97 protein-coding genes (2 of these 97 cut by a window edge) are annotated in these 115,343 nt (G+C 62.1%); 60 read left to right on the forward strand and 37 right to left on the reverse strand.

All coding sequences use genetic code 11. From position 1 onward, the window contains the following. A protein-coding gene (locus EDC35_RS06400) for a 2-isopropylmalate synthase (protein ID WP_132976418.1) crosses the window boundary here: on the reverse strand, positions 1-42 show its start. Its footprint begins 1,509 nt before the window's first position; 42 of the gene's 1,551 nt are visible here — the first part of the coding sequence; it begins with the start codon at positions 40-42; the stop codon falls past the left edge of the window. 180 nt (positions 43-222) lie between these two features. Here EDC35_RS06400 and EDC35_RS06405 point away from each other — a divergent pair, with 180 nt between their 5' ends. From EDC35_RS06405 to EDC35_RS06420, 4 genes are all read left to right on the forward strand, one after another. Beyond that, a complete protein-coding gene (locus EDC35_RS06405) occupies positions 223-1,443 on the forward strand; it encodes a 30S ribosomal protein S1 (protein WP_132976419.1) in 1,221 nt (406 codons plus the stop codon). Between the two features lie 34 nt (positions 1,444-1,477). Then, the gene (locus EDC35_RS06410; protein WP_132976420.1) at positions 1,478-2,563 is read left to right on the forward strand and encodes a TRAP transporter substrate-binding protein; all 1,086 of its coding nucleotides are present in this window, start codon (positions 1,478-1,480) and stop codon (positions 2,561-2,563) included. After that, positions 2,560-3,738 (forward strand): radical SAM family heme chaperone HemW, encoded by a 1,179-nt coding sequence (gene hemW, locus EDC35_RS06415; protein ID WP_132976421.1) that lies wholly within the window; start codon positions 2,560-2,562, stop codon positions 3,736-3,738. The genes EDC35_RS06410 and hemW overlap by 4 nt, the downstream gene beginning before the upstream one ends. Positions 3,739-3,919: 181 nt before the next feature. Further along, positions 3,920-4,912: a helix-turn-helix domain-containing protein gene (locus EDC35_RS06420; RefSeq protein WP_132976422.1), complete on the forward strand. Its 993-nt coding sequence runs from the start codon at positions 3,920-3,922 to the stop codon at positions 4,910-4,912. A gap of 187 nt (positions 4,913-5,099) precedes the next feature. Here EDC35_RS06420 and EDC35_RS06425 read toward each other — a convergent pair whose 3' ends face one another. Next, on the reverse strand, positions 5,100-5,444 hold the full coding sequence (locus EDC35_RS06425; protein ID WP_132976423.1) for a hypothetical protein: 345 nt from the start codon (positions 5,442-5,444) through the stop codon (positions 5,100-5,102). 55 nt (positions 5,445-5,499) lie between these two features. On the opposite strand from EDC35_RS06425, the gene EDC35_RS06430 reads away from it, so the two are divergent. The 7 genes from EDC35_RS06430 (at position 5,500) to EDC35_RS06460 (ending at position 13,086) form a co-directional block, all read left to right on the forward strand. Further along, positions 5,500-6,516: a DmsE family decaheme c-type cytochrome gene (locus EDC35_RS06430; protein WP_132976424.1), complete on the forward strand. Its 1,017-nt coding sequence runs from the start codon at positions 5,500-5,502 to the stop codon at positions 6,514-6,516. A gap of 92 nt (positions 6,517-6,608) precedes the next feature. Next, positions 6,609-9,482 (forward strand): MtrB/PioB family outer membrane beta-barrel protein, encoded by a 2,874-nt coding sequence (locus EDC35_RS06435; RefSeq protein WP_165903365.1) that lies wholly within the window; start codon positions 6,609-6,611, stop codon positions 9,480-9,482. 141 nt (positions 9,483-9,623) lie between these two features. Continuing rightward, positions 9,624-10,238, forward strand: a complete 615-nt coding sequence (locus EDC35_RS06440) for a c-type cytochrome (protein ID WP_243651497.1) — start codon at positions 9,624-9,626, stop codon at positions 10,236-10,238. A 15-nt stretch (positions 10,239-10,253) separates the two neighbouring features. Further along, entirely contained in the window at positions 10,254-10,964 is a 711-nt protein-coding gene (locus tag EDC35_RS06445; protein ID WP_132976427.1) for a c-type cytochrome, read from the forward strand. A 180-nt stretch (positions 10,965-11,144) separates the two neighbouring features. Beyond that, complete coding sequence (locus tag EDC35_RS06450; protein ID WP_132976428.1) at positions 11,145-11,342, forward strand: hypothetical protein; 198 nt, start codon at positions 11,145-11,147, stop codon at positions 11,340-11,342. Between the two features lie 409 nt (positions 11,343-11,751). Further along, positions 11,752-11,952 (forward strand): 50S ribosomal protein L31, encoded by a 201-nt coding sequence (gene rpmE, locus EDC35_RS06455; protein WP_132976429.1) that lies wholly within the window; start codon positions 11,752-11,754, stop codon positions 11,950-11,952. Positions 11,953-12,099: 147 nt separating this feature from the next. Beyond that, entirely contained in the window at positions 12,100-13,086 is a 987-nt protein-coding gene (locus EDC35_RS06460) for a malate dehydrogenase (protein WP_132976430.1), read from the forward strand. Positions 13,087-13,452: 366 nt separating this feature from the next. Here EDC35_RS06460 and EDC35_RS06465 read toward each other — a convergent pair whose 3' ends face one another. Continuing rightward, entirely contained in the window at positions 13,453-14,064 is a 612-nt protein-coding gene (locus EDC35_RS06465) for a hypothetical protein (RefSeq protein ID WP_341539428.1), read from the reverse strand. Between the two features lie 156 nt (positions 14,065-14,220). Between EDC35_RS06465 and EDC35_RS06470 the strand changes: the two genes are divergently transcribed. From EDC35_RS06470 to EDC35_RS18995, 9 genes are all read left to right on the forward strand, one after another. Next, complete coding sequence (locus tag EDC35_RS06470) at positions 14,221-15,294, forward strand: pilus assembly protein PilM (protein WP_132976431.1); 1,074 nt, start codon at positions 14,221-14,223, stop codon at positions 15,292-15,294. After that, the gene (locus EDC35_RS06475; protein WP_132976432.1) at positions 15,295-15,924 is read left to right on the forward strand and encodes a PilN domain-containing protein; all 630 of its coding nucleotides are present in this window, start codon (positions 15,295-15,297) and stop codon (positions 15,922-15,924) included. Further along, complete coding sequence (locus EDC35_RS06480; protein ID WP_132976433.1) at positions 15,924-16,529, forward strand: type IV pilus inner membrane component PilO; 606 nt, start codon at positions 15,924-15,926, stop codon at positions 16,527-16,529. Before EDC35_RS06475 ends, EDC35_RS06480 begins: the two co-directional genes overlap by 1 nt. Next, a complete protein-coding gene (locus tag EDC35_RS06485) occupies positions 16,526-17,050 on the forward strand; it encodes a pilus assembly protein PilP (RefSeq protein ID WP_132976434.1) in 525 nt (174 codons plus the stop codon). The genes EDC35_RS06480 and EDC35_RS06485 overlap by 4 nt, the downstream gene beginning before the upstream one ends. 21 nt (positions 17,051-17,071) lie before the next feature. Next, positions 17,072-19,429, forward strand: a complete 2,358-nt coding sequence (locus tag EDC35_RS06490; protein WP_132976435.1) for a type IV pilus secretin PilQ — start codon at positions 17,072-17,074, stop codon at positions 19,427-19,429. Positions 19,430-19,607: 178 nt separating this feature from the next. Continuing rightward, complete coding sequence (gene aroK, locus EDC35_RS06495; protein WP_132976436.1) at positions 19,608-20,132, forward strand: shikimate kinase AroK; 525 nt, start codon at positions 19,608-19,610, stop codon at positions 20,130-20,132. Positions 20,133-20,456: 324 nt separating this feature from the next. After that, positions 20,457-21,539 carry a 3-dehydroquinate synthase gene (gene aroB, locus EDC35_RS06500; protein WP_132976437.1) on the forward strand — a complete coding sequence of 361 codons (1,083 nt, stop codon included), beginning with the start codon at positions 20,457-20,459 and terminating at the stop codon, positions 21,537-21,539. Positions 21,540-21,623: 84 nt separating this feature from the next. After that, positions 21,624-24,218: a PEP/pyruvate-binding domain-containing protein gene (locus tag EDC35_RS06505; protein WP_132976438.1), complete on the forward strand. Its 2,595-nt coding sequence runs from the start codon at positions 21,624-21,626 to the stop codon at positions 24,216-24,218. Between the two features lie 13 nt (positions 24,219-24,231). Then, positions 24,232-24,366, forward strand: a complete 135-nt coding sequence (locus tag EDC35_RS18995) for a hypothetical protein (RefSeq protein WP_279387982.1) — start codon at positions 24,232-24,234, stop codon at positions 24,364-24,366. Between the two features lie 83 nt (positions 24,367-24,449). Here EDC35_RS18995 and gdhA read toward each other — a convergent pair whose 3' ends face one another. Beyond that, complete coding sequence (gene gdhA, locus EDC35_RS06510) at positions 24,450-25,799, reverse strand: NADP-specific glutamate dehydrogenase (RefSeq protein WP_132976439.1); 1,350 nt, start codon at positions 25,797-25,799, stop codon at positions 24,450-24,452. 410 nt (positions 25,800-26,209) lie between these two features. On the opposite strand from gdhA, the gene gltB reads away from it, so the two are divergent. From gltB to EDC35_RS06560, 10 genes are all read left to right on the forward strand, one after another. Continuing rightward, a complete protein-coding gene (gltB, locus tag EDC35_RS06515; RefSeq protein ID WP_132976440.1) occupies positions 26,210-30,865 on the forward strand; it encodes a glutamate synthase large subunit in 4,656 nt (1,551 codons plus the stop codon). Further along, entirely contained in the window at positions 30,858-32,321 is a 1,464-nt protein-coding gene (locus tag EDC35_RS06520) for a glutamate synthase subunit beta (RefSeq protein ID WP_132976441.1), read from the forward strand. Before gltB ends, EDC35_RS06520 begins: the two co-directional genes overlap by 8 nt. A gap of 253 nt (positions 32,322-32,574) precedes the next feature. Next, positions 32,575-34,317, forward strand: a complete 1,743-nt coding sequence (locus EDC35_RS06525) for a type I restriction-modification system subunit M (protein WP_132976442.1) — start codon at positions 32,575-32,577, stop codon at positions 34,315-34,317. 17 nt (positions 34,318-34,334) lie between these two features. Beyond that, positions 34,335-34,565 carry an antitoxin TumA gene (tumA, locus tag EDC35_RS06530; RefSeq protein WP_132976443.1) on the forward strand — a complete coding sequence of 77 codons (231 nt, stop codon included), beginning with the start codon at positions 34,335-34,337 and terminating at the stop codon, positions 34,563-34,565. Beyond that, complete coding sequence (gene tumE / locus EDC35_RS06535; RefSeq protein WP_132976444.1) at positions 34,552-34,947, forward strand: toxin TumE; 396 nt, start codon at positions 34,552-34,554, stop codon at positions 34,945-34,947. Before tumA ends, tumE begins: the two co-directional genes overlap by 14 nt. Further along, positions 34,944-36,197: a restriction endonuclease subunit S gene (locus tag EDC35_RS06540; RefSeq protein ID WP_132976445.1), complete on the forward strand. Its 1,254-nt coding sequence runs from the start codon at positions 34,944-34,946 to the stop codon at positions 36,195-36,197. The genes tumE and EDC35_RS06540 overlap by 4 nt, the downstream gene beginning before the upstream one ends. Positions 36,198-36,207: 10 nt before the next feature. Next, positions 36,208-36,387, forward strand: a complete 180-nt coding sequence (locus EDC35_RS06545; RefSeq protein ID WP_132976446.1) for a hypothetical protein — start codon at positions 36,208-36,210, stop codon at positions 36,385-36,387. Further along, on the forward strand, positions 36,365-36,619 hold the full coding sequence (locus EDC35_RS06550) for a type II toxin-antitoxin system Phd/YefM family antitoxin (protein WP_132976447.1): 255 nt from the start codon (positions 36,365-36,367) through the stop codon (positions 36,617-36,619). Before EDC35_RS06545 ends, EDC35_RS06550 begins: the two co-directional genes overlap by 23 nt. Before the next feature lies 1 nt (position 36,620). After that, the gene (locus tag EDC35_RS06555) at positions 36,621-39,749 is read left to right on the forward strand and encodes a type I restriction endonuclease subunit R (protein WP_132976448.1); all 3,129 of its coding nucleotides are present in this window, start codon (positions 36,621-36,623) and stop codon (positions 39,747-39,749) included. 39 nt (positions 39,750-39,788) lie between these two features. Then, positions 39,789-40,730, forward strand: a complete 942-nt coding sequence (locus EDC35_RS06560) for a M23 family metallopeptidase (RefSeq protein WP_207896138.1) — start codon at positions 39,789-39,791, stop codon at positions 40,728-40,730. Positions 40,731-40,824: 94 nt separating this feature from the next. Here EDC35_RS06560 and dtd read toward each other — a convergent pair whose 3' ends face one another. The 5 genes from dtd to EDC35_RS06585 form a co-directional block, all read right to left on the reverse strand. Beyond that, on the reverse strand, positions 40,825-41,262 hold the full coding sequence (gene dtd / locus EDC35_RS06565) for a D-aminoacyl-tRNA deacylase (protein ID WP_132976449.1): 438 nt from the start codon (positions 41,260-41,262) through the stop codon (positions 40,825-40,827). Next, the gene (pip, locus tag EDC35_RS06570; protein WP_132976450.1) at positions 41,259-42,221 is read right to left on the reverse strand and encodes a prolyl aminopeptidase; all 963 of its coding nucleotides are present in this window, start codon (positions 42,219-42,221) and stop codon (positions 41,259-41,261) included. Before pip ends, dtd begins: the two co-directional genes overlap by 4 nt. 50 nt (positions 42,222-42,271) lie before the next feature. After that, complete coding sequence (gene typA / locus EDC35_RS06575; RefSeq protein ID WP_132976451.1) at positions 42,272-44,083, reverse strand: translational GTPase TypA; 1,812 nt, start codon at positions 44,081-44,083, stop codon at positions 42,272-42,274. A 600-nt stretch (positions 44,084-44,683) separates the two neighbouring features. Next, the gene (locus EDC35_RS06580; RefSeq protein ID WP_132976452.1) at positions 44,684-45,178 is read right to left on the reverse strand and encodes a DUF4124 domain-containing protein; all 495 of its coding nucleotides are present in this window, start codon (positions 45,176-45,178) and stop codon (positions 44,684-44,686) included. Positions 45,179-45,233: 55 nt separating this feature from the next. Next, a complete protein-coding gene (locus EDC35_RS06585; RefSeq protein WP_132976453.1) occupies positions 45,234-46,289 on the reverse strand; it encodes a 3-deoxy-7-phosphoheptulonate synthase in 1,056 nt (351 codons plus the stop codon). 134 nt (positions 46,290-46,423) lie between these two features. Between EDC35_RS06585 and EDC35_RS06590 the strand changes: the two genes are divergently transcribed. Continuing rightward, complete coding sequence (locus tag EDC35_RS06590) at positions 46,424-46,726, forward strand: hypothetical protein (RefSeq protein ID WP_132976454.1); 303 nt, start codon at positions 46,424-46,426, stop codon at positions 46,724-46,726. A 179-nt stretch (positions 46,727-46,905) separates the two neighbouring features. Next, positions 46,906-47,454 carry a bacteriohemerythrin gene (locus EDC35_RS06595; RefSeq protein ID WP_132976455.1) on the forward strand — a complete coding sequence of 183 codons (549 nt, stop codon included), beginning with the start codon at positions 46,906-46,908 and terminating at the stop codon, positions 47,452-47,454. Here EDC35_RS06595 and EDC35_RS06600 read toward each other — a convergent pair. Together EDC35_RS06600 and EDC35_RS06605 are read right to left on the reverse strand one after the other, a co-directional pair. After that, positions 47,400-47,861 carry a division/cell wall cluster transcriptional repressor MraZ gene (locus tag EDC35_RS06600; RefSeq protein WP_132976456.1) on the reverse strand — a complete coding sequence of 154 codons (462 nt, stop codon included), beginning with the start codon at positions 47,859-47,861 and terminating at the stop codon, positions 47,400-47,402. The two genes, EDC35_RS06595 and EDC35_RS06600, sit on opposite strands and share 55 nt — an antisense overlap. A gap of 99 nt (positions 47,862-47,960) precedes the next feature. Beyond that, on the reverse strand, positions 47,961-49,103 hold the full coding sequence (locus EDC35_RS06605) for a phosphotransferase enzyme family protein (protein ID WP_132976457.1): 1,143 nt from the start codon (positions 49,101-49,103) through the stop codon (positions 47,961-47,963). Positions 49,104-49,487: 384 nt separating this feature from the next. Here EDC35_RS06605 and EDC35_RS06610 point away from each other — a divergent pair, with 384 nt between their 5' ends. Continuing rightward, positions 49,488-50,057, forward strand: coding sequence for a Uma2 family endonuclease (locus EDC35_RS06610; RefSeq protein WP_132976458.1), 570 nt, complete (start codon positions 49,488-49,490; stop codon positions 50,055-50,057). Between the two features lie 112 nt (positions 50,058-50,169). Here EDC35_RS06610 and EDC35_RS06615 read toward each other — a convergent pair whose 3' ends face one another. The 5 genes from EDC35_RS06615 to EDC35_RS06635 are packed head-to-tail and all read right to left on the reverse strand — an operon-like array spanning position 50,170 to position 56,455. Further along, entirely contained in the window at positions 50,170-51,804 is a 1,635-nt protein-coding gene (locus tag EDC35_RS06615) for a methyl-accepting chemotaxis protein (RefSeq protein ID WP_132976459.1), read from the reverse strand. Between the two features lie 55 nt (positions 51,805-51,859). Further along, positions 51,860-52,945, reverse strand: coding sequence for a glycosyltransferase (locus tag EDC35_RS06620; RefSeq protein ID WP_132976460.1), 1,086 nt, complete (start codon positions 52,943-52,945; stop codon positions 51,860-51,862). Next, complete coding sequence (locus tag EDC35_RS06625) at positions 52,942-53,976, reverse strand: glycosyltransferase family 9 protein (protein ID WP_132976461.1); 1,035 nt, start codon at positions 53,974-53,976, stop codon at positions 52,942-52,944. Before EDC35_RS06625 ends, EDC35_RS06620 begins: the two co-directional genes overlap by 4 nt. Then, a complete protein-coding gene (locus tag EDC35_RS06630; RefSeq protein ID WP_165903366.1) occupies positions 53,973-55,106 on the reverse strand; it encodes a glycosyltransferase in 1,134 nt (377 codons plus the stop codon). Before EDC35_RS06630 ends, EDC35_RS06625 begins: the two co-directional genes overlap by 4 nt. 2 nt (positions 55,107-55,108) lie before the next feature. Continuing rightward, on the reverse strand, positions 55,109-56,455 hold the full coding sequence (locus tag EDC35_RS06635; protein ID WP_165903367.1) for an O-antigen ligase family protein: 1,347 nt from the start codon (positions 56,453-56,455) through the stop codon (positions 55,109-55,111). A 135-nt stretch (positions 56,456-56,590) separates the two neighbouring features. Between EDC35_RS06635 and EDC35_RS06640 the strand changes: the two genes are divergently transcribed. Together EDC35_RS06640 and bioB are read left to right on the forward strand one after the other, a co-directional pair. Next, positions 56,591-57,262: a phosphatase PAP2 family protein gene (locus tag EDC35_RS06640; protein WP_132976464.1), complete on the forward strand. Its 672-nt coding sequence runs from the start codon at positions 56,591-56,593 to the stop codon at positions 57,260-57,262. A 115-nt stretch (positions 57,263-57,377) separates the two neighbouring features. Then, on the forward strand, positions 57,378-58,397 hold the full coding sequence (bioB, locus tag EDC35_RS06645; RefSeq protein ID WP_132976465.1) for a biotin synthase BioB: 1,020 nt from the start codon (positions 57,378-57,380) through the stop codon (positions 58,395-58,397). Between the two features lie 248 nt (positions 58,398-58,645). Here bioB and EDC35_RS06650 read toward each other — a convergent pair whose 3' ends face one another. From EDC35_RS06650 to EDC35_RS06675, 6 genes are all read right to left on the reverse strand, one after another. Then, entirely contained in the window at positions 58,646-60,379 is a 1,734-nt protein-coding gene (locus tag EDC35_RS06650) for an OmpA family protein (RefSeq protein WP_132976466.1), read from the reverse strand. Between the two features lie 95 nt (positions 60,380-60,474). Then, positions 60,475-61,680, reverse strand: coding sequence for an acetate/propionate family kinase (locus tag EDC35_RS06655; RefSeq protein ID WP_132976467.1), 1,206 nt, complete (start codon positions 61,678-61,680; stop codon positions 60,475-60,477). After that, entirely contained in the window at positions 61,677-63,794 is a 2,118-nt protein-coding gene (pta, locus tag EDC35_RS06660) for a phosphate acetyltransferase (RefSeq protein WP_132976468.1), read from the reverse strand. Before pta ends, EDC35_RS06655 begins: the two co-directional genes overlap by 4 nt. Before the next feature lie 221 nt (positions 63,795-64,015). Continuing rightward, entirely contained in the window at positions 64,016-65,176 is a 1,161-nt protein-coding gene (gene yqhD, locus EDC35_RS06665) for an alcohol dehydrogenase (RefSeq protein ID WP_132976469.1), read from the reverse strand. A 181-nt stretch (positions 65,177-65,357) separates the two neighbouring features. Continuing rightward, on the reverse strand, positions 65,358-66,455 hold the full coding sequence (locus tag EDC35_RS06670; protein WP_132976470.1) for an alkene reductase: 1,098 nt from the start codon (positions 66,453-66,455) through the stop codon (positions 65,358-65,360). 331 nt (positions 66,456-66,786) lie between these two features. Continuing rightward, the gene (locus tag EDC35_RS06675; RefSeq protein ID WP_132976471.1) at positions 66,787-69,099 is read right to left on the reverse strand and encodes a heavy metal translocating P-type ATPase; all 2,313 of its coding nucleotides are present in this window, start codon (positions 69,097-69,099) and stop codon (positions 66,787-66,789) included. Positions 69,100-69,151: 52 nt separating this feature from the next. On the opposite strand from EDC35_RS06675, the gene yrfG reads away from it, so the two are divergent. The 4 genes from yrfG (at position 69,152) to EDC35_RS06695 (ending at position 72,554) form a co-directional block, all read left to right on the forward strand. Then, the gene (yrfG, locus tag EDC35_RS06680; protein WP_132976747.1) at positions 69,152-69,865 is read left to right on the forward strand and encodes a GMP/IMP nucleotidase; all 714 of its coding nucleotides are present in this window, start codon (positions 69,152-69,154) and stop codon (positions 69,863-69,865) included. 109 nt (positions 69,866-69,974) lie between these two features. Beyond that, the gene (locus tag EDC35_RS06685) at positions 69,975-70,532 is read left to right on the forward strand and encodes a NapC/NirT family cytochrome c (RefSeq protein ID WP_132976472.1); all 558 of its coding nucleotides are present in this window, start codon (positions 69,975-69,977) and stop codon (positions 70,530-70,532) included. Between the two features lie 103 nt (positions 70,533-70,635). Next, on the forward strand, positions 70,636-71,238 hold the full coding sequence (locus tag EDC35_RS06690; protein WP_132976473.1) for a c-type cytochrome: 603 nt from the start codon (positions 70,636-70,638) through the stop codon (positions 71,236-71,238). 23 nt (positions 71,239-71,261) lie between these two features. Continuing rightward, positions 71,262-72,554, forward strand: coding sequence for an FCSD flavin-binding domain-containing protein (locus EDC35_RS06695; protein ID WP_132976474.1), 1,293 nt, complete (start codon positions 71,262-71,264; stop codon positions 72,552-72,554). 32 nt (positions 72,555-72,586) lie between these two features. Here EDC35_RS06695 and EDC35_RS06700 read toward each other — a convergent pair whose 3' ends face one another. Continuing rightward, the gene (locus tag EDC35_RS06700; RefSeq protein WP_132976475.1) at positions 72,587-74,236 is read right to left on the reverse strand and encodes a DEAD/DEAH box helicase; all 1,650 of its coding nucleotides are present in this window, start codon (positions 74,234-74,236) and stop codon (positions 72,587-72,589) included. Positions 74,237-74,446: 210 nt separating this feature from the next. Between EDC35_RS06700 and trxA the strand changes: the two genes are divergently transcribed. Together trxA and rho are read left to right on the forward strand one after the other, a co-directional pair. Next, on the forward strand, positions 74,447-74,773 hold the full coding sequence (gene trxA / locus EDC35_RS06705; protein WP_132976476.1) for a thioredoxin TrxA: 327 nt from the start codon (positions 74,447-74,449) through the stop codon (positions 74,771-74,773). 184 nt (positions 74,774-74,957) lie between these two features. Then, positions 74,958-76,214 (forward strand): transcription termination factor Rho, encoded by a 1,257-nt coding sequence (rho, locus tag EDC35_RS06710; protein ID WP_132976477.1) that lies wholly within the window; start codon positions 74,958-74,960, stop codon positions 76,212-76,214. A 105-nt stretch (positions 76,215-76,319) separates the two neighbouring features. Here rho and murI read toward each other — a convergent pair whose 3' ends face one another. Continuing rightward, entirely contained in the window at positions 76,320-77,168 is an 849-nt protein-coding gene (murI, locus tag EDC35_RS06715) for a glutamate racemase (protein ID WP_132976478.1), read from the reverse strand. A 389-nt stretch (positions 77,169-77,557) separates the two neighbouring features. Beyond that, complete coding sequence (gene hcp / locus EDC35_RS06720; protein ID WP_132976479.1) at positions 77,558-78,856, reverse strand: hydroxylamine reductase; 1,299 nt, start codon at positions 78,854-78,856, stop codon at positions 77,558-77,560. 224 nt (positions 78,857-79,080) lie between these two features. Here hcp and EDC35_RS06725 point away from each other — a divergent pair, with 224 nt between their 5' ends. From EDC35_RS06725 to EDC35_RS06740, 4 genes are all read left to right on the forward strand, one after another. Continuing rightward, the gene (locus tag EDC35_RS06725) at positions 79,081-79,320 is read left to right on the forward strand and encodes a YMGG-like glycine zipper-containing protein (RefSeq protein ID WP_132976480.1); all 240 of its coding nucleotides are present in this window, start codon (positions 79,081-79,083) and stop codon (positions 79,318-79,320) included. A gap of 89 nt (positions 79,321-79,409) precedes the next feature. Next, positions 79,410-79,724 carry a pyrimidine/purine nucleoside phosphorylase gene (gene ppnP / locus EDC35_RS06730; protein WP_132976481.1) on the forward strand — a complete coding sequence of 105 codons (315 nt, stop codon included), beginning with the start codon at positions 79,410-79,412 and terminating at the stop codon, positions 79,722-79,724. Positions 79,725-79,925: 201 nt separating this feature from the next. Further along, positions 79,926-81,650: a potassium/proton antiporter gene (locus EDC35_RS06735; protein ID WP_132976482.1), complete on the forward strand. Its 1,725-nt coding sequence runs from the start codon at positions 79,926-79,928 to the stop codon at positions 81,648-81,650. A gap of 297 nt (positions 81,651-81,947) precedes the next feature. Next, positions 81,948-83,357: a ribonucleotide-diphosphate reductase subunit beta gene (locus tag EDC35_RS06740; RefSeq protein ID WP_132976483.1), complete on the forward strand. Its 1,410-nt coding sequence runs from the start codon at positions 81,948-81,950 to the stop codon at positions 83,355-83,357. On the opposite strand, the gene EDC35_RS06745 is transcribed toward EDC35_RS06740, so the two are convergent. The 4 genes from EDC35_RS06745 to EDC35_RS06760 form a co-directional block, all read right to left on the reverse strand. Then, on the reverse strand, positions 83,354-84,292 hold the full coding sequence (locus tag EDC35_RS06745) for a transglutaminase family protein (RefSeq protein WP_132976484.1): 939 nt from the start codon (positions 84,290-84,292) through the stop codon (positions 83,354-83,356). The two genes, EDC35_RS06740 and EDC35_RS06745, sit on opposite strands and share 4 nt — an antisense overlap. 263 nt (positions 84,293-84,555) lie before the next feature. After that, positions 84,556-85,332 (reverse strand): proteasome-type protease, encoded by a 777-nt coding sequence (locus EDC35_RS06750; protein ID WP_132976485.1) that lies wholly within the window; start codon positions 85,330-85,332, stop codon positions 84,556-84,558. A gap of 39 nt (positions 85,333-85,371) precedes the next feature. Next, positions 85,372-86,376, reverse strand: coding sequence for an alpha-E domain-containing protein (locus EDC35_RS06755; protein ID WP_132976486.1), 1,005 nt, complete (start codon positions 86,374-86,376; stop codon positions 85,372-85,374). Between the two features lie 3 nt (positions 86,377-86,379). Continuing rightward, positions 86,380-87,807 (reverse strand): circularly permuted type 2 ATP-grasp protein, encoded by a 1,428-nt coding sequence (locus tag EDC35_RS06760; RefSeq protein ID WP_132976487.1) that lies wholly within the window; start codon positions 87,805-87,807, stop codon positions 86,380-86,382. 637 nt (positions 87,808-88,444) lie between these two features. On the opposite strand from EDC35_RS06760, the gene EDC35_RS06765 reads away from it, so the two are divergent. From EDC35_RS06765 to EDC35_RS06775, 3 genes are read left to right on the forward strand one after another with little or no spacing between them, the layout of a single operon-like run. Further along, a complete protein-coding gene (locus tag EDC35_RS06765) occupies positions 88,445-88,882 on the forward strand; it encodes a hypothetical protein (protein WP_132976488.1) in 438 nt (145 codons plus the stop codon). 42 nt (positions 88,883-88,924) lie between these two features. Further along, complete coding sequence (locus tag EDC35_RS06770) at positions 88,925-90,181, forward strand: HD-GYP domain-containing protein (protein WP_132976489.1); 1,257 nt, start codon at positions 88,925-88,927, stop codon at positions 90,179-90,181. Beyond that, positions 90,178-92,658: a sensor domain-containing protein gene (locus EDC35_RS06775; RefSeq protein WP_132976490.1), complete on the forward strand. Its 2,481-nt coding sequence runs from the start codon at positions 90,178-90,180 to the stop codon at positions 92,656-92,658. The genes EDC35_RS06770 and EDC35_RS06775 overlap by 4 nt, the downstream gene beginning before the upstream one ends. 65 nt (positions 92,659-92,723) lie before the next feature. Here the strand turns inward: EDC35_RS06775 and EDC35_RS06780 are convergent, their stop codons facing one another. From EDC35_RS06780 to EDC35_RS06790, 3 genes are all read right to left on the reverse strand, one after another. Beyond that, positions 92,724-93,341 (reverse strand): SPOR domain-containing protein, encoded by a 618-nt coding sequence (locus EDC35_RS06780; RefSeq protein ID WP_132976491.1) that lies wholly within the window; start codon positions 93,339-93,341, stop codon positions 92,724-92,726. 1 nt (position 93,342) lies between these two features. Further along, entirely contained in the window at positions 93,343-95,124 is a 1,782-nt protein-coding gene (gene argS / locus EDC35_RS06785; protein ID WP_132976492.1) for an arginine--tRNA ligase, read from the reverse strand. Between the two features lie 402 nt (positions 95,125-95,526). Next, on the reverse strand, positions 95,527-97,728 hold the full coding sequence (locus tag EDC35_RS06790; protein WP_132976748.1) for a primosomal protein N': 2,202 nt from the start codon (positions 97,726-97,728) through the stop codon (positions 95,527-95,529). Positions 97,729-97,853: 125 nt separating this feature from the next. Here EDC35_RS06790 and EDC35_RS06795 point away from each other — a divergent pair, with 125 nt between their 5' ends. The 3 genes from EDC35_RS06795 (at position 97,854) to EDC35_RS06805 (ending at position 99,947) form a co-directional block, all read left to right on the forward strand. Continuing rightward, positions 97,854-98,459, forward strand: coding sequence for an HNH endonuclease (locus EDC35_RS06795; RefSeq protein WP_132976493.1), 606 nt, complete (start codon positions 97,854-97,856; stop codon positions 98,457-98,459). Continuing rightward, positions 98,456-99,343 carry a fructosamine kinase family protein gene (locus EDC35_RS06800; protein ID WP_132976494.1) on the forward strand — a complete coding sequence of 296 codons (888 nt, stop codon included), beginning with the start codon at positions 98,456-98,458 and terminating at the stop codon, positions 99,341-99,343. The genes EDC35_RS06795 and EDC35_RS06800 overlap by 4 nt, the downstream gene beginning before the upstream one ends. A 94-nt stretch (positions 99,344-99,437) precedes the next feature. Then, entirely contained in the window at positions 99,438-99,947 is a 510-nt protein-coding gene (locus EDC35_RS06805; RefSeq protein WP_132976749.1) for a SixA phosphatase family protein, read from the forward strand. 16 nt (positions 99,948-99,963) lie between these two features. On the opposite strand, the gene feoB is transcribed toward EDC35_RS06805, so the two are convergent. Both feoB and EDC35_RS06815 read right to left on the reverse strand, forming a co-directional pair. Next, positions 99,964-102,288 (reverse strand): Fe(2+) transporter permease subunit FeoB, encoded by a 2,325-nt coding sequence (gene feoB / locus EDC35_RS06810; protein ID WP_132976495.1) that lies wholly within the window; start codon positions 102,286-102,288, stop codon positions 99,964-99,966. A 6-nt stretch (positions 102,289-102,294) separates the two neighbouring features. After that, positions 102,295-102,597: a FeoA family protein gene (locus tag EDC35_RS06815; RefSeq protein WP_132976496.1), complete on the reverse strand. Its 303-nt coding sequence runs from the start codon at positions 102,595-102,597 to the stop codon at positions 102,295-102,297. 299 nt (positions 102,598-102,896) lie between these two features. On the opposite strand from EDC35_RS06815, the gene EDC35_RS06820 reads away from it, so the two are divergent. The 7 genes from EDC35_RS06820 (at position 102,897) to EDC35_RS06850 (ending at position 108,476) form a co-directional block, all read left to right on the forward strand. Beyond that, positions 102,897-103,649, forward strand: coding sequence for a Nif3-like dinuclear metal center hexameric protein (locus EDC35_RS06820; protein WP_132976497.1), 753 nt, complete (start codon positions 102,897-102,899; stop codon positions 103,647-103,649). A gap of 197 nt (positions 103,650-103,846) precedes the next feature. Beyond that, positions 103,847-104,443: a ubiquinol-cytochrome c reductase iron-sulfur subunit gene (gene petA, locus EDC35_RS06825; protein ID WP_132976498.1), complete on the forward strand. Its 597-nt coding sequence runs from the start codon at positions 103,847-103,849 to the stop codon at positions 104,441-104,443. Beyond that, positions 104,443-105,687, forward strand: a complete 1,245-nt coding sequence (locus EDC35_RS06830; RefSeq protein WP_132976499.1) for a cytochrome b — start codon at positions 104,443-104,445, stop codon at positions 105,685-105,687. Before petA ends, EDC35_RS06830 begins: the two co-directional genes overlap by 1 nt. Further along, positions 105,684-106,412, forward strand: a complete 729-nt coding sequence (locus EDC35_RS06835; protein ID WP_132976500.1) for a cytochrome c1 — start codon at positions 105,684-105,686, stop codon at positions 106,410-106,412. The genes EDC35_RS06830 and EDC35_RS06835 overlap by 4 nt, the downstream gene beginning before the upstream one ends. A 256-nt stretch (positions 106,413-106,668) precedes the next feature. After that, complete coding sequence (locus EDC35_RS06840) at positions 106,669-107,304, forward strand: glutathione S-transferase N-terminal domain-containing protein (protein WP_132976750.1); 636 nt, start codon at positions 106,669-106,671, stop codon at positions 107,302-107,304. Beyond that, positions 107,304-107,786, forward strand: coding sequence for a ClpXP protease specificity-enhancing factor (locus EDC35_RS06845; RefSeq protein WP_132976501.1), 483 nt, complete (start codon positions 107,304-107,306; stop codon positions 107,784-107,786). Before EDC35_RS06840 ends, EDC35_RS06845 begins: the two co-directional genes overlap by 1 nt. Before the next feature lie 225 nt (positions 107,787-108,011). Next, the gene (locus tag EDC35_RS06850) at positions 108,012-108,476 is read left to right on the forward strand and encodes a c-type cytochrome (RefSeq protein WP_132976502.1); all 465 of its coding nucleotides are present in this window, start codon (positions 108,012-108,014) and stop codon (positions 108,474-108,476) included. 133 nt (positions 108,477-108,609) lie between these two features. Here the strand turns inward: EDC35_RS06850 and EDC35_RS06855 are convergent, their stop codons facing one another. Both EDC35_RS06855 and EDC35_RS06860 read right to left on the reverse strand, forming a co-directional pair. Further along, the gene (locus EDC35_RS06855; protein WP_132976503.1) at positions 108,610-111,762 is read right to left on the reverse strand and encodes an efflux RND transporter permease subunit; all 3,153 of its coding nucleotides are present in this window, start codon (positions 111,760-111,762) and stop codon (positions 108,610-108,612) included. Positions 111,763-111,780: 18 nt separating this feature from the next. After that, positions 111,781-112,926, reverse strand: coding sequence for an efflux RND transporter periplasmic adaptor subunit (locus tag EDC35_RS06860; protein WP_132976504.1), 1,146 nt, complete (start codon positions 112,924-112,926; stop codon positions 111,781-111,783). A gap of 115 nt (positions 112,927-113,041) precedes the next feature. On the opposite strand from EDC35_RS06860, the gene EDC35_RS06865 reads away from it, so the two are divergent. Continuing rightward, positions 113,042-113,797 carry a response regulator gene (locus tag EDC35_RS06865; RefSeq protein WP_243651503.1) on the forward strand — a complete coding sequence of 252 codons (756 nt, stop codon included), beginning with the start codon at positions 113,042-113,044 and terminating at the stop codon, positions 113,795-113,797. Beyond that, on the forward strand, positions 113,794-114,849 hold the full coding sequence (locus tag EDC35_RS06870) for an ATP-binding protein (RefSeq protein ID WP_132976506.1): 1,056 nt from the start codon (positions 113,794-113,796) through the stop codon (positions 114,847-114,849). Before EDC35_RS06865 ends, EDC35_RS06870 begins: the two co-directional genes overlap by 4 nt. A gap of 98 nt (positions 114,850-114,947) precedes the next feature. Here the strand turns inward: EDC35_RS06870 and EDC35_RS06875 are convergent, their stop codons facing one another. Next, a protein-coding gene (locus tag EDC35_RS06875) for a cytochrome b/b6 domain-containing protein (RefSeq protein WP_132976507.1) crosses the window boundary here: on the reverse strand, positions 114,948-115,343 show its 3' portion. Its footprint extends 303 nt past the window's final position; the window shows 396 of its 699 coding nt (coding positions 304-699); its start codon lies off the right edge, out of view; its stop codon occupies positions 114,948-114,950.

The following is a 115,343-nucleotide window of genomic DNA, read 5'->3' on the forward strand; positions in this document are numbered from 1 at the left end:
CAGCGTGGTGTCGAAGATGATCAGGTGGTCTTTGGCGCTCATGTGGATGGATCTCTCGATGTGACGGCAGATGACAGCGGCCCATTGTAGGCCATCAGCGGCAGGGTCTGGGATCCCACGCCGTCGCTCATCCGATCGATGAATCCGGATTCAGGGCTGTGGTCGCCAGCCAATCCGCCCTACAATGACCCCATCATTCCAACCTTGCTGCATCCGCTTATCATGTCCGACTCTGAAAATTTCGAAGATCTCCTCAAACAATTCGACCAGACCCATCCGCAGACCCAGAAGGGCGAGCCGGCCATCGGCGACAGGGTGCGCGGCACCCTGATCGCCATCGGCGAGGACTGCGCCTTTGTCGATCTGGGCGCCAAGTCGGAAGGGCGGCTCGACATCGCGGCGCTCAAGGACGCTGACGGTCAGCTCAGGCACGCGGTGGGCGATCTGATCGACACCCAGGTCACGGGCAAGGATGAGGACAGCGGTATGCTGCTGCTCGGCAGTCAGCAGGGGCACAAATATCACGGCATCGATGAGGTGGAGCACGCCTACCGCCAGAATCTGCCGGTGCAGGGACAGGTGAGTGCCGCCGTCAAGGGTGGGGTCGAGGTGCAGGTCGCCGGCCTGCGCGCCTTCTGTCCGGCCTCCCAGATCGACATCCGTTTCATTGAGGATCTGTCCGAATTCGTCGGCCAGCGCTTCGATTTCCGCATCACCAAATTCGAGGGCGGTCGCCGGCCCAATCTGGTCGTGTCGCGCCGCGCCCTGCTGGAAGAACAGCAGCGCATCCAGGCCGACGCCTTGCGCGCTCAACTGACCGAGGGCGCGGTACTGACCGGCAGGGTCAGCTCGCTTCAGGATTATGGCGCCTTCGTCGATCTCGGCGGTCTCGAAGGCATGATCCATATCAGCCAGCTTGCCTTCGGTCATATCAAGCATCCGAAGGAAGTGCTGACGGTCGGTCAGCAGGTCGAGGTGAGCGTGCTGCGCATCGAGCCCTCCACCGATCCCAAAAAGCGCGAGAAGATCGCGCTGTCGATCCGCGCACTCAGCCGTGATCCCTGGCAGGATGCGCTCGACAGTTTCCCCGTCGGCACGCGCGTCAGTGGCAGGGTGTCCCGTCTCCAGCCTTTCGGTGCCTTCATCGAACTGGCACCGGGTGTCGATGGACTGGTGCATATCAGCGAACTGGGCGCCGGTCGGCGGATCAATCATCCGAGCGAGGTCTTGAATCCGGGCGATCAGGTCGAGGCGACCGTACTGGGCGTGGATCTTGAGCGCCGCCGTATCAGTCTCTCGCTCGATGAGAAACGTCAGGGGGGCGAAATGCCGGACCCAAGCACTTTTGCACCGGCGCCCGCGTCCGCGTCCGCGAAGGCGCCTGAAAAAGCCGTCGGGAGCTTTGGCGCGCTTTTGCAGGAAAGCCTGAAAAAAAATCGCTGACGGTCAGCTTTGCCAGTCGATTCCAGGGTGCGGCATGCAGCGTCGTGATTTCATCAGAGGCTTTGGCGTCAGCTCCGTCGCGCTGGGCGCTGCCTTCGGCGGCATCGGGACAGCTCACGCCCGGACCGAATACAAGTGGAAGCTGGTCACGACCTGGCCGACGAATTTTCCCGGTCTGGGGACCGGCGCCAGCCGGCTGGCGGCATTGATTGGCGAGATGAGTGGCGGACGCATCGAGATCCAGGTTCACGGTGCCGGGGATCTGGTGCCCACGTATGGCGTCTTCGACGCCGTTGCGCGCGGCGACGCCGAGATGGGGCATGGCTCGGCCTATTACTGGAAGGCCAAAAGCCCGGCCACTCAGTTTTTTTCCAGTGTCCCTTTCGGCATGCCGGCCCAGAAGATGAACGCCTGGCTCTATTTTGGTGGCGGTCTGGAACTCTGGACCGAACTCTACGGACGGTTCGGTCTGATTCCGGCCCCGGCGGGTAACTCCGGGGTGCAGATGGGCGGCTGGTTCAATCGGGAAATCAAGTCGGTCAAGGATCTCAAGGGACTGAAGATGCGCATCCCCGGACTCGGCGGCGAGGTGCTGGCGCGCGCTGGCGGCATCCCGGTCAATCTGCCCGGCAGCGATCTGTTTGCCGCACTCCAGAATGGTCTGATCGATGCCACCGAGTGGGTCGGTCCCTACAATGATCTGGCCTTCGGACTCTACAAGGTTGCCAGGTACTACTATTATCCCGGCTGGCATGAGCCCGGCACCGTGATGGAGGCCATCCTCAACAAAGCGGCCTACGAGGCGCTGCCGACTGATCTTCAGTCGATCATCATGAATGCCTGCAAGGTGGTCAATCAGGAGATGCTGGCCGAATACACCGCCCGCAATCCGGTCGCACTGCAAACCCTGATCGCCAAACATGAGGTGACGCTGCGACGCTTTCCCCATGACGTGATCGTCAGACTGCGTGCGCTCACCGACGAGGTGCTGACCGGGCTGGCGCGCAAGGACGAATTATCCGCCCGTATTTACGCCTCTTACCGGAAATTTCAGACCCAGTCGCAGGACTGGGACGAAATCTCTGATCTGGCCGATCGACTGGCCCGCGATCCGGCGTGATTCCAGTTGCCGCCTGCGGTCGCGAAGCGCGGTCACTCGCCCTTTATATCCATGTGCCCTGGTGCGTGCGCAAGTGTCCCTACTGCGACTTCAATTCGCATGTCAGCGCCGGGGCGCCACCCTTCGATGCCTATGTGACCCGGCTGCTGGCCGATCTGGACGACGAGCTCCGCGCGCCGACGGCCCAGCGTCCGCTGGCATCCATCTTCATCGGCGGTGGCACCCCGAGCCTCATGCCGGGGGAGGCGATCCGCCGTCTGCTGGATGGCGTCCGCTCGCGCCTGGAGCTGGATCCGTCCGTCGAGATCACCCTGGAGGCCAACCCCGGAACGGCGGATGCGCGGCGCTTTGCGGCTTACCGGGAGGCCGGGGTCAACCGCCTGTCGCTCGGGATCCAGAGTCTCTCACCGGCGCATCTGGTGCGACTCGGACGTATCCATGATCCGGCGCAGGCGCGGCGTGCGATTGTGCTTGCGCGTGCTGCCGGGTTCGACAATCTCAATCTGGACGGCATGTTTGCCCTGCCCGACCAGACCCTTGCCGAGGCCGCCGCAGACCTGGACGCACTGCTCGATCTCGCGCCGGAACATCTCTCCTATTATCAATTGACCCTGGAACCGGATACCGCCTTCCACGCGCAGCCGCCGTCACTGCCTGACGAGGATCTGGCCGCCGACATGGCGGCTCAGGGACGTGAAAAACTGGCGCTGGCGGGCTACCGTCAATACGAGGTCTCCGCCTATGCCCGTGCTGACCGGCATTGTCGGCACAATCTCCATTACTGGCGTTTCGGCGACTATCTCGGGATTGGCGCCGGAGCGCATGGCAAGCTCACCGAGCGTGACTGGGAGGGCGGGTTCCGGCGCATCCGGCGCACCGCCAAAGAGGCCGATCCGCACCTCTACCTGCATGCGCCGCTCAATGCACTGGCCAGCGACCGGCGCGATTTGACCGAGTCTGACTGTGTCGTCGAGTTTGCCCTGAACGCCATGCGCTTGACCGACGGCTTCGAGCGCCATCTCTTTACCGAGACGACCGGACTGCCCTGGTCACGGATCGCCCCCACGCTGGATGCCGCCGCGCGCGACGGACTGCTCGACCTCGCTCCTGACTGGATCCGCCCGACCCCCTTGGGTCGCGTATTCCTCGACGATCTGGTTGCCCGCTTTGCCTGAAGACACCGTTTCAGGGGATTTCCGGGCACAAACCTGAAGTGCCGGGCAGGCCGGCATGATGCGTGTCAATCCGGCTTGACAGTCAGTTCTATACTCATTATTGACATTTCAGTTTGAGACGGGCACATTCAGCCCGACCCAAATTGTGCAAATAATCGGCAGCCCCCTGCCCGGAGCACCGATGCAACGACTCACGACTTCAACGTCTGCCGCGCCAACCCTTTCCTGCGTATCGCTGGGCTGTGACGCCAGGGCGCTGCCAAGCCCCCGACCCTGTTCGCTCTCTTATGCGCTGCGGCAGGGTCTTGCCCGGCGCAGCCTGCCGCAGATCGAGTCGGCGCATCCGCCGCATGCGGTGCGGAGCCGCACCATTGGCCGGATCGAAATGATGGAAGCGACCGGCGGTGCGCTTTCCATCGATACCCAGGGATGTCTCGCCAGGGCGCAGGTCAGCGCACTGATTCAGATCGAAGGCAGGGCAACCGCCAGCCAGGGCGAGCGTACCGCCGAGATCGGGCCGGGCGGTCTGTGCCTGATCCGGAGCGGACGCCCTTTGGAATTGCAGTTTGAGAGTCCGTTTCGGATTGTCCTGATCGAGGCGCCGGAAGAGGAGATCGCCGATCGCTTTCCGCTGTGGCGGGCGGCGATGCTCGTGCCCATTCAGGGGCGCGGCGGCGTTCCGGCGATCTTCCGCGATGCGGTGTCCTCTCTGCGTCGCTGGCAGGATTCGCTGAATGGGACGGGCAGCGACGGACTGGCTGACGCGCTGATCAACCTGATGGGGGCATTGGTGTGTTTCGCGGCGCCCATCGCCCCTCATCACGCCCGGCAGTCGCTGCATCAGAAGGATCGGATCAAGCAGGTCGTCCAGCTCAACCTGCGCGATCCCGATCTGGACGTGGATCGGATTGCCGCCTTCACGGGGATCCCGCCGCGCCGGATCCATCGACTCTTTGCGGACGAAGGCATGTCGCTGATGCGCTGGGTCTGGGCGCAACGTCTGGAGCAATGCTACCGGGAGCTGATGCAGGACAGCGCGGGCGGGCGTTCGATTGGCGACATCGCCTATACCTGGGGCTTCAATGATCAGGCTCATTTCAGTCGCGCCTTCCGCAAGCGTTTCGGGATCTCGCCCCGCGAGGCACGGCGCCAATCGCACCTGGAAATCGCCTGAACCCCGAATTTGGCAGACGCCCTGTCAGGTCAGTCGTTCGCGCTCAGAGTCAAAAACACTGTCATTTTGCGTCAATACATGCGACCGCTGAGTTTGTCAGACTGAATTCGCTGTAAAACGCCCGGCGCTGGAACGGGCAACCCTTCGTGCATCCCTTGCCGCTCAGGCAAGAGAACGTCGCTGAGGGTCATAACAATAAAAAAATATAAAAACGATAACGAATTGGACGGGGGTGGACTTTTCGCGCATGGCCGGAACCGGGTATCCGCCCGGCGCGTCCTGGATCGGTGTTGATCGATTCAGGATGTGTCCGACGGTGCCGCGCTTTTGATGTGCGCGCCGCTTTTCCCTCCTCAATGATCTGATTCGAGCTGTTTGTTCTTCCGAGCTTTGCTGATCGTTCGGCCTTCACACGGGGCAGGGATGCGCCGTTTTTTATGGGCGCAAAAAGATCAATGCGTCCGACATTGTTTTTAAATATTTGATAAATAAATATTTTTTGGCGCGCCGCGATGATCGTTGCGGCGGACATCCGGTCAGTCTGCCTTGGTCGTGATCAAGGCTCTATCACGAGGAACAGGAGCGCGATGAGCATCCACCCTTCGTTTTCCCAGGTCACCATGCGTCTTTCGATCCTGGCATCGATCCTTGTGATCGCCGGGCTGGTTGTGGCCTGTGTGCCCACGGACACGGTGAAAAATCATGCCTCCGCTGGCGTGGAGACGCAGATCGACCTGACCAATCAGGACTCGACCTACATCGGCGAAAAGGCCTGTCTCGAATGCCATAAAAATGCGGGCGATCATGCCAGCATGGGCGTGCATGTCAGCGCCTTCCGCTCCAACCCGCAGAACGCCCGCCAGCGCGAGGTCTGCGAGTCCTGTCATGGTCCCGGTTCCAAGCACGCGCAGGAAACGACCAACAGGTCGCTGATCATCGGCTACACCAAGGGCTGGGGCACGCCGGTACCCAAACAGAACGCCGTCTGTCTGACCTGTCATCAGGGCGGCCAGCGCATCAACTGGGCGCGCTCGCCGCACGATGTCAATGAAGTCGCATGCAGCGACTGTCACAACCCCATGATGCAGAACTCGGCCACCGGTAATCTGCTGCGGGTGAGCATCAACGAGACCTGCTACACCTGCCACCCCCAGCAGCGCGCCGAGTTCCTCAAGCGGTCACACATGCCGCTCCCCGAGGGCAAGATGAGCTGCAACGACTGTCACAATCCGCATGGCTCGCCGACCCGTCCGCTGCTCAAGACGGATACGGTCAATGAAACCTGCTACGAATGTCACGCGGAGAAACGCGGCCCCTTCCTCTGGGAGCACGCGCCGGTGCGCGAAAACTGCGTGAACTGCCATCAGGCGCACGGCTCGAATCACGACAAACTGCTGGTCGCGCCACGCCCCATGCTCTGTCAGCAGTGCCATGACGCTGGCGTCGGCCACCCCGGCAACTTCTACAACAACAGCCAGACGGCAGAGTCCGCGCTGCAAGTCGGCGGGGTTCAGAGTCAGCGTGTCATCGGGCGCGCCTGTCAGAACTGCCATACCCAGATCCACGGCAGCAACCATCCGTCTGGCGCCAGGTTCCAGCGATGAACGGCGGCGGTCGCACAACCTTTGCCAATGACCGTGGCGGGCCGCAGGGCTCGTCCGGCTCCAAGAATCAAAGTGGAAACCGAGGTGCAGACATGAAAAGCCCATGGCGCAAAAAGACCCTGACGCTCTGTGTCTCGGCAGCGCTCGCGCAGATGACCGCAGGCGCCGCGCGGGCGGACTCGGCAGTCGGTGTCGATACCATGCTGGGAAACGCCCTGAATCCCTATTCGCTGCGAACGATTCCGGCGCGGGATCCTGAGGTGCTGGACGCGGTCCAGCATCAGCGCACCCCGAGTACGAAACTCATCGGCTGGCCCGTGGTGGTGCCCACCACGACGACCACCGACTCGGGCTGGACCTATTTTGGCGCCCTGGAACTCGGCGGCATGTGGGCGAGCGGTGAACGTGCCTGGTACAACCTGTACAAGGATCTGCCGACGGCGGGTCTGTATCTCAATAACTTCTATTTCAAGGCGCGCGACATGCAGCCGGGCAAGGGCTATTTCGTCGAGGGTCTGGGGGGCGCGCTCGGTTACCGCGATCAATACAGCGGGATCAATGTCGGTCGCTATAACGACTGGAAGGTCAAACTCTTCTACAACGAGATTCCGCACACCTTCACCACCAACTATCGCAGCCTGTGGGATGGGGTCGGCAGCGATTACCTGACCCTCAAGACGCTCACCCCCGGCGGAACGCTCGTGCAGAATCCCAATGGCACGCCGAATCAGGCAGCCAGCACCGATGCGACCCGCACCAATCTGTTGAATGCCATCAATGCGGGAGAGGGCGGCAGGGATCTGGAACTGGTCCGGCGCAAAGGCGGCATCTCGCTGGACAAATATCTCAGCAATACCTGGCGTTTTTACGGGAACTATACGCAGGAGAAACGCGAGGGCGCGCGGCCATTCGGCGCGGTCTTCGGCGGCGGCGGCGGTGGCGGCAATATTGAGATCCCTGAGTCAATCGACTATGACACCCATAACATCCTTGGCGCCCTGCGTTATGACGACGGGCTCAACAATCTGAATCTACAGGCCCAGGTGTCGCTGTTCCGCAACAATATCGATACCATGACCTTCGAGAATCCGATTTATGCGCTTACCAACACCGTACTGACCAGCCCAACCGGAACCGCCGCGACTGCCGTGACGCCGGGATCGATGTTCACGACCGGTCGCTACGATCTTTATCCCGATAACGACTATTACAATTTGCGGGCCGAATACGGACGGTCACTGCCCGAGTGGTTCCGCAGCCGCCTGACTGCGACCATCTCACTCAGCAAGATGAAGCAGGACGATGATCTGATCGCGCCGACCACCAACGACATGAGCGGGATGTTCATCAATGGCGTTTCCGCTTACAACAATTGGAACACTACATCTGCATTGAGCAAGCAGAGCGCCGATGCCGAAATCGATACGCAACTGTTCGATATCGGTCTGACCTCGCGACCGCTCGACAAGCTCGATGTCAATGGCAAGATCCGCTACTACGCCACCGACAACAAGACCGATTATCAGGCCTGTAATCCGCTCACCGGACAATGGGGGCGGCTGATCAATGACGGCAGCGGCGGTGCCTTCGTCATTCCGAATGCGACAGCCGGAAACAATCCGTTGGGTACGCTACCGACGGCTTATGACACGACCGGTTGCAATCTGGACGCTGCGCGTGCGCTCGGGCTGGTTCCCAGTGCCGGCAATACCAATCTGACGAATATCCCCTACCAGTACAGTAAAACCAACTATGAGCTGGGCGGCATTTACCGTTTGGCGCGGGGGCAGAGCATCAACGGACGGATCGAGCGCGAGGAATACCATCGCGATTATCGCGAGCGTGACGAGACCTGGGAGAACATGGTCAAAGTCGGCTATGTCAATCAGGCCATGGATATCGGTACGCTGCGCGCCTCGGTCGAATACGGCAGGCGCCGCGGCGATAGCTATGACACCGATCCTTACAAGCAATTCTATAGCATCTCGCTCGGCCCCGAGCCGACCGCGAATCTGACTAATATCGCGAGCTGGATCCACAACATTGGCTCATTCCGCAAGTTCGATCTGGCCGACCGGGATCGGCTGGCGCTCGATGTACGTCTGGACCTCATCACCCTGCACGATCTGGATCTCGGAATCTCCGGTCAATACCGCGACATGGATTACCCGGACTCGGATTTCGGTCGCAACGATCATCAGAAGCTTGGCTCGGCCACGCTGGATCTGAACTGGCAGCCGTCGCCAAAATTGGGGCTCTACGGTTATTACACCTATCAGCAGTCCACGATGAATCAGGCAGGTATCCAGCCCAACGGCTGCATCATCGGCAATTACTACTATTTCTATAGCGACGGCTTCGTCGGCACCGGCACCGTGCCGGCTGCCCCGGCGCGAGCTGGTGCGACCGTCGTCAATACGGTGGTCGTGGCCTCCAACAACTGGGAGAGCCAGTGTGGAGACAATTCCGCGACCAGTCCGCTCTGGCCCGATGGTCGAATCTGGAAGACCGACACCCGAGATACCAATCATGCCTTCGGTCTGGGTGGACGCTACGACTTCGGGTTCGCCCGACTTGAGCTGGATTACACCTACGTCAAAGGTATTTCCAGCATCGATTACGACTACAACTCGGCCGCTCTCACCGCAGTGCCCACCGCCATCACGGCAGCCACCTGGCAACTGGCGGGCAACGGTATGCCGGATATGGATTACAACCAGCAGGCATTGAACTTCAACCTGGTCGTACCCCTGTCCAAGTCGGTGGCCCTGCGCGCCATCTATCGTTATGAGCAGGGGCAGATGGACGATTGGCATTACGCCGGGGTGACGGACAATCCGGTCCCTTCGGTCAATACCGTCACCGCTGGCGTTCCCGCAGCGGTTGCGAATGCGGTCTATCTCGACGGCGGCACGCAGGACTATCACAACAATATGATCGGCCTGATGGTGCAGGTGAGCTTCTGAAACCATGCCGATGCGGGCGTCCCGTCAGACGGGCGCCCGGTCGCCTGAGTCAATGCTGTGGGGGAGTCAATGGTGCGAAAGTTAGCGAATCGTCCCGGTGGTCCGAAAGGCGCCGCCATCATCAGGCGCGGATGGGGCAAAGTGCTCGGCGGGTTGACGCTGTCTCCCCTGATGGCCGTCCTGCTGACGCCGCCTGCCGCCGCCCAGTCAGCGGACATCAGTCAGAAGGTGAAGGCCGAGTGTGCCGCCTGTCATACCGAGACCGGCAACAGCATCGCGCTGCCCTTCCCCAAACTGGCCGGGCTGGCGCCAGACTATCTGGCCAAACAGCTTCGGGACTTCGTCTCGGGTGCGCGCAAGAACGAGATCATGTTCCCCATCGCCAGCCAGCTCAGCCGGGCCGACATCACGGCGCTGGCGGATTACTTCAGCCGTCAGAAACGTACCCCGGCGATGGTCACCAAACCGCAACTGTTGGCTGCCGGTGAGATCGTCTTTCACCAGGGCAACAAGGAAAATGGCGTCCCTGCCTGCGCGGGCTGCCACACCCGGAACGGCGCTGGCGCGCCCCGCTTTCCGATGCTCGCGGCCCAGAACCCGGACTATGTGGTGCAGCAGCTGCAGAATTTCCGCAGCGGCGCGCGCACCAATGACTTCGGCAAACTCATGCGCACGACGGTGAGCCGGCTCACCGACGACGAGATTCAGGCCGTGGCCCAATACATCGCCTCCGTGCCGCCACCGGCCGGACGCTAACGCGAAGGTGCAGAAATGAACAGAAAGTCTGTCTTGGCCATCTCATTGCTCGCCTGCTCCGTGCCAGCGGCGGCGGACGATCCACGCGGGCCGGATGAAGAGCAGCCTTATGCCCCAGGCATCGAATCGCCCGGCTATGTCTGGAACGACATCAAGGGCGAGGAACTCCAGGCGTTGCGGGCCACGGGCAACCCCGAGCACGGCAAGGCCGCCTTCATCGTCTGTCAGGGCTGTCACGGCACCGATGCCCCCGGCGACGAGGCGGGTTTCTATCCCCGGCTGGCCGGTCAGCATGCCTCGGTTCTCATCAAACAGATGACGGATATCCGGGAGGGGCGCCGGGACAATCCCAAGATGTATCCCTATGCGACCGAGCATGTCATCACGACTCAGGAGATCGCGGACATCGCCGCTTATCTGAATGGTCTTCCGATTCCAGGCACGCATGGACAGGGTTCCGGCGGCGATCTCGCCCGCGCCGCCGAGCTGTACGAAAAAGACTGCAAGGTCTGTCACGGCGCCAACGGCGAAGGCAGTGAACAGAAGTTCTACCCTCGTCTTAATGGACAGCACTACAGGTATCTGCTCCGTCAGGCGTATGATATTCGCGACGGTGTGCGTCGCAACGCCAACCCGGAGATGGTCGATGCCATCAAATCCTATTCGGATGCTGAGGTCGAGGCAGTCATCGATTATCTCTCCCGGATGCCGCTGAACAACGGCTGATCGCTCAAGCCGCGTCAGCGCCAGTGTTCGTCCGTTGTCAGCAGGATTGAATGCCGTGCACAAACGCCGCGCGCCGTACCGGACGCGATTTGATCGGGCATCGCGTTACTCTGGCTGTCGATAGGACCAACAACAAACGCCTGCCGATGGGCGTCTGGCTTAGTGCAATGGGGGTCAACCATGAAAGAGATGTTTATTCTGCTTCTGATCGTGCTCAGTGTGGTCTTTGCCAATGCGTGCTTGCAAGGTGTCTCGAACGCCGTGAAATTCCATTACATGTGCGGCGCCGATATTCCCTGGTATGCGGCTTATTTCCTTGATCCCGGTCAATGCCCTGGCTACGGACAGAAAAGCGCCCCGTCAGAACCGGCACCGTGATGCGATCACGCGGATGCACGGGGCTCCCGGAATTCAATCGCTTCTAAACCGCGCCCAGCCCGGTATGCGCTGTTTTTGGTTTGGAGCAGACTTGACAGCATCGACGACCGTGAGGGCTGGCGCGGTCTGATGCCCAGTCGGGGGCGAAACGGGGCCGAGAAGGCATTCAAACAGGAAAAGGGCTGCCCTGGGCGGGCAGCCCTCTGCGACTTGGATCTGTTTCAGTTGGGATGGAATGACAATACCCCTGTCAATCGGTGCGCAACTCCCCCTGATTCCTGTTGCTGACCTTCGACGCGAGCGTCTTGACGGGGACGCCAGACGCATGGATGGTTGCAGTCCTGTCGCGGCAATGATAAGGTCTCGCGTTTTCCAAGAATTCAAGCCCGAACGGGCACAAAGGGTCATCATGAAAGAAGGAATCCACCCCGGATACACCGAGGTCAAGGTGGTCTGTAGTTGCGGCAACGAATTTACGACCCGCTCCACCAGAGACAAAGAGATGCATGTGGAGGTCTGCTCCGCCTGCCATCCTTTCTATACCGGCAAGCAGAAAGTCATGGACACCGCCGGTCGCGTGGACAAGTTCCGTCGCAAATACGCGCGCTAGTCCTCATGACAAAGCGATGGTGCGCGGGCCGTTTTGCGCATCACTCGCCTGCGGCGGCCGTTTTCCCCACGCGCTTCAAGCGAGACCATCCCAGGCATTGGTTTGGCTCGTTCGGCATGCGCCTGTCATTATTCAGGAGTTTTCATCATGAGCAAGACACCCGTTCGCGTGGCCGTCACCGGCGCTGCTGGCCAGATCGGCTATGCCCTGCTGTTCCGCATCGCCTCTGGCGAAATGCTGGGCAAGGATCAGCCTGTGATCCTGCAATTGCTGGAAATTCCTGATGAGAAGGCACAAAAGGCGCTGGCGGGCGTGATGATGGAGCTGGAAGACTGCGCCTTCCCGCTGCTGGCCGGGATGGAGGCGCATGCCGACGCCATGACCGCCTTCAAGGACACCGACTATGCCCTGCTGGTCGGCGCCCGTCCGCGCGGTCCCGGCATGGAGCGCGCCGATCTGCTGGCTGCCAACGCCCAGATCTTCACCGCTCAGGGCAAGGCGCTGAACGCGGTCGCCTCGCGCAACGTCAAGGTCCTGGTGGTTGGCAATCCCGCCAATACCAATGCCTATATCGCCATGAAGTCGGCCCCGGATCTGCCGGCGAAGAACTTCACCGCCATGCTGCGTCTGGACCACAACCGCGCCGCCTCGCAGATCGCCATCAAGACCGGCAAGCCGGTGAGCGCGATCAGGAAGCTGACCGTGTGGGGCAATCACTCGCCGACCATGTATGCCGATTACCGCTTCGCCACCATCGACGGCGCCTCGGTGCAGGCGATGATCAACGATCAGGACTGGAACGCCAATGTTTTCCTGCCGACCGTCGGCAAGCGCGGCGCCGCCATCATTGATGCCCGTGGCCTGTCCTCGGCAGCCTCCGCCGCCAATGCCGCCATCGATCACATGCGCGACTGGGCCTTAGGCACTAATGGCGAATGGGTGACCATGGGCGTGCCGTCCAACGGCGAATACGGCATCCCGCAAGACATCGTCTTCGGCTTCCCGGTCACCTGCGAAGGCGGTGAATACCGGATCGTCGAGGGACTGGAGATCGATGCCTTCTCGCAGACCTGCATCGACAAGACCCTGGCCGAATTGCAGGGCGAGCAGGACGGCGTCAGGCATCTGCTGTAAGGCTATTCCCAGCAATCTCGATACCTGCCAATTCGAGCCTGAAATAGACAGGATTGGCAGGATTTTGCACGATTAAACCGCGTCCAGTGTGACATGCGTCATTTTCATTTTGTGTTTAGCTTTGGATGTCCGCGACCTCAGTGGAGACGCGGTTTAAAATTTCATATTATTGAATATCTTAAACCGCGCCAGCTCCAGCTTTCATCAATTCTGCCAAGGCCGACCCAATCCCCAAACATCACATACCGCAATGGGCGCGGTTTAACAGGATGCGGTCAGATTTTTTAATCCTGTGAATCTTGAAAAATCCTGTTCATCCTGTCCATTTTTGCAGGTTGTTTCCGATATCGGATTGCAGAAAACCACCTAAACCGCATCACCTCCCGCCAGCAGCCTTTCCACGTCTGCCAGACTTGCGCCCCGCTGTGGTCGATCCGTGACCGGGTCCAGCGGCGGATGGCGTCGCGCCTGGGGCGGCAGCACGATCAGTTCGAACGGCGTCTCGCCAGCCATGAAACGGAACACCGGGTGGGCGCAGCGCCGACCATCGGGATAACGAAAGCTGCGCTCGCCTTCCTGCCAGGGAATGCGCCGTTCGATCAGGTCAAAAAGCACATCCTCGGGTCGCTCCGCGAACAGGAGCAACTCGACACCCAGCCGCCGATCACCTGATCCACTCAGGGCTGCGCCGATCAGTCGGGGCGAAAAGGCGTGCAACAGTCGCATGGCCTGGATGGCCTCGGCGCGTGGATCCCAGCGGTCAGGGCCGCAGTCGGCAAACAGCCGCCGCTGGATCACAACCGCCTCCTGCAACGCTTCATTGGTCGGCCAGTGACGCCGGTCGAGAATGCCGGTTCGTTCCGCCGCCTTGCGCCGTGCGCGGTCGAAGTCGGACAGTCCCTGCTCGACCATGATGCGCGCGGCCTCGTAGGTCAGGCGTTCTTTCAGTGTCTGGGTGCGGCCTCGTTCGGGCATCATTTTCATTCTCCGGGCTGGCAATCATTGCGACCGATAAGGCTATAATGGCCCCGCATTTGTGTGCTCGCAAAATCGGCTGGATTTGATACCTTTGGATCCGTATCGGAGAAAGCAGGTCACTCACGCGTTGATCGGACATGACCCGGCGGGATATTTATGTTTGCTCTCAGTCGCAAAAGCACTCCTCTCCTCGGGATCGACATCAGTTCGACCGCTATCAAATTGATCGAGCTGTCGCGTACATCGGGCGCGGCGGCCAATCTCTTTCGGGTCGAGCACTTTGCCGTCGAGCCGCTGCCGCTGAATGCGGTGGCGGAGAAAAAGATCGCAGACCCCGAGGCCGTCGGGCAGTGCATTCGCAAGGCGCTGATCCAGTCAGGCGCCCGCACCAGACGCGCCGCCGTGGCGGTGGCCGGCTCGGCGGTCATCACCAAGGTCATTGCCATGTCCGGCGCCTTGAGCGATGCGGACATGGAGAATCAGATCCAGCTTGAGGCCGACCAGTACATTCCTTATCCGCTGGAAGAGGTCAATCTCGACTTCGACGTGATCGGACCCTCGCCGAATGCGCCTGAAATGGTGGATGTGCTGCTGGCGGCTTCCCGGCGCGAGAACGTGGATGACCGGGTCGCCGCGCTCGAAATCGCCGGTCTGACGCCCATCGTGGTGGATGTCGAGGCCTATGCGATGGAAAACGCCTGCTCGCTGCTGCTGCGATCACGACTCGACGAGCAGGGCGAGCAAATGGTCGCAGCGGTGGATGTCGGCGCCGCGACGACCACACTCTACATTTTCAAAAAAGGTCAGATCATCTACACCCGCGAGCAGAATTTCGGTGGTCAGCAGCTCAGGGAGGAAGTCCAGCGCCGTTATGGTCTCTCGCGCGAGGAAGCCACCCGAAAGATTCTCGACGGTGATGTCGCCGACACGTATGAGGCGGACGTGCTCAATCCCTTCAAGGAGGCGCTGGCGCAGCAGATCGGACGCGCGCTCCAGTTTTTCTATTCGGGCACGACCTTCAATCGGGTCGATCAGATTCTGCTCGCCGGTGGCCCGGCCGGTATTCGTAAAATCAATGTTCTGGTGGAGGAACGTCTCAAACTGCCGACCCTGGTCGCCAATCCTTTCAGTCAGATGTCGCTGTCGCCCGGCATTAAATCCCAGGAACTCATGCGCGAGGCGCCCGGCATGATGGTCGCGGTTGGTCTTGCCCTGCGAGGATTCGATTAGATGGCACGCATCAATCTACTTCCCTGGCGCGAAGCCGCGCGCCAGCAGCGGCGCAAGGAATTCGGGGTCGCGCTCGGCATCGCCTTGGGCGTCACCCTGACCGTGGCCGTCGTGGTCCATCTGTTTTTTGAGAATCGGATCTCCGCTCAGCAGGAACTCAATCGGTTTCTCGAAAGTGAGATCGCCAAGGTCAACACCCAGATCAAGGAAATTCAGGATCTGGAGAAAACCAAAGCGGATCTGCTCGCGCGCATGGAGATCATCCAGCAGTTGCAGAAGAGTCGTCCGGAAATTGTCCGTCTCTTCGACGAACTGGTGACGGCCCTCCCCGAGGGTCTCTATCTGACCAAGATCGAACAGAGCGGGCGCACGGTGACGGTCGAGGGCCGCGCCCAGTCGAATGCGCGTGTCTCGGCCTTCATGGGCAGAATCGACGGCTCCCACTCGATCGGCAGACCGCGTTTGCTCCTGATCGAAAACAAGGATAAGACAGGGACCGGTCTCAGCCATTTCCGGCTCGCCTTCGACCAGATCGGCCAGGATGCGGGGGCCGAAACGACGAATGCGAAGACGCCTGCGGCGAAAACGAAAGGCGCGAAACAGGTCGCCAATCGCAAAGGATCCAGCTAATGGACCTCAATGAACTCAATCAGCTCGATCTGAACAGCTACGGCGAATGGCCGATTCCGGTCAAGGCGGTCGCCATCCTCATCGCCAGTTTTGTGCTCGGCGGACTGGTCTATTATCTCGACACCCAGGAACAGCTTGGTCGTCTCGCGCAGGCCCAGGCCCAGGAACAGGAACTGCGCACCAGCTTCGAGAGCAAGCAGCGCAAGGCGGTCAATCTGGACGCTTACCGCCAGCAGCTTGCTGAAATGCAGGAATCCTTTGGCGCCATGCTGCGTCAGTTGCCCAACAAGACCGAAGTCGCCTCACTGCTGGTCGATGTCTCCCAGACCGGACTGGCCAACGGGCTCGAATTCGAGCTGTTCCAACCGGAAAGCGAACAGAACAAAGGCTTTTACGCCGAACTGCCGATCCGTATCCGCGTCACCGGCACCTATCACGATTTCGGCCGCTTCATCAGCGGTCTGGCAGCCCTGCCGCGCATCGTCACCATCCATGATGCGATCATCACCGGCAATGACGTTAAACAGAAGAACCCGAACGAAAAACTCACGCTTCAGGCCACCGTCAGGACCTATCGTTATCTGGATGAGGAGGCGGTCCCATGATCTGCCGTCACGCCCCGCGCCTGATACCGCTCCTGGCGCTCCTGCTGGCGGGCTGTGGCGGCGACCCCATGAGCGATCTGCAAGCCTATGTGCGCTCGGTCAAGGCGCGTCCGCCGACCCCGATTGAACCGCTGCCGGAAATTCAGGCGGTCGATACCTTTGTCTATGAGCCGGGCGAGCGCCGTGATCCCTTCACCCCGGACGCCCAAACCGAGCCGGTCGAACCGCTGGTCGATGACAACGGTTTGGCGCCCGACCCCAACCGCCGTAAAGAAGAGCTGGAAAGCCATCCGCTTGATTCGCTGCGCATGGTCGGCACCCTTGAACAGGAGGCGACCCGCTGGGCGCTGATCCGCACCAAAGATGGCACGCTTCACCGCGTAAAAGTCGGTCACTACCTGGGTCAGAACAATGGCCAGATCAATGACATCAGCGAGAATGCCATTCAGTTGACCGAAATCGTCTCCGATGCGCCGGGCCAATGGCGCGAACGCGCTGCCACGCTTGCGTTGACCCAATAAATCCGTGGAGGGAAGTCTTCGATGAACAGCCTGTTTCAACGAGGCCGCGGGGCCGGGTCGCATCCGCTCGCGTCTGGCCGGACCAGTTTTGCCGTCCGTCTCCTGAGCCTGCCGCTCCTGCTCGCTGCGCTCGCCGCCCCGGTGATGGCGGCCGATCTCAAGGCCGTCGAGTTCGCCGCACTGCCCGGTGACCGGGTTGAAATCCAGTTGACGCTCTCCGGCCCGGTCGCCACGCCGCAGGCATTTGCCACCGAAGCCCCGGCCCGGATCGCGCTCGATCTGCCCGGTGTGGTCAGCCGGCTTGAACGCAAATCGGTCCCCATCGGCGTCGGCGCGGTGCATAGCCTGGTCGCCGTCGAGGCCAGCGACCGCACCCGCGTGGTCCTCAACCTGAACGATCCGGTTCCATACGACATCAGCACCGTCGGCAACCGCGTCATCATCAAGATTGGTGGTCAGGGCGCCACGCCTGGCGCATCGCCGCCTCCGGTCATGGCTCAGAGTGCGCAGCAACCGCCTGCGACCCAGGTGGAGCCGACGCGTGCGGCCTGGAGCCCGCCGCCCCGTTCCTCGCGCTCGGCAGGCGCGGGACCGGCGGTCAGCGACATCGATTTCCGGCGTGGGACCGAGGGGGAGGGGCGCGTCATGATCCGCCTGCCCAGCGATACCACGCGGGTCGCGGTGCGCGAGCAGGCCAGCCGCGTCTTCATCGATCTTTATGACACCTCGTTGCCGCAGCGTCTGTTCCGTCGGCTCGATGTTACTGACTTCGGCACCCCGGTGACGGCGGTCGAGTCGCGGCCCAACGGGCGCAATGTCGAGGTCGAAATTCAGACCGAAGGCGATTTTGATTACATGGCCTATCAGACTGATGCGCTCTTCACGCTCGATTTCCGTCCCCTGACCCCGGCTGAAAAGGAAGAAAACGCGCGCAAAAAGGTGGTCTACGACGGCGAGCGTCTGTCGCTGAATTTCCAGGACATTGAGGTCCGCGCCGTGCTTCAGGTGCTGGCCGATTTCACCGATCTGAATCTGGTCGCCAGCGACACCGTGCAGGGCAATATCACCCTCCGGCTCAAGAATGTCCCCTGGGATCAGGCGCTCGACATCATCCTCAAGACCCGTGGACTGGCGATGCGCCAGACCGGCAATGTCATTCTGGTCGCGCCCGCACAGGAGCTTGCCGCGCAGGAGCAGCTTCAGATGGAGTCCGAGCAGAAAATCGAGGAACTGGCGCCGCTGCGGACCGAGTTCATTCAGATCAATTATGCCAAGGCGACAGAAATTGCCGCCGTCCTGAAGGGGGCGGGAAAATCGATTACAGCGCAGAACGTCCGTTCGGGTTCCCGGTCAACTGGTGGAAAATCAGGTGCCGCCGCTGCTTCGCAAGCCATCAGCGCGGTCGTGGGGGATCGGGGCATCCTGTCGCCTCGTGGCTCGGTGACGGTCGATGATCGCACCAACACCCTGATCGTTCAGGACACGCTGGCGAGTCTCGAAGAGGTTCGCCGTGTCGTCATCCTGCTCGATGTGCCGGTGCGACAGGTCATGATCGAATCGCGGGTCGTGATCGCCACCAACGATTTTGCCCGCGATCTGGGTGTGCGCTTCGGCGTCTCCGGTTCGATGGGGTCGGCGGGTGGCAATGAGATGCTGATTGCCGGTGGTCAGCCGGGAAGCCTCGCGGTCGGTGGGTTCGACAAGGGGCCGTTCGGGCTCAATGTTGGCACGGGCGCACCCTATAACTCGGGCCTGATCGATGCGGCTGGCAATCAAACCCTCATCACCAATCTCCCGGCCAACACCCTTTTCGATCCGTCGGGATCGATTAATTTTCTGGTCGGCAAAGTCGGTTCTTACCTGCTCCAACTCGAACTCTCGGCCATGCAGCGAGAGGGCCGTGGGGAGGTCATTTCCAGCCCGCGCGTCATCACCTCTGACCAAAGTCAGGCAACCATCAAGGTTGGTCAGGAAATCCCTTATCAGGAGCAGACTGGACAGGGCAATACCTCGGTATCCTTCAAGGAGGCCGTGCTGCAATTGGATGTGACGCCGCACATCACACCGGATGATCGGATCATCATGGATCTCAAGGTCAACAAGGATTCGCCCGACTATACCAACTCCGTGCTTGGCGTTCCGCCGATCGATACGCGCTCAGTGGAAACCAATGTGCTGGTCGATAACGGTGAGACCGTCGTGCTTGGCGGCGTCTTCGAGCGTGAAAAGACCTTCAGCAAACAGCAGGTACCCTGGCTCGGCGATGTCCCCGTGCTGGGCCGCCTGTTCAAGCAGGAGGCAAGACAGGACAACAACCGTGAACTCCTGATCTTCGTCACGCCGAAAATCCTCAAGGGCGATATGAATCAACGCCAGTGACCACATCGTCCGGACAGATGCCCTAGAGCGCCCGCTTGCGGGCGAGCGTCCTGGTTTGAGTTTGAACACTTTTGCTTGCCAGCCCGTCGCCCGCAAGCGGGCTCCTACCCCTCCCCGTGCGCGCCGGAATCGGTTTCGACCCTTGCCCGCGCGCCTAAAATCTGGCATATCGTTCGTTATGATACGCGCACAGAATATTTTCATCGTCGGCCCCATGGGCGCCGGCAAAAGCACTGTCGGTCGACAACTGGCTGAATCGCTGTCTTACACCTTCAAAGATAGCGATCAGGAGATCCAGCGTCGTACCGGCGTCGATATCCCAACCATCTTCGAATTTGAGGGCGAGGCGGGCTTTCGCGCCCGCGAGCGACAGGTCATCGAAGAACTGGTGGCCGAGGAACGCATCGTGCTGGCGACCGGCGGCGGAGCGATCCTGAGCCCGGAAAACCGCCAGAACCTTTCTGCCCGTGGCGTGGTGATCTATCTGCATTGCAGCCCCGAGCAGCAGCACGCCCGCACCGTCCGTGATCGCAACCGTCCGCTGCTGGAAACCGAAGATCCGCTGACCCGGCTGCGCGATCTGATGGAAGCGCGCGAGCCGCTCTATCGTCAGGTGGCCGACATGGTGGTCTCCACCGAGAAGCGCGGCACCAGTTCAGTCGTCAAGGAAATCTGCCGCCGGCTGACCTCTGAGGAAACGTAGGCGATTTCCTGAACAGCACAGATCTGGACACGCATCGAATAGACAGGATTAACAGGATTTCGCAGGATGGACAGGATTTTTTTAAATCATTGTTTTTAATCCTGTTAAACCGCGTCCAGAGCAAGATGTTGAGTTTCGAGTGAGTTCGACGTTTGGCGCATCGACGGCCATTGGTGGGAATGCGGTTTAAAATTTTATATTTTTTAATATTTTAAACCGCGCAGCTCTAACGTCCGTCGATGCTGCCAAGGTCGAGCTAACCCAAAAGCATCGCATGTCGCACTGGGCGCGGTTTAATCCTGTCCATTGATTAGGTGTACTCTCATGCCTCAGACATTAACCGTCGCACTCGGTGCTCGCGCCTATCCCATCCAGATTGGCACCGGCCTGCTGTCAAACCCGGACCTTTATCGTCCGCATCTTCAGGGCGCTCAGGTGATGATCGTCACCAACGAAACGGTCGCGCCGCTCTATCTGGATCCGCTGCGCGAGGCGCTGACCGAGTATCGGGTGCGCGAGGTCATCCTCCCCGACGGTGAGCAATACAAGACGCTGGAGGTCTGGAACTGGATCTTCGACGCCCTGCTCGCCGAGCGTTTCGCGCGTGACTGCACTCTGATTGCGTTGGGCGGCGGAGTCATTGGCGACATGGCCGGCTTTGCCGCCGCCAGTTATCAGCGCGGCGCGGCCTTCATTCAGGTGCCGACGACCCTGCTGGCCCAGGTGGATTCATCAGTCGGCGGCAAGACCGGAATCAATCATCCGTCCGGCAAGAACATGATTGGCGCGTTTTACCAGCCCCGGGCGGTGATCGCCGATACCACAACCCTGGAAACCCTGCCGCAGCGCGAACTGTCCGCCGGTCTGGCCGAGGTGCTCAAATACGGCTTCATCCGCGACGCGGCCTTTCTGGACTGGCTGGAGTCGCACATGGCCGAACTGCTCGGTCGTGATGCCGACGCGCTCGCCTACGCCATCCGCCGCTCCTGCGAGATCAAGGCCGAGATCGTTGCGGCGGATGAACTGGAGACCGGCGAGCGGGCGCTGCTGAATTTCGGGCACACCTTCGGCCACGCCATCGAGACCGGCGCGGGCTATGGCAACTGGCTGCATGGCGAGGCGGTGGGCGCGGGCATGTGTCTGGCAGCCGATCTGTCGGCTCGGCTCGGCTGGCTGACCGAGTCCGAGCTGGAGCGGGTGCGCCGTCTGGTCGCCAGCGCAGGTTTGCCCTGTGCGGCGCCGAACGAGCTGTCCGCCGAGCGTTTGATCGATCTGATGGCCGTGGACAAGAAGGTGCTGAACGGCCAGTTGCGGCTGGTGCTGCTGCGCCAGCTCGGCGAGGCGGTGGTGACGGCTGAGTTCGATCCGAATCTGCTGTGCGAGACGCTGGCGGCTCACGCTTTCTGACGGTCAGGCAGGCTTTCGCCTCGGTTCGGAATCGGAACCGCAAAGGCGTAAAGGACACGAAGAGGTTGAGCGGAGCGCAACGCCATGCCCAACACACCCGAGCCCGTCTCCACCGGCTTCTCCGGCCTGGATACCGTTCTCGATGGTCTGCGCATCGGCGACAACGTGGTCTGGCGGGTCGAGGACATTGAGGATTACCGCCGCTTCGTCACACCCTTTGTCGCAGCGGCAGCAGCCCGCGAGCGTTCCATCATCTATCTGCGTTTCGGGCATCATGCCCCGCTGGTCGCGCCGGGGCCACATATCCAGATCATCGAGATTGATGCGCTGCGGGGCTTCGAGGCGTTCACCCGCCATGTCTACCGGTTAATCACCGATCACGGGCGCGGCGCCTTCTATGTCTTCGACTGTCTCTCGGATCTGCTCTCGGCCTGGGCGACCGATCTGATGGTCGGCAATCTGTTCCGTGTGGTCTGTCCCTATCTCTATGAGCTGGACACGGTCGCCTATTTCGGGCTGCTTGCGCACCGTCACAGCCATACCACGATGGCGCATATCCGCGAGACCACGCAGGTGCTGATCGATGTACGCCGCGCCGACGAGGCGCGTTATGTCCAGCCGGTGAAGGTCTGGCAGCGTCAGTCGCCGACCCTGTTTCTGCCGCACATCCAGGATGACGGGCGGTTCGCGCCGGTGATCGATAGCTGTAACGCGACCCGTCTCCAGGCCGATCTGGAGCGTCGCCGGGGCGAGACGGCGCAACGTCAACTCGATTATTGGGACCGGCTGTTTCTGGATGCTGCCGATGTGGTCGCTGGAGAGGCCGACAGCGATCATCAGGGCGCGCTGCTCGAACGGCTCTATCAGGCCATGATCGGGCGCGACGAGCGCATGATCGGACTGGCGCGTCGTTATCTGAGTCTGCGCGATCTGCTGGCGATCCGTGCGCGCATGATCGGCAGCGGTTATCTGGGCGGCAAGGCGGTCGGGATGCTGCTGGCGCGTCGGATCCTCTGCCGTCAGGATCCCGCGCTCTGGGCGCGTCATCTCGAACCGCACGATTCCTTTTATCTTGGTTCGGATGTCTATTATTCCTTCCTGGTCCACAATGGCTGGTGGCCGCGCATCATGCGCCAGCGCACCCCCGAGGGTTATTTCAGCGAGGCCCGCTCGCTGCATGCCGACATGCGCCAGGGCCGTCTGCCCGACGAGGTCCAGCTGGAGCTGGCGCGGATGCTGGACTATTTCGGCCAGTATCCGCTGCTGGTGCGTTCCAGCAGTCTGCTTGAAGACGGCTTTGGCAACGCCTTTGCCGGCAAATACGAGAGCATTTTCTGTGTCAATCAGGGTTCACCCGAACAGCGTCTGGCTGAACTGGAGTCGGCGATCTGTCAGGTCTTCGCCAGCACCCTGAGCGACGACGCGCTGGCCTACCGTCGTCAGCGCGGGCTGGAGGATCTGGAAGAACCGATGGCGCTGCTGCTCCAGCGGGTCAGCGGGCGTTATCACGGGTCTTGCTACTTCCCGGACGCGGCAGGCGTCGGGGTCTCGCGCAATGCCTTCGTCTGGGAGGCGGGCATGGATCCGGCGGCGGGGATGGTGCGGCTGGTGATGGGGCTTGGTACGCGCGCGGTGGATCGCATCGAAGGCGATCATGCCTGCGTGGTCGCGCTCGACCGACCGCACAAGCGGCCTTTCCGCGATGCCGACGATGCCCGGCAGTTCTCACAGCATGAGCTGGATCTGCTCGACATCGGCGAGAACCGCCTGCGCACGGTCTCCGTGCGTCAACTGATCCGATCCGGTCTCGATCTGCCGCTGCGCTGGTGCGCTGAACTCGACCGCGAGACCAGTGAACGTGCGCGCGATCCGGTCTGGCGTCTGACCTTCGCCCCGCTGCTGCGCGAGACCGCGTTCGTGCCGCTGCTGCGCCGGCTGCTCCAGACCCTGGAGACGGCCTACGATTATCCGGTGGATGTTGAATTCACCCTGCATCTGGACGAGGCAGGCACGCCGACCTTCAATCTGGTGCAGTGCCGGCCCTTGCAGACGCTCGGCGTCAGTCAGCGGGTGGAAATGCCGGGCGAGGTGCCCGAGCATCGGCTGTTGTTCGCCAGCGACGGGCATTTCATGGGCGGGAACATCGATCAGCCGCTGGCACGGGTGATCCAGGTCGATGGACCACGCTACAGCGCCCTGAGTCAGTCGGAGAAATTCGCGGTGGCTCGGCTGGTGGGCCAGTTCAACTGTCAGATCGATCGCCGTGACGACTGTCCGACCCTGCTGATCGGGCCGGGACGCTGGGGCACCAGCACCCCGGAACTGGGGGTGCCGATCCGTTTTGCCGACATCAGTCAGGTGGCGATCCTGGCCGAGGTGGCCGAACTCGGCGGCGGCATGGTGCCGGATCTCTCGTTCGGCTCGCACTTCTTTCAGGATCTGGTGGAATCGCGCATCGCCTATGTGGCGCTCTTCCCGCACGCGAGCGGCGGACGGTATCGCCCCGAGTGGCTCGATGACCAGCCCGCGCCTATCCGACTGCCGCTCCCCGACAATCCGGATGATGAGCCGCTAACGCCTGCCGTCGCCGCCGCGATCCGCGCCTGGGACGTGCGCGGGTGCGGACTGCGGGTCGCGGCGGACATCCTCAGTCAGCGGCTGGTGTGTTATAGCTTTTGACAGGATTAACAGGATGGACCTGGTGACGAAGCGACGCTTCGTCACCCGCAAGACGAAGCTCCGCTTCGCGAATCCGAGGAGGAGCGATCTGATCGATCCCGGCGAAGGCTCGAAGCCACTGCCTCGTGAAGCAGAGCTTCATTGCTGAAGTCACGAAGCTGGAGCTTCGTGACCAGAAAAGTTCTATCCATCCTGGAAAATCCTGTTAATCCTGTCTATTCAGCAATTCGCCTAAATCAACCCCATTGCCACCATCGAGCGGGCGACCTTGAAGAAGCCGGTGATGTTGGCGCCCACCACATAGTTCCCCGGCGCGCCGAACTCCGCAGCGGTCTCATGGCAGTTGCGATGGATGTTGATCATGATGTCCTGAAGCCGCTGCTCGGTGTACTCGAACGACCAGGAATCACGGCTGGCGTTCTGCTGCATTTCCAGCGCGCTGGTGGCCACCCCGCCGGCATTGGCGGCCTTGCCGGGGCCGTAGGCGATGCCGGACTCCTGGAAGACGCGGATGCCTTCCGGCGTGGTCGGCATGTTGGCACCCTCGGCGACCGCGATGCAGCCGTTTTTCACCAGCGTTTCGGCATCCTTGCCGTGCAGTTCGTTCTGGGTCGCGCAGGGCAGGGCGACCTGACAGGGGATGGTCCAGATGTTGCCGCTTTCCAGATAGGTCGCGCCCTTCTTCTCCTGGGCATAGACGCTGATGCGTCGGCGTTCGATCTCTTTGATCTGTTTGATCAGATCCAGGTCGAGCCCGTTCTGATCGATGATGACGCCATTGGAATCGGAGCAGGCAATGACCTTCGCGCCGAGTTCGGTCGCTTTCTCGATCGCATAGATGGCGACATTGCCCGAGCCGGAGACCACGCAGGTCTTGCCTTCCAGTCCGTCGCCGCGCGCCTTGAGCATCTCGTTGACGAAGAAGATGGTGCCATAGCCGGTGGCTTCGGTGCGTACCCGGCTGCCGCCCCAATCCAGACCCTTGCCGGTCAGGATGCCCGACTCATAGCGATTGGTGATGCGCTTGTATTGGCCGAACAGATAGCCGATCTCGCGCCCGCCCACACCGATGTCGCCGGCTGGCACGTCGGTATATTCGCCAAGATGGCGATAGAGTTCGGTCATGAAACTCTGGCAGAAGCGCATGATCTCGCTGTTTGACTTGCCCTTGGGGTCGAAGTCGCTGCCGCCCTTGCCGCCGCCGATCGGCATGCCGGTGAGCGCGTTCTTGAAGACCTGCTCGAAGCCCAGGAACTTGATGATGCCGAGATAGACCGAGGGATGAAAACGCAGTCCGCCCTTGTAGGGGCCGAGAGCGCTGTTGAATTCGACGCGGAAGCCACGGTTGATCTGCACCTGGCCCTGATCGTCCTGCCAGGGTACGCGGAAGATGATCTGACGCTCCGGCTCGCAGATGCGCTGAATGATCTTGTGCTCGGCAAATTCGGGATACTTGGCCAGCACCGGCCCCAGGGTTTCGAGTACCTCGCGGACCGCCTGATGGAACTCGATTTCGCCCGGATTGCGGCGTAAGACTTCCTGGTAGGCGGATTCCAGCTTCTCGTTGAGACTTGCGACCATCACTCACTACCTCGCGCGGCCTGCGCGGATCCGTCATCCGCAAGAACTGGCGCGCATTGATTATTTACAGTCAGCCCCGGAACCAGTCGTCCGGGAAGCAGCGCGCGCCGGAACGGGGTCGGCAGCGCGAGGCTCATCATGCCCGAAACCGACCGGCACTGACCAGATCGAAAGCCGGACTCGAAACTCCGCCTCTCGCTCTGGACGCGGTTTAGCGGGTATGATTCGCGGTTCCGCGATGAATCGATGATTTTTCCTGTGGCACGCCTGCTGTCTTCAACCGAAAAACATCCGGATCATCGGATCAGGCGATTGTGTTGCGCTCCAGCGGAGGCGGGAAATCTGCATCGTCCGGCCGCCAGCCATGCCACAATCGGAACCCTTTATCCCAGGTATCAACGAGGTCAGCGATGAGCCTGCGTGCCTTGCCACCCGCACAGGGTCTCTATGACCCGGCCAACGAGCGCGACGCCTGCGGCGTCGGTTTTGTCTGTCATATCAAGAATCAGAAGAGCCATGCCATCGTTCGGCAGGGGCTTGAGATCCTTGAGCGTCTGAACCATCGCGGCGCCGTTGGCGCCGATCCCAAGGCCGGCGACGGTGCGGGTATTCTGGTACAGATCCCCGACGCCTTTTTCCGCGCCGTGCTGGATGTCGAGTTGCCTCCCGCTGGCGACTATGGCGTCGGCATGGTCTTTCTGCCCAAGGACGAGTCCGCGCGCCGGACCATCGAAGAGACCGTCACGCGCATGCTTGAGGAAGGCGGCCAGACCGTCCTCCACTGGCGCGACGTACCGGTCGATAACAGCGATCTCGGTCTGAGCGTGCTGCCTTCCGAGCCGATGGTGCGTCAGGTGTTCATTGCGCGCGGCGCCAACTGTCCCGATCAGGACGCCTTCGAGCGCAAGCTGTTCCTGATCCGCAAGCGCATGGACAACCAGATCCGCGAGTCGAGCGCCAACAGCAGCGCCTATTACATGGTCTCCATGTCATCGCGCACCATCAACTACAAAGGCATGCTGCTCGCCGATCAGGTCGGACGCTATTACCGCGATCTCAGTGACGAGCGTTTCACCTCGGCGCTGGCCCTGGTCCATCAGCGGTTCTCAACCAACACCTTCCCGACCTGGGATCTGGCCCATCCGTTCCGCATGATCTGCCACAACGGCGAGATCAACACCCTGCGCGGCAATGTCAACTGGATGGCAGCGCGCCGTCATACCATGCGTTCGGACATCCTCGGCGATGAACTGGACAGCATCTGGCCCCTGATCCCGGAAGGCCAGTCGGATTCGGCCTGCTTCGACAATGCGCTCGAACTGCTGGTCATGGGCGGCTATTCGCTGGCCCATGCCATGATGGTGCTGATCCCGGAGGCCTGGACCGGCAACAAGCTGATGGACGAGAAGCGCCGGGCCTTCTACGAATATCACACCGCGCTCATGGAGCCCTGGGACGGGCCGGCGGCGATCGCCTTCACCGACGGACGCCAGATCGGCGCCACGCTCGACCGCAACGGTCTGCGTCCGGCACGCTATCTGGTCACCAAGGATGACGTGGTCGTCCTGGCCTCCGAGATGGGCGTGCTTGATATCCCCGAGGACCGCATCGTCAAGAAATGGCGTCTCCAGCCGGGCAGGATGCTGCTGATCGATCTGGAGCAGGGTCGCATCATCGACGATACCGAGATCAAGACCCAGCTCGCCGAGGCCAAGCCCTATGGCGAATGGCTCAAAAAGACCCAGATCCGGCTCGACGAACTGCCGACCAGCGTCGGTCCCATGTCGCCGGATGATGCCACGCTGCTGGATGCCCAGCAGGCGTTCGGTTATACACAGGAAGACATCAAGTTCCTGCTGATGCCGATGGTCCTCACCGGCCAGGAGGCGACCGGCTCGATGGGTGCGGACAACCCGGTGTCGGTGCTCTCCAGCCGGTCCAAACATCTCTCGACCTATTTCAAGCAGAACTTCGCGCAGGTCACCAACCCGCCGATCGATCCGATCCGCGAAGAACTGGTGATGTCGCTGGTGTGCATGATCGGCCCGCGACCCAACCTGCTCGGGATCAACGAGGCCGGCAGCCACTGGCGACTGGAGGCGCCGCAGCCGATCCTGACCAATCAGGATCTGGAGCGCATCCGGCACATCGAATACAGTGCTGGCGGTGCCTTCCGCACCCAGACCCTGCACATGGTCTACCCGGCGACCGAGGGTGCCGAAGGCATGGCGTCCGCCCTGGACCGGCTCTGCGATCAGGCCGAACAGGCGGTGCTGGCCGGCTACAGCATCCTGATTCTGTCCGACCGCAACACCAATCTGGATCACATCCCGATTCCGGCGCTGCTGGCGACCTCGGCGGTGCACCATCATCTGATCCGGCGCGGGCTGCGCACCAGCTCGGGGATCGTGGTCGAGACCGGCGCGGCGCTGGAGGTCCATCATTTCGCCACCCTCGAAGGCTATGGCGCCGAGGCGATCAATCCCTATCTCGCCTTCGACACCATCCAGTCGCTGCTGCCGAGCCTGCCGCAGCCGCTCACCTTCGAAGAGGCGCAGAAGCGGTATATCAAGGCGATCGGCAAGGGTCTGCTCAAGGTCATGTCGAAGATGGGCATCTCCATGCTGGAGTCCTATTGCGGCGCGCAGATCTTCGATGCCATCGGTCTCAACAGCCCCTTCATCCAGCAGTACTTCACCGGCACCCAATCCAGGGTGGAAGGCATCGGGCTGCGCGAGGTCGCCGAGGAAGCGGTGCGCTGGCACGCCCAGGCCTATGGCCGCGAGCAGATCTATCGCAAGCATCTGGATGTCGGCGGCGACTATGCCTACCGGCTGCGCGGTGAGGATCATGTCTGGACGCCGGAGACCATCTCCAAGCTCCAGCACGCCACCCGCGCTGGCGATTTCAAGACCTTCGGTGACTACTCGCGTCTGATCGATGAGCAGTCCGAGCGGCTGCTGACCCTGCGCGGTCTGATGGACTTCAAGTTTGCGCCCGAGCCGATCCCCCTGGATGAGGTTGAGTCGGCCAAAGACATCGTCAAACGCTTCGCGACCGGCGCCATGTCGTTCGGCTCGATCAGCTACGAGGCGCATTCGACCCTGGCGAAGGCGATGAACGCCATCGGCGGCAAGTCCAACACCGGTGAGGGCGGCGAAGAGCCCGAGCGTTACCAGCCGCTGGCGGATGGTTCGTCGAACCCCGAACGCTCGGCCATCAAGCAGATCGCCTCCGGGCGCTTCGGCGTGACGACCGAGTATCTGGTCAACGCCGACGATCTCCAGATCAAGATCGCGCAGGGCGCCAAGCCGGGCGAGGGCGGTCAGTTGCCCGGTCACAAGGTCAGCCCCCAGATCGCGCGGGTGCGTCATTCCACGCCCGGCGTGGGTCTGATCTCGCCGCCGCCGCATCACGACATCTATTCCATCGAAGATCTGGCGCAGCTCATCCATGACCTGAAAAACGTCAATCCGCAGGCGCGGATCTCGGTCAAGCTGGTGTCCGAGATCGGCGTCGGTACGGTTGCCGCCGGCGTCTCCAAGGCCCATGCCGACCATGTGACCATCTCGGGTTACGAGGGCGGCACCGGCGCCAGTCCGCTGACCTCGATCAAGCACGCCGGCTCGCCGTGGGAAATCGGTCTGGCTGAGACCCATCAGACCCTGGTGCTCAACCAGCTTCGGGGACGGATCGCGGTGCAGGTGGACGGCGGTCTGCGCACCGGGCGCGATGTCGTCATCGGCGCCCTGCTGGGTGCGGATGAATTCGGCTTCGCGACCGCGCCGCTGATCGTCGAAGGCTGCATCATGATGCGCAAGTGTCATCTCAACACCTGTCCGGTGGGCGTGGCGACTCAGGATCCCGAGCTGCGCAAGCGATTCACCGGCAAGCCGGAACATGTCATCAATTATTTCTTCTTCGTCGCCGAAGAAGTCCGGCAGTTGATGGCGAAACTCGGTTTCCGCACCCTGAACGAGATGATCGGCCAGTCCGACCGACTGGAGATGCGCCGCGCCATCGCGCACTGGAAGGCGCAGGGTCTGGATTTCTCGCGTCTGCTGCACAAGCCGGCAGTTGGCCCCGAGGTCGCGGTCTATCACTGCGAGGCCCAGGAACATGGGATCGAGCACGCACTGGATCACGAACTCATCCGTCAGGCCCAGCCCGCGCTCCAGGACGGCAGGCCGGTGCAGATCGACATCGACATTCGCAACAACAACCGGACCTTTGGCGCACTGCTCTCGGGTCGGGTCGCGGAACGCTACGGTCATGCCGGATTGCCCGATGACAGCATCCACATCAAGGCCCGTGGCACCAGCGGCCAGTCGCTCGGCGCCTGGCTCGCGCGCGGCGTGACCATCGAGCTGGAAGGTCAGGGCAACGACTATGTCGGCAAGGGACTCTCGGGTGGACGTCTCATCATCTATCCGCCAGCCAACTCAGCCATCGACAGGGCCGAAGAGAACATCATCGTCGGCAACACCGTGCTCTATGGTGCGATCAGCGGTGAGTGCTTCTTCCGGGGCGTCGCTGGCGAGCGTTTCTGCGTGCGCAACTCGGGCGCAACCGCCGTCGTCGAAGGCGTTGGCGATCATGGCTGCGAGTACATGACCGGCGGCATCGCCGTGGTGCTCGGCGAGACCGGGCGCAACTTCGCCGCCGGCATGTCGGGCGGTATCGCCTATGTGCTCGACGAGGACGGCGGTTTCGCCGACCGCTGCAATCTCGCGATGGTCGAACTCGAACCCATCGCTCAGGAGGACGACGCCCTGGAGGCGCTCGACCATCAGGGCGGGGATCTGGAGACCCACGGGCGCGTCGATCTGAGCCGCGACATGAGCCGTTACGATGCGCAGCGTCTCAGACAGTTGATCGAACAGCATCTGCACTACACCAACTCTGCCGTGGCGCGGCGCATCCTCGACGACTGGGCGGGCTATCTGCCCAAGTTCGTCAAGGTGATGCCGGTCGATTACCGGCAGGCGCTCGAAGACATGCAGGCCAGCGAGCGTCGTCCGCCACGGACCATCAAGCCGTCGAAGGGGATTGTGGATCATGGGTAAGCCAACCGGATTCATGGAATACGGCCGTCGCGACCGGCGCTATCAGCCGGCCGCCGACCGGGTCGTGCATTACAACGAGTTCGTCATCCCGCTGAAAGACGCGGAGGCGAGCGAGCAGGGTGCCCGCTGCATGGACTGCGGCATCCCGTTCTGTCATCAGGGCTGTCCGGTCAACAACATCATCCCGGATTGGAACGATCTGGTGTATCGGGGCGACTGGCGGGCCGCGCTGGATGTGCTGCACTCAACCAATAACTTCCCCGAGTTCACCGGACGCATCTGTCCCGCACCCTGCGAGACATCCTGCACCCTGAACATCGACGACAAGCCGGTCACGATCAAGACCATTGAGTGCGCCATCATCGACAAGGCGTGGGAACAGGGCTGGATCAAGCCCCAGGTGCCTGAGCGGCGCACCGGCAAGCGGGTGGCCGTCGTCGGCTCGGGGCCAGCCGGACTTGCCGCCGCCCAGCAACTGGCGCGCGCCGGACATCAGGTCGCGCTGTTCGAGAAGGCCGACCGCATCGGCGGTCTGCTGCGCTATGGCATCCCCGATTTCAAACTGAGCAAGACGCTCATCGACCGCCGCATGGCCCAGATGCGTACCGAGGGCGTGGAGTTCCACACCAACGCCCATATCGGCGCCGATATCCCGGTCAGCACCCTGCGCGCCGAGTATGACGCCGTCATCCTTGCCGGCGGCGCCGAACAGCCGCGCGATCTGCCGGTGCCGGGACGCGACCTGAGCGGCGTCCACTTCGCCATGGACTTTCTCACCCGCAACAGCAAGCGGGTGCAGGGCGTCCATGTCCCGGACGAGGACTTCATCAGCGCCCAGGGCAAGCATGTGGTCGTCATCGGCGGCGGCGATACCGGATCGGACTGTATCGGCACCTCTAACCGCCATGGTGCCAAATCAGTCACCCAGATCGAGATCCTGGACCGTCCGCCCGAGAAGGAAAACAAAGGCGTCACCTGGCCCAACTGGCCCAACCGGATGCGCACCTCCAGCTCGCAGGAAGAAGGCTGCGAGCGCATGTGGAACGTCACCACCCACGCCTTCACCGGCGATGCCGAAGGCCGCGTGACCGGGGTCAATTATGGCCTGGTGCGTTGGGAGAAAGACGCCGACGGGCGTATGCAGATGCATCAGGTGCCGGGCAGCGAAGGTGTGCTCAAGGCCGATCTGGTGCTGCTGGCGATGGGCTTTCTCCATCCCGTCCACCAGGGCATGCTCGCCGAGCTGCAACAGAGTGGACTGGAACTGGATGGGCGCGGCAACGTCAAGGGCGTCACCGAGGGTTCACAGGCCTATCACACCACGGTCGATGGCATCTTTGCCGCTGGCGACATGCGGCGCGGTCAGTCGCTCGTCGTCTGGGCCATCCGCGAAGGCCGGCAATGCGCCCGCGCTGTCGATGAATGGCTGATGGGACGCTCTGATCTGCCGAGGTAGGTTCCCGACTGGTTAAACCGCGCCCAGCGCGGTGTGCGATGTTCTCGGGTTGGACCGACCCTGGCCGTCTCGGCGATTGTCAGAGCTGGCGTGGTTTAAGATCGTTAAAAATCTTAAACCGCGCATCGCAAGGCGGAACCGCAAAACGGATGACCATCGGTCGCTGAGGCTGTTGGTATGATTGATCGACCAGACGGGGAATCCCCCCGTCTGATGATCGGCCAATGCACACACCAACAGGGCTCCAGAACGCATGAACCAGCCCGCGCTGTCCGCCTTCATCTGGTCGGTCGCCGACCTGCTGCGAGGGGATTACAAACAATCCGACTACGGCAAGGTCATCCTGCCGTTCACCGTGCTGCGTCGTCTGGATTCTGTACTGGAATCGACCAAAGACGCCGTGCTGACCGAATGCGCCGACAAACGCAAGGCCGGGGTGAATCCCGCGCCCTTCCTGCTCCGCAAGGCGGGACAGAGCTTCTACAACACCTCGCCCCTGACCCTGAAGAAGCTGATGGGCGATCAGGATCATCTGCGCGACAACCTGTTCGACTACATCGAAGCCTTTTCCCCGGAAGTCCGCGACATCTTCGAGCGGTTCGACGCCTACGCCCAGATCGACCGTCTCGCCAAAGCGGGACTGCTGTATCAGGTCGTCGAACGCTTCGTGAATCTGGACCTGCACCCGGATCGGGTCAGCAACAGCCAGATGGGACTGGTGTTCGAGGAACTGATCCGCAAGTTTGCTGAACTCTCCAACGAAACGGCTGGCGAGCACTTCACCCCGCGCGAAGTCATCCGTCTGATGGTCAACCTGCTGTTCATCGAAGATGACGAGGTTTTAGCCAGACCCGGCGTGGTGCGGACCCTCTACGATCCCACAGCGGGCACCGGCGGTATGCTGTCGGTGGCGGGGGAGTCGCTGTCAGAACACAACCCGGACGCCCGCCTGACCATGTTCGTGCAGGAACTCAACCCCGAGTCTTACGCCATCTGCAAGGCCGACATGCTCATCAAGGGGCAGGATGTCGCCAATATCGTCTTCGGCAACACCTTCACCGAAGACGGCCACCCGCACCGCAAATTCGACTACATGCTGTCCAATCCGCCGTTCGGGGTGGAGTGGAAGAAGGTCGAAAAAGAGATTCGCAGGGAACACGAGACCAAGGGCTTCAACGGACGCTTCGGCCCCGGCCTGCCGCGCGTCTCGGACGGCTCGCTGCTGTTTCTGCTGCATCTGATCTCCAAGATGCGACCCGCTGCTGACGGGGGCAGCCGCTTCGGCATCGTCCTCAACGGCTCGCCGCTCTTCACCGGCGGGGCCGGTTCCGGCGAGAGCGAGATCCGCCGCTATGTGCTGGAGAACGATCTGCTGGAGGCCATCATCGGCCTGCCAACGGACATGTTCTACAACACCGGCATCTCCACCTATGTCTGGATCCTCTCCAACCGCAAGCCCGCGCATCGCCGGGGGCGGGTGCAGTTGATCGATGCCAGCGGCTTCTGGCAGAAGATGCGCAAGAGTCTGGGTTCCAAGCGCCGGGAATTGTCGGACGAACACATTGCCGAGATCACCCGGCTGTTTGGTCAGTGTGTCGAGACCCGCGAGGGCAAAAAGCCGCTGTCCCGGATCTTCAGGAACAGCGACTTCGGTTATCGCACCATCACGGTTGAGCGCCCGCTGCGGGACGAGACCGGGAACATCGTGCTTGGCACCAAGGGCAGGCAGAAGGGCAAGCCGCAACCCGATACCCGCCTGCGCGATACCGAGAATGTCCCGCTCGCCGAAGACGTGGAAGCCTATTTCAGGCGCGAGGTGCTGCCCCATGCGCCGGATGCCTGGATCGACCATGAGAAAACCAGGGTCGGCTATGAGATCCCCTTCAACCGGCATTTCTACGTCTTCGAGCCACCGCGCCCGCTGGCGGAGATTGACGCCGATCTGAAACGCTGTACTGATCGGATTTTGACCATGATCGAGGGGCTATCGGCCTGAATCTTGAGGAAACCGTCATGCAAAAACAATCGATTCAGTATGACTCGCCACTGGATGCGCTGATAGCCATCGCCAAGCGGTTGAGCCGCTACGAAACGGAAGCGGGGCTGTCCTCAGAGGATTTCTTCAACCGCTTTAGTCGAGGCATCTGGCGAGACGATGCCCAGGCCGTCGAATGGGCCAACGATTATCGTCACTACCTGGCATTGCGTGCGGAATTAGGAAAAATACTGGATGCCGCCGCTTGATCCACTCGCCCGCTACCTTCAGGAGGTCGAAACCACGCTTGAGCAGATGCGGGGGGTGGTGATCGATGTCTATGTTGAAGAACTCCTGACCCCCGCCCGTGCGAATCTTCGGATCCGCTTGCGTTTTGACCACGGATGCTTGTTGGAAGTCAACGAAGCACTGGTTGTCGAACAGGACGGCTTGCGGCACTTGGACTATCGGTATCATTGCCAGGATGGCGACAACCGTCTCGTGTTTCGCTACGACAGCACACCGCATTTTCCGGATCTACCCGGTTTTCCTTTCCACAAGCATCTCCCTGACGATACCCTGCCGGCAGATCGACCGACCATCGCCGCTGTACTAGCAGAGGCGGCGGAGCAACAAGAGGGCGCCCGATGAGCTTTCCGCGCTATGAACGTTACAAGGATAGTGGGGTGGAATGGCTGGGAGAGGTGCCGGAGCATTGGATTGCTGCAAAGCTAAAATGGCACGCATCTATTTTTAGCGGTAGCGATCAAAAACACGAAGATGGTATTTTTCCCCTTTACGGGGCAAACGGGATTATTGGAAGTACCAGAGATGCGACAAAATCTTGCCCCAGAGTTTTAATTGGCAGGGTCGGATCGGCTGGCGCAGTGAATTATGCGATGGGAAAATATGGCGTTTCAGATAACGTGCTAATCATTGACAATGACGAGCATATCAATAGTCGTTATTGTTATTACTGGATAGGAAATCAAGATTTCTCGATTTGTGTGTCGAAGACAGCACAACCTCTCTTGACGGCATCTCAGATCTCCGATTTCGCTTTTCCTTTGCCCACTGTTTCGGAGCAGGAAGTCATTGCCACCTTCCTCGACTATGAAACCGCCAAGATTGACGCGCTGATTGCCGAACAGCAACGGCTCATCAATCTGCTGAAGGAAAAGCGTCAGGCGGTTATCTCCCACGCAGTCACCAAGGGGCTGAATCCTGATGCGCCGATGAAGGATTCAGGCATCGAGTGGTTGGGAGAAGTGCCAGAGCATTGGGAAGTCTTGAAAATAAGGCGTATTGCAGCAAGCGTCGAAACCGGAGGGACCCCATCTTATGAGCCGCCAAGTACAGAAATTGAAGATGGAGTTGTTTGGTATACACCTGGTGATTTCGGTGGTGCGATGCTTCTAAAAAAATCCGCAAGAAAAATCACGAAAGAAGCTGTAGCTTCTGGTGAAGCAAGGCTTTTTCCAGCACATAGCGTATTAATTGTAAGCATTGGCGCAACGCTCGGAAAAGTAGGATATATTGAAGAGCCAGCTTCTTCTAATCAACAAATTAATGCTGTAATTCCCCAAAAATTAATTGATGGTTACTTCTTGGCATACTCGCTTTCTGTAAAATCTGAGGTTATGCGATTTTTATCAAATGCCTCGACGATAGGAATTATGAATCAAGAAAAAACTAAAGAAATTTTGTTAGGTGTACCTCCGTTAGAAGAACAGTTGAATATCGCCGCTTTCCTTGATCGTGAAACCGCCAAGCTCGACGCTCTCACCGCCGAAGCCCAAACCGCGATCATCCTCCTGCAAGAGCGCCGTACCGCTCTGATTTCCGCCGCCGTCACCGGCAAGATCGACGTGCGCGGATTCATTTCGGATTCCACGCATTAGGAGCCACCGCATGTTTGCCATCAGCCAGATTTTTGATGACTTACCGGAGTTCATTCCGGTTCCGCCCGAATTGCGTCACTGCCGTCGCCTGGAAGTGATTTTTCTTGCTCTCGACCAACAACCGGATGATCCCAATCCGCCTCCGTCCTTAGCCCCCGGAGCGAGTCATGTCGAACATCACAGCGAATGATCTTAAAACGCAAGGTGTCTCCGCCATCGAATCCATCCTGAGACAACAGGAGGAAGCGGTCATTACAGTCGGCGGTCAGGATCGATTTGTCGTGATGGAGTTGGCGCACTACCAGTATTTGCGCGAATGCGAACTGGAGGCGGCGCTGGCGGCCACTCGTGCCGATCTCGCGGCGGGGCGTTTCGTCAAGGAATCGCCCGAAGCGCATTTAGCCCGTCTGGATGCGCTCTAACATGACGTTACACCAGGAAATCCAATTCGAGACCGAAATCTGCGACCACCTCGCCGCCCACGGCTGGCTCTATGCCGACGGCGATGCGGCGGGCTATGACCGGGCGCGGGCGCTGTTTCCCGCCGACGTGCTGGCGTGGGTGCAGGCGACCCAGCCCCAGGCATGGGAGACCCTGAGCAAGAACCACGGCCCTCAGGCGGCAGCGGTGTTGCTGGACCGGCTGCGGGACTCTCTCAATCAACGCGGCACGCTGGATGTGCTGCGCCACGGGATCGAACTGCTCGGCCTGCGCCACTCCCTTGCCCTGGCGCAGTTCAGACCCGCCCTGGCGATGAATCCGGACCTGCTCGCCCGCTACGCCGCCAACCGGCTGCGCGTGGTGCGCCAGTTGCGCTATTCGCTCCACAACGAAAACGCCCTTGATCTCGGCCTGTTCCTCAACGGCATCCCGGTTGCGACCGGCGAACTCAAGACCGACTTCACCCAATCGGTCGAGGATGCGGTGGATCAATACCGCTTCGACCGCGATCCACGCCCGAAAGGGCAGGGCAGCCCCGAACCGCTGCTGTCATTCCCCCAGGGGGCGCTGGTGCATTTCGCGATCAGCAATCTGGAGGTGCGGATGACCACCCGGCTCCAGGGGCCGGGCACGCGCTTTCTTCCCTTCAACCGGGGCGATCAGGGCGCGGCGGGCAATCCACCCAATGAACAGGGCGGGCACCGCACCGCCTATCTGTGGCAGGACATCTGGGCGCGGGACAGTTGGCTGGAGATTCTGGGCCGTTATCTGGTGGCGCAGCGGGACACCAGAAAGCGGATCAGGGCGCTCATCTTCCCCCGCTTTCACCAGTTGGACGCCACGCGCAGGCTGCTGGCGTCCGTGCTGGCCGAAGGGCCGGGCGGCAAATATCTGATCCAGCATTCAGCCGGTTCCGGCAAGACCAATTCGATTGCCTGGACCGCGCACTTCCTGGCCGATCTGCATGACGAACACCATCACAAGCTGTTCGATACCGTGCTGGTGGTCTCGGATCGCACCGTGCTGGACAGCCAGTTACAGGAAGCCATCTTTGATTTCGAGCGCACTGCCGGCGTGGTCGCCACCATCAAGGGCGAAGGGGGCAGCAAGAGCGGCGAGCTGGCGGCGGCCCTGTCGGGCGGCAAGAAGATCGTGGTCTGCACCATTCAGACCTTCCCCTTTGCCCTCAAGGCCGTGCAGGAACTGGCAGCAACCCAGGGCAAGCGATTCGCCGTCATTGCCGATGAGGCCCATTCCTCGCAAACCGGAGACGCGGCTACCAAGCTGAGAAGCGTGCTCTCGGCGGAAGAGCTACAGGAGTTAGCGGATGGCGGCGAGGTCAGCAACGAAGACCTGATGCTTGCCCAGATGTCCATCAGGGCGGACCAGAAGGGCATCACCTATGTCGCCTTCACCGCCACCCCCAAGGCCAAGACCCTGCAACTGTTCGGACGCAGACCCAACCCGGCGTTGCCCGCCAGCGCCGACAATCTGCCTGCTCCCTTTCATGTCTACTCGATGCGTCAGGCCATTGAGGAAGGCTTCATTCTGGATGTGCTCCAGAATTACACCCCGTACAAGCTGGCCTTCCGTCTGGCGACCATGGGGCGCGAATGGGATGAACAGGAAGTGGTGCGCGACGAGGCGCTCAAGGGCATCCTGCGCTGGGTTCGGCTCCATCCCTACAACATCAGCCAGAAAGTGCAGGTGGTGGTCGAGCATTTCCGCGAGAATGTGGCCCCATTGCTGAACGGTCACGGCAAGGCGATGGTGGTGGTCGGCAGTCGGCTGGAGGCCGTGCGCTGGCGACTGGCGATTGACCGCTACATCAAAGAGCAGGGCTACCAGATCGGCACGCTGGTGGCTTTTTCCGGGGAGGTGACGGACCCCGAATCCGGCCCGGACGCCTTCAGCGAAACCAGCCAGACCCTGAATCCGCACCTGAACGGTCAGGGTATCCGCGAAGCCTTCGCCACCGACGACTATCAAATCCTGCTGGTCGCCAACAAATTTCAAACCGGCTTCGATCAGCCCCTGTTGTGCGGGATGTACGTCGATAAGCGGCTCGCCGGCATCGCCGCCGTGCAAACGCTCTCCCGCCTCAACCGCGCCTATCCGGGCAAGGACACCACCTATGTGGTGGATTTCGTCAACGATCCGCAAGACATCCTCGATGCGTTCAAGGCGTATTACGAGACCGCTGAACTGGCAGGTGTGACCGATCCCAACCTCGTTTTCGATCTGCGCATGAAGCTGGATGCCGCCGGTTGCTATGACGAATTTGAGGTCAACCGCGTGGTGGCGGTCGAGTTCGACCCCAAGGCCAGGCAAAGTGACCTGATTGGCGCCCTGGAGCCGGTGGTGTCGCGGCTGTTGCAGCGGTACAAGTCAGCCCGGAACGCGCTCATGGCAGCCAAAGCCAAGAACGACCATCAGGCAGCCGAGGAGGCGCGGAACGCGCTGAATGCACTCATGCTGTTCAAGAAGGACATGGGCAGCTTTCAGCGGGTGTATGCCTTTCTTTCGCAGATCTTCGATTACGGCAACACCGCCATCGAAAAACGCTTCATCTTCTACCGGCGGCTCCTGCCGTTGCTGGAATTCGGGCGAGAGCGGGACGGGATCGACCTGTCCAGGGTCACGCTTACCCACCACAATTTGAAGCATCAGGGAAAGCGGGATCTCGCCTTGAGCGATGGCGATCCCGCCAAGCTCACCTCACCGGGTGAAGTCGGGCGCGGTTCGGTCCAGGAGAAGGAAAAAGCCCGGCTCGGCGAGATCATCGCCAAGGTCAATGACCTCTTCGAGGGTGAACTGACCGACGATGACCGGCTGATCTACGTCAACCACGTCATCAAGGGCAAGCTGCTGGAATCCAGGATCCTGGTGCAACAGGCGGCCAGCAATACCAAGGAACAGTTTGCCAACTCGCCCGATCTGTCGCACGAACTGCTGAATGCCATCATGGACGCCCTCACGGCACACAGCACCATGAGCAGGCAAGCCTTGGATTCCGAGCAGGTGCGTAATGGGCTGCGCGATATTCTGCTGGGTCCGGCGCAGCTTTATGAGGCGCTGCGGGAGCGGCAGGAGGCGATGCTGTCACGCTGATCTGCTCTATGCCCTCAATGCTCTAAATCGCGTCTCGATGTGAATAAGACTATGATAAGCCGCGCTTTAATGATTTTTCTTTTGTTTTTTCCATTGTCTGTTTCCGGCAAAAAACTTTACAAATTTCAAGACGAAAATGGTCAATGGTTTTTTACTGACAGGGAGCCAAAAACTGAAAAAGAAGTCATTATAACGCGACTGGATGTTGCGCCAAGAGAACGGATTAAATTATTGCGCTCAGGCAATGATAATCAAGCGGATTATTCTGTGCACAATGATTATGCCGGACCCGTTGAAATTGAATTCAATCTCTCAGAAGTCGAAAACGCATCAGCGATCCCAAAACTGCCCCGTCGTTTTGTTGTTAATAGCGGAAATTCCGGCATTCTTGTTCAAATTCGCAGGATCAATCAAACCAGGCCTTGGCTGTTCAGGTTGAAGTATCAATATGTGGTTGGTCGTCCGTTAAAAAACTACTCTTCTGTCATCAGTTATTTACCACCGATCGCGCCAGGGTCGTCATTCAGAATCTCACAAAGCTTCGGCGGCAAATTTAGCCATACAGACCAGCGGAATTACTATGCAGTCGATATTCTTATGCCTGAAGGAACGCCTCTTTATGCTGCAAGAAAAGGTGTTGTCATGTCGGTCGATAATGACTTTTATAAAAATGGGCTCGATAAAAAACATTTGCCAGAGGCAAATTCAATCAGAATCCTGCATGACGATGGCTCAATGGCTGTTTATGTGCATTTGCAATTTGAGGGGGCTCAGGTTGTCCCTGGGGTGACGGTGCAGGCCGGGCAGTTCCTCGGTTACTCTGGGAATACGGGTTTTTCTTCTGAACCACATCTGCATTTTGCTGTTCAAATCAACCAAGGAATGGCGCTTGCTTCAGTGCCTTTTCGTTTTATCAATAAAATCGGTCAGGCCGAAGATCCTGTGCCAGGAAAAATGCTTGATGGGGTTACGGGAAGATAAAGTTAAGCGTCACCTTAAACCGCGCCAGCTCACATGGTTGATGCTGCCAAGAGCTATCCAAACCAAAAATCTTGCATGTCGCAAGGGGCGCGGTTTAAGTCTCCAGCCAGAAGGTCACGGGTCCGTCATTGATCAGGCTGACCTGCATATCGGCGCCGAAACGTCCGGTCGCGACGCTCGGATGGCTGGCGTCTGCCAGCCCGACCAGATGGTCGAACAGCCGAGCGCCCTCGTCTGGTGGTGCGGCGGAGGTAAAGCTGGCACGGGTGCCTTTGCGGGTGTCGGCGGCGAGAGTGAACTGCGGCACCAGCAGCAGTCCGCCGCCGATGTCGTGCAGGCTCAGGTTCATGCGGTCGGCGGCGTCGGGAAAGACGCGATAACCAAGCAGGCGTTCCAGCAGACGCGCGGCGCGGGCCTCGGTATCGCCGCGCTGCACGCCGATCAGCACCAGCAGTCCGCGTTCGATGGCGCCGACGATCTCGCCGTCCACCCTGACCTGGGCCTGAGTGACCCGTTGCAGCAGACCGATCAAGCCAGCTCCCGTGCGAAACGGTCGGTGGCGGCGACCAGCGCCCGACGGATGCCTGGCTCAAAAGCCGAATGGCCGGCATCCGGGATCACCTGAAAATCCGCTGCCGGCCAGACCTGATGCAGATCCCAGGCCGAACGCATGGGGCAGATGATGTCGTAGCGTCCCTGGACGATGACCCCGGGGATGTCGGCCAGACGATGGGCGTCGCGCAGCAGTTGATCGGGGGCGAGAAACGCCTGATTGACGAAATAGTGACACTCGATCCGCGCCAGGCTCAGGGCGACATGCGGATCGGCAAAATGCGCCTCGATGTTCGGATTACCGAGCAGGGTGGCGGTCCGTCCCTCCCAGATCGACCAGGCTCGGGCCGCCGTCATGCGTGTGCGCTCATCCGGGCTGGTGAGCCGCTGGTGATAGGCCGTCAGCAGATCGCCGCGCTCGGCCACTGGGATCGGCGCCAGAAAATCCTCCCAGGCGTCCGGAAAGACCCAGCTTGAACCCTCCTGATAGAACCAGCGGATCTCCGCGTCCCGACAGAGAAAGATGCCGCGCACGACGAGCGCGCTGACCCGTTCGGGATGGGTCTCGGCATAGGCCAGCGCCAGGGTCGAGCCCCAGGAGCCGCCGAAGACCAGCCAGCGTTCGATGCCGAGCCGCTCGCGGATCCGCTCGATGTCGGCGACCAGATCCCAGGTGGTATTGGCGTTGAGCGAGGCGTGCGGCGTCGAACGCCCGCAGCCGCGCTGATCGAAGAGCACGGCACGATAGCGCGCGGGGTCGAAGAAACCGCGATGGGCCGGCTCGCAGCCGGCACCGGGGCCGCCATGCAGAAAGATCGCCGGGATACCGTCGCGGCGTCCGCATTCCTCGACATAGAGCCGGTGCCCGTGGTCGAGAGCCAATTCATGGATCGCGAAGGGCTCGGTGATCGGGTAGAGATCCTGTGGGTGGGTGTCCATGTGGTCGTCGTTGGTCAGTCAGGTGTGCGTGGCTGTCTGTTTCGGGCAATTTATCCCCGGCTCGCCCGCTTGCGCTCGTTCTCGGTGAGATAACGCTTGCGCACCCGGATCCCTTTGGGGGTAATTTCAACCAGCTCGTCTTCCTCGATGAACTCCAGCGCCTGTTCCAGGGTGAATTTGATCGGCGGGGTGAGCAGGATGTTCTCGTCCGAGCCGGCAGCGCGGATGTTGGTGAGCTGTTTGGCCTTGAGCGGATTGACGGTCAGGTCGTTGTCGCGCGAATGGATGCCGACCACCTGGCCCTCGTAGACCTCCTCGCCGGGCGAGACCATCATGCGTCCGCGCTCCTGAAGATTGAAGAGCGCATAGCCCAGCGCCTTGCCGGTGCCGTTGGAGATGAGGGCGCCGTTGCGACGGGGTGCGATGCCGCCCATGTTGGCCGGGCGATAACGGTCGAAGACGTGATATTTCAGGCCGGTGCCGGAGGTCAGGGACATGAATTCGGTCTGGAAGCCGATCAGTCCGCGCGAGGGGATTTCATAGTCCAGCCGCACCCGGCCCCTGCCGTCCGGGACCATGTCCTTCAGCTCGCCGCGACGCTCGCCGAGCGCCTGCATGATGGCGCCCTGCGAGGTCTCGTCCATATCGACCGTGAGCTGCTCGTAAGGCTCGCAGATCTGGCCGTCGATCTCGCGGAAGATGACCTCGGGACGCGACACCGCCAGCTCGAAACCCTCGCGCCGCATGTTCTCCAGCAGGATCGAGAGATGCAGCTCGCCACGCCCGGAGACGCGGAATTTCTCGGGATCGTTGCCTTCTTCCACACGCAGGGCGACGTTGTGGATCAGCTCGCGTTCGAGCCGGTCCTTGAGCTGACGCGAGGTCAGATATTTGCCGTCCTTCCCGGCGAAGGGCGAGGTGTTGACCTGGAAGGTCATGGTCACGGTCGGCTCATCGACGGTCAGCGTGGGCAGTGCGTGAACGTGTTCGGGATCGCAGAAGGTGTCCGAGACGCCGGGGGCTTCGACGCCGGTCAGGGCCACGATGTCGCCAGCGGTGGCGAGCGGCACCTCGTGACGTTCCAGACCCAGATAGCCGTAGACCAGACCGATCTTGGCCTTGTGGCGCGTGCCATCGGGCTTGGCGACCACGATCTGCTGATTGGGGCGCACGCTGCCGTGACGGATGCGGCCCACGGCGATGGCGCCGACATAGGAGTTGTAGTCGAGCGTCGAGACCTGCATCTGGAAGGGCGAATCCGGATCGACCTCGGGCGCCGGGCAATGCTGGACGATGGCCTCGAAGAGCGGGGTCATGTCGCCCTCGCTGATCGTGTTGTCGAGTCCGGCATAGCCGTTGATGGCGGAGGCGTAGACGATGGGGAAGTCGAGCTGTTCGTCGGTCGCGCCGAGCCGGTCGAACAGATCGAACACCTGATCAATCACCCAGTCAGGACGCGCGCCGGGGCGGTCGATCTTGTTGATGACGACAATCGGACGCAGACCATGCGCGAACGCCTTGCTGGTCACAAAGCGGGTCTGCGGCATCGGGCCTTCCTGCGCATCGACCAGCAGCAGCACCGAATCGACCATCGACAGTACCCGCTCGACCTCGCCGCCGAAATCGGCGTGACCAGGGGTGTCGACGATATTGATCCGATAGTCGTTCCAGCGGATCGCGGTGTTCTTGGAGAGGATGGTGATGCCGCGCTCCTTCTCCAGCGCGTTGGAGTCCATGACCCGCTCGACCGGCCCGAAGCGGTCGCCGAGGGTGCCCGACTGCTGCAAGAGCTTGTCCACCAGCGTGGTCTTGCCATGATCGACGTGGGCGATGATGGCGATATTGCGAAGTGTCTCGATCACGGGGTCAAGCTCCAGGGGCGATAGCGAATTAGGGTATGGGAAGAAGCGGCGGGTGGAGCCGCGCGCCCTGGTTGGATGTCGGGCGGGGCGAGCATGGCCGGGGCGTCAGTATATACCGAGCGGGTGTGGTGCGTCGCATCAGCCGGATCGGCAAATTTTATCTTGACGCCCCAGTCAAAATGAAGGTTGCCGGGGTTGCGCAGTTAGACGCCAATTCTGCGATACCGCATCGTCATTTGATCGCAACATTCAGACCGGATACGATTTTTTGAGATACTCACAGCGCCTGTGGATAAGTTTGTGCATAAGTGTCGGATCAAGCGGCCTCGATGCAGGCGGTTATTGGGCTCGAAACAGATTGGATGGATTTTGATCGGCCAGACAATAATCTTAAAAATCAAAAAGATAATGTTTTTATCCAGAATGCGCATGAGCCGTTGACGGCATCCCGATCCCGGCTTGACTTAAGCCCTTGACGCATGTGAACAAACAGGAGTCGCGTCCGGCGGAAGCGTCCACGGCGGTGTGGCAGCCGCCAGCCGCCAGCCGATTGTGTTGCATCGTTTTTCGGTTTCAAGCTCAATTCTGATCAGTGATCACTCAATCGCAATACCGCTCTGCCAGCGCCTGATGGTGGGCGAGCTTGCTCTCATTGATGTCTTTCTCGCTGCGCGTGCGATAGCCGTGCAGCAACCTCTGTTTCCATCTGGCGATCTCGGCGCGCTGTTTCGCGCATCTGGCCGGATCACGCTCGTCCCTCGCCGCCCGCTGCTGGTGCTGCGCTTCGGCGGCGGCCTGCCAGCGTGCCCGCTCACGCTCCATCTCGGCGGTCTGACGTTCGGCCTGCATCTGTCTGAACTGGCTCTCGACTGAATAATCCTGGCCTGTTGGCCCGGATGCACTGCCATCCGGGCCGCGCGTATCCACACTGAGCGTCTGACCCTCGGCAAGATCGGCGCAGGCGGTCTGCTGATAACTGACCCGTCCGTCGGGCAGACGGCATTTGTAGAGTTCGGCCTGGGTCTGAGTGGCCACAAACAAGGCGGTCAGGCCAAACGCGAGACGATTCGAGAAGGCGGGGCGTGCGGGTCGCATAAGGTCACTCCGTGTTCAGTTATCGACTCAACCCGGGTACGAACGAACTCGGCGGTCAGCAGCAGTCGCGTCGTCGTGCACTGGCCTCGGCCAGCTCGCGCAGCATGGGCCCGGTATCGTCCCAGCCGACGCAGGCGTCAGTGATGCTCTGGCCGAAGATGAGATCGTCGCAGGCGGCCGGATTCTGGCTGCCGGCGACCAGATGACTCTCGATCATGACACCCATGATGCGGCGGTCGCCGCGCGCGATCTGGCCGGCGACATCCTGACAGATGCGGATCTGTTTTTCGGGACGCTTGCCGCTGTTGGCATGGCTGAAATCGATCATGATCCGGGGGCTGAGGCCGGCGGCGGCGATCTGCTCGGCGGCGATGCTGACGCTCTCGGTGTCATAGTTCGGTCGCTGTCCGCCACGCAGGATGATGTGGGTGTCGGCGTTGCCGGTGGTGCTGAAGATCGCCGACTGGCCGTCCTTGGTCACGGACATGAAGACATGCGGACGCGCGGCGGCATGCATGGCGTCGATGGCGACCCGGACATCGCCGTTGGTGGCGTTCTTGAAGCCGATGGGACAGGACAGACCCGAGGCCAGTTCGCGGTGTCCCTGGCTCTCGGTGGTGCGCGCACCGATGGCGCCCCAGCTCACCTGATCCGCGATGTACTGCGGGCTGATGAGATCCAGGAACTCGGTGCCCGCCGGGATGCCCAGTTCGTTGAGATCAAGCAGCAGCTTGCGGGCGATGCCCAGCCCCTTGTTGATCTCGAAGCTGCCGTCCAGGTTCGGGTCGTTGATGAGCCCCTTCCAGCCAACCGTAGTGCGTGGTTTCTCGAAATAGACCCGCATCACGACCAGCAGATGCTCGCTCAGTTCCTCGCGCAGCGGCTTGAGACGTTGGGCATATTCCAGCGCCGCCAGCGGATCGTGAACCGAGCAGGGGCCGACCACGACCAGCAGGCGGTCATCGCCGCCGTGGAGGATCTGCTGGATCTCGTGACGGGTGTTGTAAACGGTCTCCGCCGCCTGCTCGGACAGCGGATATTCCTGGTGCAATGCCTTCGGCGAGCGGACTTGGGTGATGTCGCGGATGCGCAGATCGTCGGTTCGGTGCATGAGTGGGTCGCAGCAGTTCGCAAAGCATCCAAGTATAAACGAACATGGCGGCTTGCCGATTCACGCGGAACGGGTCAGTCTCGCTGATGCGGCGGCGAGATCTATCCGCGCAACCCCTGATATGAGTACAGACCATGAAAGCGAAAATCTACGAAGGTATCCACAACCAGGAGCAGGGCGGCATGACGCCGACCGCCAACATCATCCGCGATGCCTGGGTGTTCGGCATCATTCCCGAAACCGAGACCTGCGAGGGCTGGACCATCCAGGGCATCGATGCGCTTTATGACAAGGTCAGCGATGCCTGGCAGCCTTATGGTCATCTGGCCTCCCGTCTGCCGCCCGACCTGCGCGAACGTCACGCACGCATCTATGCGGCGGCAGTGGCTCAGGCACGCGCTGCCGGCTGGAATCCGGAACTCGACGACAGCGATTGATGCGTCGTCTCCGGCTGCCGATAGTCGGACGGAATGCTTTATCGCCCGATACTGTCTCAGAAAATGGTCTAGTCTTCTCAGACTATACCGGTGACCGGCGGACGCGGATCGCAACCGCAAACCGCTGGCGCTTTCTGCCAATGATCGGACACTCAGAGGTCCGTGAGACGGAGGACATCATGCTGAAACTTTTGACATGGCGCGCAGACTGGTCACTCAACATCGAAGCCCTGGATCAGGATCACCGCGCGCTCATTGCTCATCTTGCCGGGATCTGCCAGCGCTTCAGCCCCGAGGTGTCCAGCGTGCGTGACGGCAACGCGCTGGCGCTGATCGAGGCGCTGACCGATCTGGGCGAGGCGGTGCGCGCGCATCTTCAGCGTGAAGAAGCCTTCATGCAGGCATTCGGTTATGCGGACATCGGCGAGCACCAGTCTGAGCACGCAATCCTGATGGCTGAGTTCACCGCCATGCTGCGCGAATGGCGCGCTGAAGGCGTTCATGTCTTTGACGAAACGATCCAGGCCATGGTCTGCGACTGGCTGCTGGCGCATATCCTGGGCGCCGATCACGATTTTGCGGACGCCTATTTCCAGATGTGCAATCGTGACGACATCCCGCCTGACCGTCAGCGGGCGCTGGCTCAACTCCGGTTCACGGGAGCCGCCGCCACTCAATCCGCGCCAACGCCGTCATCGCCCATGATCTCCTCGGCCAGACGGGCGTAATCGGCGGGCTCGATATCGAACAGGTTCCCGTAGGCTTCTTCAGCCCAGATCTCAATGAAGGCCGGAAAACAGAGCAGCACGACCTGGCTCCGGATCCCGGCATAATCGAGCAGTCGGCGCGGCAGAAGCAGGCGGTTGCTGGCGTCCAGACGCAGCTCAGTGGCGCCGCGATAGAAATAGCGGGCGAACTGACGGTTCTTCTCGACGAACTGATTGAGCCGGTTGACCCGCTCGCTGATACGCTCCCAGGCGGCAAAGGGGTAAAGACTCAGATTGCGCTCGAAGCCGCGATTGACGACAAAATGCCCGGCCTCGTTCGGCGGAAGCTGCCGCAGCAGCGGGGCAGGCACAATCAGACGCCCCTTGACATCCAGCTTGCAGTCGAATTCGCCGAGCAGATGGGTCATCGTGAGCAATCCATTTGAACCGCAAAGGACGCGAAGAAGGCAAAGAATGTCATGGGTTCAGCCCGAAGGCGCGTTTTCATCGCACGGCAAAATCCTGTTTTACTCTGCGTCCTTTGCGCCTTTGCGCCTTTGCGGTTCATTATGACCGAATCTGGCAGCAATCAGCGTCCGGATCGTCGCCTCCTGCCGCTCGATGTCTGCCACCAGCGCAAACTGGATCCCCGCCTTGCGCAGATTCTGTCCCCGCTCGCTGACCCGGAAATAGCGGTCGCCCTCCAGATGATCGGTCAGAAAACGCAGCCCCAGCTCGAACGGCAGCAGACGGATCGCGTCATACAGCAGATCGATGTCCGCCGCCGTCAGCAAATCCCGCATCTCCTGCGCATAGCCATCCAGGATGGCAGCGCAGAGCGCAGGATCGAAACGCACCGCCGCATCGCCGTCCGCGCTTTCACCGCATTGATTACAGCAGGAGCGCAGACAGTCGGCCAGATCATGCTGGATCAATCCGGGCTGGACCGTATCCAGATCGATCAAAGCAACGGCCCGACCGTCGTCGTCGAACAGGATATTGTCGAGCTTGGGATCGCCGTGGGTGACGCGCAGCCGCAGTCGTCCATCCCGCTGCGCCTCATCCAGCACGCTTGCCAGCGCGTGCCGGGTCGAAACGAAGTCCAGAGCCGTGCGGACAGCAGGATCCTCAAGCGTCATCCCGGTCTGTTCCGCCAGCGTCAGCAGACGCTCCAGATAGACCGGGGTTGCGTGAAAATCGGGCAGAGAGAGTCCCAGCCGTTCACAGGGCAGCGATTCGGTCAGCCGATGGAAGCGCCCGAGCACCGCACCGACCTCGCGCGCCTGACCGTCATCCGCGATCCGCTCCAGGGTCACGGCATCCGGGATGAATTCCATCAATCGCCAGCAACCGCCATTCGCATCACGTAGCGAGGGTGCCCCGTCACGGGTCGCGATCAGTGTCGGCAGACGCAGCCCGGCACTCATCTGACCGGCCAGATGTTCGCCAAGCACCCGCAGATTGGACATGATCCGCTCGGGATCGGGAAAGACCGCGCCGTTGATGCGCTGGAGCACATAGCGCCGTCCACCTGCTTGCAGGCTGAAGGTGTCGTTGATGAGACCCCGGCCCAATGGCTCAATCGCGCCCGGCGGCGAATCGATGGCGAAGCGCGCGGCGATGGCTCGGAGGGACGGGGCGTCATCGCTTTGTCTAAGCCGTTGGGTCATATGGCAGGAGGCTCATGCAAGACGGCTGGCGGGATCTGCTGGTACAGGGGCCAGAGCATGAATGCAGTCTGCTCAGAACACAAGTTTCAGTCTGCATTGCGGTCGGAGAGCGTCGTGCAGGATGATGCATCGTATTTCAAGCGCATCGAGATGCCAGAGCAGCGGGCTTCTTTTGGTTCCCTGCGATACAAGAGGAAAATCGCTGTTGAGCAGAAGGAGCCGTTGCAGCCATATATCCGGCATCATCGTATGGTGTCGTCACCGATCCGCGCGCCCTGATGGAATGCGCGTACCTTCTGTCCTCATCACGCTCGTAGTCTCAGCGCGCCACCGATCTCTTAAACAATCCTGTCCATCCTGTCTGTTTTTCCGGAGTATTGTGCCATGCTGAACGTGCAATCACGTCTGACGCCGCAGGACTATCTCGACTGGGAGCGTCAGCAGGAAACCCGTCACGAATATGTCAATGGCGAGATCCACGCCATGACCGGGGCGAGCCGGAAGCACAATCTGATTTGCATCAATTTCGTTGCAAGTCTGCATGGGCAACTGCGCGGCAAACCCTGCGAGGTTTACAGCAATGATATGCGGGTCAAAGTCAGTGAGACGGGAATGTATGCCTACCCGGATGTGGTAGTCGCATGCAGCAAACCGGAATTCGAGGATGCGCACGTCGATACCCTGCTCAATCCGGTTTTAATCGCCGAGGTGCTCTCCGAATCCACGGCGAATTATGATCGCGGCGCCAAGTTTCTGCATTATCGCAATCTGCCATCATTGATGGATTATCTGCTGGTAGCGCAGGATGAATGCCGGGTCGAGCATTACAGCCGTCAGCCGGGAAATCGCTGGCTGCTGACAGACTATCGCGAGCTGAATGAACAGATTGATTTGATCTCGATTCGTTCTGTTCTTTTGTTGCGCGATCTGTATGAGCGGGTGGAAATCAGGTAGCCGACCGGCGCAGAGGTCTCGGCCCGCGCGCCGCCGCGCGGACGGGCAGACAGATTCACATGAGACCCGGCGCCAGTCCGCCATATGCAGGAGCCTGCCATCGTTGTGGCGCTCAGACCCGATAGCGTTGCACCACATTCCGAAGCTGGCTGGAGAGCCCGCTCAACTGTTCGGCAGCGACCGCCGTGCGCTGTGCCTGCTGGCTGGTGGCGTCGGCGATGCGGGTGATCATCTGTATGTTGTGGTCCACATCCGTTGCCACCGCGCTCTGTTGTTTGGCGGCGCTGGCGATCTGCTCATTCATGTCGTGAATGTGCTCCACTGCGCGGGCAATGCCATCCAGCGAGGATGCCACCTCTCCGGCCTGTGACACGCTGACCTGCGCCTTGTCATGACCGGCGGCCACGCGCGCTTCGGCTTGTTGCGAACCCGTCTGCAGGCGCTGGATCATCGACTGGATTTCATCCGTGGAGGTCTGGGTGCGCGAGGCCAGATTGCGAACCTCGGCGGCGACGACGGCAAAGCCGCGCCCCTGCTCGCCAGCGCGGGCGGCCTCGATGGCGGCGTTGAGTGCGAGCAGGTTGGTCTGCTCGGCGATGCTGCGGATCACATCCACCACTCCGCCGATACGCAGACTCTGTTCCGCCAGCTCCTGCATCTCGGCTCCGCCCTGTTCCACCTCACTGGCCAGAACCCGGATCGCATCCATGGCGATACGCACCACCTCCCGCCCCTGTTCCGCTTCGCGATCGGCCGATTGAGCGGCGTCGGCGGCCTCTGCGGCGTTGCCGGCGACCTCGGCGACAGTCGCGCTCATTTCGGTCATGGCGGTGGCGACCTGATCGGTGCGGTTGAGCTGGTCCAGTGAGCCCCGCACGGTCTCGGCCGCCACGCGCGACAGATCAGCCGCCGCCTCGTTCACCTGATCGGAGGTGCGCGCGACATCCTCGACAAAGCGGCGCAAGGCCTTTTGCATCTCTTCCAGCGAGCGCATCAACTGACCGGTTTCGTCTTCACCCCGCGCCACGATGTCTTCGTCCAGATGACCGCTGGCAATGTGCTCCGCGACTTTGATCGCCGCCTTCAGTGGTTGCACGATGGCGCGAATCAGCAGACCTGCCAGCAGCATGATCAAGGCGATACCGATCAATCCGCCGCTGAGCGCCGTCAGTTCCGTCCGCGAGACGATCTCGGCTACCTCATGGCTGCTGGCTTCGGCCTGGGCTTTGAATTCCTTGCCGCTATCGAGCAGTGTTTGCTTGATGGAACGCCAGAGCGGGGTTTCTTCCGTGTTGAGTATCTGTTGCGCTGAAGCGCGGTCGCCTTCCTTCATCGCCGCCAGGATGCGTTGATGCAGTGCGGTTTGCTGCGCGAACGACTGCGCGATCTGCTCCAGCCCCGCATGTTTCGGATCTGTGGTGCTGAGAACGCTTCGTGCCTGCTCCTGCAACAGTTTGAATTCGTTCCTTGCCTGTTCCAGATTGTCGTAAGCCTTTTGATTCGTGGGGTCGAGGATGATGTTGCGGAGTGCCTGTCCCATCTGCAAGCCCTGCGCATACATGCCCGAATAACCTTCCGCGAGCTTCTGTTCGTGCTCGATGAAGCTGGTGAACCGGGTCTGTATGTGCTGCATGCTCAACCACATGGCCCCGACGGCCAGGGCGCTGCAACAGAGGATGATGCCGATGCCGATCCAAATTTTGGTCGCAATCCTGACATTGGCGAAAGTGAATCCGGGGCGATGCATGGGGCGTTAGTCCTGCTCGATAAATGACACGGGTTGATGAAAGTGATCGCAAGTTTCAGGGGGAACGTCCAAATTCCCGATAAATCCCAAGATTCCCTTCCACCATGGCGTCGATGGAAAACTCCCGCGCCATGAGCGCCTGCCCGCCCGCGCCCAATGCACGGCGGCGTTCCGGGTCGGCCAGCAGTACGCCGACTGACTCGCGCAGCGCGGTGACATCGCCGGGTGGAACCAGCAGTCCGTTCTCGCCGTCGCGCACCGCCTCGGGGATACCGCCGACGCGGCTGGCGACGATGGGCACGCTGGCGCTGGCGGCCTGGAGCAGCGAGACGCCGAGCCCTTCCATCAGCGCCGGATGCACCAGCAGATCGAGACAGGGCAGGATCTCGGCCAGATCCTCGCGAAAGCCGGCCAGTTGGACCCGCCCGCTCAGGCCGGTCGCGGCGATACGCTGGTTCAATGTGTCGGCCAGCGGCCCCTGACCGAAGAAGATGACCCGCAGGTTTGGATAGGCGGCGAGCAGCGGGGGCAGGGCGTCGAGCAGGAAGGCGTGTCCCTTGCGTGGAATCAACTGGGCGACGACGCCGATCAGGAGCGCATCGGCGGGCACATCGAGCCGGGCCGCGATGGCCGCACGCGCGCAGGGTCGGGCGTAAGCGGCGTAATCGACCGCGCTGCGCACGATGCGCAGCTTCTCGGCGGGCAGACCCTCGGCGAGCAGCACCCGGCCAATCCCTTCCGAGATGGCGATCACCCGATCATGCAGCCGATATTTGAGCGCGACCAGCCAGCGCGGTTCGGGGTTATCGACGCGGCGCGTATGAATCACAGGTACGCCGGTCAGCCGCGCCGCAATCCCGCCCATGACATCGGCGCCGATGCGGCTGTGCAGATGGACCAGATCCGGACGACTGGCGCGGATCAGCCGGCGCAGACGCAGAACCATGAGCAGATCCGCATCGCCATGCATCGGCAGACCATGCACCCCGGCGACCGGTGCGGCGGCCTCGGCCAGGGCGCAGCCACGCGGACAGGCGAGCAGGTTCTCATGACCCCTTGCCGCCAGCCCGCGCAGCAGATGGAGCACCTGAAAGGCGCCGCCATAGAGATGACGCCCGCCTTCGACATGCAGGATCTTCATACCGCCATGACCTCGCGTGCAGTGGCGAGAATCTCGTCGATCCCGATCCGGCGCATGCAGTCGAAGACACCGCCACAGGTCGGGCGGCGCTTGCAGGGCGAGCAGGGCAGGGGATGATAGAGCACCCGTGCATTGGCGTGGGTGGTGTCGAGATATGGACAGGTGGAGCCGAACAGCAGCAGGCTCGGGGTGTTGAGTGCGATGCCCATGTGTCCGAGCCCGGTGTCCACCGCGACCAGCAGCGCGGCGCGGTCGATCAGCGCCGCCGCTTCGGTGAGACTGGTTTGACCCGCTAGATTGACCAGCCGTCCGTCGCCGGCAGCCGCGATCCGGGCGGCGGCCTCACGGTCTGCCGGCCCGCCGAGCAGCACCGGAATCAGTCCAAGCTCGCGATGGATACGCGATGCCAGCCCGGCCCAGCGGTCCTCGAACCAGTGTTTCTGCGGACGGGTGGTGAAGGGGCAGAGCACGGCATAACCCCCGGTCAACCCCTCGCGCGCCATGACCTCGGCGACGAAGGCCGATTCAGACTCGCCATAACCGACCGTCATCGCGAAATCACCGAGAGGCAGACCGATCTGTTCGGCCAGATAACGATATTCGGAGCCGATCCGTTTGACCTCGCCGCCGCGCGGGAGGACGCGGGTCATCAGCCATTGGCTGCCCTCCCGCGAGCCCAGCCCGATCCGTTCGCGCGCGCCGGAGAGCCAGGTGAGGACGCCGCTTTTCAGCAGTCCCTGAAGGTCGAGCGCCAGATCGAAATGCCGGGCGCGCAGTGCTGTTCGCAGCGTGCGGATCTCGGCCAGGAGTTCAACGATGCGACGCTCGCGCCAGAGACGCCGCCACTGCCCAAGGTTGCAGACGATGACCTCGTCCAGATCGGGATGCCGATCCAGCAGGGCGCGGCACTCGGGCTGAACCAGCCAGACGATCCGGGCCTCCGGCCAGGCGCCGCGCAGGGCGGTGATGAGCGGCGAGGCGAAGACGATGTCGCCGATGGCGCTGAGACGAACGACGAGGATGGATCTCATGCCGGTGTCCCGGCGAGCGAGCGGAAGAAATTCAGATAAGCGCGCGCGGCGGGAATCAGTCGATACGGCTCGGCGGCCTGACGCAGGCGATCCCGGTTCAGGTCGTCGGCTGCCAGCCGGTCGAGTGTCAGTGTCATGGCGTCAGCCAGTGCGGCGGGATCGCCGACCGGGACCAGCGGGCCGAGTTGTCCGTCTTGCAGCAGCTCACGCACGCCGCCGGTGCAGTCGGTCGCCACCACTGGAATGCCGAGCGCCAGCGCCTCCACCAGTGCATTGGGCAGACCCTCGCGTCGTGAGGAAAGCGCCAGCAGATCGGCGCGCGCGAGCCAGGGAAAGGGATTGGCGACGAAGCCGGGGAGATCCACGCGATCCTGGATGCCAAGCCGCCGGGCGAGTGCGGCCAGCGCCGCGCGCTCCTTGCCCTCGCCGATGATGACGAGCCGTGCGTCAGGCCGCTGAAGCCGGGCGAAGGCGCGCAGCAGGGTCGCGAAATCCTTGACCTGACGCAGACCGCCCAGGGCGACGATCAACGGGCCGGATCGGTCTGCGCTGGATTCGGCCAGCCAGGGCTGATGACAGGGCAGGGCAGCCAGATCCTCCAGATCGTCGGGAATAATGGGATTGGCGAGCACGGCGACGGGCACCTCCCGAATCCCGAAAACCTGTTGCAGATCCTCCGCTACGGCCTGGGACACGGCGGTGACGCCATCCAGTCGCCGATAGCAGGCGCGGATGCGCCGCGTCTCGCGCAGGGTCTTGAACGGATTCCAGCGATGCGCGGCAAAGCGCCCGGACATGAGCGTGCCGACCGCTGCGACCAGCCGGACCCGGTTTTCCGCAGGCAGGTCATCGCGCGCCTCGACCGCTGCCAGATCGTCCCTGAGCTTGCCGGTGATCAACGCCTCCGGGCGCTCGCGCGCCATGAATTCACGCAGACAATCCGCGCGCGATCCCCGCACCGGCAGCACCCGAATCGCCGGATCCAGGTCGCGCAGATAGGCATGATCCGGGTTGCCGACCAGCAGCCAGGTCTCGACTCCGAGTCGGGCGAACCCGCGCGCCAGATGGGTGAAATTGCGCTCGACCCCGCCGTCCTCGAAATCGCTTGCCATCAGGGCGATGCGGTGCATGCTCATTCCTTGCGGTCCTCTGTTGCCAGATGCAGACCATAGAGCAGGCCCAGAAAGAGGATGCAGAAAAAGCGCAGATCCAGGTTCAGGAGGCGGAAATCGTAGAGACAATAGAGCAGCAGCATGACCCCGCCCAGGGTCAGAAAAAGACGCAGATCCGGCGCCGTGCCGGGATCGGACCAGAGCGAGCGATAGGCGCGCCCCAGCACTGCAAGCAGCGCGCTGGCGATCAGCAGTCCCGCCAGACCGAAGCGCACCAGCAGCTCCAGCGGCACGCTGTGCAGATGCGACCACTCCGGTGCATGGGCGAGCTGATAGTCAGACACCGGGACGATCCGCTGTGGCACCAGAAACTCGGTGGCGCTGGTTCCCGGCCCGAAGCCGAGCAGCGGGCGCTCGGCGATGACCTGCACGCCCACCTGCAACAGATTGAGGCGGGTCGAGATCGAACCGGCATAGCTCAACTCGCTGTGCCGGCTGCCGGTTGTCAGCTCCTGCCAGTCATAGACCTGACGGCTTTTGGCCGTCCACAGCAGCAGGACGGCCAGCGCCACCAGCAGCGCGGCAAAGGCGAAGCTCAGGCGCTTCTGGCGCGGCGAACGCTCACCCTGACGTGAACGACTCTGGATAAAGGCATAGAGTCCCCCGGCGACGGCCAGTCCCAGCGCCGCGCCGCGCGACTGGGTGACGACCAGAATCACCAGCAGCAGCGCCAGTCCCAGCCCCCAGAGCGTCCAGCCGAGCAGCGGTCGGGCGCGACCGCCAGGATGGATCTGCACGATCCGCGCACGGAACAGAAAGAGCCCCAGCAGCATGACTGAGGCGATGAAGGCCAGACCCAGCGCCGACTGGCCGAAATCGTAGCGCAGCCCGTTCAGCACCTCAGCGGTCAGCGACCAGTCGGTCTTGCGCAAGACCCCGACCACCAGTCCCAGCATGGCGCAGCCCAGCACGGCCCACACCTGCTGCGGATCCCGTCGCAGCCACCAGGCAATGACGATGAAGAGCAGCGGCGCGCTCCAGGCGCCGATTGCGTCCAGTTGATCGAAGGCCGTGGCGGGAAAGAGCCAGACGCCGCGCAGCGCCAGCAGACTGGTGCACAACAGCGCCCCAACCAGCAGCAGAAATGCCGGCTCGCGGCGCAGTTGCGCCCAATGGCGGGGGATGTCGGCCAGAAACAGCAGGATCAGGAGCGTCAGCGCCAGATTGGCTGGCGCGGTGAATGACCAGGCGCAAAAGGCGAAGATCAGGAGCAGAACCCGTGCAATCGCGGATTGATGAGCAAGGATGACGCGCGGCGGGATCATGTTTCGGTTCGGCAGGGCGGCGGGATGTGGATGATAAGGCATTGGCGGGGTGCGCTCCATGTCAATCAGGCCATTGTATCTGTGACATGATGACCATTCGTGTCATGGCCGGCGCGTTTCCATATAGACTGGCAACCAATCCGCCCGGATTCCTGCCGCGCTCAACGGAGCCATTTGATGACCCACCAGAAATCGCTCGGCGTGCCCATCGCCATCTGGATCGCCTTCTTCGTCTTCGCCGATCTGATGCTGCTCTTCCCGCAGATCGATCTGCTGATCTCCGGGCTGTTTTTCACCCCCGGACTTGGCTTTACGCTCAAAGGCCAGCTCTGGGAGCGGACGCTGCATGAATCGGTCCCGGTCCTGATGGTGGTGGTCAATCTGTCGCTGATCGCGCTCTGGTGGTTCAACCGGCACAGCGGGCGTCGCCTGCTTGATTTCAGCGGGCGCAAACTGGCTCTGCTGCTGTGTCTGCTGATCCTGGTGCCGGGCCTGCTTGTCAATCAGACGCTCAAGGAGCATTGGGGGCGGGCGCGTCCGGTCACGGTGCTTGAATTCGACGGCAGCAAAGGCTTCACCCCGCCATTCGTGATCTCGGATCAGGGGGGCGGCTCGTTCAGCTCGGGGCATGTCGCGGCGGCGGCCTATCTGATCGCGGTCGCCGCCACCCTGATGGGGCGTCGCTCGGTCTGGGTGGGCATCGCTCTGATTTACACGCTGCTGGTTGGATTGGCGCGCATAGCGTCAGGCGGGCATTTTTTCAGCGACGCGATGACATCCCTGTTTCTGGTGCTGATCGGCTATCTGATGCTTGAGCGGTTGTGTGGTTGTTCCGGTGCAGACCGCTAAACCGCGTCCGTGGGATGCGGTTTAATAAGTTGACAACCTTGCTGGACAATCTAGCATAGCCGGCCTTGAACTGAGCCAAGCCCTGGCTCAGATGCTGCCGCGCCGATTATCCACCATGTCCCCATCCCCGACTGTCCCGACTCTCCGCCATGACTGGGCGCTCGATGAGATTCAATCCATTCTGGATCTGCCCTTCAACGATCTGCTGTTTCACGCCCAGACGGTTCATCGCGCCCATTTCGATCCCAACCGGATTCAGGTCAGTACGCTTTTGAGCATCAAGACCGGCGCCTGTCCGGAGGATTGCGGCTACTGCGCGCAGAGCGCGCGCAACGAGGCGAAGCTTGAGCCGGAACGTCTGCTGCCATTGGACGAGGTGCTGGCGGCGGCGCGCGCGGCCAAAGCACAGGGCGCGACCCGTTTCTGCATGGGGGCGGCCTGGCGTCATCCCACCGACCGCAATCTGGAGCAGGTGGTGGCGATGGTCGAGGGGATCCGTGCGATGGGTCTTCAGACCTGCGTCACCCTCGGTATGCTGACGGCGGCGCAGGCGCGGCGGCTCAAGGATGCCGGGCTGGATTATTACAATCACAACCTGGACACCTCACCGGAGTTTTACGGACAGGTCATCACGACGCGCACCTATCAGGACCGGCTCGATACCCTGGAGCACATCCGCGCGGTCGGGCTCAAGACCTGTAGCGGCGGTATCCTCGGCATGGGCGAGTCGCGCCGCGACCGCGCCTCCATGCTGCGCCAGCTCGCCAATCTGCCGGCGCATCCCGAATCCGTGCCCATCAATCTGCTGGTCCAGGTCGAGGGTACGCCTCTGTTCGGCGCTGAAGCGCTTGATCCCTTCGAGTTCGTGCGCGTGGTGGCGACTGCGCGCATCCTGATGCCGGTCTCGCATGTGCGTCTCTCCGCCGGGCGCAGCGAGATGAGTGACGAGCTTCAGGCGCTGTGTTTTTTCGCCGGGGCCAATTCCATTTTCTATGGCGAACGTCTGCTGACCGCGCCCAATGCCGAGTCTGATCGCGACCGGGCGCTCTTTGTCCGTCTGGGGCTGGAGTTTGAAGAGGTCGAGGCCGAGCGTCAGGAGCCCGGCGCCTGTCACAAGACGATTGATCGCATTTAAACCGCGTCCAGAGCGATATGCTGAGTTTCGAGTCAATTCGACGTTTGGCGCATCCACGACACTTAGCGGGGACGCGGTTTAAAATTCTATATTTTTTAGTATTTTAAACCGTGCCAACTCTCACGGTCGTCGATGCCGCCAAGATCGATCCAAGCCAAAAACATCGCATATCGCCCGGGGCGCGGTTTAAAAATCAGACCGCATTTCCGATCAAACAACGCCCCCGCTTTTCCGGGGGCGTCTGCGTCTTACTCGACCACGTAGATCTCCACCCGGCGGTTCTGGCTGCGGCCTTCGGCAGTGCCGTTGCTGGCGATGGCGCGTGAGGCGCCGAGACCCTCGGCGGTGAGTCGAACCGGCTCCACACCCCGTTCGATCAGCGCCTGTTTGACGGCGACGGCGCGCTGGCGGGACAGCGGCAGATTGAGTTCGTCGCCGCCTGCGCTATCCGTGTGTCCCTCGATGCGGATGGTCAGGCTGGGCTGTTCCGCAAGCAGGGTGGCGATGCGATCCAGGCTGGCGATCTGTCCTGCCGGCAGCGTGGCCTGACCAGGGGGAAAACGCAGTTCGCTTTCCGCCAGTCGCAGCAGCAGACCGCGCTCGGTGAAGGTGCCGCCAAGCTCGGCAAAACCGGCATAGAGCGCACGCAGACTGGCAACCGCGCTTTCCGCCTCGGCGCGGATACTGGCCTGGGCGTCGGTCGCGCTGGCGCGTTCCTGCTCCAGACTGGCTTCCAGCGCGGCGATGCGGGCATTGGCGGCTTCGATCTCCTGTGCCAGGGACGGATCCGCCTGTTCCCTGGTGTCCTGGGTCGAGTCCGTCTGAGTCCTGGTCGCCTGCAATTCGGCCTCGGTCGCCGTCAGCTTTTGCGTGGTGTCGTCCAGCGTGCCTTTGAGTGCCTCCAGCGCCGCTTCCTGTTGCTGCTTCGCCTCGTCCCGTGCCTGCTGCTCGGCAGCCAGACGCTCGGTCAAGGCGGCGATCTGTTGCTCGGCTTCCTTCGCCTGATTCGTCGCCGTTTGCTCCGCGTCGGCGACCCTGGCCTTGAGATCGGCGATCAGCGCGGTGTCGTTTTGGATCTGGGTCTGCAAGCTGGTCAGCTTCTCGGCCTGTTCATCCGTTTGCGGCGATTGTCCGCTCAGTTCGGCGAGCCGGCTTTCGGCCTCGGCCATCGCCTCGGCATGAATGGCTTTGGCGGCGTCGAGCGCCAGGGCGGCAGCGGTCTTTTCCTGCTCGAATTCGGCCTGGGCGCGCTGGAGCGCTTCCTGCGTCTGCGCCAATTGCTGGCGCACGGCGTCATGCTCGGCTTGCAGCGATTCCAGTTTTGCCGTGGCGGCGGCGAGCTGCTCGGCCATGACCTGCTGTTCCCCGGTCACCGCCTCATCCGGCGGCAGCACGCCCACGGCCTGGGCCGTGCGCAACAGCTCGGCATCCATCGGGGTGATGTGGGAGAGATTGATGCGCTCGTTGATGTGCTGTTCCAGCTCTTCGATCTTCGCCCGATGCGCGGCGGCAGCGGCGGCGATGGCTTTCTGCACCTTCGAGAGATCGTTCTGGAGGGCCATGATCTGTTCCCTGGCCTCCTCATAACGGCTTTGCAGCTCGGCGTGCGCGGCGGCAAGCTGGTCCTTTTCGCCGCCGATCCGGTCGGCCTGGGCCTGGATCCTGGCCAGTTCAGCGGCATGGGCCGCTTTCAGCGACTCCAGGTCGCGGTCGAGCTCGGCCCCGGTCTTGAGCGCCTCCTCATGTTCAGCCTTGAGTGCGACGATCTGTGCGCGCAGCGCCTCCTGCATCTGTTCAGACTCCAGACGCCGGGCATCCACCTTCTTGATCTCTTTGGCCGAGAGCGCAAGCCGTTCATCCTTCTCCGCGATCTGTTCGTGGAGTCTGTCGTCGTACCACTCATAGAGCACATAGACGCCGATGAGTGTGAACAGCAGAAACCAGGCGATGGGTTTGCAGAGCGCGGGACTGGATACGGGCATCGTGACCTCCTGATGGATGATGTGTGGCGTTTAACGCTCTCGTGTTATCGGGCCGCGCGATTATCCTGCATTTATCAGGAGAATGCGCGATACGCTCAGGCCGTCACTGCCGCCAGTGCCTGCTGGGCGATCTCCAGCTCCTCATTGGTCGGGATCACCAGCACCTGGACCTCGCCCTCGGGCGGACTGATGCAACGCTCGCCACGCGCCTCGCTGGCTTCATTGGCCGCTTTGTCCAGCACAATCCCCAGACGCTCCAGCCCGGCGCAGGCGCGGCGGCGGATGTCAGCCGCATTTTCGCCGATGCCGCCGGTGAAGACGACGGCATCGACCCGGCCCAGTTCGGCGTAATAGGCGCCGATGTATTTCTTCAGTCGATGGGCGGTGATACCGATGGCCAGCTCGGCGTCGGCATGGCCTTCCTGAGCGAGACGGTTGATTTCGCGCATGTCGTTGACGCCGCAGATCCCCAGCAGTCCGCTCTGACGATTGAGCAGCCGGTCCAGCGCCTCGGCGTCGAGTCCCAGGTTCCTGCTCAGATAAATGAGCGCAGCGGGGTCGATGTCGCCGCAGCGGGTGCCCATCACCAGACCTTCCAGCGGGGTCAGACCCATCGATGTATCGACACACCGGCCCGCGTGGATGGCGGCGGCGCTGGCGCCGTTGCCCAGATGCAGGGTGATGAGATTGCAGTCCTGCAACGGCTTGTCGAGGAAGGCGGCGGCGCGCTTGGCGACGTAATAATGCGAGGTGCCGTGAAAGCCGTAGCGGCGGATGCGATGTTCGCTGTAGAGCGACTCAGGCAGCGCATAGCGATAGGCGGCCGGCGGCATGGTCTGGTGAAAGGCGGTATCGAAGACGGCGACCGAGGGCACGCCGGGAAAGAGTGTTCGCGTCACCTCAATGCCGACCAGATTGTCCGGGTTGTGCAGCGGCGCGAGCGGAATGGTGTCGCGGATCGCCGTCGTCACACTGTCATCGACGATGGTCGGGTGCTTGAAATGCTCGCCGCCATGCACGACCCGATGCCCGATGGCAGCCAGTTCGGCCACATCCGCCAGCGCCCCGCTCTCGCGCAGACTGGCGACGATCTGGTCGATCCCGTGCCGGTGGGTCGGAATCGGCAGGCTGCTCCGGCTGGACTGCGGCTCGCCCGCGCCATCGAGCCAGTTCAGCCTGAGTTCGCTTTCGCTCTCGCCGATCCGCGCCACCAGACCATAGGCGATGGCGGTCCAGTCGGCGCTGCGGAAAAGCTGATATTTGATCGATGAACTGCCCGAATTGAGCACCAGCACCTTCATTGTACGTGCTCCTGAGCGGCATCATTTTCGTTCTGGGCCTGGATGGCGGTGATGGCGACGGTGTTGACGATGTCATTCACGGTACAGCCCCGACTGAGATCGTTGACCGGTTTGTTCAGCCCCTGCAGGACCGGGCCGATGGCCAGCGCGCCCGATGTGCGCTGGACCGCTTTGTAGGTGTTGTTGCCGGTGTTGAGGTCGGGGAAGATGAGCACGGTGGCGCGTCCGGCCACCTTGCTCTCGGGCATCTTGGTATGTGCGACCTCGATATCCACCGCTGCGTCATACTGGATCGGTCCTTCCAGATTGAGATCCGGGCGCCGTTGACGGGCGATGCGCACCGCCTCGCGCACCCGTTCCACGTCCTCGCCCTTGCCGGAATCGCCGCTCGAATAGGACAGCATGGCCACGCGCGGCTCGATGCCGAAGGCGGCGGCGGTGGCCGCCGAGGTGATGGCGATGTCGGCCAGCTCGTCGGCGTCGGGATTGGGGTTCACGGCGCAGTCGCCATAGACCAGCACCTGATCCTCCAGACACATGAAGAACACACTGGAGACCAGCTTGACGCCGGGCTTGGTCTTGACCGTCTCGAAGGCGGGACGAATGGTGTGCTGGGTGGTGTGGGTCGCGCCCGAGACCATGCCGTCTGCGTCGCTGTGATAGACCATCAGGGTGCCGAAATAGCTGACATCCTCCACGAGATCGTAGGCCAACTGCTCCGAAATCCCCTTATGCTTGCGCAGCTCGAAATAGGTTCGGGCATAGCGTTCGCGATCGGGTGAGGTCACCGGGTCGATGATCCGGATCCCGTCGAGCTTGAGACCCAGCTCGCTGATGCGGCGGTGGATGCGGTCAGTGTTGCCGAGCAGGATCAGATCGGCCGCCTGACGCAGCGTCAGGATCTCCGCCGCGCGCAGGATCCGTTCATCGGCCCCTTCCGGGAGCACGATGCGCTGGCGTCGCGCCTTGGCGCGACGGATCAGCTCGTACTCGAACATGATTGGCGTGACGCGATCAGAATGGCGCACCGCAATCCGCTCGCGCAGATCATCCACGTCCACATTGGCTTCAAAGGCGCCGAGCGCGGCGGCGATCTTGCGATCGTCTCCAGGGAGGATGGTCGGCTCGATCCGGCTGACGTTCATGGTCGTGGTAAAGGTGTCGGTCGGCACCCGCAGGATCGGGAGCTTGGTCCGGCGCAGACCTTCGATCAGGCGCTGCATCTTTTCGGCGGGTCGCAGATCGCCGGTCAGCAGCAGACCGGCCACGCGCGGGAAAGACGATGACACATCCGCCGCCAGACTGGCGAGGATGATGTCCGAGCGGTCGCCCGAGGTGATGATGAGCGCGCCATCCTCGATATAGTTCAGGAAATCCGGAACCTCCATGGCGGCAATCTTGTAATTGCTCACCGCCTGATTCAGTTCGTCGCCCTCGCCATAGAGACAGATGGCGTTCAGCGCCTGCCGCACCTCGGCGATGGTCGGCATGCTGAGCGCGGTCTGTTCCGGGAGCACATAGATGGCCTCGTTCTCACTCGCGGCGAACAGCTCGCGGGCATGACGCGTCAGGGTGTCCACATCGTTCGCCGGCACGCCGTTGAGTACGGTCGCCAGGAAATTCCCCCCCCGTTCGCGCATCATCTCGTGCGCGATGCGCAGGGCGTCGAGCGATTCCAACTGGCTGCGCCCGAAACCTCTGACCACGACCACCAGCCGGCAGTCGAAGTTGTTGGCCAGATCGGCGTTGAAGTCGAATTCGAGCGATGACACGAGGCCGTTGTAATCGGTGCCCGCGCAGACGACCAGATCGCAGCATTCCTCAAGTGTCTTGAATTTGTTCATGATGAGCTTGAGCAGCTCGTCATAGCGACCGGCGCCGAGGAGTCGGCGGGCGGTATCGACGGTACACCCGTAAAGCATCTCGGGCGGGAAAGGCAGATCGTAGCGACTGCGAATGAGCGCGGTCAGATTGTCCGGTTTCGTGCCCTGCGGCGCGAAGGGCCGGAAAAAGCCCACCCGCTGATTGACAGCCGACAACATCTCCATGAACCCGAGCACCACCACGGATTTCCCGCTACCGGCACCGGCGCCGGCAATATAAACGCTTTGCATCGATTTCTACTCTTGGGGGAGGGGACAGACGGCGAAAAGATGCGCCGAATGCTGCACTGCGCAAAAATAGCAGATTATGCGGGTGAAAGGTGGATGGGGATATGACGGTTTTGCCGTAAAAAGCCGTATCGGGTCTTTAGCCGCGCAACCGGCTGGCAGTCGGCCCGCAAATGGCCGACAAGCCGGCTTGTCGGTCAAACCGTTCAACGAGTCTGCGGGCGTCAGGATGACAAGGCCAGTTCGTAAACCTGCCGCGATTGTTCAAGCGTGACATCCTGGCGTTCACCAAGCGCGGTCATGCCATGCTGCGCCAGCTTGTCGAGCAGTGGCGGGATGGCCTCGGCGCCGATGCCGTAGTCGGCGAGACGGGTCGGTACGCCCAGCGACTCGAAAAAGGCACGGGTGTGCCGGATGGCGGCGTCGATGCGCTCGTCTTCGCTGCCGTCGCGCAGATTCCAGACCCGCTCGGCGTATTGCAGGAGTTTGTCCCGCTTCTGGGTGCGTCTGACCTGGAGCATGGCCGGCAGCACGATGGCCAGGGTCTGCGCATGGTCGAGTCCATGCAGCGCGGTCAGCTCGTGGCCGAGCATGTGGGTGGCCCAGTCCTGCGGCACCCCGGCGCCGATCAGACCGTTGAGCGCCAGGGTCGCGGTCCACATGAGATTGGCGCGGACATCATAGTTGCCGGGTTCGGCCAGCGCCTTCGGTCCCTCTTCGACCAGGGTCAGCAGCAGACCTTCAGCGAAGCGGTCCTGCACCCTGGCATCGACCGGGTAGGTCAGATACTGCTCGGCGATATGCACAAAGGCATCGACGACGCCATTGGCGACCTGACGCGGTGGAAGCGTATAGGTCCTGGTCGGATCAAGCACCGAGAAGACCGGGAACAGCAGCGGATGCATGAAGGCCAGCTTGTCCTGCGTGGCCCCTTTGGTAATCACCGAGCCGCTGTTCATCTCCGAGCCGGTGGCCGGCAGGGTGAGCACGCTGCCAAAGGGCACGGCGGACTGGATCGGTGCGCGTTTGGCGAGGATATCCCAGGGCTCGCCGACAAAAGGAATGGCTGCGGCGATGAACTTGGTGCCGTCGATGACCGAACCGCCCCCGACCGCCAGCAGGAAATCGATGCACTCGCGGCGGGCAAGTTCGACCGCCTGCATCAGTGTTTCATAGGTGGGATTCGGCTCGATCCCGCCGAACTCGAAGACCGTGACGTTTTGCAGTGCCGCCTTGACCTCGTCCAGGGTGCCGGTCTTGACGACACTGCCGCCGCCGTAAGTGATGAGAACGCGCGCGCCGCTCGGGATTTCGCCTCCCAGATCGGCGATGCGGCCCTCGCCGAAGAGGATGCGGGTGGGATTGTGAAAGGTGAAGTTCAGCATCGGCAGGTTCCTCATTAAACCGCGCCCAGTGCGGTATGCGATGTTTTTGGGTTGGAGCAACCTTGGTTGCATCGACGGCCGTCAGAGCAGGCGCGGTTTAAGAATTAAAAACATAAAAAGATTCGATTACGGGTGCGAACCTTCCCGAAATCTCCTTGAATGAAGGGTCTTCAGGACATGCTCAAACCGAGTGATCGAGGAATGGATAGTCCGTATAGCCGTGCGCGTCGCCGCCGTAGAAAGTGGATTCATCCGGCGGATTGAGCGGGGCGTTCAGACGCAGACGTTCGACCAGATCGGGGTTGGAGATGAAGGGTTTGCCGAAGGCGATCAGATCGGCGCCGTTGCCCGCCCGCACCGCCAGCGCCAGATCGCGGGTGTAACCGTTGTTGGCGATATAGGTGCCCGAAAACAGGGGGCGCAGCGTGGCGAGCTGGAAGCTGTGGCCGGTGTCGCGCGGGCCGCCGGTCGCGCCCTCGATGATGTGCAGGAAACCGATGTCGCGCGCCGCAAGCTGTCTGACGACATGCGTGAAGAGCGGCCCCGGATCGCTGTCGGCGATGTCGTTGACCGGCGAAAGCGGCGAGAGACGCACGCCGACGCGGTCCTTTTCCCAGACTTCGAGCACCGCATCGACGACCTCAAGCAGCAGACGGGCGCGGTTCTCGATGCTGCCGCCGTAGCTGTCGGTGCGCCGGTTACTCTGATCGCGCAGAAACTGATCCAGCAGATAACCGTTGGCACCGTGGATTTCGACCCCATCGAATCCAGCCGCACGCGCGTTCTGCGCCGCGCGCCGGTAATCAGCGACGATGCCAGGGAGCTCGTCAATATCGAGCGCGCGCGGCGTCACCATCTCGACTAGACCGCTGCCGGTGAAGACCTGACCCTTGGCCCGAACCGCCGAGGGCGCCACCGGCAGTGCGCCGTCCTGCTGCAGATCGGGATGCGAGATGCGCCCGACATGCCAGAGCTGGATGACGATCTTGCCGCCCTGCTCATGCACGGCGTCGGTGATCCGCTTCCAGCCGGCAATCTGTTCGTCGCTGTAGATGCCCGGTGTCTGGATGTAGCCCTTGCCCTGCGGCGAGATCTGCGACGCCTCACTGATGATGAGCCCGGCGCTGGCGCGCTGGGCATAGTAGGTTGCCATCAGGGGCGTCGGGACATCGCCCGCACCCGCGCGGCTGCGCGTCAATGGGGCCATGACGATGCGATTGGCAAGCGTCAGGCTGCCGAGTTGATAGGGTTGGAAGAGGTCGGTGGTTTGTTCGCTCATGTTTTTGTCCGGTAGAGTTGGCAGTTGGCAGTTGGCAGTTGGCAGTTGGCAGTTGGCAGTTGGCAGTTGGCAGTTGGCAGTTGGCAGTTGGCAGTACAGGAAAAAGCATTCCAGGATCCTGTCAATCCTGAAAAATCCTGTTAAACCGCACCCGGTGCGGTATGTGATCGTTGAGGATTGAGTCGGCCTTGGCAGAATTGACGACCATTCGCGCGGGCGCGGCTTAAGATATTAAAAAATATAAAATTTTAAACCGCATCTCCACTGATTTTGATGACATCTCCAAAGCTAAACACAAACTGAAAATAACGCCTGTCGCGCTGGACGCGGTTTAATCCTGTCCATTCGGACGCGGATCAAACCGTCGCAGTCGCAAACTGTTGGTGACGACGAAAAGGCTGGAAAGACTCATCGCGGCGGCGGCGAGCATGGGATTCAGCAGCCAACCGGTCAGTGGATAAAAGACCCCGGCTGCCAAGGGGATGAGCGCGACATTGTAGGCATAGGCCCAGAAGAAGTTGACGCGAATAGTGCGGAGTGTGCGTCGCGCGAGGGCGATGGCATCGGCGATGCCCATGAGGTCGCCGGTCATGAGGATGACTTCACCCGCTTCCACCGCGATCTCGGTTCCGGTGCCGATGGCGATGCCGACATCGGCGCACGCGAGCGCGGGAGCGTCGTTGATGCCGTCGCCGACGAAGGCGACCCGCCGTCCCTGCGCCTGCATGCGCTGGATCGCGACCGACTTGTCGGCGGGCAGCAGCTCGGCATTGACCTGGGCGATGCCCGCCACACGGGCGACCGCTTCGGCGGTGCGGCGACCGTCTCCGGTCAGCATGGTCACTTCAAGCCCCAGCGCACGCAGCCGGGCGACCGCCGCCGGGCTGCTGGGTTTGATGGGGTCGGCGACCGCCAGAACCGCCAGCAGGGTTCCGTCGACTGCCAGATAGACGGGCGATTTGCCCGCCTCGGCCAGACGCGCAGCCGGTTCGGCTGCCACTGCGCGCGCTACGCCGAGCCGGTCCATGAAGCGTCCGGCGCCGATGGCGACCAGCCGGCCATCGATCCGGGCCTGGATGCCGAAGCCCGGCACGGCCTCCAGTTCGGTGACAGCGGGCAGAACCAGTCCGCGTTTCTGGGCGGCCTGAACGATGGCGGCACCGATGGGATGCTCGCTGTGTCGTTCGACGGCGGCAGCCAGGGTCAGGGCCATCTCGTCCGTCGCGCCGAAGGCATGGAGATCGGTGAGCGCGGGCCGCCCTTCAGTCAGGGTGCCGGTCTTGTCCAGCACCACATGATCCACCCGCGCCAGGGTCTCCAGCGCCGCACCGCGCCGGAAGAGGATCCCCAGCGCCGCGCCACGCCCAGTGCCGACCAGAATGGCGGTCGGGGTCGCCAGCCCCATGGCGCAGGGACAGGCGATCAGCAGCACGCTGACGGCGGCGACGAAGGCATGACTGAGCACGGGCGCGGGGCCAAGCCACAGCCAGATCAGGCCAGTAATCAGCGCGGCCAGCATGACCAGCGGGACGAAGACCGCCGCGATGCGGTCGGCGACACGCTGGATCGGCAGCTTGCCGGCCTGGGCCTCTTCCACCAGCCGCACGATCTGCGCCAGCACCATGTCCGCGCCGACGCGGGTGGCGCGATAGCGGAAGGCGCCGGTCTGATTCACCGTGCCGCCGATGACCGCATCCCCGATCCCTTTGCGCACGGGCAGTGATTCGCCGCTGATCATGGACTCGTCGATGTGGCTTCCGCCTTCGGCGAGGATGCCATCGACCGGAATGCGCTCGCCGGGACGCACCGCGAGCAGATCACCCGGCAACACCTGCACTGCCGGGATCTCGGTCTCGCCGTCCGCGCGCACCACACGGGCCGTCGGCGGCTGGAGACGCACCAGACGACGGATCGCCTCGGATGTTCGGCCCTTGGCCAGCGCCTCCAGCGTGCGACCCAGCAGAATGAGTGTGACGATGACCGCCGCCGCCTCGAAATAGAGATTGGCGGTGCCCGTCGGGAAACGCTCGGGCAGGATCAGCGCAGCGAGTGAATACAGATAGGCCGCTGAACTGCCGAGCATGACCAGGCTGTTCATGCCGGGCGCCAGATGGCGAAGCTCCATCCAGCCCGAGACGAGAAAACGTCGCCCGGCCCACAGCAGAACCGGGGTGGCGAGCAGACATTGCACCCAGCCCCAGACGACCATCGGGGCCAGTCTGTGCAGCGCCGCATCGAGTCCGGGCAGCAGCATCGGGGCCATGCTCAGGAACAAAAGGGGCAGGCTGAATCCAGCGGCGAGCATCAGGTCGCGCCGCAGACCCGCCAGCGCCTCGACCTGATGCAACTGGGCCTGGTCGGACTGAGACACGGCATCCCCGGCTGCGTCCGGCTCGGGCTCGATCGGCTCATATCCCGCTGCACGGATGGCCAGGACGATGCGCTCGCGATCGATGGTTTCCGGGAGATAGGCGATGGCTGCCGACTCGGTGGTCAGATTGACCGTCGCCTCGACCACACCCGGCAGCGCCTTGATGATACGCTCCACCCGCGCCACGCAGGCGGCGCAGCTCATACCGCTCACGCCAAGCCGGATCTCCCGGGCGACGACAGGCCGGGCGAGTGGCTTGGATGGTGGGTGCATGGGCGGAACTCCTTCAACCAGACGATTTGAACGCGCGAGGGCAGGGCACATGATGATCGATTGGAACCAAATCGACAGCGTCTTTCTGGACCTGGACGGCACCCTGCTCGATCTGCATTTCGACAACCATTTCTGGCATGAACATCTCCCGCGCCGCTATGGCGAGTTGCGCGGGCTGTCGCTGGAGGTCGCGCGGGCGGAGCTGCTGCCGCGCTATGCGGCGATCGAGGGCACCCTGAACTGGTATTGCGTGGATCACTGGAGCCGTGAATTGGGGCTGGACATCGTCGGACTCAAGCAGGAGGTCGAACATCTGATCGCCGTCCATCCGCATGTGGTTGATTTTCTCGAATACCTGGCCCTGCTCGGCAAGCGGCGCCTGCTGGTCACCAATGCCCACCGCAAGACGCTGGGGCTGAAGATGGCCCGCACCCGACTCGCCGGTCATTTCGACCGCATCGTCAGCGCGCACGATCTGGGCGAGGCCAAGGAGTCGCCAAACTTCTGGACCCGCTTCCAGGCCATCGAGTCCTTCGACCCGGAGCGCACCCTCTTCATCGACGACAACCTGAGCGTGCTGCGCACCGCCCGCGCCTTCGGTCTGCGCTGGCTGATCGCTGTGCTGGCGCCGGATTCCAGGAAACCGCGCCGGTCGAGCGACGAATTTTCGGGCATCGGCGATTTTTCGGAGCTGATTAAACCGCGTCCAGATGAGAGTGGCTGCGACCTTGTCGCGCGTCTTGGCAAGCCCGGATCCATATCGTAAGATCCATCAGAATTATCAATATGAAGCATGCCGAAAGGTCAATACACATGACCGGCCAGGCTGCCATCGACAACGGCACCGCACGTTGTCGCCATCGCGGGGGATCCGTATGTCCGAGCCCAAGGCATCGCCGCGCCGCTATTCCCGTCTTGCTTTAGGCATGATGTTTGTCGCAGGCATCGCCTTCGTGTGGCTGCTCGATTTCGCCATCGTCTCCACCAATACGGTGGAGTTCTGCACCTCCTGTCACACCATGTCGACCAACTTCAAGGAGTACCAGGAAACCCTGCACTACAGGAACCGCTCGGGTATCCAGACCTCCTGCGGCGACTGCCATGTCCCCAAGGAACTGGTGCCCAAGCTCATCGTCAAGATCGTCGCCGCCAAGGATGTCTATCACGAGATCATTGGCACCATTGATACCCCGGAGAAATTCGAGGCGCGCCGCTGGTATCTGGCCAACATGGTCTGGGACCGCATGAAGGCCGGCGATTCGCGCGAATGCCGCTCCTGCCATGAGCTGCGTCACATGGATCTTCCTGAACAGAGCCGCTCGGCGCGCAACCGACACGCTGCTGCGGAGGAAAATGGCGAGACCTGCATCGACTGTCATAAGGGCGTGGCCCACCATGAGCCGGACGAACCCGAAACGACCGATTCCGAGTGAGACGCCAGCCGACGACGCTTCCTGAGGCGCCGTGCCACATCGCCTTGACGAAGCGCCCCCCAATCCGATCCAACCAAGAGAAGAAGAGGAGAGACGCAACACCATGGCTAAACCAACCTTCAGCCTGACGCTCGCGGTCGGCGTGCTCGCCTGCGGATTCGTCTCCGGGGCACGCGCCGACGCCACCGCCGAGATGCTCGCCAACAGTTGCACCGGCTGCCACGGTCAGCAGGGCAACAGCCTTGGCCCCACCGCGCCCTCCATCGCCGCCATGGCTCCGACGGTCTTTGTCGAGACCATGGAACGCTTCAAAAGCGGCGAGACCTATTCGACCATCATGGGCCGCATTGCCAAAGGCTATTCGAGCGATGAAATCAAAAAGATGGGGGAATACTTCCAGCGGCAGCCGTATCAGTATGCCGCGCAGACATTCGATAAAACGCTCGCCAAAAAGGGGGCGAAGCTGCATGAAAAATACTGCGAGAAGTGCCACACCGATGGCGGCAGACCCGTGACCGACGAAGAGGATTACAACATCCTGGCCGGTCAGTGGGTGCCTTATCTCCAGTACACCATGGAAGATTTCCGCGAAGGCCGCCGACCGATGGAAAAGAAAATGAAAAGCAAGCTCGACGAGCTGCTCAAGGCCCAGGGCGACGATGGCCTTGCTGCCGTGTTCGCTTTCTACGCCGCCAGCCAACGCTAACGCTTCCTGAGGACAGAACAGACATGAAACTCAGCAGACGTGATTTCGTCAAGGTTTCCGGGGTTGCCGCTGCGGCGGGTCTGATCGGCTTTCCCCATCTCGCGCTCGGCGCCACGTCCAAGGTCGTCGTGGTCGGCGGGGGTACCGGGGGCGCGACCGCCGCCAAATACATCAAATTGGCCGATCCGGGCATCGAGGTGACGCTGATCGAGCCCAACCAGACCTACTACACCTGTTATCTCAGCAATGAGGTCATCGGCGGCGAGCGCAAACTCGAATCGCTCAGGCAAAACTATGACGGGCTCAAAGCGCACGGCGTCAAGGTCGTGCATGACAGCGCCGTCGGCATCGACCCCGATAAAAAGGTCGTGAAGACCGCTGGCGGGACGGAGTTCGGCTATGACCGCTGCGTCGTCGCCCCCGGCATCGAGCTTTTATACGACAGGATCGAAGGCTATAGCGAAGCGGTCGCCGAGACCCTGCCGCACGCCTGGAAGGCCGGCGAGCAGACCAGGATCCTGCGCACCCAACTGGAAAACTTGAAAGATGGCGGAACCGTCATCATCGCCGTCCCGCCTGCGCCCTTCCGCTGCCCGCCCGGACCTTACGAGCGCGCCAGCCAGATCGCCCATTATCTGAAACACCACAAGCCGAAATCGAAGGTCGTCATCCTTGACAGCAACCAGAAGTTCTCCAAGCAGGCCCAGTTCACCAAGGGCTGGGAGACGCTCTATGGTTTCGGCACCGGGCAGGCGCAGATCGCCTGGCAGGCGGGACCGGACGCCGGTGTGGTCAAGGTGGATGCTGCCCAGATGCAGGTCGAGACCAGTTTCGGCGACGAGATGAAAGGCGATGTCCTGAACATCATCCCGCCCCAGCGTGCCGGGAAGATCGCCCAGGTCGCGGGTCTCGCCAACGAAGGCGGCTGGTGTCCGGTCGATGTCAAAACCTTTGAATCCAGACTCCACCAGGGCATTCATGTGATCGGGGATGCTGCCATCGCCACCGAGATGCCCAAGTCGGCCTATTCCGCCAACAGTCAGGCCAAGGTCGCGGCGGCGGCCATCGTCGCGCTACTCAAGGGCGAAATGCCGGGAACACCGTCCTATCTCAACACCTGTTACTCGATTCTGGCGCCCGCCTACGGGATTTCGGTGGCGGGCGTCTATCGACTCAGTGAAGACGGATCCAGCATCGCCAGCGTCCCGGACTCAGGCGGCGTGACCCCGGTCGATGCCCCGAGCTGGGCCTTGGCGCGCGAGGTTCAGTACGCCTATAGCTGGTACCACAATATCGTGCATGACATTTTTGGTTGAGCACGAGACGGATCGGTCTGATGTCAGGCCGATCATTCGATTGGCTCCAGAGTCGATTGGGGGGCGTTCACTCCGTCAGTGGAGGGTTTGCGCCGACGGCGGCGGCGTTTGGGTTTCGACTCGCCGTTTGTGGTCTCGCTTTTGGCCACCGGTGCGCCGAGGATCGCCGCCTGTTCGGGCGGTAGCTGGATCAATTCCAGCGGCAGACTCGTCAGCGCGGCCTGCTCGACCTTGGGGCGACGACGCGGTGTCCTGGGGCGGATCTCGTCCGGGGTTGGGGTGATGACGGGCGGGGCCGGGATGGCTGTCGCGCTGTCGGCGGGCGGCGTGACCTTGACGTCAATCGATGGCTGGTCGCCGGATTTGGGACCGCTGGCGCGTGGACCGCGACTGCGTCGCTCGCCGCTCTCTGCGCGCGGCGGGCGCTCGCTGTGGGGTTTGCGTCCATCGCGATCACGCCGTTCTTCCCGATCCTCGCGATCCGGACGCAGCCGGCTGCGCGGATCGACCTCGGCCAGGAGCGCCGGATCGACCGGCAGGACCGGGATCTTGGCGCCGATGTAGGTCTCGATATCCGGCAGACAGAAGGCGTGGGTCTCGCAGACGAAGCCGATGGCGTCGCCTGCCGCACCGGCGCGGGCGGTGCGTCCGATGCGGTGGACATAATCCTCGGCATCTTCGGGCAGATCGTAGTTGACCACATGGGTCACGCCCGGGATGTGCAGACCGCGCGCGGCGACATCCGTTCCAACCAGTACCGGCAGGGTGCCGTCGGTGAAATCGCGCAGCAGCTTGAGCCGTTTTTTCTGGGGCACGTCGCCGGACAGCACCGCCGTGTTGATGCCGTTACCCTGGAGATAGCCCCAGACGCGGTCGGCCTCGCGCTTGGTGTTGACGAAGACCATGATGCGCGCATCGGTCCAGCCGCGCACCAGACCCAGCAGCAGCGGGATCTTTTCGTCGTTGGAGGTCATATAGCAGACCTGGCGCACCCGATCTGCGGTAATCTTGTCGGTCTCGATCTTGACCAGTTGCGGATGATTCATGTGCTCGTAGGCAAGTTCGGTCACGCGATACGAGAGCGTGGCCGAAAAGAGCAGACCGAGCCGTGCTTCGGGTGGCGGCATGCGCCGCAGCAGAAAACGGATGTCCTTGATGAAACCGAGATCGAACATGCGGTCGGCTTCATCCAGCACGACCACTTCGATGGCCTGGAGATCGAAGACCTTCTGCTTGAAATAATCGATCAGACGTCCGGGAGTGCCGATGAGGATGTCAATGCCGGCGGCCAGATCATCGCGCTGCTGCTGATAGCCGGTGCCGCCATAAACCAGTCCTGTGCGCAGCCCGGTATGGCTTGCCAGCACCAGGGCGTCGCGATGGATCTGCACCGCCAGCTCGCGGGTGGGGGCGAGGATCAGCACGCGCGGGCGGCAGATCTGGGATGGCGGCGGTGGCGGCTGGCTCAACAGTCGTTGCATCGCCACCAGCAGGAAGGCGGCTGTTTTACCCGTTCCGGTCTGGGCCTGACCGGCGACATCGCGGCCGGCCAGCGCAAGCGGGAGCGTTTCGGCCTGGATCGGGGTGCAGCGGCTGAAGCCTGCGTCAGCGAGGCCGGCCAGGATTCGCGGGTCGAGCGCAAAGCTGTCGAAGCGAATCTGGGTGAGATGTTTGTCTGTCATGGTGTTGAGTGTCGGGATTGACCAGCGTTTGGGGTCGGGCCTCACAGACGGGCAAGGCTTGCAAATTATCTGCGCTTTGGATCAAATAGCATCTTAACCAAGGGCGCATGGCAACGCCAATTCGCCCGCTACTCTCCTCGCCGCCAATCCGCTCGACGGCCAGCCCTTCACTCCTTCCCCACGACGACAATAAAACAGGAGACGACTTCAGTGAGCGATCGCATCGTCCATGTGACCGATGACTCTTTTGAAGAAGATGTGTTGAAATCCGCCGAACCCGTGCTCGTCGATTACTGGGCCGACTGGTGCGGACCCTGCAAGATGATCGCGCCCGTGCTTGACGAGATCGCCGGAGACTATGCCGGTCGTCTCAAGGTCGCCAAGCTCAACATCGACGACAATCCCAACACGCCACCCCGTTACGGCATCCGTGGCATCCCGACGTTGATGCTGTTTCGCGCCGGGGAGGTCGAGGCCACCAAAGTGGGGGCCGTGTCCAAGTCGCAGTTGACGGCCTTCATCGACAGCAATCTCTGATTGCCCGCGCACGCCAGACGCGACTCCGCTTCGAGGAGATCGCCTGACTTCAAGTCGACACGGGGCGCCTGTCCGGCGTCCTCTCTCCGGTAAGCTGCCGCCCCCAGACGCTTTCACCCGCAACGTCGATCCTGTATGGGGCGCTGCCTGCCAGCCATGACCTCTGTCCTAAACGAAAACCGTGATGAATCTAACCGAACTGAAAAAGACGCCGGTACCTGATCTGGTCGCCCTCGCTCAAGCGATGGAGATCGAAGGCGTCGGGCGCTCCCGCAAACAGGATCTGATCTTTGCCATTCTCAAGGCCCAGGCCAAGAAAGGCGAGGACATCTACGGCGATGGCGTGCTGGAGATCCTCTCGGACGGCTTCGGCTTTCTGCGCTCGGCGGATGCCTCCTATCTCGCCGGACCCGATGACATCTATGTCTCGCCGAGCCAGATCCGCCGTTTTGCGCTGCGTACCGGCGACACCATTTCCGGCAAGATTCGTCCGCCCAAGGACGGCGAGCGTTATTTCGCGCTGCTCAAGGTCGCCGACATCAACTTTGATCGGCCCGAGAACGCCAAGTCGAAGATCCTGTTCGAGAACTTCACCCCGCTCTTTGCCCAGAAGCGCCTGACGCTCGAAATCGGCAACGGCAGCACCGAAGACATCACAGCCCGCACCATCGATCTGGTCGCGCCCATCGGCAAGGGCCAGCGCGGACTCATCGTCTCGCCGCCCAAGGCCGGCAAGACCATGATGTTGCAGAACATCGCGCAGTCGATCGGACACAATCATCCCGACTGCTATCTGATCGTGCTGCTGATCGACGAACGTCCGGAAGAAGTCACCGAAATGGCGCGCTCGGTGCGCGGCGAGGTGATTTCATCCACCTTCGACGAGCCGGCCACCCGCCATGTGCAGGTCGCCGAGATGGTCATCGAAAAGGCCAAGCGGCTGGTCGAGCACAAGCGTGACGTGGTCATCCTGCTCGACTCCATCACCCGTCTCGCCCGTGCCTACAACACCGTGGTGCCCTCCTCTGGCAAGGTACTGACCGGCGGTGTCGATGCCAACGCGCTGCAACGGCCCAAGCGGTTCTTCGGCGCCGCGCGCAATATCGAGGAAGGCGGCTCACTCACCATCCTGGCGACAGCCCTGGTCGATACCGGCTCGCGCATGGACGATGTCATCTACGAAGAATTCAAGGGCACCGGCAACATGGAGATCCACATGGATCGCCGCATCGCCGAACGCCGCATCTTCCCCGCCATCAACATCAACCGTTCCGGCACCCGCCGCGAGGAACTGCTGATGGGGCAGGCCGAATTGCAGAAGATGTGGATCCTGCGCAAGATCCTGCATCCCATGGACGAACTGGCCGCGATGGAATTCCTCCACGACAAGCTCAAGGCCACCAAGACCAACGACGAGTTTTTCTCCTCGATGAAGGGTTGACGCCCTGGTCCGGTCGGATACGCGCGGCGTATCCGACACCGGCCGGACGACCCGCAGCGGTTTGCCGTCAGCAAGGCACCGGGCTGTGATCCGGCCGGGTGTGGCTTATATCCACTTCAGCATCAACCCAGGGCAGGCCAGGTCTGCCTCGGCATGCCCTGCCTCCGGCGTCAGGCGTTCCAGTGTGACAGCGGTCTGCCAGAGCCGGGAGAAAAGCGGTTGCGCAGATGGACTGCCGCTGGTCCAGAATCGCTCGCGCCCGGCTCGTTCCGCTGGTGCGAGCAGACCGGATTCGGTCAGACGCCGCCGCACCTGACGGGCGACCGCTGCGCCCGAGTCGAGCACCACGACCTGCGGGCCGGCCAGTTCCTGGATCAGTGGCGTCAGGTGCGGATAGTGGGTGCAGCCCAGCACCAGGGTATCCGCCCCGTGCGCCAGCAGTGGCGCGAGATAGCCAGCCAGCAGGGCGCGGGTTGGCGCGCCATCCAGATCGCCCGCTTCGACCTGTTCCACCAGTCCGGGACAGGGCTGGGTCAGGATCTCGGCATGCTGAGCAAGACGCCTGAGCAGGTCTGAGAAATTGTGGCTGGCGACGGTCTGGCGGGTCGCGAGCACGCCCACCACCCCGGAGCGGGTCTGCTCCACCGCCGGCTTGATCGCCGGCTCCATGGCGATGATGGGCACTGGGTAGCGGCTACGCAGCAGAGGGGCCGCCGCGCCGGTCGCGGTATTGCAGGCCATCACCAGTGTTTTGGCGCCCTGCGCGAGCAGGAATTCGGTGATGGCGATGGCGCGCGATTCGATGAAGGCCGGCGGTTTGTCGCCATAGGGCGCATGACCGGAATCCGCGACATAAAGCAGGTCTTCATGGGGCAATTCGCGACGGATCTCGCGCAGGACGGTGAGTCCGCCGACGCCGGAATCAAAGACGCCGATGGGTTGCTTGGCAGGCATGGGACGCTCGTGGTCAAAACAGGCTGGTCAAACCCGCATGACGGTTAAACTGCGTCCGGCATCCTCTCAACGGTGGTATCGGAGCGGACGCAGTTTAAGTGGTCGGGTCTGTTGCCTCTATCCTGATGGTCTTTTCCCGCCAAGACAATAGGGACGTGGGTTGATCTGAGCCGGGATTGATCCTGAGTTCGTTAAACCGCGTCCAGAGCGATATGCGTCATTTTCAGTTTGTATTCGGCTTTGGAGAGGCCACCGACCTCAGTGGCGACGCGGTTTAAATTTTATATTTTTTAATATCTTAATCCGCGCCCGCTCGAACGGTTGTCGATTTTGCCAAGGCCGACTCAATCCTCAACGATCACATGCCGCACCGGGCGCGGTTTAGCGCATCAAGCTGCCTGACTCCCCATCGCCACCCGCAGATCGGCCTCGGCGTCGTTGCCGGTCAGGCGCAGATCGAACCGCTCCTGGAGGATCGCGAAGACGTTGGGCGTGACGAAGGCCGGCGGATTGGGACCGAGGGTGATGCCCTTGACGCCGAGACTCAGCAGGGTCAGGAAGACGGCGACCGCCTTCTGCTCGAACCAACTGATCACTAAGGTCAGCGGCAGATCGTTGACCCCACAGTTGAACGCCTTGGCCAGCGCGACCGCAACCGCAATGGCGCCATAGGCATCATTGCACTGCCCCATGTCCATCAGACGCGGCAGACCCAGATGCTGGCCGTAGTCATGATCGCGGATGCGGAACTTGCCGCAGCCGAGGGTGAGGATGAATGAATCGCTCGGCGTGGCCTGCGCATAGTCGCTGAAATAATTGCGACCCTGTTCCGCGCCGTCGCAGCCGCCGATGACGAAGAAACGGCTGATCTGGCCGGCCTTGACCGCATCGATGATGGTTGGCGCGGCGTCCAGCAGTACGGTGCGATGGAAGCCGACGGTGGATTCGCCGCTGATCTGCTCCTCGCAGGGATCGCAGCGACGCGCCTCGGCGATGACGGCGGAGAAGTCTTCATCCAGCCGCTGACCATTCGGCACCGCCGTGGCGCGCATGGTGAACAGCCGGCCCTTGTAGCTTTCGGGCGGAATCAGCACGCAGTTGGTCGTGCCCACGACCGGGCCGGGGAAGGCGGCGAATTCCTTCTTCTGCTTCTGCCAGGCGCCGCCATAGTGACCGGCGAGATTCGGATGCTCGCGCAGCCTGGGATACATGTGCGCCGGCAGCATCTCGCCGTGGGTGTAGACCTTGATGTCCGTCCCTTCGACCTGCTGGAGCAGGTTCCAGAGGTCGAGCAGATCATGTCCGGTGACCAGGATCCCCGGTCCCGCCTGCGTGCCTTCCTTGACCTGGGTCGGGGAGGGCTTGCCGAAGGTCTCGACATGCCCCTCGTCGAGCAGCTCCATGACCCGCAGATTCATCTCGCCGCATTGGAGACAGAGCGCCAGCAGGCTCTCCAGATCGAAGTTGACGTTGGTCATGGTCGCGAACAGCGCCTCTTCGATGAAGGCCGACACCTGTTCATCATGTTTGCCCAATCGGCGCGCATGATGGGCATAGGCCGCCATGCCCTTGAGCCCGTAGAGCAGGGTTTCCTGGAGCGACTGGACATCGGCATCCTTGCCGCAGACGCCGGGGGAATTGACGCAGGCGGTCTGGCGGAAGGTCTGTTCACACTGGTTGCAATGCATGGTGGCCTCGAAAGCTGGAAAAGGGGTCAGGGTGCGCGGGGTTTGCCGGGTTCATGAACGGTCTCGCGTCGAGAGCAAGTGTCGAGAAACCGGCGCGGCGCGGCCTTGATCAAGGTCAAGGCACGCGACTGATGGCACTTGGGATGCCTGACGCTGCCCGCATTTGTTAATCTAAGACGCCAGTCGGCGTCAGCCCGGAACCATCTGTTTGAGGAATCATTCGCATGAAAATCATTGTCATCTCGACCATCCTGCTGTCAGCCATGGCCGTTTCTGCCTGTGGCACCACCACCACCTCGCGTACCGGTAGCGGCGCGGCCATCGGCGCTGCAAGCGGTGCGGCGATCGGCTCCATGAGTGGCAACGCGGGCAAGGGTGCGCTCATCGGTGCTGGCGTGGGCGCGCTGGGCGGCTATGTCCACGATCAGAACGAGAAAAAGAAAGAGCAGCAGTACTACTGGTAAGCAGAATGCCCGACCCGCCGCCAGACGGCGGGTTCCATCGCTCCACCCCTGATCGAATCCCAATCAACTGATACGAGACAGACTGACCCATGTCGGAATTCATCAACGTCACCGTGACCAAAGCCGCCAATGTTTATTTCGACGGTCTGGTGACCAGTCGCACCCTGACCTTCCCGGACGGCAGCCGCAAGACACTCGGGATCATGCAGCCCGGCGAATTCGAGTTCGGCACCGGCGCGGCGGAGATCATGGAGATCCTGAGCGGCGAACTGGATGTGCAGCTCCCCGGCGAGGAGCAATGGCGCCCGATCCAGGGCGGTGAGTCGTTCGAGGTGCCCGCCAATGCCCGCTTCAGCGTCCGGGTGCATTCATTGACGGATTACTGCTGCGCGTTTCTGGATTAGGCGATTTCCAGGACCGTTTCCACCCGCCTGAAAGACCGTCAATTGGACAGGATTGACAGGATGAATCAAGATTAACAGGAATCAAAACAAGGCATTAAATATCTTGTTAATCCTGAGAAATCCTGTTAATCCTGTCTATTCAGACCCGGATTGCTGGTGTCAGTCTGTTTAGAAATCGCCTGATTCCGCCGTCGCCCCCGTATGGAACTCACCAATCAAATCATCCTGATCGCCTCGTTCGTGCTGCTGGTCAGCGTGCTGGCCGGCGTGCTGACGAGCCGGGTCGGGGCGCCGCTGCTGCTGGTGTTCCTCTTCATCGGCATGCTGCTCGGCGAAGACGGTCCCGGCGGGATCGCCTTCGACAATGTGCAGGAGGCGCATCTGATCGGCAGTCTGGCGCTGGCCATCATCCTCTTCGATGGCGGACTGGCGACGCCCTATCGCAATTTCCGCGTCGGGCTCAAACCCGCACTCGGACTGGCGACCCTCGGCGTGCTCCTGACTGCCGGGATCACCGGCGGCTTTGCCGCCTGGTGGCTGGGTTTGCATTGGATGGAGGGACTCCTGCTCGGCGCCATCGTGGGTTCGACCGACGCCGCAGCGGTCTTTTCGCTCCTGCGCTCAAATGGATTGGAATTGAAACAGCGGGTGGGCGCGACCCTGGAGATCGAGTCCGGCAGCAACGATCCCATGGCGGTCTTTCTGACCATCGTCCTGATCGAACTCATCCAGAGCGATCAGGGCAATCCGGGGCTGGTGCTGCTGATCGAGTTCTTCCGGCAGATGGGCCTGGGCGCCCTGTTCGGTCTTGCCGGCGGTTTTGGCGTGGTCTGGCTCATCAATCGTCTGGAGATGATGCCCGGACTCTATCCGCTGGCGGTCCTGGCGGGCGGACTGAGCATCTTCGGCGTGACCGCTGTGCTTGATGGCAGCGGTTTTCTGGCCATCTATCTGGCCGGACTGGTGATCGGCAACCGTCCGCTCCAGTTTCGCCTTGACATCAAGCGTTTCCACGATGGCATCTCCAATCTGGCGCAGATCGGCATGTTTCTGATGCTGGGGCTGCTGGTCACGCCGCTCGAACTGCTGCCGGTGGGACTGGATGCGCTGCTGTTTGCGCTGGTCCTGATCCTGGTGGCGCGTCCGCTGGCGGTTGGACTCTGCCTGCTGCCGTTCCGCTTTCCCTGGCGCGAACAGGTCTTCATCGGCTGGGTGGGGCTGCGCGGTGCGGTGCCCATCATCCTGGCGCTGTTCCCGCTGCTGGCGGGGCTGCCTCAGGCCCAGATGTATTTCAACATCGTGTTCTTCGTGGTGCTGCTGTCGCTCCTGATCCAGGGCTGGACACTGGCCCCGCTGGCGCGCTGGCTGCGACTGGAGGTGCCGCCGACCACGCATGTGGTGCAGCGGGTGGAACTGGACATCCCCGGTCAGCAGGAGCTGGAACTGGTCGGCTATCGTCTGGCTGACAATGCGCCGGTGGTGATCGAAAAACGGGCGGCATTAACGCTTCCCAGGGGCGCGCGGGTGGTGGCCGTCCTGCGCGACAGACATCTGCTGGAGAGCATCGACCCCTTGGATCCGCGTCCGGGCGATTATCTCTATCTGATGGCGGACCCGCGCGACCTGCCGGAACTCGACCGTCTGTTCGTCGCGAGCCCGGTCCCCGAACGTCTGTCCGATCTCGCCTTTTTTGGCGAATTCGTTCTCAATGGCGAGGCCCGCGTGAGCGACCTGTGCGCCGCCTATGGACTCAAGCTGCCGGTTGCTGACCGCGACATCACGCTCGATGCACTCATCCGCCGCAGCCTTAATGCCCATCCGGTCGTGGGTGATCGGCTGCATGTCGGTCAGGTGGAACTGGTGGTGCGGCAGGTGCAGGATGATCGGGCTGTCAAAGTGGGGCTGAAACTGCCCCATGGAGCCTGAACGGCGTCCGTCCGTAAACGAGATGGCCTGAGCGGCCCGAACGATGTGCTGGAAGTGTGCCGCCAGGAGGTGACGGAGGGACAGCCATTGACCACTCCTGAAAACAAGATAAGCTGATTTCTGAATCGATCAGACTCAGCATCTTGTGCTTCAGCCTGGATATCTCCGTCAAACGCCCTAAATTTCCCGACCCTGTTGCCGCCTGTTCGAGCCGCAAAACCCACTCATTTCATCTGTTCATCTGTCGCCGTCCGTTCAGGCGATGGATCAATCCAACGACTATCGAGGACAGCCAGCATGCTGAACTGGGACGATCCACTGGTCGCGGTCAAGCCCCGCGACGACCATCAGACATCCATTCCGCCGGATTCGATCTTTGCCGATGGCAGCCTGGATGTCCTGGATCCTGACACGCTTTTCACACGCAGATCTGAACCCCGTGACCGCAGCGCCGCTGTCCGTCCCGGTCAGGGTCTGGTCGGCAACCACGCCTTGATGGCGACCGCTGGTGCCGCGCCAGTCGTCGATCCCAATCCCTTCATTTTTGCGCCGACGCCTCAGGCCGAACTGCCCATTGAAGACATGCTGATTCCTGCTGGGCACCGGCAGGCGCAGACGCCCGACCAGGACCGCTCCGGCAGCCCTGTCGCCGGTGGTGCGACCGGGCTCGAAAACCTGGAGATGGGCGCCGGGCGGGTGCGGGTGGATGATAAACAGATCATCAACTGCCGCGCCGATCTCAACCAGCTTGTGCCCTTCAAATACGACTGGGCCTGGCAGAAATATCTCGACGCCTGCGCCAATCACTGGATGCCGCAGGAGATCAACATGAATGCGGATATTGCGCTCTGGAAGGATCCCAACGGCCTGACCGAGGACGAGCGCACCGTCATCAAGCGCAATCTGGGGTTTTTCTCGACCGCCGATTCGCTGGTCGCCAATAATCTGGTGCTGGCGGTCTATCGCCATCTGACCAACCCCGAATGCCGTCAGTATCTGCTGCGTCAGGCATTCGAGGAGGCGCTGCACACCCACGCCTATCAGTATGTGGTCGAGAGTCTGGGGCTGGACGAGGGCGAGATCTTCAACATGTACCGCGAGGTGCCGGCGGTGGCGCGCAAGGCCGAATGGGCGCTGCCCTTCACCCGCCATCTGGCCGACCCGCACTTTCACACCGGCACCCGCGAGAACGATCAGATCCTGCTGCGCGAACTGGTTGCCTTCTATGTCATCTTCGAGGGCATCTTTTTCTATGTCGGCTTCGTGCAGATCCTCAGCATGGGTCGGCGCAATAAAATGACCGGCACCGCCGAGCAGTTCCAGTACATCCTGCGCGACGAGTCCATGCACATGAATTTCGGCATCGATGTCATCAACCAGATCAAGATCGAGAACCCGCACCTGTGGACGCCGAATTTCAGGCAGGAACTGGTGGACATGATCCGCGATGCCGTCACCCTGGAGGCGCAGTACGCGCATGACACCATGCCGCGCGGCATTCTTGGGCTCAATGCGCAGATGTTCGAGGAGTATCTCCAGTTCATCGCCAACCGTCGCTGCGCTCAGATCGGTCTGCCCGAGCAATATCCCGGCGCCAGCAACCCCTTCCCCTGGATGTCCGAGGTGCTGGATCTCAAAAAGGAAAAGAACTTCTTCGAGACCCGTGTCACCGAATATCAGACCGGCGGGGTGCTGAGCTGGGATTAGGATGTCTGCTGTGCGGTGTCAGGCTGGGAGAGGCGCGGGGCTTCATGGATCCGGGTGAGGGTCATCCGCACCTCGAACTGGGTTTCACAGACGCTGGTCGTTCCGGTCACCGGCGCCGCTGAGGTCGGCAAGGCGGAGACCGCCAGCGGGATATGACCCTCGCCGGCCAGCAGACCGGAGGTGGCGTCCATGCCGATCCAGCCGGCGCCGGGGATATAGGCCTCGCACCAGGCATGGAGATCGACGAAATCGGCATCGGGACCGGACGGCCCCTCAAGCGGTCTGTCGTCGGCCACTAACTGGATCAGATAACCGGAGACAAAGCGCGAGGCGATGCCCAGATGACGCAGCAGTTGCGCCAGCAGCCAGGCGCTGTCGCGACAGGATCCGATCTGTTTGCCAAGGGTTTCCTCGCAGGTCTGGACGCCGGGTTCGAGTCGGGTCAGATAGGAGACGGTCTCGCGCACCCGCTGATTGAGCAGCACCAGCAGGGCGATGGTGTTCATGCCCACCGGGATCTCACGGCGAAAGGCCGCCAGCCAGTCATGCAGGCGGGGGCCGGACGCAGAAGAGGCGGTATCCAGGAAGGGGATGAGCGCGGCGGCCAGGGTGTCGGGATAGACAAAGGGATAATGCTCGGCCCATTCATCCAGGAAGAAATCGAACGGATTGATGGCCGTCAGCTCTGCCAGCAGATCGACGGTGATGTCGATTTCGCAGGTCGGTTCCGGAAAATTCACGCGGGCGACAAAATTCCCGTAGGCGTCCTGCTGCCAGTGGAGGAGATGTTGTTCCGGACGGATCCGCAGCGAATAATCTGAAATGGGCGTGCGCGAATGGGCGGCCGGTCGCAGTCGGATTTCGTGCGGCGCCGCAATCACCGAACGATCAAACAGATAATGCGATTGGTGATGCAGCGCAACGCGGATGGTCATGATTGGGGTGTATCGCTTTTGACAGGATTAAACCGCGCCCGGTGCGGTACGCGATGTTTGGGGATGGGGACGGCCTTGGCAGAATCGACGACTGTTGGAGCTGACGCGGTTTAAGATATTAAAAAATATAGAATATTAAACCGCGTTCCCGCTAAGGGCCGTCGATGCGCCAAACGTCGAACTCACTCGAAACCCAGCATTTCACTCTGGACGCGGTTTAACAGGATTGGCAGGATTTTTTGACCGCTTGTTTTTAATCCTGTTCATTCTGTCAGTCCTGTCTGGTCGTCAACTGTCACCGCTGGCGCATCAATCAACCAGTCCGGACTGGGGAGCGAGGCGAAGACGCCGCGCAGTCCTTCGCTCCAGCGTTTGCTGATCTGCGAGAAATAGGGATCGTCCGCCGTGATGTGCTGCTCGAAATCGAGCGCCAGACTGGAGGCGCCATAACAGACCAGATCGATCGGCAAGCCGACCGACAGGTTGCTGCGCATGGTCGAGTCGAATGAGACCAGCACGCATTTGATGGCCTCGTTAAACGGGGTGTCGGGCGTGATGACCCGGTCGAGGATCGGCTTGCCGTATTTGGTCTCGCCGATCTGGAAGAAGGGTGTCTCGTCGCCTGCCTCAATGCAGTTGCCTTCGGCGTAGACCAGATAGAGACGCATGCGCTCGCCGCGAATCTGACCGCCGACAATGAAATTGGCGCTGGCATCCACGTTATTCTGCGCCAGATGCACACCGTCGCGCTCGCGCACCGAACGCAGACAGTCGCCCAGTAACTGCGCGACATCGAACATCGATTCGGCGTTCCAGAGATTGGGCCGGTCGGGATGGCGCCCGTGCTGTTCCAGTCGATTGATGGCGTTCTGGGTGACGGACAGATTGCCGGAACTCAGAATGACGATGGTCCGGTCGCCGGGATTGACGAAATGGCGCATCTTCTTGAAGCAGGCGATCTGATCGACTCCCGCATTGGTCCGGGAGTCTGACGCGAACACCATGCCGACGTTCAGTTTGAGGGCAACACAGTAGGTCATGTGATTTGAGTCAGTGAATCTGCGATGGGCTATGGTACCTCAGACTCCCTGGCGTTGACGCTGCATGGCGGTGGGCGGCATCAGCCGTGCCGCCGGGACGACGTCCCGACGCGAGAGAAAGGAATCCCGGATCTCCCGTCCCAGCCGGTCAGTGTGCCCCAGAAAATTCGTCAGGTACTCGTGGAGCCCCTGCGCAAAGACGGTTTCAATCCGACCGAAATGCAGGGCCGCATGCAATTCACCAGCCAGACGCCGTGCCTCGCGTCCCGAGGTGCCGTCGATCTGGATGAGCGCCTTCTCGACCTCGTCCAGGCAGGCATGCAGTGAACGCGGCATATCATCACGCAGGATCAGCAGTTCCGCCACCCGCGACGGCGTGATCGCATCGCGATAGATCTTGCGGTAGGCCTCGAAGGCGCTGACCGACTTGAGCAGCGAGCGCCATTGATAATAGTCCACCGCGCCGCCGACATCGCTTACGCTGGGGAGCAGGATGTGGTATTTCACGTCGAGGATACGGGCGGTGTTGTCGGCCCGCTCCAGAAAGGTGCCGAGCCGGATGAAGCGTAGTGCGATGTCCTGGAGGATGGTACCCAGGGTGACGCCACGAAACAGATGCGAGCGTTCTTTCACCCACTCGAAGAACTCGGAATCACGCTCGGCTGGCAACGGGTGAGGCAGACGTTTGACCTCCAGCCAGGTGGCGTTGATCACCTCCCACATTTCAGAGGTAATGGCGCCGCGCACCGAACGCGCGTTTTCGCGTGCCTGCCGCAGAGAATTGTAAATGCTGGAGGGGTTATCCGGATCCAGCGCCATGTAATGGGTGACGGCGTCCGCTCGGGCCAGACCGTATTTCGCTTCGTAGCCGCTCGCACAGCCGGTGATATTGAGCGGGGCATACCAGAGATAGGCTTCCGTCCCGTCCAGATCGAGCGGCAGCAGCGAGGAGAGATGGGCGACATCCAGAATGCGGGCGGTATTTTCGGCGCGCTCGATATGACGCGCCATCCAGAACAGATTCTCGGCGGTGCGTGCCAGCATGCTTCAATCCTCCAAGACCCAGGTGTCTTTGGTGCCGCCGCCCTGCGAGGAGTTGACGACCAGCGACCCGTCTTTGAGTGCGACCCGGGTGAGTCCGCCCGGCACCAGCCGGATCTCCCGGCCTGACAGGACGAACGGACGCAGATCCACATGACGCGGCGCCACGCCAGCGTCCACCAGGGTGGGACAGGTCGAGAGCGCCAGGGTCGGCTGTGCGATGAAATTGTCCGGCTGCGCCAGGATGCGCTGCCGGTAGGTCTCGATTTCAGCCTTGGTGCTGGTGGGGCCGACCAGCATGCCGTAGCCGCCCGATCCCTGCACTTCCTTGACCACCAGTTCCGGCAGATGCTCCAGGACATAGCGCAGATCGTCAGGCTCGCTGAGCCGCCAGGTGGGCACATTCGAGAGGATCGGCGTCTCGCCCAGGTAGAAGCGGATCATCTCCGGGACGAAGAGATAGGTGGATTTGTCGTCGGCCACGCCGGTGCCAACGCCATTGGCCAGCGCCACGTTGCCACTGCAATAGGCATCCAGCAGACCCGGCACGCCGAGCATCGAATTCGGCTGGAACACCAGCGGATCGAGAAAATCGTCATCGACCCGGCGATAGATTACGTGCACCTGCACCGGTCCCTCGGTGGTGTGCATGTAGACCTTCTGCTGCTGGACGAACAGATCCTGTCCCTCCACCAGTTCCACCCCCATCTCGCTGGCCAGAAAGGCGTGCTCGAAGTAGGCGCTGTTATAGGCGCCCGGCGTCAGCACGACGATGACGGGGTCGGCGACATCGGTTGGTGCAGACTCGCGCAGCGTCTCCAGCAGCATCTGCGGATAGTGCTCGACCGGCTCCACGTCATGCATGGCGAAGAGTTCGGGGAAGAGCCGCATCATCGTCTTGCGGTTTTCCAGCATGTAGGACACGCCGGAGGGGGTGCGCAGGTTGTCCTCCAGGACATAGAATTCGTCCTGCGACACCCGCACCAGATCGATGCCGGCAATCTGGGCATAGACCCCGTTGGGCAGATCGACACCCTGCATTTCAGGCCGGTACAGTGCATTGTTCAGTACCTGACGGGCATTGATCGCGCCGGCCCGGATGATCTCCCGATCATGATAGATGTCATGCAGAAAGGCGTTCAGGGCGCGCACCCGCTGTTTGAGCCCCTGTTCCAACCGTTGCCATTCTGCGGTACCGAAAATGCGTGGCACGATATCGAAGGGGATCAGCCGCTCGCCACCGTCCACCTCGCCATAGACGGCGAAGGTGATTCCCAGTCGCTGGAACAGGAGTTCCGCCTCGGCGCTCTTGCGTTCCAGGGCACCATCCGGCAGGGCCGCCAGCCACTGCCCGTAACGCCGATAGATGTCGCGCACGGCGCCATCTGAGGCGTGCATCTCGTGATAGAAGGCTGAAGCGTTTTGCGTTTTCATGTCAAAGCGGAATGCAATAAGCGATCCATATGAAAGGCCAGCGAGAAACCGGGCGTCAGGCCTGTCATTTGGTTGTGAATTGCACCAATTCGGACGCCTCGCGAAGCATTTCGCATCATTTTGGCCGCGTTGGCGTGGCGGCGATTGACACGCGGATGACTTTGCGCAGGCAGCCTCATCCGCTGGTCCAGTGATTCGACAGGGTATCCATTTGCGAACACTGGCTCATCCTGCGGCGATCAATCCGCCTGCAAGCCATTCAGGTGCGTCTCGAACGCGGCGGGCAGCCAACAGAGAGGGCGCGCCTGGCGGCGTGACGCGCGGCGTCAGGCTTGACAGGAGCGTTCGCCGGTTCGGCGGGCTCGGTATGGCGCTGCTGCTGATGGGTTCGATGCCTGCCAGTTGCGTGCTCTACAGCGACGCGCGCGTTTTCAGGACCGGGAATCGATGCTCTGGTGCAGAGCGCATAAAAAAACCCGACACGTCGGGGGAGGATGTCGGGTTGAAAATGAGTGGCAACGTTGCAGATTGCGACTGGCGTTTACTTTACTAAATTAGTCGGCTTTAGTCAAGGAGTCTGGTCAGAACCAGAGAATGGCGTGTAGAGTCTGCATGAAACTGATTCCGGAGGATAATCATGTCCGCGAATTCTTCCCATGACCCATTGCGTCTGGCCCCGCTCATCTGGCTGGCCCAGTTCGGTTCGGTGCTGCTGCTCATGGCGCTGACCTGGTTTCTGCCCGACCTGATGGCGATCAACCCCATCGCCGTCCTCAGTCAGGCGCTGCTGCTCGTCGCGCTGCTCGCCGCGCCTGCGGCCTTCGTGCTCGTACGCTGGCTGATGTCGGACAGGACGTCACGTCAGGATCGTTACGATCCGCTGGCGAGCGCCCCGATTGCGCCGTCACCCGAGGCCCGGTTCGCCCGTTACATCCTCACGCTGGCGCTGTGCGAAATTCCGGCGATTCTGGCGCTGCTCGCGGCGCTGACCGGCGCCTATCCGCTCCAGGCGCTTGGTGTGGGTGCAACTTCGCTGCTTCTGCTGCTGTGGCGGCGCCCGCTCAGGCGTGACTGACTCTGATTGCTCATCAGGCTCCGACACCAGGAATTTGGAAACGTGAACGACACCCAGGCCCAATTTGTCGATGTCGATGCACTCTGCGTCGGCATGTATATCTACCTGGATCTCGGCTGGATCGGGCACCCCTTTGCGCTCAATCATTTCAAGATTGTCGATGACGGTCAGATCGAGACGATTCGCGGTCTGGGGCTGACGCAGGTGCGCTGGTCGCCGGAACGCAGCGATCTGCCATCGCCCGCCAGCCCTGCGCCGGTAGCGGAAGACGCAGCGTCCTTGGTCAGGGCGAGCGACGACCGCCGTCAGCGTCTGCTTGACCAGCGTCTGAGTCTGGATCGCTGCGAGCGTGAGTTTTCCGGGGCGACGCGCGCTTTCCGCGACATCCTCAAGCTCGCGCCAGCCCAGCCGGAGGCCGCGCGTGAGCAAGCCGAGACGATGGTTGGCGATCTGGTTGGAAAGCTGCTCGATCAGGGTGAGTCCTGCATCCGTCTGCTCTCGGAACAGGCTGGCGATAAGTCGTCGCTGCATGCGATGAACGTAACCATGATCTCGCTGCTGCTGGGCAAGAGTCTGGGGTTCGATGCGGCGGCCCTGCATCCGCTCGGGCTCGGCGCCCTGCTGCATGATTTCGGCAAGATTGCGCTGCCTGAGCGTTTGCGCTGGCGCGATGACGGCTTCAGCATCGCCGAGCGCAACCTCTTTCAGGAGCATGTGGCCCAGGGGGTCGAACTGGCGCGGCGGATGGGATTGAAGCCGGACGTGTGCGCCATCATCGCCCAGCACCATGAATACGTCGATGGGAGCGGCTTTCCGCAGCGTTTGCAGGGGGACGCCCTGTCGCCCGCGTCCTGTATCGTGGGGCTGGTCAATCACTATGACATGCTCTGCAATCCGGCCAATCCGGTCGCGGCGCTTACGCCGCATCAGGCGCTGTCCATGATGTTCGCCCAGTCGAAAAAGAAGTTCAACGCCGCCATTCTCGGCGCCTTCATCCGTATGATGGGAATCTATCCGCCCGGTTCGGTGGTGATGCTCACTGATGGCCGTTATGCGCTGGTGGTGTCGGTGAACTCGTCGCGTCCGCTGAAACCTCGGGTGCTTATCCATGATCCGCGCGTGCCCCGCGACGAGGCGCTGGTGATTGATCTCGAAGACCAGCCCGACCTGGGGATTCGTCAGAGTCTGAAGCCACTTCAACTGCCGCGCGCAGTCTTCGACTATCTCTCGCCGCGTCAGCGTATGTGCTATTTCTTCGAGCGCGCACGCAAACCGACCGATCTCCGGGATGGCCAATGAGTCGTGGGCAGCTTCCCCCGGCTCCTACTCAGGCAGCGAGCGATTCCGGCCACGTCGCCGACCCTGAGCACTGGCTGTCGCTGATCGATGGACTGGCCGAGGCGGTGTGGCTGGTCGATCCCGTCGAACTGCGCATCCTTGCCGTCAACCGCATGGCTGAAGACTTGCTGGGGATGACGCGCGGGCAACTCATCGGACAGCCGGTGATCGATCTGGCCTGCACCCCGGAGGATGTCTTCTTCTGGGAAGATGTGGCGGCCGGGCGCACCGACAGTCTGTTGTCCGAAACCGTGCTGCGTCGTCCGGACCAGACCCTGATCAGGGTGTTGCGCCGGGTGAGCCGGGCGCAATGCGCCAGTGGCGCGGCGCTCTATGTCGTCGGCATCATTGATCAAAGCGAGCGTCATAGGGTCGAGAGCGAACTGGAAAAGCTGGTGGCCGAGCTGCGCGCGACCCTGGAGTCGTCCGCCGACGGTATCCTCGTCACCGATCTGAATGGCGGGATTCGCGGTTTCAATCAGCGTTTTGCCGAGCTGTGGGAGCTGCCCGAATCGCTGCTCACCGAGCGCAACGACGCCGGAATCTATGACTGGATGGCGCGGATGGTGTCCGATGCCGGCGAGTACGCCGCGCGCATCCATGCGATCAGCGCCAACCCCCTGCTCGAAGCCACGGACGTTCTGGTTCTGCGTCACGGTCAGGTGCTGGAACGGGTCACGCTGCCGCAGTATGCGCAGGGTTGCCCCATCGGTCGCGTCTATTCGTTTCGCGACATGACCCGGCGGCTGGCCGACGAAAAAGGGCTCAGGCTTGCGGCGCGGGTGTTCGAGGCCAGTCTCGACGCCATTTTCGTCACCGATCCGGCGTTTTGCATCGAGGCCGTCAATCCCGCCTGTGAGCGCATGATCGGGCATCGTTCCGCCGAACTTGCTGGACAGATTCTGACCCGCTCACTGCATCTCTGGATCGGCGACCAGCCGCATCAGGCGATCCAGGAGGCGCTGGCCCGCGACGGACTCTGGCAGGGTGAGATCCTGCAACGCCGGACGGATGGACTGGCCTTTCCCTGTCTGGTCTCACTGGTGCGGGTACTGGACGCCGAGGGCGCCCCCTTTCACTATGTCGGTTTCGTCAAGGATCTGTCCGAGGCCGCTGCGGCGCGTCAGCGGATCGAGCAGCTTGCCTATACCGATGCCCTGACCGGCCTGCCCAACCGCATTCGTCTCACTGAACGTCTCGAATTCGCCATCGATCTTGCCAGCCGTGAGCGGAGCAGTTTTGCCGTGCTCTTCATCGATATCGACCGCTTCAAGCAGATCAACGATTCACTGGGTCACATCTTTGGTGATCGTGTCCTGATCGAAGTCGCGCAACGTATCACCGGCTGTCTGCGACGGGTGGATACCGTCGCCCGTCTGGGCGGCGATGAGTTCGTGCTGCTGCTGCATCAGGCCAACAGTCTGGGCGCGGAGCAGACCGCGCGCCGGCTGCTGGAGGCCATGGCGCAGCCGTGCGTGATCGATGGCATGAAATTTTCACTGACCCTGAGCATCGGTGTTGCGCTTTACCCCGAAGATGGCGAGACCCTGGACGATCTGATCAAAAACGCCGACAGCGCCATGTACCATGTCAAAGAGCGCGGTCGTGGCGACTTCAGTTTTTACCAGCGACAGATGAACATCGATCTTCTGACCCGCATGAAGATCGATCATGCAATGCGCGAGGCGCTGACCGAGCAGCGTTTCCGTCTCGTCTATCAGCCGCAGATCGATCTGCGCAGCGGTCGTCTGATCGGCGCCGAGGCGCTGCTGCGCTGGAAGGATCCTCAGATGGGCGAGCTGTCGCCGGGCCAGTTCATCCCCATCGCCGAGGAGACCGGATTCATCGTTGCCCTTGGCGGCTGGGTGCTGCGCGAGGCGATCCGTCAGAGTACCGAGTGGCACACCCAGGGGATCGGCCTGACCATGTCGGTCAATGTCTCGGCGGTGCAGTTCCATCAGGCGAATTTCATCGAGTCGGTCTCGAACCTGTTGCGGGACAGCGATCTGCCGCCGGGCCGGCTGGAGCTGGAGCTGACCGAGTCGATCCTGGTGCAGAACATCGAGGAAACGCTGATCCGGCTCGATGCCCTGGTTGCGCTCGGGGTGCGACTGGCGATCGATGACTTCGGCACCGGCTATTCCAGTCTGGCCTATCTCAAGCGCTTCCCCATTCACCGGCTGAAAATCGACCGCTCCTTCGTGCGCGACATCCCCGACGATGAAAGCGACGCCGCGATTGCGACCGCCGTCATCAATCTGGCGCGTGCGCTCAATCTGCGGGTGATCGCCGAGGGGGTCGAGAACGCGGTCCAGCGCCAGTTTCTGCTGGACGCCGGCTGCGACGAATTCCAGGGCTATCTGTGCTCTCCCGCGCTGGCGCCGGGCGATTTTCTGCCGCTGGTGCAGGGGATCGGGCTCGCCGATGCGCTGGATTAAGGCCATTGCCCGGAAAGCCCGTCCCTGTGGTCAGGTCTTTTTCGACAGGCGATCACGCCCCGATCTCATCTGACCGGATAGGTGACGCCGTCTTTTCCATTGCGCTTGAGTTGGTTGCGAACCTGCTCGGCGGTCTGTTTATTGGCATAGGGACCGGTACGCACGCGATGCGTGGTCTGGCCGTTGGGCAGGGTGGCGGTCTGGACGCTGGCGGCGATGCCCAGCAGACCCAGCTCGGCCCTGAGCCGCTCGGCGTCTGCCGCGCGTTTGAATGAGCCCGCCTGGACGACATAGGTGCCAGGTGTCGCGGCGGTGGGTTCGGGGACCGGCGAGGCGGTCTCCGGCATCGGCCCGGCGGGCGGCTGCTCCACCGCTGGCGGTTGCGGACGGGGCGCTGGCGGCGGCGGAGCCCTGTCGCTGACATCGACCTGGGTGTCGCTGAGGATCTCCTGAAACTTGAAGCTCGGCTGCACGGCGGGCGGGCGCTCCTCGCTGGCTGGTTTGGCTGCCGCTTCGGGCGGCGGCGTCTCGGCGCGTCGCGAGGCGTAGAGATTCCCGACGATGACGCCCACCAGGCTGCCCAGGAGGAACCACCAGACACAGGTGCGGCTGGTCTGCTTGCGTTTTGGCGTGGTCTGGGCGGGTGTTTTGGGCAATGCCTCGCGCCGATAGTTTTTGGCCATTTTACATGCTCTCCGGGGCCGACACGCCGAGCAGCCCCAGGCCATTGCGCAACACCTGCCGTGCGGCCAGGATCAGCTTGAGACGCGCGTCGCGCAGAACGGCATCCGCGACCAGGAACTGATGGGCGTTGTAATAGGTGTGGAAGTCGTTGGCCAGCTCGCGCAGATACTGAGTGATCTGGTGTGGCTCGGCCTTGAGCGCAGCGGATTCGACCACTTCGGGATAACGGTTCAGGGTGCGCAGCAGGATCTGCTCATGATTCTCGGTGAGCCGCTCCAGATTGACCGTGCCGGGGCTCGGATCGACCGTCATGCCCTTGTCCGCCGCCTGACGCAGCACGCTGGAGACCCGCGCATGGGCATACTGGACATAGTAGACCGGGTTGTCCGAGGACTCGGATCTGGCCAGATCCAGATCGAAATCCAGATGCTGTTCGCAGCGGCGCATCACATAGAAGAAGCGCGCGGCGTCGCGCCCGACCTCCTGGCGCAGTTCGCGCAGGGTGACGAACTCGCCCGAGCGGGTGGACATCTGCGCCTTCTCGCCGCCGCGATAGAGGATGGCGAACTGCACCAGCAGCACGTCGAGCCGCTCGGTATCGTCGCCCAGCGCCTGGAGTGCGGCCTTGACGCGCGGGATATAGCCGTGATGATCCGCGCCCCAGATATCGATGACGCGGTTGAAGCCGCGTTCGAGCTTGTCCGCGTGATAGGCGATGTCGGAGGCGAAATAGGTGCTCTGGCCGTTTTCACGCACCACCACCCGATCCTTCTCGTCGCCAAAGGCGGTCGAGCGGAACCAGAGCGCGCCGTTCTGCTCGTAGAGATGGCCGGATGCGCGCAGCCGCCCGATGGCCTTGTTGACCGCGCCGCTCTCGGTCAGCGAGCGTTCCGAATACCATTCCTGATACTCGACCCCGAATTCGGCGAGATCGGCGCGGATGTCGTCGAGGATGGTGTTGAGTCCCAGCTCGAAGACATAGCGATAACGGTTGTCGCCGAGCAGATGTTTGGCGGCGGCGATGAGCCCGTCGATATGGGCCTCCTTGTCGCCGGGCTGGTCCTGGGGCTCACCCTGCTGCGGGGTATCCGGCGGCAGATCGGCGAAAACGGTTTCAGCGTCCACCCGGTAGCCATCGCCATGCTCGCGGTGCAGCGTGGCGGCGATCTCCCACACATAATCACCCCGATAGCCGTTGCTCGGGAAGCGCAGCGTCTCGCCGCAGAGTTCGAGATAACGCAGCCACACCGAGGTGCCGAGGATGTCCATCTGGCGTCCGGCGTCGTTGACGTAATACTCGCGATGCACGTCGAAACCCACCGCCGCCAGCAGGTCGGCGACCACTGAACCATAGGCCGCGCCGCGTCCGTGTCCGACATGCAGCGGGCCGGTCGGATTGGCCGAGACGAATTCAACCTGCACCCGCTGGCCGGCGCCGATGCGGCTGCGGCCATAGTCGTGCCCGGTCTCCAGGATGCGCGGCACCACCTCGCGGTAAGCGTCTTCGGTCAGAAAGAAATTGATGAAGCCGGGGCCGGCGATCTCGACCCGCGCGATCAGCGGCGAAGCGGGCAGGGCGTCCACCAGTTGCTGGGCCAGATCGCGCGGTTTGGCGCGGGCAAGTTTGGCGAGCACCATCGCCACATTGGTGGCGAAGTCGCCGTGCGTGGCGTCCTTGGTGCGCTCCAGTTGCGGCTCAGGCAGCTCGATCAGATCGAGCTGGCCCTGATTGACAAGTCCCTGGAGGGCGGCGCGGATGAGGTCTTTGATGTCTTGCTTCATGCGGATTGACGACTGCCAAAAGAAGAGCGATGCCCGGATGCTGGATCGTCCGGCACGGGAGCCATAATGCGGTGCTAAGCGTAGCGCTAAGGATACCCGAATCCGGGCGTTATCGTGAACGTCGCGCGGCAGGTGCCCGCAATCTCCGTGGGGCTGGTCATTGGCACCGCGTATCTTTCATCGTCCGAGGGTGGCGTAGCGCCATGATCCCGTTAAACCGCGCTCCGTGCGATAGGCGATGTTTTTGGCTTGAATCGATTTTGGCGGCATCGACGACCCTGTGATCCGGCGCGGCTTAAGATATTAAAAGATATAAAATTTTAAACCGCGTCCCAGCCAAGGGCCGTGGCTGCGCCAAACGTCGAACTCACTCGAAACTCAGCATCTCGCTCTGGACGCGGTTTAGAGCATATCCTGAGGGTCCACATCCAGTGACCAGCGCAGCCCTTTGACGCGGGGCAGGGCGCGCAGGGCGGTGTTCCACTGCGCCAGCATTTGCTGCAATCGCGGACGTTCGGCGCACTGCGCCAAGAGTTGGGCACGATAGCGACCGGCGCGGCGCTCCATCGGCGCGGGCACCGGCCCCAGTAATTGCACCGACGGCTGCTCCAGCCCTGTCGCCAGCGCGCGCGCCTCGCGCAGAAAGGCGAGCGCGGCCTCGGCCTGGGGCGATTCGGCACGCAGCAGGGCGAGATGGGCGAAGGGCGGCAGCTCGGCGGCGCGGCGCTCATCCAGTGCCGCCGCCGCGAAACCGGCATAGCCATCGCGCAGCAGTGACTGCAACAGCGGATGTTCGGGATGACGGGTTTGCAGCACGACCCGACCGGGGCGCTCGGCACGTCCGGCGCGCCCGGCGACCTGCACGATGAGCTGGGCGGTGCGTTCCGGGGCGCGAAAATCGCTGGCATAGAGCGACTGGTCCAGATCCAGGATGCCAACCAGGGTCACGCCCGGAAAATCATGGCCCTTGGCCAGCATCTGGGTGCCGAGCAGGATCTGCGCCTCGCCCCGCTGAACGGTGCCGAGCAGACGGTCCAGTTCGCCCTTGCGCCGCGTGCTGTCACGGTCGATACGGGTGATCGTCGTCTCCGGGAACAGCGGACGCAGATCGTCTTCCAGCCGTTGGGTGCCGCGCCCCAGCATGCGCAGATCGTCGCTCCGGCAGTCGGGACAGCGGTTCGGCAGAGGTTGCGACCAGTCGCAGTGATGACACCAGAGACGCTTGAGATGGAGATGCAGGGTCAGACGCGCATCGCAGTGCGGACAGCCGCCGACCCAGCCACAACTGTGACAGGTGAAGACCGGGGCATAGCCGCGCCGGTTGAGAAACAGCAGGATCTGGTTGCCGGCGGCGATCTCGGCGTGCATGTGCTCGCGCAGCACGGACGAGAGCCCGGCCTGTAGCGGTTGATTGCGGATGTCCAGCAGCGAAATGGTCGGCGGCCGGGCGGCGCCGGCCCGTTGCGGCAGACGTAGCCAGCCATAGCGTTCGGTCCCGGCATTGTGCAGGGTTTCCAGCGACGGGGTCGCCGTGCCGAGCACGACCGGACAGCCGGCCAGTTGCGCGCGGCGTACTGCCAGATCGCGGCCCGAGTAGCGGAAGCCGTCCTGCTGTTTGAGCGAAGGATCATGTTCCTCATCGACCAGGATCAGGCCCAGACGCGGCAGCGGCACGAAGACCGCCGAGCGCGTGCCAAGCACCAATGTCGCCTCACCCCGCGCCGCCTGGTGCCAGTTGCGCTCGCGTTCGCTGGCATTGAGCGCCGAATGGAGCACGGCGATCGGTCCCGGCAGACGTTGCGTGAAACGTTCGCGCAACTGCGGGGTCAGACCGATCTCGGGCACCACCACCAGCGTCTGACGCCCGGCGGCGATGACTGACTCGATCAGCCGGATATAGACCTCGGTCTTGCCGCTCCCGGTCACGCCGTCGAGCAGGAAGGATCGAAAGCCACCCAAGGCGTCGAGGATCGCCTGTACCGCCAGCATCTGGTCCGGGTTGAGATTCGGCCGGTTGGTCTCCGGCAGGGGTGGCGGCGGTATCAGACTCGAATCGGGCGTGAGTTGGCAGAGAGTCAGCAATCCCTTTTCGCGCAGTGTGCGCAGAGGGCCGCCGCAGTCGCCCAGTCGCTGTCTGAGCGTGCTCATCGCGAGGCCGGCGGGAGCGGCCTGAACCAGTGCAAGCAGCTCGCGCTGTCTGGGCGCCCGCCCCAGGTTTGCCGGATCGCGGTTCTGTCCGGCGGGCGTGACCTGAACCCCGGGAACCCGGTCATCCAGGAGGGGCGAGGGCTGGCGCAGACGCGCCGGCAGGGCGGTAAACAGCGCCTCGCCGATTGGCTGCTGATAATAGGCCGCCGCCCATTCGATCAGACGCAGATCCACGGGCGACAGCAACGGTCGGGCGTCCAGAATGGACTCGATGCGCTTGAGGCGCGTGGGATCCTGCTCGGTGCGTGCGGCGAGCGCCAAGAGGATCCCGACCCGGCGAGCGCGTCCGAACGGTACCAGCAAACGCAGACCGGGAACCAGCGCCTGATCTGACGGAATTGCTGGTGGCAGATAGTCGAAAAGCCCGGCCAGCGGCGCGGCCACCGCGACGCGCAGGATCAGACTGGACGTTGAAGCGATCTCGCAGGAGTCAGAACAGGGCGCCAGGTTAAACCTCGTCAGGGTTTTCGCAATCGATGACAGCGTGTATGATGCCCGCAAATTCCGAGCCGTTTTCCGCCATGTTGCCACTGAATCAGCAGGTACTGCGAACGGATTTGGCAGGCATGCCCCTGGAGTGGGTCGATTATCGGGCTGCCGCCCGGCTCTATTTTCTGGGCCAGGTCGCCTACGCCTGTGGCGATCTGCTCTACCGGCTGCGCGGCGGCGTCAACGCCGTCACTCAGCGCCAGAGCCGGCTGGACATCCACTCCATCATTGCCACCCACGGTCTCCACCATCCCCTGAACAAACTTCAGCAGGACTATGTCCCGCCGCTGTCGAACCGCACCCTGTTTCAGCGCGACGACCATCTCTGCATGTACTGCGGTCAGCGTTTTTCCGACCGTCATCTCTCACGCGACCATGTCCGTCCCACCAGCAAAGGGGGCGCCGATCACTGGAACAACGTGGTAACGGCCTGTATCCGCTGTAACCACTATAAAGCCGGACGCTCGCCGGAAGAGGCCGGGATGGAACTGCTGGCGGTTCCCTTCGTGCCGACCCACGCCGAATACATCTATCTGATGAGCCGCCATGTGCTGGCTGATCAGATGGCGTTTCTGCGCGCCCATTTCCCCCGCTCCAGCCCGCTGCATCGACGGCTCGGACGAGAAATTCCCGCGTGAGCCGAGCGGGATTCACCTGGGATGCCATCGCCGAACGGATCGGCGCGGCAACCGGTCAGCCCTTCAGCGTGCAGCGCCAGCGTTCGATCAGCGGCGGCTGCATCAATACCGCCGCTGTGTTGAGCGATGACGCGCGCGGCTATTTCGTCAAACTCAACACCGCCGCGCGTCTGACCATGTTCGAGGCCGAGGCCGAAGGGCTGACCGCCCTGGCTGCGCCCGGCGCCATCCGCGTCCCCGCGCCTATCTGCACCGGTGTCGTCGGCGAGCAGAGTTATCTGGTCATGGAACGGCTGGATCTCGGCGGGCGTCTCGATGGGGCGCTGGCCGGGCGTCAACTGGCGCAACTGCATCGCGCGACGGCAACGGCCTGCGGCTGGCACCGCGACAACACCATCGGCTCCACCCCGCAACCCAATGTACCTTGCGGGGATTGGGTTGATTTCTGGCGCGAACGGCGTCTGGGCCATCAACTGCACCTCGCCGCCGCCAATGGCTATGGCGGTCGCCTGCAATCGCTGGGCGAACGTCTGCTGGCCGATCTCGATGCGCTGATTGGACATGATCCCGTGCCCTCGCTCCTGCACGGCGATCTCTGGGGCGGCAACATCGGCGCCACCCCGGACGGACAGCCGGTCATCTTCGATCCCGCCGTCTATCATGGCGACCGCGAGACCGACCTTGCCATGACCGAACTCTTCGGTGGTTTCGGCGCTGAATTCCAGGCCGCCTACCGCGAGGTCTGGCCGCTGGATCCCGGTTACGTGACCCGCAAAATCCTCTATAACCTCTATCACGTCCTGAATCACCTGAATCTGTTCGGCGGCGGCTACCTGCATCAGTCTCAGTCGATGATCGAGCGTCTGCTCGCCGAGATCCGCTGAGGTGACGCAAAAATGACGAATGTGTTAAAAGTTGGGTCTGGACACCTGTGCCTTTTGACCCTTCAGCTTGAACGACACCAATCCCCCCATGCCGATGCGCCGCGAACTCCTGCTCCTCCGTCATGCCAAGTCGGACTGGGACTCAGGAAGCCTGACCGATTTCGCGCGTCCGCTCGCCAAACGCGGCAGAAACGATGCGCCCAAGGTCGGCTCCTGGCTCTATCGCGAAGGACTGGTGCCGGATCATGTCGTCAGCTCGCCCGCCGAGCGTGCGCGCCAGACCGCGCTCAAGGTCTGCAAGCGGCTGGACTTAAAGAAAAACCGTATCGTCTGGGAGGCCCGTCTTTACGAGGCCGGAGTGCCCGAGCTGTTGGGCGTGCTCGCGAACTGTCCCGGCGAAGCCGCAACGGTGCTGCTCATCGGTCATAACCCGGGCTTGGAGGATCTGGTCAGACATCTGGCCGGTGAGGATCTGGAGCTCCCCGCAGACGGCAAACTCATGCCGACCGCCACTGTGGCGCGATTCGAGATGCCGGACGACTGGTGCCGGCTCGACCCCGGCAGCGCACATCTGGTCTCAATGACCCGTCCGCGCGGTTTGTGAGCCAGGGTGTCGGTTCTCATTTTTTAGCCGCCCACAGTCGCAGCCCCATCAGCACCCCGAGCAGCAGTCCCAGCGCGCCGCCGATCCATAACCCTGCCGCCAGCGGGTCGCGTTCGAAGATGGCGGCCTGATAGAAGATCGTCGCGGTCAGAAAGGCGATGCCGGTGGTCCAGGCTCCGACGAACATGGCCCAGGCGCTGCCTGCCTCGCGCACGATGGCGCCGATGGTGGCGACACAGGGAAAATACAGCAGCACGAACAGCAGATAGGCAAAGGCGCCGGCCTGGCCGTCGAAACGCGCGGCCATGGCGCCGAAGGTGCCCTGACGCACACCCTGTTCTTCGGCTGCCGTGTCCAGGTCGCTCAGGTCGCCCACCTCCAGCCCGAGCGGGTCGAGCAGGCGTTCGCCGAGCGCGGCGAGGTTCGTGCCCACCGATGCGCCGGCCTCACCCAGATCGCGCCAGAGATCGAATGGCTCGGGCGTGGCGGGAGGCGCCGCATCCTCGGCCAGTCGGCCATAGAGCGAATCGAGCGTGCCGACGATGACCTCCTTCGCCAGCACGCCCGAGAAGACGCCGAGCACCGCCGGCCAGTTGTCCTCGCGAATTCCCATGGGTGCAAAGAGCGGCGTGGCGGCACGGCTGACCTCGGCGAGGATGGAGCGGTCACTTTCGCGATTGCCCAGACTGCCGTCGCTGCCGATGGCAGCCAGGAGATTCAGCGTCAGCACCATGAGCACGATGATCTTGCCGGCCTCGCGCAGAAAGAGTTTGACCCGGTCCCAGGTGCGCAGCAGCACGCCTTTGAGCGTGGGCAGATGATAAGGCGGCAGTTCCATCAGCAGGCCCGAGCTGTCGCCCTTGAGCAGCGTGTGCTTCATCGCCAGACCCGAGAGGATGGCGACGGCGATGCCCGTGAGATAGAGCGCGAAGACCAGATTCTGACCCGAGCGCGGGAAGAAGGCGGCGGCAAAGAGCACATAGACCGGCAGCCGCGCCCCGCAGGACATGAATGGATTCATGAGAATGGTCAGCCTGCGCTCGCGTTCGCTCTCCAGGGTGCGGGTCGCCATCACCGCCGGCACGTTGCAGCCGAAGCCCACGATCAGCGGCACGAATGCCTTGCCCGGCAGGCCGATGGAGCGCATGAAGCGGTCCATGACGAAGGCTGCGCGCGCCATATAGCCCGAGTCCTCCAGGATCGAGAGCACGATATAGAGACTGGCGATGATGGGAATGAAGGTGCCGACCACCTGAAGACCGCCGCCGATGCCCTCGGCCAGCACCAGCGTCAGCCAGCCCGGCGCACCCAGATGGCCGAGCAGTGCGCCCAGACCATCGACGAAGAGCGCCTGGCCGGCCAGATCGAAGAAATCGATGAAGGCGCCGCCAATGTTCATGGTGAACATGAACATCAGATAGATCATGAGCAGAAAGAGCGGGATGCCGAAGACCCGGTTCAGCACCACCCGGTCGATGCGGTCGGACAGGGTGCGCTCGATGCGCCGGCTCTCGCGCACCACCCGCTGGGCCAGCGTGTGGGCGTGACCGAAGCGGGTGTCGGCGATATGCAGATCGGCATCCTCGCCGGTGCGTTCGGCGATCCGGTGGCGGCATCGCACGGCCAGCTCCAGTGTCTCCGGTTCGACTGACTGCTCCGCAGCCGGATCGGACTCCAGCAGCTTCAGCGCCAGCCAGCGCGCGTTGGCCCGCTCAGGGATGCCGGTCATCTGCGGCAGCAGGTCGGCGACCGCCTCCTCGACGCACTCGCCATGCGCCAGCGCCAGCCCCGCCGGCTCGCGTCCCTCGCCCACCGCCAGCAGACGCGCCTGCAATTCGGTCAGTCCTTCTTTGGTGACGGCGACCACTGGCACCACCGGGCAGCCGAGCGCGGCGGACAACTGTCCGCTGTCGATCTGGATGCCGCGTTTGCGGGCCACGTCCATCATGTTGAGCGCCGCCACGATGGGCACGCCCATCTCCAGCAGTTGGACGCTCAGATAGAGATTGCGCTCCAGATTGCCCGCGTCCAGCACATTGACGATCAGATCGGACTCGCGGCTCAGGAGATAATCGCGTGTGACGACCTCATCGAGCGAGTTGGCATCGAGCGAATAGATCCCCGGCAGATCGATCACCCGGATCTTGCGCCCGTCCAGCTCCAGTGCGCCTTCCTTGCGCTCGACGGTTACGCCGGGCCAGTTGCCGGTGGTCTGACGGATACCAGTCAGGGCATTGAACAGGGCCGATTTGCCGCAGTTCGGATTCCCGGCCAGGGCGATGATGAGCGGGCGCTGGGGCGAATGAGCCGTTGCGGCGGGGCGACTGGAGATGACGGCCATCGCGCGCTACCCCGGCTCGCCAGTGGCAGGCAAGGGTGGGTTCGATGAATCAGAAGCCGCCAGCGCGACCGTCGGCGTCACCCATATCTTCTCCGCGATCCCCGCGCCGACGGCGATCCGCGCCTCGCCGCTGGCCAGTACCAGACCCTGACTGCGTCGCTGCACCACGCTGAAGAGGCAGCCCTGGCGCAACCCCAGTGCCAGCAGACGGCGGGTCAGATGGTGTCCACCCCGAATCTCGGTGAGATAGGCGGCGGTGTCGTGCGGGAGATCGGCGAGACGGATGAGTTCGGCAGCAGGGTCAGGCATGGCTCGGTATGACGAAGGCGGGGCGGTCAGGCATCATGGATGAAAGTCTGAGCATAACCCGAACCGGGGCATCGCCGCATTTCTGCGATGGGCCGGGTGCCGTATTAAACTGCGCCCAGATCGCGCAGCGCGATCAATCTGTGGCGCCGGTGTGGCAGGCCCGCGAGTCGGTCCCGGCGAGAGCGCCGAGTGCATCATTCGCCGCGCCCGCTCGAACACTCGCCGGTTCTGCCCAGGCCGACTCAATCCTCAGCGATCACATACCGCACCGGGTGCGGTTTAATATGAAGGGAAAAACCATGATCGAACCCGGCGCCCTGGTCGCCTACTGCGATGAATTCCTTGAGGCGGCGCGTTTCGCCGATTACGCCCCGAACGGTTTGCAGGTCGAGGGCGAGCGTCCGGTGAGCCGGCTGGTGAGCGGTGTGACCGCCAGTGCGGCGCTCATTGAGGCGGCGATGGAGGAGGGCGCCGACGCCATCCTGGTTCATCATGGCTGGTTCTGGAAAAACGAAAATCCCTGTCTGACCGGCATCAAAGGGCGTCGCGCCAGGACATTGCTCCGCGCGGGCGTCAGTCTGATCGCCTATCATCTGCCCCTCGACGCGCATCCCGAGGTCGGCAATAACGCGACCCTGGGTGTCCGGCTCGGGTTTCTCGACAGCCAGCCCACGTCGCTCGCCAATGGTCTGGTCTGGACCGGTCGGCTGCCGGCCCCGGCGGCGCCCGAGGAATTGGCCGAACGGGTGTCGCGGCAGCTTGAGCGCCGCGTCGTCCTGGTGGGGCAGGATCGTGCTCCCATCGCGCGAATTGCCTGGTGCACCGGCGGCGGGCAGGGTTATCTCGAACAGGCCGCCGCCCTTGGCGTGGATGCCTTTCTGAGCGGTGAGCTGTCCGAGCAGACCACTCATCTGGCGCGTGAAACCGGGATCAGTTATCTGGCGGCGGGCCATCATGCAACGGAACGCGATGGTGTCCAGGCGCTTGGCATGCATTTAGCTAGACGCTTCGGTCTGTGGCATCGCTTTATCGACATCGACAATCCTGCTTGAAGCGAAAATCTTGGAAAAGCCGATGTTTGCGGCTTTTTCCTTGACCTGTCTCGGCTGAATCGCAGAGAATGCGCGGTCGATTTCGCAGACAAATGTCGTTTTTCTAACCTTTCCACCTGAAGTTTCATCCAAGCTGCGTGGGGTTTCCGCCAAGATAGCGGGTGGCGGTGCTTGCATCAGCCGGGGGATATTGGCCTATGAGCGCGCAAGGCGTGAACAAAATGAGGCGACGAGTGCTCGTCGCCGCGACCAGCGTGGTCGGTGCCGTGGGCACCGGTTACGCGCTTGTCCCGTTCGTCGCATCGATGAACCCGAGCGCACGCGCTCGGGCCGCCGGTGCGCCGGTCGAGGCGGATGTCAGCAAGCTGGAGCCGGGTGCCCTGCTGCGCGTCAAGTGGCGCGGCAAGCCGGTGTGGATCGTGCACCGCACGCCCGAGATGATTGCGGCGCTACCGAGCAATGATCCCAAGCTGGTTGATCCCAACTCAGAAGTGGACCACCAGCCGGCTTATTGCAAGAACGCCACACGCTCGATCAAGCCGGAGTATCTGGTAGCAATCGGTATCTGTACCCATCTGGGTTGCTCCCCGACCTTCCGGCCCGAGTTCGCGCCTGACGATCTGGGCGCCGATTGGAAAGGCGGCTTCTTCTGCCCCTGTCATGGCTCGCGCTTTGATCTGGCGGCCCGTGTCTTCAAGAATGTGCCAGCGCCGACCAATTTGTGGATCCCGAAGCATGTCTATCTCAATGCGAGCACCATCCTGATTGGTGAAGACCGAGGAGGAGCGGCCTGATGAGCGGTGACAAGACCGAAAACCTCAGTTGGATCGATAAACGATTCCCGCTGACCGAGACCTGGCGCAACCATGTCTCGCAATACTATGCCCCGAAGAACCTGAATTTCTGGTCCTTCTTCGGTTCCCTGGCGATCCTGACGCTGGTGATTCAGATCGTCACCGGCATCTGGCTGGCGATGAACTACAAGCCGGACGCGACCCTGGCCTTTGCCTCGGTCGAGTACATCATGCGCGATGTCGACTGGGGCTGGCTGATCCGGTACATGCACTCGACCGGCGCCTCGATGTTCTTCATCGTCATCTATCTGCACATGTTCCGTGCCTTGCTCTGGGGCTCCTATCGCAAGCCCCGCGAGTTGCTGTGGATCATCGGCGTGATTGTCTATCTGGCGATGATGGCGACCGCCTTCTTCGGCTATCTGCTGCCCTGGGGCCAGATGTCCTATTGGGGTGCGCAGGTCATCGTGAACCTCTTCGCGGCGGTGCCGGTGGTCGGCGACGATCTTTCGGTGTGGGTGCGCGGCGACTATGTCATCTCGGACGCAACACTGAACCGCTTCTTCGCCTTCCATTTCCTGTTGCCGTTCATCATCGCGGCACTGGTGTTCCTGCATATCGTCGCGCTGCATCATGTCGGCTCGAACAACCCGGATGGCATCGAGATCAAGGAAGGACCGAAGGGCAATCGCTGGAGCGACAAGGCGCCAGCCGACGGCATCCCCTTCCATCCCTACTACACCGTGAAGGATTTCATGGGCGCCGTGGTCTTCCTGGCGATCTTCAGCGTCATCATGTTTTATGCGCCGACCATGGGTGGCATCTTTCTTGAGGCTCCCAATTTCCAGCCGGCCAACCCGATGCTGACCCCTCCGCATATCGCGCCGGTTTGGTATTTCACGCCTTTCTACGCCATGCTGCGTGCGGTACCGCCGATGTGGAATTCTCAGTTCCCCGGTGTGGTGGTGATGTTTGGCGCCATTCTGATTCTCTTTGTGCTGCCCTGGCTGGACCGCAGCCCAGTGAAATCGATGCGCTATAAGGGGCCGATCTTTAAGACGGCGACCGCGATCTTCGTGGTGTCCTTCATTGCCCTGGCCTGGCTTGGCATGCAGCCAGCGTCGGATTTCTACACACTGCTCTCACAGATCTTCACCGCGTTGTATTTCGCCTTCTTCCTGTTGATGCCGATCTACAGCTCGCTGGATAAGACCAAGCCTGTTCCGGAGAGGGTGACCTCATGAGAAAGCTGATCATCACCGCCCTGCTGCTGCTGTCGCCGGGCATTCTGCTGGCTGCTGGCGCCGGCCCGCATCTGGAAAAAGCGGACATCGACCTGCACGATCAGGGATCACTGCAACGCGGAGCCAAATACTTCGTCAACTACTGCATGGGTTGTCACTCGTTGCAGTACATGCGTTACAACCGTCTCGCCAAGGATCTGGATATCGACGAAGTGACGCTGCGCGAGACCCTGCTGTTCGGCGAGGCCAAGCCGGGCGATCTGATGGAGAACGCCATGCGTCCGGAAGACGCGCTGGCCTGGTTCGGCGTGGCGGTGCCCGATCTGACGCTGGTGACCCGCTGGCGTTCGCCGGACTGGGTTTACACCTACCTGAAGAGCTTCTACGTCGATCCGACACGCCCTTATGGCGTCAATAATGTGGTCTTCCCCGCTGTGGGCATGCCGCATGGTCTGAGCGACCTCCAGGGCATCCAGGAGCCGGTCATGGGGCATGACGCCGCTGGCGCGCCAGTGGTGACAGGTGTCAGACTGGTTAAGCAGGGTAGGCTGTCGCCTCAGGAATATGACGCCATGGTGCGCGACATCACGGCCTTCCTGACCTATGCGGGCGAGCCGATCCAGCTCGAACGTCAGCGGCTCGGTCTCTATGTGCTGCTCTTCCTGGGCTTCCTCTTCATCATTGCCTATCTGATGAAGAAAGAGTTCTGGAAAGACGTGCACTGATCTGACCCCGGTTCAGCGGCCTCTGAACAGAGGCCGCTGTTTTTCGTCTCCCCGCGTTGCGGCGGGTCTATACTTGGCCTTCCGGTGCGCTTTTGTTATCGGTTCTGCCTGCCGTCCGTCGGGTGATCCGTGGCGATGATGCCGCCGCGCATTCCGCCGACTCGTGCGGATCTCCCCAATACAGCCGATCCGGACTGATCGGCGATATGAATTGACCGAGCCCTGTCGGGCTCAGCCGCAGTTGGAGAAGGGACTCCTGGCCGTGGCTGCAAACAGACGAACTCTCATGACGCTATTTTCCGATCCGGTTTGTCCCTATTGCCATCGGGTCAGGATGGTGCTCGCTGAAAAAGGGATCGCGGTGGACGTCGTCGATGTCGATGCGAATGCCCTGCCTGATGAGGTGATGGACTTCAATCCCTATGGAACGGTCCCGACCTTTGTTGATCGCGATCTGCGTCTCTACGAGTCGCGGATCATCATGGAATATCTCGACGAACGCTTCCCCCATCCGCCGCTGCTGCCGGTCGATCCGGTCTCCCGCGCGAGCGCGCGTCTCTTCATGTATCGCATCGATCACGACTGGTATTCGTTGATGGGGCGTATTCTCAAGGGACGGGGCGACGAGGTCGTTCAGGCACGCAAGGAATTGCGCGAGAGCCTGATCGTGACCGCGCCGGTTTTCGCCGCGCATACCTTCTTCATGAGCGAGGAATTTTCGCTGGTGGACTGCTGTGTGGCGCCGCTGCTGTGGCGTCTGCCGGTGCTCGGCATCGAGTTGCCGCCACAGGCCGAGGCGGTCAATGTCTACAAAAAACGGATCTTCGCCTGGGACGCCTTTCGCCAGAGTCTCACCGAGGCCGAGAAGGAGATGATTGCGGACGTCGCCTGATGAACAACGAAGCCAACGCCATGACCTCGAGCAAACCCTATCTGATTCGGGCGATCTACGAGTGGATTCTGGACAATCAGATGACGCCCCATCTGGTCGTGGACGCCAATTATCCCGATACGCGCGTGCCGATGGAGTTCGTCGATGAGGGACGGCTCGTGCTCAATATCGCACCCGGCGCGGTGCGCGGGCTCGTGATCGGCAATGACTGGATCGAGTTCAATGCCCGCTTCAGTGGTGTGGCGCGGGATATTCTGGTGCCGAGCGAGGCGGTCATCGGCATCTTCACCCGCGAAAACGGTCAGGGCATGGTCTTTCCGGAACCGCATTATCCGGTGTCGGCAGCAGAAGGCGCCGCGTCCTCGCCAGGGGCAACCCTCAGGGCGGTTGATGATGGCGACTCAGGTCCGGGACGTCCAGCCCCGTCCGGTCAGCCCAAAGGCAGGACGAAAGGCGGGCCAACGCTGAAGGTCGTCAAGTAATCGAAGGCCTCGCTCAAACCACAGAAACCTTGAAAACCGTACTGTTCGCCCTCATTTCGGCGATCTCGCGGATTGGCCGTGAGAAAGCAGATTTCTTCTGTTATCGCAATGTTAAACACTTGAACCGCGTCAGCCGCAGAGCCTGTCAGTGTTGATCGGGGCGAAACCGATGCGAGACACGCCATGTGCGACTGGATGCGGTTTAAGCAAACATGGAGATCGTCAATGAAACGAACGCTAGCCAGCACCGCTGTCGGTATCCTCGCCGTTGCCATTGCCAGTACTGCGTCCGCCGCACTCAAGCCTGAAGAGCAGATTCAATATCGCCAGGCCGGCTACAGTTTCATGAGCTGGAACATGGGCAAGATCAAGGCGAACCTGGAGCGCGACTACAATCAGGCGCAGGTCGCCGCAGCAGCCAATGCGATTGCCGCCATCGCCAACTCGGGCATGGGCGCGCTCTATGGACCAGGCACCGATAAGGATGTCGGCGACACTGAGACGCATGTGAAGCCGGAACTCTTCCAAAACATGGAAGAGGTCGGAAAGCTGGCAGGCGATTTCGTCGCGGCGGCTGACAAGTTGAACGCGGTCGCTGCCACTGGCGACCAGAGCGCGGTGCAGACCGCGTTCGGCGATCTCGGCAAGACCTGCAAGGCCTGTCATCAGAAGTTCCGCGCCGACGATTGATCTGGCGCTTTGCCGTTCCTGAACACAAAGGCCGCCCACACGGGCGGCCTTTGTGTTGATGAGCGGTCAGCTACCAGCCCCGTTTGGCGGTCCATTTGTTGCTGACGCGGGTTCTGTTTAAGAACCCTTGAATTCACGCCGTTTGGTCCTCCTGTTTCTGAACGAGTGCAGGGTTTGTCTGGCGGGGCGCTCGCCATGCCTCGAAGCGCTCCGGCAGGCCCATCACGAACACGAAGAAGACGGGTACGAAGAAGATGGCCAGCAGGGTCGCGCTGACCATGCCACCGAACACGCCGGTACCGATGGCGTTCTGGGTCTCGGCGCTGGCACCCATGGCCATCATGAGCGGCACCACACCGAGACCGAAGGCCAGTGAGGTCATGAGGATCGGGCGCAGGCGCAGCCGAGCGGCCTCTACCGCAGACGCCGTCAGCCCCTGACCCTGCTCGTGCAGTTGCTTGGCGAACTCGACGATCAGGATGGCATTCTTGGCCGACAGGCCGATCACGGTGATCATGCCAACCTTGAAGAAGACGTCATCGGGCATGTCCCGCAGCAGTACCGCGAGCACCGCGCCCGTCAGACCGAGAGGCACCACCAGCATCACCGACACTGGAATGGCCCAGCTTTCATACAGCGCGGCGAGCACCAGGAACACCACCAGTAGCGATAGCGCCATCAGCATCGGCGCCTGGGCGGCTGACTCACGCTCCTGCAGCGATTGACCGGCCCAGACCACCGCGAAGCCGGCTGGCAGTTGCGCGGCCAAGCGCTCCATCTCGGCCATGGCTTCGCCGCTGGACGCACCCGGCGCCGCATTGCCGGAGATCCGTGCAGCCGGAAAGCCCTGGAAGCGCACGAGCTGCTGCGGTGTTTCGCTCCAGACTGGCCTGACCACTTCGGACAAGGGCACCATGCCGCCGCTGGCGTTGCGCACATACAGCCTGAGCACGTCGTCGATCTGCATACGTGCAGGCGCGTCGGCCTGGATGATGACCTGCTGCATGCGGCCGGCGTTGGGGAAGTCGTTGACGTACAGCGATCCCATGGCCGTGGACAGTGTTTCACTGATGCTGGTGAACGAGACACCCAGCGCTTCGGCCTTCTGTCGATCGATGTCCAGGCGGATGCTGGTACCGGCCGGCAGGCCGTCGGGGTACAGGTCACGGACGATCCTGCTCTGCGCCGCGAGTTCGAGCAGCTTGGTCTCGGCGGCATTCAGCGCCGCATAGCCCTGGTTGGCACGGTCCTGCAAGCGCAGGGTGAAGCCGGAACTGGTGCCCAGTTCGTCGATGGCTGGCGGCAGCAGTGTCATCACTGTGCCTTCCGTGGTGCCGGCCATGGCCTGCTGGGCCAGGTTCGCTTCGCTCTGGGCTGTGGCGCCGTTGCGCTCACCCCAATCCTTCAGCATGGTGAAGGCCATCGCCGCATTCGTGCCGGAGCCCGAGAAACCGAAGCCCACGACGGTCATGTTGGACTGAATCGACGGACGCGACGCCACGTGCTGTTCATAGACCTTCACCAGGTCCAGCGTGCGCTCCGCTGTCGCGTCGGCGGGAAGCTGGATGGTGGTCATGAAGTAGCCCTGGTCCTCTTCGGGCAGAAAGGACGAAGGCAGTTGCCGGAAGGCCAGCACCAGGACCGCCACCATTGCGGCGAACACCAGCATCACGCGGCCTGTGCGCATCACCAGCGTGCTGACGCGCAACGCATAGCCCCGCGTCACTCGGTCGAAGCGGCGGTTGAACCAGCCGAAGAACCCGTGCTTCTCGTGGTGTCCCGGATCGACTGGCTTCAGCAGCGTGGCGCAGAGCGCCGGTGTCAGGGTCAGCGCGAGAAAGGCCGAGAACAGGATGGACACCGCCATCGACAGCGTGAACTGCTGATAGATCACGCCCACCGAGCCGCTGGCGAAGGCCATGGGGATGAATACCGCAGTCAGCACCAGCGTGATGCCGATGACCGCGCCGGTGATCTCCTTCATCGCCCTGGAGGTTGCATCCTTGGGCGACAGACCCTCATGAGCCATGATCCGTTCGACGTTCTCCACCACCACGATGGCATCGTCCACGATGAGGCCGATTGCCAGTACCATGCCGAACATGGTGAGCACATTGATCGAGAAACCCGCTGTCAGCATGATGGCGAATGTGCCGAGCAGTGCGATCGGCGCCACGATGGCCGGGATCAGCGTGTAGCGCCAGTTCTGCAGGAACAGGTACATCACCAGGAAGACCAGCACCATCGCCTCGATCAGCGTATGAATGACCTTCTCGATCGAGATCTTGACGAAGGGCGCGGTATCGAACGGAATCGAGTAGCTCATGCCCGATGGCAGGGTCTTGCCCAACTCGGCCAGGCGCGCCTGCACGCCCTCTGCGGTGCGTACCGCGTTGGCACCCGGCGCGAGCTGCACGGCCGCTGCGGTGGCGGGCTTGCCGTCTTCACGGTTGCTGAAGCCGTAGGATTGCGCGCCCAGTTCGACCCGCGCCACGTCGCCGAGCACCACCTTGGAGCCGCTGGCGTTGGCGCGCAGCACGATGCCCGCGAACTCCTCGGGGTTGGTCAACTGGCCTTGCACCGTGAGCGGCACCGTCACGCGCTGCCCCGGCAAGACGGGCGAGGCGCCGACACTGCCGGGTGCGATCTGGACGTTCTGCTGGCTGATTGCCGAAGACAGGTCGTTCATCGTCAAGCCGTAGGAAATCAGCTTGGCCGGATCGACCCAGATGCGCATCGCCTGCTCGGAACCGAACAACTGGACGCGCCCGACGCCGTCGATTCGCCGCAGCTCTTCGACCAGGTTACGCGCCAGGTAGTCGCTGAGCGTGGTCTCGTCGAAACGGCCGTCGTCGGACCTCAGACCGATGATCATCAGGAACGCGGACGATGCCGATTCCACGGTCAGACCATTCTGGCGCACCGCCTGCGGCAGGCGCGGCTCGACCGCCTTGAGCTTGTTCTGTACATCGACCTGCGCCATCTCCGGATCCGTCCCGGGTTTGAATGTCGCGGTGATCGAGGCTGAGCCGGAGGTATCCGAGGAGGACTCGAAGTACAGCAGGTTCTTGACGCTGGACAGTTCGCGCTCGATGAGGCTGAGTACCCCATCGTTCATGGTCTGTGGCGTAGCGCCAGGGTATGTGGCATAGATACTCACGCTCGGTGGAGCGACCGATGGATAGCGCTCGACCGGCAGCTTCGGAATGGAGAGCGCGCCGAACAGGATGATGAACAGTGCGACGACCCAGGCGAAAACGGGGCGTTGGATGAAGAATTGAGGCATGGTAGGAGTCCAGTCAGTTCAGTGCGCGGAATCCGCAGGGGTGGAAGCAGGCGTTTTCCAGTCCTGCGCGATCACTTCAGCGCCGTCAGACAGCCGTTCCATTCCCTCGACCACGATCTTCTGCCCGGCGCTGAGTCCTGCGCGGATGCGATAATGTCTGTCCACCATTTCGCCCAGCTCCACAGACTTGAGGTGTGCGTGGTTGCTCGCATCGAGAATCCAGACCAGCGGCTGGCCACCCACGCGCACCACTGCCTGTTGCGGTATGGTCAGCGCATCGGCGTAGCTCATGTGCGGCACCCGCGCACGCACGAACATGCCCGGCAGCAATTGCCGTTGCGGGTTGTCCATCAACACGCGCAACAGCACATCCCCGGTGCTGGCATCGACGTTGACCCCAGAGAACAGGATGTGCCCTTTGGTTGCGTAGGGCTCGCCATTGCTGCGCAGCACGGTCACCGGCAAACCGTTGCCGGAATTCGCCTTTTGCGTCGTCAGCGCTTCGCGCAGGGCTTCGAGCGACGCCGCTGGACGCCGCACGTCCACGTAAACCTGATCGATCTGTTGGACGCGCGCCATTGGGTCGTTGTCACCGCTGTTGACCAAGGCACCCTCCGTCACCAGTGCCTGATCGATACGGCCCGAGATTGGCGCTTCCACCGTGGCGAACTTCAGATCGAGCTGCCGGCGCGCCAGCATGGCACGTGCCTGCGCCACGTCGGCTGCGGCCTGATCGCGCTGTGACGTCGCCTCGTCGTAGACCTCGTGACTGATCGCATCGGTCTTGACCAGCGGCTGAAGCCGTGCCATTTGCACCTGGGCGCGCGCCAGCGCCGCTTCAGCCCGCTGAAGAGTGGCCGCCGCCGTGTCCGCATCGGCCTGGAAGGGAGCCGGGTTGATCTGGAAGAGTGGCTGCCCGGCGCGCACCTCGGTGCCTTGCTCGAACATGCGTCTCTGCACGATTCCGCTGACCTGCGGACGGATCTCGGCGACGCGCACCGCCGCGACACGGCCGGGCAGGTCTTCGGTCAGTTCCAGGCTGGATGTTGTTAGGGTTGTAGCGGCAACCAGAGGCAGCGGGGGCGGGCCTTCCGGTTCCGGTTGGTCACAGCCGGCCAGCAAGACGGCCCCCAGGACGCCTATGCACAATCGTTCGATCTTCATGGAGATTCCTTCAAAAGCCCAGGCCACCAGGTGCCTGCAAAGACAACCGTCAGTATGAATCGAGCTTTTGGTGTTTCGGCTGCGTTACGATGGAGATTCGATGGAGATGCGGAATATGTCTGAAGTCGGCGTCATGTCCGTGATCGCGCCACAGTCCGGTGCCGAATCAGGTGCCCGGGCCTTGATCCTCATTGCTGAGGATGAGCCCGAGATCGCTGACATCCTTGCCGCCTATCTGGCGCGTGGTGGCCTGCGTACCGTACATGCCGCCGACGGTCAGCGGGCGCTGGAGCTTCACCTGTCGCTGAAGCCCGACCTCGTGTTGCTGGACGTGCAGATGCCACGGGTGGACGGCTGGAAGGTGCTGGCCGAAATCCGCCACCGCGGCGACACTCCCGTCATCATGCTGACGGCGATGGACCAGGATATCGACAAGCTGATGGGACTGCGCATCGGCGCCGACGACTATGTGGTCAAGCCGTTCAATCCGGCAGAAGTCGTGGCACGGACGCAGGCGGTGCTACGGCGCTCCATGTCATGTGGCGGTCGTGAAGACCGGCACGTCCTGCGTGCGGCGCCGTTCGAGATCGACCTGGACAACCATGAGGCCAAGGTGCAGATCGGCAGGCAGTGCCATACGCTGGCGCTGACGCTAACCGAGTTCAATCTGCTCGCACAACTGGCGCGCGCGCCCAGGCGGGTCTTCAGCCGTGCTGAACTGCTGGCAGCCTGTCTGCCAGAGGGCGATACCCTGGAGCGCACGGTGGACAGTCATATCAGCAAACTACGCAGAAAACTGGAGGATTTGGCTGTCAAGGGCATCCCCGTTAGCGTTCGCGGAGTCGGCTATAAACTCTGGAGTGCCGAATGAAACTCGTTGGCTTAAGTCGCCAGATCGCCTTGTCGATGATGGCGATGGCGTTTGGCGTAACACTGTTTGTCGTGCTGACGTCCTATGCGTTCTATTTCCTGTGGGAAACGTACTGGCCGGAGCATATCCCGGAGGTATCAGCCGTGCCCACAGGCCCGGAATGGGCGTGGATTGTCGGCACTACCCTGACGTGCTTGACACTAGCAGCCTTTGTTGCGGTCAATCTGTCGCGCCGCATCCTGGTTCCGCTGAACTCGGTGACAGACAGCATCCGTCGCGTCGCCCAGGGCGATCTCAATGCCCGCGCCGTCGCCGGTGATCGTTCTTTGGGAGAGGCCGCGTTGCTGGCCGACGACTTCAATGCACTGGCAGACAAGTTGCAGCGCATGACCGAAGAGCAGACATACTGGAATGCCGCGATCGCCCATGAACTGCGCACGCCGGTGACCATCTTGCGCGGACGCCTGCAGGGCCTGGCTGAAGGCGTTTTCACGCCGGACGAATCCCGGTTCCGCAGTCTGCTGAGTCAGGTCGAAGGACTGTCTCGGTTGATCGAGGATCTGCGCATCGTCAGCCTGATGGAGAGCGGTCATCTCGACATCCTGGTGCAGGAGGTCGATCTTTCCGCTGAAGTCAGATCTGTCGTGGAGTTCGTTGGGGACGCGCTTCAGGCGGCAGGACTGCATGTCGTGTTGAACCTGGCCGGGCGGCGCGTCCAGTGCGATCCGGTTCGTATCCGTCAAGTGCTATTGGCCTTGCTGGAAAACGCCAGGCGACATGCTGTGCCAGGTTCAATACGGATCCAGACGCGCCTCGATAACGGATTGTGCTACCTGTGTGTTGAGGATGATGGTCCTGGCATTTCACAGGAATTTGCACCGCACATATTCACCGCTTTTCGGCGCGCCGCCGATACAGGTCGCGGGGGGAGCGGGCTGGGCCTGACCGTTGTTGCCGCAATCGCGCATGCACACGGCGGGCAGGCAACATGCCGCCCAACAGCTTGTGGCGGCACTCTTTTTGAAGTGTGTTGGCCAAATTCGCAACGCTGATGTCGCAAAAGGACTAGCGGTTTGAAAGGCCCCCAAGAGCCGCTGCCCTGATCCTGAACGCACGTTAAACTGATCGCTGGCAACTGAAAGCTGACCGCTTACCAGCTTGGAACCGACCCCGGTGGCGGGGGTGGTGGTGGCGGTGGCAGCAGCCCGCCATCTGCGATCCAGACCACAAGGACGGCCACGCCCAGCGCGATGAGCAGGGCGAGGATCCCGCCGCCGCTGGCCGATTGGACCGCCGGGTCGGTCACGTCCTTGTACCCCGTCAGCATCGGTCGGATCAGATCGTCCCGGTGCACGAATTTATAAAAGAGCATGGCGGCGATATGGAGCGCGACCAGGATGCCGATGAGCCAGATCGCCTGCCGGTGCAGACCGGTGAGCCAGGCGCTGGTATCCGCTGACACCAGCGCATAGAGCGGCCCCTTGAAGGCGATGTCGTCATTGGCGACCAGTCCGCTCAGGGTCTGGAACAGCAGGAGCCCGAGCAG

This window comes from Thiobaca trueperi, from assembly GCF_004342175.1.
In the GTDB taxonomy this organism is placed as follows: Bacteria; Pseudomonadota; Gammaproteobacteria; order Chromatiales; family Chromatiaceae; genus Thiobaca; species Thiobaca trueperi.

What these genes read in the sequence shown, in the direction of transcription:
- EDC35_RS06590 (WP_132976454.1), top strand. Translation starts at nt 46,424, where the DNA reads ATGAAAGCGAAAATCTACGAAGGTATCCACAACCAGGAGCAGGGCGGC.
- EDC35_RS06780 (WP_132976491.1), bottom strand. Translation starts at nt 93,341, where the DNA reads ATGGCCAAAAACTATCGGCGCGAGGCATTGCCCAAAACACCCGCCCAG.
- hcp (WP_132976479.1), bottom strand. Translation starts at nt 78,856, where the DNA reads ATGCATTGCAACCAGTGTGAACAGACCTTCCGCCAGACCGCCTGCGTC.
- EDC35_RS06445 (WP_132976427.1), top strand. Translation starts at nt 10,254, where the DNA reads ATGAACAGAAAGTCTGTCTTGGCCATCTCATTGCTCGCCTGCTCCGTG.
- EDC35_RS06580 (WP_132976452.1), bottom strand. Translation starts at nt 45,178, where the DNA reads ATGCGACCCGCACGCCCCGCCTTCTCGAATCGTCTCGCGTTTGGCCTG.
- EDC35_RS06615 (WP_132976459.1), bottom strand. Translation starts at nt 51,804, where the DNA reads ATGCATCGCCCCGGATTCACTTTCGCCAATGTCAGGATTGCGACCAAA.
- murI (WP_132976478.1), bottom strand. Translation starts at nt 77,168, where the DNA reads ATGCCTGCCAAGCAACCCATCGGCGTCTTTGATTCCGGCGTCGGCGGA.
- EDC35_RS06550 (WP_132976447.1), top strand. Translation starts at nt 36,365, where the DNA reads ATGTCGAACATCACAGCGAATGATCTTAAAACGCAAGGTGTCTCCGCC.
- EDC35_RS06760 (WP_132976487.1), bottom strand. Translation starts at nt 87,807, where the DNA reads ATGAAAACGCAAAACGCTTCAGCCTTCTATCACGAGATGCACGCCTCA.
- EDC35_RS06750 (WP_132976485.1), bottom strand. Translation starts at nt 85,332, where the DNA reads ATGACCTACTGTGTTGCCCTCAAACTGAACGTCGGCATGGTGTTCGCG.
- EDC35_RS06470 (WP_132976431.1), top strand. Translation starts at nt 14,221, where the DNA reads ATGTTTGCTCTCAGTCGCAAAAGCACTCCTCTCCTCGGGATCGACATC.
- EDC35_RS18995 (WP_279387982.1), top strand. Translation starts at nt 24,232, where the DNA reads ATGGACCTGGTGACGAAGCGACGCTTCGTCACCCGCAAGACGAAGCTC.
- EDC35_RS06625 (WP_132976461.1), bottom strand. Translation starts at nt 53,976, where the DNA reads ATGAGATCCATCCTCGTCGTTCGTCTCAGCGCCATCGGCGACATCGTC.
- EDC35_RS06545 (WP_132976446.1), top strand. Translation starts at nt 36,208, where the DNA reads ATGTTTGCCATCAGCCAGATTTTTGATGACTTACCGGAGTTCATTCCG.
- argS (WP_132976492.1), bottom strand. Translation starts at nt 95,124, where the DNA reads ATGAAGCAAGACATCAAAGACCTCATCCGCGCCGCCCTCCAGGGACTT.
- ppnP (WP_132976481.1), top strand. Translation starts at nt 79,410, where the DNA reads ATGTCGGAATTCATCAACGTCACCGTGACCAAAGCCGCCAATGTTTAT.
- EDC35_RS06640 (WP_132976464.1), top strand. Translation starts at nt 56,591, where the DNA reads ATGACCCACCAGAAATCGCTCGGCGTGCCCATCGCCATCTGGATCGCC.
- EDC35_RS06490 (WP_132976435.1), top strand. Translation starts at nt 17,072, where the DNA reads ATGAACAGCCTGTTTCAACGAGGCCGCGGGGCCGGGTCGCATCCGCTC.
- EDC35_RS06700 (WP_132976475.1), bottom strand. Translation starts at nt 74,236, where the DNA reads ATGACAGACAAACATCTCACCCAGATTCGCTTCGACAGCTTTGCGCTC.
- EDC35_RS06425 (WP_132976423.1), bottom strand. Translation starts at nt 5,444, where the DNA reads ATGTCCGCCGCAACGATCATCGCGGCGCGCCAAAAAATATTTATTTAT.
- EDC35_RS06435 (WP_165903365.1), top strand. Translation starts at nt 6,609, where the DNA reads ATGAAAAGCCCATGGCGCAAAAAGACCCTGACGCTCTGTGTCTCGGCA.
- EDC35_RS06830 (WP_132976499.1), top strand. Translation starts at nt 104,443, where the DNA reads ATGAGCGGTGACAAGACCGAAAACCTCAGTTGGATCGATAAACGATTC.
- EDC35_RS06795 (WP_132976493.1), top strand. Translation starts at nt 97,854, where the DNA reads ATGTTGCCACTGAATCAGCAGGTACTGCGAACGGATTTGGCAGGCATG.
- yqhD (WP_132976469.1), bottom strand. Translation starts at nt 65,176, where the DNA reads ATGCTGAACTTCACCTTTCACAATCCCACCCGCATCCTCTTCGGCGAG.
- EDC35_RS06525 (WP_132976442.1), top strand. Translation starts at nt 32,575, where the DNA reads ATGAACCAGCCCGCGCTGTCCGCCTTCATCTGGTCGGTCGCCGACCTG.
- EDC35_RS06555 (WP_132976448.1), top strand. Translation starts at nt 36,621, where the DNA reads ATGACGTTACACCAGGAAATCCAATTCGAGACCGAAATCTGCGACCAC.
- EDC35_RS06405 (WP_132976419.1), top strand. Translation starts at nt 223, where the DNA reads ATGTCCGACTCTGAAAATTTCGAAGATCTCCTCAAACAATTCGACCAG.
- EDC35_RS06650 (WP_132976466.1), bottom strand. Translation starts at nt 60,379, where the DNA reads ATGCCCGTATCCAGTCCCGCGCTCTGCAAACCCATCGCCTGGTTTCTG.
- tumE (WP_132976444.1), top strand. Translation starts at nt 34,552, where the DNA reads ATGCCGCCGCTTGATCCACTCGCCCGCTACCTTCAGGAGGTCGAAACC.
- EDC35_RS06845 (WP_132976501.1), top strand. Translation starts at nt 107,304, where the DNA reads ATGAACAACGAAGCCAACGCCATGACCTCGAGCAAACCCTATCTGATT.
- tumA (WP_132976443.1), top strand. Translation starts at nt 34,335, where the DNA reads ATGCAAAAACAATCGATTCAGTATGACTCGCCACTGGATGCGCTGATA.
- EDC35_RS06675 (WP_132976471.1), bottom strand. Translation starts at nt 69,099, where the DNA reads ATGCACCCACCATCCAAGCCACTCGCCCGGCCTGTCGTCGCCCGGGAG.
- bioB (WP_132976465.1), top strand. Translation starts at nt 57,378, where the DNA reads ATGTCCCCATCCCCGACTGTCCCGACTCTCCGCCATGACTGGGCGCTC.
- EDC35_RS06820 (WP_132976497.1), top strand. Translation starts at nt 102,897, where the DNA reads ATGATCGAACCCGGCGCCCTGGTCGCCTACTGCGATGAATTCCTTGAG.
- EDC35_RS06610 (WP_132976458.1), top strand. Translation starts at nt 49,488, where the DNA reads ATGCTGAACGTGCAATCACGTCTGACGCCGCAGGACTATCTCGACTGG.
- EDC35_RS06540 (WP_132976445.1), top strand. Translation starts at nt 34,944, where the DNA reads ATGAGCTTTCCGCGCTATGAACGTTACAAGGATAGTGGGGTGGAATGG.
- EDC35_RS06620 (WP_132976460.1), bottom strand. Translation starts at nt 52,945, where the DNA reads ATGAAGATCCTGCATGTCGAAGGCGGGCGTCATCTCTATGGCGGCGCC.
- pta (WP_132976468.1), bottom strand. Translation starts at nt 63,794, where the DNA reads ATGCAAAGCGTTTATATTGCCGGCGCCGGTGCCGGTAGCGGGAAATCC.
- EDC35_RS06520 (WP_132976441.1), top strand. Translation starts at nt 30,858, where the DNA reads ATGGGTAAGCCAACCGGATTCATGGAATACGGCCGTCGCGACCGGCGC.
- EDC35_RS06775 (WP_132976490.1), top strand. Translation starts at nt 90,178, where the DNA reads ATGAGTCGTGGGCAGCTTCCCCCGGCTCCTACTCAGGCAGCGAGCGAT.
- EDC35_RS06685 (WP_132976472.1), top strand. Translation starts at nt 69,975, where the DNA reads ATGTCCGAGCCCAAGGCATCGCCGCGCCGCTATTCCCGTCTTGCTTTA.
- rpmE (WP_132976429.1), top strand. Translation starts at nt 11,752, where the DNA reads ATGAAAGAAGGAATCCACCCCGGATACACCGAGGTCAAGGTGGTCTGT.
- gltB (WP_132976440.1), top strand. Translation starts at nt 26,210, where the DNA reads ATGAGCCTGCGTGCCTTGCCACCCGCACAGGGTCTCTATGACCCGGCC.
- EDC35_RS06505 (WP_132976438.1), top strand. Translation starts at nt 21,624, where the DNA reads ATGCCCAACACACCCGAGCCCGTCTCCACCGGCTTCTCCGGCCTGGAT.
- EDC35_RS06850 (WP_132976502.1), top strand. Translation starts at nt 108,012, where the DNA reads ATGAAACGAACGCTAGCCAGCACCGCTGTCGGTATCCTCGCCGTTGCC.
- EDC35_RS06420 (WP_132976422.1), top strand. Translation starts at nt 3,920, where the DNA reads ATGCAACGACTCACGACTTCAACGTCTGCCGCGCCAACCCTTTCCTGC.
- yrfG (WP_132976747.1), top strand. Translation starts at nt 69,152, where the DNA reads ATGATCGATTGGAACCAAATCGACAGCGTCTTTCTGGACCTGGACGGC.
- EDC35_RS06635 (WP_165903367.1), bottom strand. Translation starts at nt 56,455, where the DNA reads ATGCCTTATCATCCACATCCCGCCGCCCTGCCGAACCGAAACATGATC.
- rho (WP_132976477.1), top strand. Translation starts at nt 74,958, where the DNA reads ATGAATCTAACCGAACTGAAAAAGACGCCGGTACCTGATCTGGTCGCC.
- EDC35_RS06815 (WP_132976496.1), bottom strand. Translation starts at nt 102,597, where the DNA reads ATGCCTGACCCTGCTGCCGAACTCATCCGTCTCGCCGATCTCCCGCAC.
- EDC35_RS06450 (WP_132976428.1), top strand. Translation starts at nt 11,145, where the DNA reads ATGAAAGAGATGTTTATTCTGCTTCTGATCGTGCTCAGTGTGGTCTTT.
- pip (WP_132976450.1), bottom strand. Translation starts at nt 42,221, where the DNA reads ATGGACACCCACCCACAGGATCTCTACCCGATCACCGAGCCCTTCGCG.
- EDC35_RS06690 (WP_132976473.1), top strand. Translation starts at nt 70,636, where the DNA reads ATGGCTAAACCAACCTTCAGCCTGACGCTCGCGGTCGGCGTGCTCGCC.
- petA (WP_132976498.1), top strand. Translation starts at nt 103,847, where the DNA reads ATGAGCGCGCAAGGCGTGAACAAAATGAGGCGACGAGTGCTCGTCGCC.
- EDC35_RS06430 (WP_132976424.1), top strand. Translation starts at nt 5,500, where the DNA reads ATGAGCATCCACCCTTCGTTTTCCCAGGTCACCATGCGTCTTTCGATC.
- EDC35_RS06755 (WP_132976486.1), bottom strand. Translation starts at nt 86,376, where the DNA reads ATGCTGGCACGCACCGCCGAGAATCTGTTCTGGATGGCGCGTCATATC.
- EDC35_RS06860 (WP_132976504.1), bottom strand. Translation starts at nt 112,926, where the DNA reads ATGAAGATCGAACGATTGTGCATAGGCGTCCTGGGGGCCGTCTTGCTG.
- gdhA (WP_132976439.1), bottom strand. Translation starts at nt 25,799, where the DNA reads ATGGTCGCAAGTCTCAACGAGAAGCTGGAATCCGCCTACCAGGAAGTC.
- EDC35_RS06740 (WP_132976483.1), top strand. Translation starts at nt 81,948, where the DNA reads ATGCTGAACTGGGACGATCCACTGGTCGCGGTCAAGCCCCGCGACGAC.
- EDC35_RS06655 (WP_132976467.1), bottom strand. Translation starts at nt 61,680, where the DNA reads ATGAAGGTGCTGGTGCTCAATTCGGGCAGTTCATCGATCAAATATCAG.
- EDC35_RS06805 (WP_132976749.1), top strand. Translation starts at nt 99,438, where the DNA reads ATGCGCCGCGAACTCCTGCTCCTCCGTCATGCCAAGTCGGACTGGGAC.
- EDC35_RS06605 (WP_132976457.1), bottom strand. Translation starts at nt 49,103, where the DNA reads ATGACCCAACGGCTTAGACAAAGCGATGACGCCCCGTCCCTCCGAGCC.
- EDC35_RS06485 (WP_132976434.1), top strand. Translation starts at nt 16,526, where the DNA reads ATGATCTGCCGTCACGCCCCGCGCCTGATACCGCTCCTGGCGCTCCTG.
- EDC35_RS06475 (WP_132976432.1), top strand. Translation starts at nt 15,295, where the DNA reads ATGGCACGCATCAATCTACTTCCCTGGCGCGAAGCCGCGCGCCAGCAG.
- aroB (WP_132976437.1), top strand. Translation starts at nt 20,457, where the DNA reads ATGCCTCAGACATTAACCGTCGCACTCGGTGCTCGCGCCTATCCCATC.
- EDC35_RS06410 (WP_132976420.1), top strand. Translation starts at nt 1,478, where the DNA reads ATGCAGCGTCGTGATTTCATCAGAGGCTTTGGCGTCAGCTCCGTCGCG.
- EDC35_RS06595 (WP_132976455.1), top strand. Translation starts at nt 46,906, where the DNA reads ATGCTGAAACTTTTGACATGGCGCGCAGACTGGTCACTCAACATCGAA.
- EDC35_RS06835 (WP_132976500.1), top strand. Translation starts at nt 105,684, where the DNA reads ATGAGAAAGCTGATCATCACCGCCCTGCTGCTGCTGTCGCCGGGCATT.
- EDC35_RS06695 (WP_132976474.1), top strand. Translation starts at nt 71,262, where the DNA reads ATGAAACTCAGCAGACGTGATTTCGTCAAGGTTTCCGGGGTTGCCGCT.
- EDC35_RS06765 (WP_132976488.1), top strand. Translation starts at nt 88,445, where the DNA reads ATGTCCGCGAATTCTTCCCATGACCCATTGCGTCTGGCCCCGCTCATC.
- EDC35_RS06855 (WP_132976503.1), bottom strand. Translation starts at nt 111,762, where the DNA reads ATGCCTCAATTCTTCATCCAACGCCCCGTTTTCGCCTGGGTCGTCGCA.
- EDC35_RS06585 (WP_132976453.1), bottom strand. Translation starts at nt 46,289, where the DNA reads ATGCACCGAACCGACGATCTGCGCATCCGCGACATCACCCAAGTCCGC.
- EDC35_RS06630 (WP_165903366.1), bottom strand. Translation starts at nt 55,106, where the DNA reads ATGCACCGCATCGCCCTGATGGCAAGCGATTTCGAGGACGGCGGGGTC.
- EDC35_RS06460 (WP_132976430.1), top strand. Translation starts at nt 12,100, where the DNA reads ATGAGCAAGACACCCGTTCGCGTGGCCGTCACCGGCGCTGCTGGCCAG.
- EDC35_RS06725 (WP_132976480.1), top strand. Translation starts at nt 79,081, where the DNA reads ATGAAAATCATTGTCATCTCGACCATCCTGCTGTCAGCCATGGCCGTT.
- EDC35_RS06735 (WP_132976482.1), top strand. Translation starts at nt 79,926, where the DNA reads ATGGAACTCACCAATCAAATCATCCTGATCGCCTCGTTCGTGCTGCTG.
- EDC35_RS06670 (WP_132976470.1), bottom strand. Translation starts at nt 66,455, where the DNA reads ATGAGCGAACAAACCACCGACCTCTTCCAACCCTATCAACTCGGCAGC.
- EDC35_RS06870 (WP_132976506.1), top strand. Translation starts at nt 113,794, where the DNA reads ATGAAACTCGTTGGCTTAAGTCGCCAGATCGCCTTGTCGATGATGGCG.
- feoB (WP_132976495.1), bottom strand. Translation starts at nt 102,288, where the DNA reads ATGGCCGTCATCTCCAGTCGCCCCGCCGCAACGGCTCATTCGCCCCAG.
- EDC35_RS06480 (WP_132976433.1), top strand. Translation starts at nt 15,924, where the DNA reads ATGGACCTCAATGAACTCAATCAGCTCGATCTGAACAGCTACGGCGAA.
- EDC35_RS06600 (WP_132976456.1), bottom strand. Translation starts at nt 47,861, where the DNA reads ATGACCCATCTGCTCGGCGAATTCGACTGCAAGCTGGATGTCAAGGGG.
- EDC35_RS06865 (WP_243651503.1), top strand. Translation starts at nt 113,042, where the DNA reads ATGTCTGAAGTCGGCGTCATGTCCGTGATCGCGCCACAGTCCGGTGCC.
- EDC35_RS06745 (WP_132976484.1), bottom strand. Translation starts at nt 84,292, where the DNA reads ATGACCATCCGCGTTGCGCTGCATCACCAATCGCATTATCTGTTTGAT.
- EDC35_RS06465 (WP_341539428.1), bottom strand. Translation starts at nt 14,064, where the DNA reads ATGATGCCCGAACGAGGCCGCACCCAGACACTGAAAGAACGCCTGACC.
- aroK (WP_132976436.1), top strand. Translation starts at nt 19,608, where the DNA reads ATGATACGCGCACAGAATATTTTCATCGTCGGCCCCATGGGCGCCGGC.